We start from the raw sequence: 92,084 nt of genomic DNA on the forward strand, positions 1-92,084 counted from the left end.
CCGCAGGCCGACGGCGAGCCCGCGGGCCCGCCCCCGGGCGTCCGTCCGCTGTGGCACCGGGTCGGTGACCGGTGGGAGCGCGAGCCCCCGCACGACCTGCTCTACGGCGCGATCGTCGCGGGGTTCGTCATGGCGGTGTCCAGCGTGCACGCCCCGACGGGCGACCGCGTGGTCGTCGCGACGGGCCTCGTCGCGGTCGGGTACTGGCTCGCGCACTGCTACGTCGACGCGGTCAGCGGGCGGTTCCGCGACAGCGGTCACTCCCTGTGGGACCGCACCCGCGCGGCTCTCCGCCTCAACGTGGGGGTGCTGCTCGGTGCGGTCCCCGGGATCGTGGTCTACCTGGTCGCGTACGCGTTCGGCCTCGACGTGGAGGACGCCGCGCTCGTCGCGGTGTGGTTCACCGTCCTCCTCCTCGGCGTCGTCGGCTTCCTCGCCGCGTACCGGGCGGGTGCCCGGGGCGCACGGCTCGTCGGGGAGACGCTGCTCGCCGCGGCGTTCGCGGGCGTGGTCATCGGCGTCAAGTACCTCCTGCACTGACCCGGACGGCGTGGTGACCGTGCCGGCGACCGCTCGACGGGTCGCCGCGCCGGGGCGACACGGGGGATGTCCCCACCCCGGCGCGGCGGACGCCACCCTGTCGCCGTGACCGCGGCTCGCCGAGACTGGCACCATGACTGCCGTGACCCCTGACCAGCCGAGCGTCGTGCCGACGGGCGACCCGCCGTCGGGCACCCCGACCCCGGGTGCGGCCCACGGCCCCCTGGCCCCGACCGTCCCCGCGACGGGGGATGCGCCCACGGGCGTCGCAGCGGCGGACGCGACGACGTTCGCCGGCACGCAGCCCGACCCCCGGTACGTCGACCACCGCGAGCGCGTGGCGTTCGCGGGCGCGCCGTTCCACCGGCAGACGTGGCGCGCGTACGGATACCTGTGGCTCGCGATCCTCCTCGCGCCGTTCGCGTTCACCTACGGGCTGTTCGCGGTGGTCTTCCTCGTGGCGATGCTGGTGCCGGTCATCGGCCTCGTGGTCGCGGGGTGGGTCGTGGTCGGCGGGCGGGGCTGGGGCTCGATGTACCGGTCACTGGCACGCTCGGCGCTCGGCATCGACGTCGCCGCCCCCGCGCCGTACGTCCGGCGGCGCGGTTTCTGGAGCACCCTGTGGGGCGGCATCGGCGACGGGACCGGCTGGCGGGCCGTGCTCTTCCTCGTCGTCACGTTCCCGCTCGCGATCGTGTCCTTCGTGGTGAGCACCGTCTTCCTCGCCGTGGGGCTCGGCGGCACGACGCACTGGATCTGGTCGCGCTGGCTCCCCCTGCAGCAGGCGAGCGACGGGTCGTGGCACCGCGGCGCGTCGTTCGGTGTCGACTGGTACGTCGACACCCCGGTGCGCCAGCTCGGCCTCGTCCTGGTGGGGCTGCTCTTCCTCTGGCTCTGGGCGCAGGTCACGCGGGGCTTCGCCCAGCTCTTCCGGGCGCTCACCGTGGCGCTGCTCGGCCCGACCCTCTCGAGCCTGCGCGTCGCCGACCTCGAGGAGTCGCGCGGCCGCACCGTCGAGGACGCGGACGCCAAGCTGCGCCGCATCGAGCGCGACCTGCACGACGGCACGCAGGCCCGCCTCGTCGCCGTCGCGATGCAGCTCGGGGAGGCCAAGGAGCAGCTCGCCGGGGGCGGCGACCCGGGCGAGGCGCTCGAGCTCGTCGACCTCGCGCACTCGTCGACCAAGGAGGCGCTCGTCGAGCTCCGCGAGCTCGCGCGCGGCATCCACCCGCCCGCGCTCGACAACGGGCTCGCCGTCGCGCTCGAGACGCTCGCGGCACGTTCGCCGCTCCCGGTGACGGTCGACGTCGACCCCGCCGTCGAGGCGTCCGGCCGGCTCGCGCCGGCCGTGGAGTCGATCGCGTACTTCTGCGTGGCCGAGCTCGTCACGAACGCGGTCAAGCACGCGCGGGCCACGGGCGCGTACGTGCTCGTCGAGCGGCAGGGGAGCGGGCGCGGCGCGCGGCTGCGCCTGCGGGTGCGCGACGACGGCCAGGGCGGCGCGCGCGTCGTGCAGCCCGGGTCCGACGGCCAGCGGTCCGGCCTCGCGGGCCTCGCGGAGCGCGTGCGCTCCGTGGACGGCTCGTTCGAGCTCACCAGCCCGGTCGGCGGCCCGACGGTCGTCACCGTCCTCCTGCCCGTCCGGGTCTGACGTGCGCACGGACCACCGTGTCCTGCCCGAGCGGGCGGGCGCCGTCGGGCACGATGTCCCCGGGGCATCCCGCCCGCCGGGGCCGTCGCACTGCCCGCCCGACCGGAAGGACACCATGCGGCTCGTCATCGCCGAGGACTCCGCCATCCTGCGCGACGGGCTCGTCGCGCTCGTCACCCGCCGCGGACACGAGGTCGTGGCCGCGGTCGCGGACGGCGACGAGCTCGTCGCGCGGGTGGCCCGGCTCGCGGCCGAGGACGCGCTGCCCGACGTCGCGGTCGTCGACATCCGGATGCCTCCGACGTTCACCGACGAGGGCCTGCGCGCCGCCCTCGCGCTGCGCGCGACGCACCCCGACCTCGGGGTGCTGCTGTTCTCCCAGTACGTCGAGACGCGGTTCGCGAGCGAGCTGCTGACGGGCGGCGCTCGCGGCGTCGGGTACCTGCTCAAGGACCGCGTCGCCGACGTCGGCGAGTTCGTCGACGCGCTCACGCGCATCGCCGCCGGTCAGACCGTGCTCGACCCCGAGGTCGTCAGCCAGCTCATGGGCGCCTCGCGGTCCGACGACGGGCTGGCGCGCCTCACGCCGCGCGAGACGGAGGTCCTGGAGCTCATGGCCCAGGGGCGCTCGAACTCCGCCATCGCGGAGGCGCTCTTTCTCTCCTACGGCGCGGTCGAGAAGAACGTCACGTCGATCTTCGGCAAGCTCGGCCTGCCCCAGGACGCGGGCGACCACCGGCGCGTGCTCGCCGTGCTGCGCTACCTCAAGGTCTGAGCGGGGCGGGGGACAACCCCCGCCGGACCGGGTGGACCGCCGCGCCGGGGTCGGGGGACCGTCCCGTACCGGGACGAACGGGATGTTTCGAGACTGGTGAGCACCGGGGATCCTCCCGGGCTCGCCGACCTTGGAGCATCCCGTGGCCGTCCTGTCGCCGCCGCCGTCCCCGACCCGCGCGCCGTCCCGCGCGCGCCCCGTCCCCGCCCGACCGGCGTCCGCGGGCGGGCCGCACGCCCGCCGGGACCGACCGCCGTCGGGCGCCGCCCGGACGCCCGGCACCGCCCCGCTCCCCGGAGAGGACGGGCCGCGCCGACCTCGACGCGACGTGTTCGTCGACGCCGTGCGGGCCCTCGCGACGCTCAGCGTCCTCACGGTGCACTGGCTCATGGCGGACGCGACGTGGGACGGCGAGCACCTGCGCATCGGCAACGCCCTCGCGCACGGCGCCGGCTGGACCGTCACCTGGGCGCTGCAGGTCCTCGCGCTCCTGTTCTTCGCCGCCGGGGCCTCGGCCGCGTACGGGCTGCGGAGCGGGCCCGACGGCGGTCGCGCGCCCGGGCTCGCGGGCGCCGGGCGGGTGGTGGCGCGCCCCAGCGTCCTCGCCGACCTCGCAGCGGGAGCACGGCTCGCCGGGCGGCGCGTGCCCCGGCTCCTGCGGCCCGTCGGGGTGTTCGTCGGGGCGTGGGTCGTCGCGATCGGGGTGCTGCTCGCCGCCGGCCTGCCGGGGGACGCGGTCCGCTCGCTCGCGACGCTCGCGCCGCAGCTGCTGTGGTTCCTCGCGGTGTACCTCGGCCTCGTCGTGCTCACGCCGCTCCTGCGGCGCGCGCTGCACGCCGCGGGCTGGTGGACCGTCGGCGCGCTCGTCGCCGCGCCGCTCGCCGTCGAGGCGCTCCGCTTCGGCGCCGGGGCGGAGCGCCTCGCGCTCGTCGACGTCGTGCTCGTGTGGGCCGTCCCCTACGCCATCGGGCTCCTGTACGCCGACGCGCGCTCGGGGACGCGGGTCGTGCGGCGGGGGCGCGTGGTGCCCGTGGCCGTCCTCCCGCGGCCGCTCGTGCTCGTCGGGGTCGCGCTCGCGTCGGCGGCGCTCGCGGTCCTGCTCGTCGCCGTCGGGCCGTATCCGGTGTCGCTCATCGGCATGCCGGGCGACGCGATGTCGAACCTCGGGCCGCCCACGGCGCCCGTCGTCCTGCACGCGGTCGCCTTCGTCGCCCTCGCGCTCGCCGCTCGAGGACCGCTCGTGCGCTGGGCGGACGGGCGTGGCCGCGCCGTCGTCGCGGGCCTCGCCCGACGGTCGATGACCGTCTACCTGTGGCACCTCACGGCGATGATCGTCGTCGTCGGGACGGTGCTCGTGGCGCTCGGCCAGCAGCTCCCGGCCCCGGGGAGCGCCGACTGGTGGGCGAGCCGCCCGGTCTGGTTCGGCGCCTTCGCGCTCGTGCTCCTGGGGATCTCCCGCGTGGTGGGTCGCTTCGAGGACGCCCGCCCCGCGCGACGTGCCGGCGCCGCAGGGGCCTCGGGACCCGCGGGGCGCTGACACCGTGCGCGGGCGTCGGCGTCAGCGCGTGGGGTCGGGGATCGAGTAGGGGAGCCGGTGCAGCAGCTCGGCCTGCTCGCGGGCGAGCGCCTGCGCGCGCTGCGCCGTCGCCCAGTCCCGGTCGCGCCGCTCGGCGAGCACCGCCAGGAGGAACGTCTCCGGGTGCGTGCCGGGCGGCGGGCCGGGCGCCACGTACCGCTCGACCTGTCCCGCGAGCTCCTGGCCGAGCCGCGCCCGCGACGCCGGGTGGAGCGTGTTCGACCGCGCCAGGAACTGCCGCGCGGCGAGCGCGAGACCGTCGGGCAGGCGGCGCATGTCGGCGTGGGACGCCCACGCGGCGAGGTACGGCGGCATGACGAGCGGCGCGAGCGTCGGCCGCCCGCCCCGCACCCGGATCGCGTACGTCCCCGCCGCCATGTCGCCGAGGCGCTTGCCCTTGTCGTTCGTCAGCGACGCGACGAGCGCGACGGAGCCGAGCGTCAGCCAGATCTCGCCGATGCCGACCAGCGCGCGCAGGAAGGCGTGCCGGAAGCGGACCGGGCCGCCGTCGTCGCGCACGACCCGGATGCCCAGCGCGAGCTTCCCGAGCGAGCGCCCGCGCGACAGCGTCTCCACGGTCGTCGGGACGACGACCATGACGAGGACGGCGAGCGCGATCCCGATGGCCGGGGCGAAGTCCGGGTCGACCAGCTCGAGCGAGCCCGACGTCGCGAAGAGCAGCGCGAACAGCGCGACGAACAGCGTGAGCATGTCGAGGAAGAGCGCGAGGCCGCGGGTGACGAACGACGCCGGTCGTGCATCGAGGACCACGCCCTCGCCGATCAGGATGCCGTCCCGCACGCTGCTCCTCGCCCTCGCTCCGTCACGGGTCCGTGCCCGCGCGCCGGTCGGCGCACCGGCGGCACGCCCTGTGTGGCAGGGTATCGGTCGTGGACCTCGACGCCTTCACCGACGTGCACCGCGCGCAGTGGGACCGCCTGGAGACCCTCACCTCGCGGCGCACGCTCGACGGCGCCGAGGCGGACGAGCTGGTCCGGCTCTACCAGGCCGTCGCGACGCACCTGTCGACGGTCCGTTCCGTCGCGCCCGACCCCGTGCTCATCTCGCGCCTGTCCGTGCTGCTGGGCAAGGCCCGCACCCGCATCGCGGGGGCGCACGAGCCCGCGTGGCGCGACGTCGTGCGGTTCCTCACCGTGTCCCTGCCCGCCGCCCTGTACCGGATCCGATGGTGGTCGGTCGGCGTGACGGTCGCGTGCGTCGTCGTGGCGCTCGTCGCCGGGGTCTGGGTCGCGTCGACGCCCGAGGGGCTCGCGTCGATGGGCCCGCCGAGCGTCCAGGAGAACTACGTGAACGAGGCCTTCGCGTCGTACTACGACCCCGGGCTCGACTTCGCGACCGTCGTCTGGACCAACAACGCCTGGATCGCGGCGCAGTGCATCGGGCTGGGGATCACGGGGATCTTCCCCGCGTACGTGCTGTTCTCGAACGCCGTGGCCATCGGCTCGACCGGCGGCATGATGGCCGCGCACGGCGAGCTGGGGCTGTTCCTCCAGCTCATCGCGCCGCACGGACTGCTCGAGCTCATGTCGGTGTTCGTCGCCGGCGCCGCGGGGCTCCGCATCTTCTGGGCCTGGGTCGATCCCGGCCCGCTCCCGCGCTCGCGCGCGCTCGCCCAGGAGGGCCGCGCGCTCGTCACCGTCGCGATCGGGCTCGTCATCGCGCTCGCGATCTCCGGAGTGATCGAGGGCTTCGTCACGGGCTCGATCATGCCGTGGTGGCTCAAGATCGTCATCGGCGCGATCGCGCTCGCCGGGTTCTGGGTCTACACGCTCGTGCTCGGCCGTCGTGCGGTGGCGGCCGGGGAGACCGGCGACCTCACCGCCGACCACGCGGGCGACGTCGCCCCGGTCGCGGCCTGACGGTTCTTCCCCGGCTCCAGCCCCCCCGGCTCCTCCCCGGCGCTGGGCTCCTCGGCTCCCGGATCGGCTGCCGGCCATCGGCTCGGGGCCGGGGAGTCGTGGGCCCGGTCAGTCGTGCACGACGACGCGCGCCCGCGCGCCCGGCCAGGCGCACCGGACCCAGTCCTCGGCTCGCGCGACGACCGCGTCGCGCACGCCGGGCTCGCGGAGCCGGTCCGCGGGGGAGCGACGGACGTCGGCGCCGCCCAGCCCGCCCGCGCCCGTGCCGCGTCCGGCCGCGTCGCCCGCGGGTCCGTGCAGCGGGCGCACCTCGACGTGCACGACGTCGCCCGCAGCCTCGTCGGGCGAGGTCGCCCCGGTCGTCGCCCGGCTGGGGGCGGACGGGGTGGTCGGGCGCGCCGTCCACGCCCCGGCCACGAGTCCGTCGACGAGCACCGTCGCCGCGACCTGCCCGTTGATGCTCACGACGCTCTTGACCGGCACGTCGCCGAGGATCCGCGTCCGGTCGTCGTGCGCGAGGACGAGGTTGTCGAAGTCGCCCGCGAGGACCGTCGGCACGGGCGCGTCGCCGGGCGGGCGGGGCGCGTCGGGGAGGTCGAAGAGCTCCTTGCCGTCCGGGCCGGTGAACGTCACCAGCTCGGGACGCAGCACCTCGAACGCGGGCTTGAGCCGGGTCAGGCCCGACCACCGCTGCGCGTCGACCACGGAGGCCGGGCCGAACGCCGCCAGGTAGCGCCCCACGAGCCCGACGCGCGTCGCGAGGACGGCGTCGGGGTCCGTGTCGTGCGCGACCGCGTCGAGGACCGGGTCGGAGCGGCCCAGCCAGGCCTGCGCCGTCGTCCACGTGGTGGTGGTCCCCGGCCCGCTCGCGCCCCAGAGCCCGCGCGGCGGCACCTGGACCAGCGGCAGCAGGCAGCGCGCACCGTACGCGAGGTGCTTGGGGTCGACGTCGGGCCACCGCACCGCGAGGCGCCTGCCGAGCTCGACCGAGGTGAGCGGCTCGTCGAGCAGGTCGCGCGCGACCTCCTCGAGGTCGTCGAGGTCCACGTCCGCGAGGGCCGCGCCGTGCTGGTTCTTCGCCCGCAGGTACGCGGCGAGCGTCGGCCGCACCAGCGCCGTGACCCCCAGCGCGTCGTCCGCGGCGACCAGGTGCACCGTGCCGCGCAGCGCGCCCACGCGCACGACCTCACGGTCGGTGAGCAGCACGCCCAGGTCGTCGGGCGCGAACGCCGCGAGCCGCGACCACAGGGCGGGGTACGGCGACGACGGCACCTGCGACTGGAGCCCCACGAGATGCCGCACCTCGTCCAGCACCGACGCCTCGCAGGGGGCGTCGAGGTGCTGACGCGCGAGCAGCGCACGGTTGAGGTCGTCGTGGCTCAGCCGCGGCCCGAACCGCCCGTCGTCCATCGGCGGGTCAGGACAGCACGATCGCGAGCGCAGGGATGAGGAACGTCGCGAGGAGTGCCGCCACGACGATCATCGCGACGCGACGGTTGCGCCGTGCGCGCTGTCGGGGATCGGTGGGCTGCCAGGCCACGGGGTACTCCTGAGCTCGGTGGAACGACCCGCACGACCCTACCTCGCCCCTGAGGGAACGTCCTCGACCGCCGAGGGAGAACCGCCGGTCGCGAGGTAGGACGCCCGGAGCTCTCTCTCGCGACCGGAGGTTCTACCTCGCGGTCGGCGGCCCGGACGTCAGAGGCGGCCGGCGGCCTTGAGGGCGAGGTAGGTGTCGGCGAGGCGGGGCGCGAGGTCGCCGGGGAGGGCGTCGACGACCTCGACGCCGCGCTGGCGCAGGACGGTCGTCACGGCGGCGCGCTCGATCTCCCCGCGGGCTGCCGCGGCGGCGTCGTACGCCTCGGCGGTGCCGCTGCGGTCGGCACGCAGGGCGGCGACCTCGGGGTCGCCCGCGGCGGCGAGCACGACCTGGTGCTTGGCCGTGAGCTGCCCGACGACGGGGAGCAGCCCGGTCTCGACGGCGGCGGGGTCGAGGGTCGACAGGAGCACGACGAGCGCACGCTGCGACAGGCGCTCGTGGACGGTGCCGACGAGTCCCGGCCAGTCGGTCTCGAGGAGCGCGGGTTCGAGCGGTGCGAGGGCGTCCGCCATGGCGGGCATGAGGCGCGGGCCGGCGGCCCCGGCGACGCGAGAGCGCACGGTGCGGTCGTACGCGACGAGCTCGACGCGGTCGCCCGCGCGGCCGGCGAGCGCGGCGAGCAGGAGCGCGGCCTCGATGCTCGCGTCGAGGCGCGGCTCGTCGCCGACGCGGGTCGCGGACGTGCGGGACGTGTCGACGACGATGAGCACGCGCCGGTCGCGCTCGGGGCGCCACGTGCGCACGACCATGTCCCGGCCGCGGGCGGACGCGCGCCAGTCGATCGAGCGGACGTCGTCGCCGAGCACGTACTCGCGCAGCGAGTCGAACTCGGTGCCCTCGCCGCGCACCTGCACCGCGGCGCGACCGTCCATCTCGCGCAGGCGCGCGAGCCGGCTCGGCAGGTGGCGGCGGGACGCGAACTCGGGGAGCACGCGCAGCCGGCCGGGCACGGTGATCGAGGCCTGGCGCGCGGCGAGGCGCAGGGGGCCGAACGAGCGGATCGTGACCCGGTCGGCGACGCGCTCGCCGCGCCGCGTGGGCACGAGGACGGTCGTGACGCGCGTGGCCTCGCCGGGCGGCAGGTCGACCGGGTGCCGGTTGACCTGGGTCCCCGCGGACGGCGGCCACGCGTCGCGCACGAGCGCGCGGAGCCGCCGGGGCGCGAGGTTGGTGAGGGTGAGGCGCGACGTCGTCGTGTCGGTGAGGCGGACCGAGCCCGGGACGCGCCGCTCGATCGCGACGCGCCGCGGGGACGCGGCGAGCGAGGCGTCGAGCGCGCACAGCGCGACGACGAGCAGCGTCCACACGAGCACCGTTCCCGGCACGGGGAACAGCAGCACCGGGACGATCCCGAGCGCCGTGAGCACGACGGCGCGCCACGTCAGGGCCACGTGCGACGCCTCAGCGGGGGACGGGGACGGACGCGAGCACGGTGTCGAGCACGCTCTCGGCGGTCACGCCCTCGAGCTCGGCCTCGGGCCGGAGCTGCACGCGGTGGCGCAGCGTCGGGTGCGCGAGGGCCTTGACGTCGTCGGGCGTCACGTAGGAGCGGCCCGAGAGCCAGGCCCACGCGCGCGACGTGGCGAGCAGCGCCGTCGCGCCGCGCGGGGACACGCCGAGGGACAGCGAGGGGGAGTGGCGCGTCGCGCGGCACACGTCGACGGCGTAGCCGAGGACCTCGCGCGCGACCTGGACGCGCGCGACCTCCGCGCGCGCCCGGTCGAGCACGTCGCGCCCGGCGACGGCGCGCACGCCCGCGCCCGCGAGGTCGCGCGGGTTGAAGCCGGCAGCGTGGCGCGCGAGCACCTCGACCTCCTGCTCGCGCTCGGGCAGGGGCAGCACGACCTTGAGCAGGAAGCGGTCGAGCTGCGCCTCCGGCAGAGGGTACGTGCCCTCGTACTCGACGGGGTTCTGCGTCGCGATGACGAGGAACGGGTCGGGCAGGGGGCGCGGGGTCCCGTCCACCGACACCTGCCGCTCCTCCATCGCCTCGAGGAGCGAGGCCTGCGTCTTGGGGGGCGTGCGGTTGATCTCGTCCGCGAGCAGCAGGTTCGTGAAGACGGGGCCCTCGCGGAACGAGAACTCGGCGGTCCGCGCGTCGTACACGAGCGAGCCCGTGACGTCGCCGGGCATGAGGTCGGGCGTGAACTGCACGCGCTTGGTGCCGAGGTCGAGCGACGCGGCGAGCGTGCGCACGAGCAGCGTCTTCGCGACGCCGGGCACGCCCTCCAGCAGCACGTGGCCCTTGCAGAGCAACGCGATGAGCAGGCTCGTCACGGCTCCGTCCTGCCCGACGACGGCCTTGCCCACCTCGGTGCGCACGGCGGCGAGGGCCTGGCGCAGCTCGGGGGACGGCGCGGGCGGTGCGTCGTGCACGGGTGCCGGCGCGGGGACTCCCGGCTGACCGTAGGCCGCCGGGGGAGCGGCGGCGTCGCCGGGCGCCGTGACGCCCGGGCCGTGCGGTCCGGGCTCGTGACCGGGGGCGCCGGCGGCCGCGCTCACGCGGTCGGCGACGCTCGGGTCCTGGGTGTGCGGCTGCTCCTGGTGCGGTGGCGGCGCGTAGCGGTCGGGCTGCGGCACGGAGCCGTCGGGGTGGTGCGTCACGAGTGGTAGACCTCGCTCTCGATCCGGTCAAGGTGACGCGCGAGCTCGAGCAGCGCCGCGTCGTCGGCGGGTGGTGGTCCGTACAGGAGCTGGGCGACCTGGTCGCCCGGCCGACCCGTCGCGCGGGCGACCGCGTCGACGAGGGCGGGCGCGTCGGCGGAGCGCGGGAGGCCGAGCCGGTTCGCGAGCCGGTCCGCGGCGCTCGCGCGCAGCCCGGCGGCGGCGTGCCCGCGCGCTCCGGCGCGCCGGTAGAGGCGGCCGCGGCCGCGCGTCGTCTCGGCGGCGCGCACGACGACCGGCAGGTCCTCCGTCACGAGCCGGCCGAGCCGGCGGCCGCGCCACAGCGCGACGACGAGCGCGACGACGAGCACCTGGAGCGCGACGACGCCGAACCACGGCGGGAGGGAGAGCGCCGGGGTCTGCTCGTCCTCGCCGCCGCCGAGCGACGTGTCGAACGGGTCGGGCACGAGCCACACGAGGCGGTCGTGCGCACCGAGCGTCCACAGCGCGAGGGCGGCGTTGCCGTCGTCGGTCACCGAGTCGTTGCGCAGCACCGCGGCCGTGTCGACGGCGCGCACGCTCCGCTCGTCGGTCTCGTGCACGAGGTAGGCGCCGATCGACGGGTCGTCGGCGGAGGGGAAGCACAGGACGGTCGTCCGGTCGAGCGCGTGGAAGCCGACGCCGTCGGAGCGCAGCGCCCCGGCCGCCTCCGCGGCCGGGTCGTCGCAGCGCGCCGACCGGGCGGACGACCCCGACCCCCAGTCGTAGGCGAGCTCGGCGCCGTCGTCGGTCGCGGACGAGAGCAGGACGTCGGGCGGAGCCACCAGGACGAGGTCGGTCGGCGTGCGGACGAGCGCGTCGACCTGCGTGTCGAGCAGGAAGTCGCCCTGCGCGACGAGCAGGGTCCCCCCGTCGGCGGACGCCGCGACCGCGTCCGCGACCGTCGTCACGTACGTGATCTCGACGCCCTGGTCGCGCAGCACCTCGGCGAGGGCGCGCGCGCCGTCGGGGCCGGGGTTGTCGGGTGCCAGGGGCGTCGCCGAGGTCGTGGGGCGCGCGATCGCGGACAGGCCGGCGAGCACGAGGAGCGCGACGACCACCGCGACGGGCCAGCGGGCGCGTCGCCACCGGCTCCGGGCCCGCGACCCGGCGGTCGTGCCGTCGCCGACGACGGGCACGTGCGCCGTCGTGACGGCCCGGGTGCCGTCCCCGGACGGGGGCGCGGACGTCGTGGTGCTCATGCGTCGTCACCGCCCGGGGCCGGCGCGGCCGTCGTCGCGAGCTCCGGCCGCAGGGCGGGGCGCGTCGCGAGGGTGCGCTCGTCGAGCGCCCGCAGGAACGCGTCCGCCTCGGGCCCGACTGCCGCCTTGCCGTACGCGACGTCGTCGAACAGGTGCGCGCCGCGGGCGAGGCCGTCCGCGACGTCGGGCACGCGCTCGCCCGCGGCCTCGGCGGCCTCCCACGCGGTCCGCCCGGGACGGGCGTCGAGGACGGCCCGCTCCTCGAGCGAGCGGACGACGGCGCGGAAGCGCTCGAGCGTGGCGGTCGCCCAGTCGGCCCGGGACGCCGCGGCGTCGGCCGCCGCGCGCATCTCGGCCGCGGTCCGCGCGTCGTCGTCCTGCACGACGACGGACGACGTCGCCCGGCGCGACAGGCGCACCGGGCCCGCGACCCAGTAGGCGATGCCGGCCACGAGGAGCACGACCGCGACGACGAGCACCGCGGTGAGCGGGCCGCCCAGGTCGATCGTGGGTGCGCCGTCGAAGAGCCCGAGCAGCCAGTCGAGGAACCGCTGCAGGAGCGACGGCTCCGTGCGGTACTCGGGCTTCGCGAGCTCCTCGACGAGCCACCGGCGCGCCTCGTCGGCGTCCGGCTGCACGGGCACGTCGGCCGCGAGCGACCGCAGCGTCATGCCGGCGGCTGCGCGTTCGCCGCGGCGGCGAGCTCGACGTCCAGGCCCTCGCGCCGCATGCGCACGTCGATGTAGAGCAGCGCCACGACGCTCCCCAGGAACAGCGTCATGACGATCGTCGAGAGCGCGACGCCGAGCGCCAGCAGGGCGTTCGCGACGAAGCCCTGGCCGGCGGCGAGGAGGAACGTGCTGACGATGCTGAACGGCGAGACGACGATCTGCACGACGACGTACATCGCGACGTAGGCGAGCAGGTAGATGCCGAACAGGCGCCAGAAGCTGCCGCGCGTCAGGAGCCACGAGCGCCGGACCGTCGCCCAGAACGGCTGGCCCTCGAGCGCGAGCGCCGGCGGGACGAGCCCGGTGCGCGTGCCCACCCAGACGGCCAGCACCAGGAGACCCGGGAGGGCGACGACGAGCAGGACCACCCCGAGCCCGGTCGTGGCGGCGAAGCCGAGGGCGACGAGGAGCACGACCAGCGCGACGGCGACCGCCCACGCGAGGCCCAGCAGGAGCGAGAAGCCGATGAGGAACCACGCGCGGCGGCCCACCTGGGCCCAGACCTCCCCGATCGTGGCCTTGCGCCCGATGACGGACTGCCCGATGGAGACCGTGAGCAGCCCGCTGACGATGGGGGTCGCGAGGCTCGTCGTCAGCCCGGTCCCGAGCGTGCTCGAGTAGAGCATCGCGAAGTCGTTCTCCATCCCGCCGAGCCCGGACTCGCTGGGCAGGGAGAGGAAGAGGTCCGCGAAGTAGCCGGAGAACGCCCATCCCAGCAGCGCCCCGATGACGGTCGCGACGACGACGACGAGCGTGCTCATGCCGAGCATGACGCGCGGGTTGTGGCGGATGGCGCCGAACGCGCCGTCGAAGACCTCGCCGAGCGACAGCGGACGCAGCGGGACGATCCCCGGCTTCGCGGCGGGTGGCACGTAGGGCGCGCCCCCGAACCCGGCGGGCGGGCCGTAGCCGGGGGTGCCGTACTGCTGCTGGCCGTACTGCTGCTGCCCGTACTGCCCTTGGCCGTACTGCCCCTGCCCGTAGGCCGGCTGGCCGTACCCGCCCGGAGCCTGCGGCTGTCCGGACGACGGCTGCCCCCACCCGCCGGGTGCGGCGGGCGCGGGCGGCTGGTCCGCCGTCGGGACCTGGCCGGGCCCGTACCCGGGGGCGTACTGGCCGTACTGGGGCTGCGGCGGCTGCGGGGCGGTGCTGCCCGGCGCACCGTAGCCGGGTGCGCCGTACGCGGGGGCTCCCCAGCCGCCGGCGTCGTCGCCCGGGGTGGGGCCGACGGGCGTCGTCGGACCGGGTGCCGCCGTCGGGTCGGGCGTGGCACCGTCCGGCGTGCCGGAGGTGTCGGGTGTGCTCATGTGCTCGTGGTCCCCCGGGTCGGCTCGGGCGTCGGTCCAGGCCGCCGTGCGAGGATCGGGCGACGGCGGCGAGGCCACCCTAGTACGCGGCCCTGCACCACGGCGGTCCCGGCCCGCCGCGTCCCACCGGCACGCGGGGCTGCACGACGGGTCGGCACGAGGTGGCGGCGGGTCGGGTTCACCCGCGCCGGGGGCGCCGGGCCGCTCCGAGCCGCGGCCCGTCGATGGCAAGATGTCCGCATGAAGGTTCGTGTGCTCGTGGTCGACGACGACACCGCTCTGGCCGAGATGATCGGGATCGTCCTGCGCTCCGAGGGATTCGAGCCCGTCTTCTGCGCCGACGGCGACCTCGCGCTCGAGACGTTCCGCAGCACCCAGCCGGACCTCGTGCTCCTCGACCTCATGCTCCCGGGCAAGGACGGCACCGAGGTGTGCCGCCTCATCCGCGCCGAGTCGGGCGTGCCCGTCATCATGCTCACCGCGAAGAGCGACACGGTCGACGTCGTGCTCGGTCTCGAGTCGGGCGCCGACGACTACATCTCCAAGCCGTTCAAGCCCAAGGAGCTCGTGGCCCGCATCCGCGCGCGCCTGCGCCGCACGGAGGAGCCGGCCCCCGAGCACCTGTCGATCGGCGACGTCGAGATCGACGTGACGGGCCACCGCGTCTCGCGCGGCGGCGAGCAGGTCTCGCTGACCCCGCTCGAGTTCGACCTCCTCGTCGCGCTCGCGCGCAAGCCGTGGCAGGTCTTCACGCGCGAGGTGCTCCTCGAGAAGGTCTGGGGCTACCGGCACGCCGCGGACACGCGCCTCGTCAACGTCCACGTGCAGCGCCTGCGCTCGAAGATCGAGCACGACCCGGAGAACCCGGAGATCGTGCTGACCGTCCGCGGCGTCGGGTACAAGGCGGGCGCGACCCGCACGTGAGCGCGACGGCCGGCTCCACCGACGGGCGCTGGCGGGGGCTCTGGCGCCGGGTCCGACGCCGCGCGCGCGCCACGGCCCGCCGCGTCGTGTGGCGCTGGCGCTCCTCGATGCAGCTCCGCGTCGTCACGTCCGCGCTCGTCGTGGGCGTCCTCACCGTCGGCGCGCTGGGCGCGTACCTCACCGACGCGATGCGCGACGGGCTCTACGAGCGGCGCGCGGACGAGGTGGACCTGGAGAGCGCGCAGTCGACGCAGCAGGCGCGCAACACGCTCGACGCGTCGCCCGCGGCGAACGCGACCGAGGCGCAGTCGCTGCTGTTCGACCTGTTCTCGATGCTGCAGAGCACGGGCTCGTCGCGCGACGTCTTCCTGTGGCAGGCCGGCGGGTCGAGCACCGTCGGGTTCCTCGACCTGTCGACGAACCCGCAGCTCACCGACCTCGTCACGCCCGAGATGCGCGCGGCCACGGTCTCCGCGGACGGCGAGCAGTACCTCCAGTCGGTCGCCATCCCGGTCGACCCGGCGGACCCGGACTCGCCGGTCGTGCCGGGCATCGTCGTCGGCTCGACGGTCGAGGTGCCCGTCGCCGGGACCTGGGAGCTCTACTACCTCTACGACCTGAGGGCGGACCAGGAGACGCTGCGCTTCCTGCAGTCGGTCCTGCTCGTCGGTGCGCTCGTGCTGCTCGCCCTGCTCGTCGGCATCACCGCGCTCGTCACGCGCCAGGCCGTGCTGCCCGTGCGGCAGGCGGCGACCGTCGCGGAGCGCCTCGCCGACGGCCGCCTCGACGAGCGGCTCCCGGTCAAGGGGCACGACGAGATGGCGTCGCTCGCGCACTCGTTCAACGAGATGGCGCAGGGGCTGCAGGAGCAGATCGGGCGCATGGAGGAGCTGTCGATGCTCCAGCGCCGGTTCGTCTCCGATGTCTCCCACGAGCTGCGGACGCCGCTCACGACGATCCGGATGGCGTCCGAGGTGCTGTACTCCTCGCGCGAGGACTTCGACCCCGTCTCGAGGCGCTCGACCGAGCTGCTGCAGGCCCAGCTCGACCGGTTCGAGGACCTCCTCGCGGACCTGCTCGAGATCAGCCGGTTCGACGCGGGCGCCGCGGTCCTGGACGCCGAGCGGCGCGACCTGCGCGACGTCGTCAACGCCGCCGTCGACCACGCCGCCCCGCTCGCCGAGCGCAAGGGCGTGTGGCTGTCCGTCCACCTCGGGGACGAGCCGGTCACGGCCGACATCGACCCGCGTCGCGTCGAGCGCATCGTCCGCAACCTGGTCGTCAACGCGATCGAGCACGCCGAGGAGCGGCCCGTCGAGATCACGGTCGAGGGCGACGGGCACGCCGTCGCGATCGCGGTGCGCGACCACGGCGTCGGCATGACCCCGGACGAGGTCCAGCACGTGTTCGACCGCTTCTGGCGCGCGGACCCGGCCCGCGCCCGCACGACCGGCGGGACGGGCCTCGGCCTCGCGATCTCGCTCGAGGACGCGCACCTGCACGGCGGCTGGCTCGAGGCGTGGGGTCGTCCCGGCCGCGGCGCGAGCTTCCGGCTCACGCTCCCTCGGCGCGCGGGCATCCGGCTCCAGTCCTCGCCGCTGCCGCTCGTCGCCGAGGCCGCCGTCGGCCGCGGTCTCCCCGCCGAGTGGAGCGCGACGACCCCGGTCGTCGAGGACGTCGAGGGGACGGCGGGTCCTGCCGACCTCCCGTCGGTCACGGGCGGCATCCCCGTCGTCCTGCCGCGCGACCACGCCGGGCACCCCGGCCGAGGGGCCGAGCCCGGGACCGGCGACGAGCACCTGATCGGCGACGACGTGCGGGAGGCGCGATGACCACCACCGGGACCCTGCACGGTCTAACCCTGCGTCGGCGGGCCGGGCACGCGCTCGCCGCCGGGCTCGCGACGGCGCTGGTCGCCGCGCTCGGCGCGTGCGCCTCCATCCCGACCTCCGGGCCCGTCACCGAGGGGCAGGCCACCCCCGAGGACCCGGGCCAGCCGTTCGTGAGCGCCGCGGCCCCGATCCGGGACGCGTCGCCGACCCAGATCGTCCAGGGGTTCCTCGCGGCGCAGGCCCAGGGCGCGCGGAGCTCGTTCGACGTCGCCTCGGAGTTCCTCACGTCCGAGGTGCAGGAGGAGTGGTCGCCGCTCGCGCAGGTCGCGATCCTCGCGGGAGAGCCGGAGCTCGTCGTGGACGAGTCGACGCTCGAGGACGGGGTCACGACGGTCCGCACGACCGCGGAGCTCACCGGCACCGTCGACGAGCACGGCGTCTACACCGAGCAGGCCCCCGGGCAGACGATCGAGATCTCCTACGGGCTCGTGCGCGACGACGACGACCAGTGGCGCATCGACGCCGTCGACGACGGCCTGACGATCACCGAGGCGAACTTCGCGCAGACGTACAAGCAGGTCAACCTCTACTTCCCGACGGTCGACCGCGCCTACCTCGTGCCCGACGCGCGCTGGTTCCCGAGCCGCAACTGGCAGGCGCTCGCGGTGCGCGAGACGCTGAACGGTCCCTCGGAGTGGCTCGCGGGCTCCGTGGCGACCGTCGCCCCCGAGGGCACCGCGCTGAGCATCGACTCGGTCCCGCCGGGCGAGGGCGCCGTCATCGTGCCGCTCAACGAGCCCGTGACGGAGGCGCCGCCCGCCGACCGCGCCCTCCTCCTCGCCCAGCTCCAGGCGTCCCTCGGAGGACGCGTCGAGATCACGATCGGGGTGGGCGGGTCCACCCTCTCCGCGGACGAGGTCCCGACCATCGGCGTCGCGACCACGCCCGACGATCCCGTCGTCCTGTCCGGGGACCAGATCATGAGCCTCGAGGGGCGCACGACCAAGGCGGTCGCGTCCGCCGCGCCGCTCACCGGGCTCCAGCCCACGGCCCTCGCCTTCCGCGGACGGTCCTCCGACGCGACGTACGTGGTCCGCGACGGGGGCGGCCGCATCGTCACGGCGCCCACCGCGGAGTCCGGGCCGACGACGCTGCTCACGGGGTCGAACCTCCTCGCGCCGTCGATCGACCGCTTCCAGTACCTGTGGAGCGGGCCGCAGGTGCAGGCGGGCACGCTCCAGGTCGTCGACCTCCGCGGGGCGGGGTCCGACGCGGCGGTCTCCACCGTCGCGGCACCCTGGCTCGAGGGCCGCACGATCATGTCGGTGCGCGTGGCGCCGGACGGCGCGCGGGTCGCCGTCGTGAGCGACGCCGGGAGCGGGGCGCAGATCCAGGTCGCCGGCATCGTCCGCGACGAGGCAGGTCGCCCGACCCAGCTCTCGGAGCCGGTCCGCGTGGGGCAACCGGTGGTCGCCGCCACCCAGGTCACGTGGGTGGACCGGGCCCTGCTGGGGGTGCTCGGCCGCACCGTCGGGACGGCGGACCCCGTCGTGCAGCGCGTCCCCGTCGGTGGACCGACGATGGCCTCGTCGCCAGTCGAGGACGCCGTGTCCCTCGCCTCGGCGACGGGCATCGCCACGACCCTCGTCGGGACCAGCGACAGCAGCCTCTACGCGGCGGGCACCTCGACGCTCTGGACGAAGGTCGCGACCGAGGTGCGCCTGCCCACCTACCCCGGCTGACCGGGGCCTCGGCTCGCCCTCGTCGGGGCCCGACCACAGGCCCTGGCCCCAGGACCCGACGCCGGGCGCCGGTCCGGGGCGCGGGCCGTCGTCGTCCACAGGGCTCGCCGCCGCACCCGCGCGCAGGCCGCGCCCGGGGGCATGCTCGTCCGGTGCTCCTCCGTGCTCTCGACGACGTCGCGCGCCTCGTGCTGCCGGTCGCGTGCCCGGGGTGCGACCGTCCCGACGTGCGGTGGTGCCGCGACTGCCTCGCGCCGCTGGGCGCACCGCTGCGGCGCCGCGAGCAGGCGGCTCCCCGCCTCGACCGGCTCGACGGCGTCGCGCCCCTTCCCGTCTGGGCCCCGGCGCACTACGCCGGCCCGGTGCGCGGCGTGGTCGTCGCCTGGAAGGACCGCGGGCGGGCCGACCTCGACCGCCCGCTGGGAGCCGTCGCCGGACGGGCGGGTGCCGACCTGGGCCAGGCCCTCGGCGCCCGTCCCGGCGCCCCGGCGGGGCCGGTCCTCGTCGTGCCCGCGCCGACGTCCGCCGCCGCGCGCCGGGCCCGCGGGCGCGACCCCGTCGTCGTGCTCGCGCGGGCGGTCGCCGCGGGTCTCGCCACCGCGGGGACGCCGGCGCGGGCCGTGCCCCTGCTGACCCAGTGGGGACCGGTCCGCGACCAGGTCGGGCTCGGCGCGCGGGCGCGCGGTGCCCGCCTCGGGGCGGTCGGCCTCGCGGCGGGACCCGTGACCGGGCGCCGGGCGCGGGCGGTCGTCCAGGAGCGGTTCGCGTGCCTCCTCGTCGACGACGTCCTCACCACCGGGGCCACCCTCGCCGCGTGCGAGACCGCCCTCTCCCGCGCCGGGATGCCCGTGCTGGGAGCCTTCGTGCTGGCCGCGACGCCCGCGCCGTCGACGCGTCGCCGGGCGCCGGGGGAGGCGGGTGGAACCCCGTCGGACGGGCGGGGCCGAAGGTCCTCCGGTTCACCTCCCGTTGGTGCTGCCGACACCCCGGGGCGCGGGTTAGTCTGAGGGCCAGTCGCCGCGGACGACGGAGGTGCAGGGCACGTCCGACGCCGCGCGAGCGTACCGAGCGCGCGGCCTCGCGCCGCAAGGAGGTGGTAGCCCACCGCACCCGGGAACGGGTGCTCCTACCGAATCCGAACGAGGCGCTCGGACGCATCGAGCCGGGCGCCGCACAAGATCCTCGCGGAGGCTCACATGGAGATCGTCGTCGTCGGCAGGCACACGGAAGTGGCAGACCGCTTCCGCCGGCACGTGGAGGACAAGCTCGCCAAGGTCCAGCAGCTCGCGCCGACGGCGCAGCGCGTGGACGTCGAGGTCACCCACGAGAACAACCCGAGGCTCTCCGGAGTTCGCGAACGCGTCGAGCTGACCGTGCGCGCCAAGGGACCCGTCGTCCGTGCCGAGGCTGCGGCAGACGACCGGTTCGGCGCCCTCGACCTCGCGATGGACAAGCTCGCCGAGCGCCTGCGCCGTGCCCGCGACCGTCGCAAGGACCACCGCAACCACACCGTCGTGCCGCCCGTCGACGTGCGCCCCTACGACCCGGCCACGCACGCCGCACCCCCGCCGCCGGCGCCGACCGCGCCCACCGCGCCCGGGGAGGCCGTCGAGACCACCCTCGGCGACTCGCCCGTCGTCATCCGGCAGAAGCTGCACTCCGCGGAACCCATGACCGTGGACGACGCGCTGTACGAGATGGAGATGGTCGGCCACGACTTCTTCCTCTTCGTCGACGTGGAGACCTCGCGCCCGTCCGTCGCCTACCGGCGCCGCGGCTGGACGTACGGGGTCGTCGCGCTCGACACGTCCTGCGACTGCGCCGACGCCGCGGTCGAGAAGACCGCCTGACCCTCGCCGACGCGCCCGGACCCTCCTCGGGTCCGGGCGCGTCGCGCTGCCGGCCCGTCCCGTCCGCCGTCTCCGTCCCGCCACGACCGGGCCCTCCGGGGTGGCCGAGCAGGTGGTCGTGGTGCGTCCGGTGACCGGGACGCGCCAGGATCGCCTGTTCGGCACGGGGCGGGTGTGGGTGGGGTTCGGCAGGATCGGGGGGTGGTCGTCATGCCGTCGAGGTCCGAGTCGATGTCCCTGTCCCTGGCGCGCCGTGTCGCGCTCGCCGCCCAGGGCCTGCACCGGGAGCGTCCGTACGACGGGACCGTCGGGCGGGCGCCGACGATGCGGCAGGTCCAGGGCGTGATCGACCGCCTCGGGCTGCTGCAGATCGACTCGGTGAACGTGCTCGCGCGGGCGCACCTCATGCCGCTGTACGCGCGCCTCGGCCCGTACGACACGGCGCTGCTCGACCGCGCGGCGGGTCGCGCCCCGCGACGGCTCGTGGAGACGTGGGCGCACATGGCGTCGTACGTCCCGCCGAGCACGTGGCCGCTGCTGGAGTGGCGCCGCCGTCGGTACCGGACCGAGGCGTGGGGGACGATCAGCGCGGTGGAGATGAGCCACTCCGAGGCGGTGGTCGACGTGCGTCGCCTCGTCACGGAGCGCGGTCCGATCACGGCGAGCGAGGTGCACGAGATCCTGGAGGCCGAGGGCCGGGCGCACCCGCGCGACCGCTCGCAGTGGGGCTGGAACTGGACGGTCGCCAAGCGTGCGCTCGAGTTCCTCTTCTTCACGGGCGAGATCACCTCGGCGCGTCGCAACGGCGCCTTCGAGCGCTGCTACGACCTCACGGAGCGCGTGCTCCCGCCGGAGGCCCTCGCGGCCCCGCCCGTCGCGGACGCGGACGCCGTGCGCGCCCTGCTCGAGATCGGGGCCCGCGCGCACGGGGTGGGGACGTTGCGCTGCTTCAAGGACTACTTCCGGCTCCGGGGGCCCGCGGTGCGCACCGCGTTCGACGAGCTCGTCGAGGCCGGGACCCTGCGGTCCGTGACGGTGCGGGGCTGGGACGAGCCGACGTACCTGCACGCGGACGCCGCGCTCCCGCGTCGCGCGACGGCGACGACGCTGCTCAACCCGTTCGACCCGCTCGTGTTCGAGCGCACGCGGCTCGAGCGGCTGTTCGACGTGCACTACCGGATCGAGATCTACGTGCCGGCACCGAAGCGGGTCCACGGCTACTACGTCCTGCCGTTCCTCGAGGGCGAGGACCTCACCGCGCGGGTCGACCTCAAGGCCGACCGGCGGGCGGGCGTCCTGCGGGTGCTGTCGGCGCACCGCGAGCAGTCGGCGGGGGAGCAGACCGCGGCCCGCCTCGCGGCCGAGCTCCGCGTGCTCGGAGGGTGGCTGGGCGTGCCCGAGGTCGACGTCGCGCCGTCGGGCGACCTCGCGCCGGCGCTCGCGGCCGAGGTGGCGGGCGCCTGACGGGCCGACCGCCGTCGGTGGGCGCGCCTGCCGGAGGGACCCGTGCCGTCGTAGGCTGGCGCGGGTCTCGCCGGCGAGGTTCGTCGTCGGCGAAACCCGGGCGGGTCCGACGTCGCTCCGACTCGCCTACGATGTTGTGTGACGTTGCCGACGTCCGCTGCCGTGCGCGCCCGCGCGGGAGAGCGTCGGCGCTGCTCCCGGACCACCCGGCCCGGGCACCGATCGATACGGGAGTCCTGCGTGCCTTCGATCCTCGACAAGGTCCTTCGCATCGGCGAGGGCCGGATCCTCAAGAAGCTGTCCGGCCTCGCCGACCAGGTCAACAAGCTCGAGCCGGGCTTCGAGGATCTCACCGACGAGGAGCTGCGGGAGGAGACCGACCGCTTCAAGGCGCGCCTCGCGGCCGGCGAGACCCTCGACGACCTGCTCCCCGAGGCGTTCGCCGCGGTGCGCGAGGCCTCGCGCCGCACGCTCGGCCAGCGGCACTTCGACGTCCAGCTCATGGGCGGCGCGGCGCTGCACCTCGGCAACATCGCCGAGATGAAGACCGGTGAGGGCAAGACGCTCGTCGCGACCACGGCCGCGTACCTCAACGCGCTCGAGGGCAAGGGCGTCCACGTCGTCACGGTGAACGACTACCTGGCGAAGTACCAGAGCGAGCTCATGGGCCGCGTCTACCGCTTCCTGGGCCTGACGACCGGCGTCATCCTGTCCGGCCAGACGCCCGCGCAGCGCCGCCAGGAGTACGCCGCGGACATCACGTACGGCACGAACAACGAGTTCGGCTTCGACTACCTGCGCGACAACATGGCGTGGTCCACGGACGACCTCGTGCAGCGCGGCCACCACTTCGCGATCGTCGACGAGGTCGACTCGATCCTCATCGACGAGGCGCGCACGCCGCTCATCATCTCCGGTCCCGCGTCGGGCGACACGAACCGCTGGTTCGGCGAGTTCGCGAAGGTCGTGCGCCGCCTGAGCCCGGGCTCGGACTACGAGGTCGACGAGAAGAAGCGCACGGTCGGCGTGCTCGAGCCGGGCATCGAGAAGGTCGAGGACTACCTCGGCATCGACAACCTCTACGAGTCCCTCAACACGCCGCTCATCGGGTTCCTCAACAACGCCATCAAGGCGAAGGAGCTCTTCAAGCGCGACAAGGACTACGTGGTGCTCAACGGCGAGGTCATGATCGTCGACGAGCACACCGGGCGCATCCTGCCCGGCCGCCGGTACAACGAGGGCATGCACCAGGCCATCGAGGCCAAGGAGGGCGTGCAGATCAAGGCGGAGAACCAGACGCTCGCCACGATCACGCTCCAGAACTACTTCCGCCTGTACTCCAAGCTCTCGGGCATGACCGGTACCGCGGACACGGAGGCGGCCGAGTTCCAGGGCACGTACAAGCTGGGCGTCGTGCCGATCCCGACGAACCGGCCGATGCAGCGCGTCGACCAGCCCGACCTCGTGTACAAGAACGAGGAGGGCAAGTTCGACGCGGTCGTCGCGGACATCGTCGAGCGGCACGCGCAGGGCCAGCCGGTGCTCGTCGGCACGACGAGCGTCGAGAAGTCCGAGCTGCTGTCCTCCAAGCTCAAGAAGCAGGGCGTGCCGCACGAGGTCCTCAACGCGAAGCAGCACGAGCGCGAGGCCTCGATCGTCGCCCTCGCGGGCCGCAAGGGCGCCGTGACGGTCGCGACGAACATGGCCGGTCGTGGAACCGACATCATGCTCGGCGGCAACGCCGAGTTCATGGCGGTCGCGGACCTCGCGGCGCGCGGCCTCGACGCCGCGGAGAACCCGGAGGAGTACGAGGCGGCCTGGCCCGACGCGCTGGAGAAGGCGAAGGCCGCGGTCGCGGCGGAGCACGACGAGGTCCGCGAGCTCGGCGGCCTCTACGTGCTCGGCACCGAGCGTCACGAGTCGCGCCGCATCGACAACCAGCTCCGCGGTCGTTCCGGCCGTCAGGGCGACCCGGGCGAGTCCCGCTTCTACCTGTCGATGCAGGACGACCTCATGCGCCTGTTCAACTCGACCCTGGCCGAGTCGATGATGAACCGCGCCGGGTTCCCCGACGACGTGCCGCTCGAGTCGAAGATGGTCACGCGCGGCATCGCGAGCGCGCAGGGCCAGGTCGAGTCGCGCAACTTCGAGATCCGCAAGAACGTGCTCAAGTACGACGACGTCCTGTCGCGCCAGCGCACCGTCATCTACGACGAGCGCCGCCGCGTGCTCGAGGGCGAGGACCTGCAGGAGCAGGTGCAGCACTTCCTCACCGACGTCGTCACGGCGTACGTCGAGGGCGCGACGGCCGAGGGCAACCCGGAGCACTGGGACCTGGACGGCCTGTGGACCGCGCTCAAGGCCGTCTTCCCCATCTCGATCGAGCCGGACGAGGTCGTCGAGCAGGCGGGCGGGGCGACCCGGCTGTCGCAGGACCTGCTGCTCGAGGAGATCCTCTCGGACGCCCGCATCGCCTACCAGAACCGCGAGGAGCAGCTCGGCGCGGCGAACATGCGCCAGCTCGAGCGGCGCGTGACGCTCTCGGTCCTGGACCGCAAGTGGCGCGAGCACCTCTACGAGATGGACTACCTCAAGGAGGGCATCGGCCTGCGCGCGATGGCGCAGCGCGACCCGCTCGTCGAGTACCAGCGCGAGGGCTTCCAGCTCTTCCAGGCGATGACCGAGGCCATCAAGGAGGAGACGGTCGGGTACCTCTTCAACCTCGAGGTCAAGGTCGCCGAGCCGGGCGCCGCCCCGGGCCAGGCGCCGGCGATCTCGGTCGCGGACGCGGCGCAGGCCGCGCAGTCGGCGGCCGGCCAGGCGCTCGGCGGGGCGGCCGGCGCGGCCTCGGCCGGTGCCGCGGCGGGTCTCGCGGCAGCAGCCCAGCAGGCCGCCGCTCCGGCGCAGGACGCCCCCGTGGCGGACGCTCTCGCCGAGGGCGCACCCGCGACGGACGACGCCCCGGCGCAGGACGCTCCGGTCGAGGCGGAGCCCGTCCCGGTCGCGACCCCGGCGGCGTTCGGAGGCCCGAGCGGCGACCGCCCGGGGACGCTCATCGCGAAGGGTCTCGACGGCCCCGACCGCCAGGTGCCGCTCTCCTACAGCGCGCCGAGCGAGGACGGCACCGGCCAGGCCGTCGTCTCGGGTGACGCCAGCCGGCGGTCACGCCGGGCGCTGCACGGCGAGGCGAGCGCGATCGAGAGCGACGGCCGCACGTTCCCCGGGACGCCGCGCAACGCGCAGTGCCCGTGCGGCTCGGGCAAGAAGTACAAGGTCTGCCACGGCCAGAACGAGGAGTGATCCGCGCCCGTCCGGCCTGCGCCGAGACGGGAGCGACGACGGCGGGGCGTGCCACCGGGGGTGGCGCGCCCCGCCGTCGTCTCGGGCGACGGTCGGTCACCCGATCTCGAGGGCGACGACGCGCCACGTGCCGCGGCGCGCCTCGAGCCGCGCCGCGGCGGCCCGCACGCGGTCACCGTCCTCGACCACGACGGTGCCCTCGGCGACGCCGTCGCCGATCCGCAGCACCCGGGCGCGGCGCACGGTGACGGGCCGGGTCGTCGTGGGGCGCGGGCCGTCGGCGACGAGGCGCGACCGTCGGGCGAGCGTCTCGTAGATCTCGGGGGACACCCACCGCGCGAGCTGTCCCACGGTGCGCTCGCCGCGGACGACCTCGACGGCGGCGCGCACGACCGCGCAGCACAGGGCCGTCGGGTCGGGGAGCGGGAGCGGCGCCGTCGGCGGCGCGAGAGGACGTCCCCGCACGACGTGCTGCGGTGCCCGCGCGCTCGCGATGTCGCGCAGGTCCACGGTCGGGACGGCGCGATCGCCGACGCACCGCAGCAAGCGAGCGGGCGGGTCCGCGGGGACGCTCGTGGAGCGGGCGGGGCGCGCGGGCCGTTCGGGCGGGGCGGGGGCGGCCCGGCGGTGCGACGGGGCGGCGACGTCGGTCGCGAGCTGGACGTCCGCGGTGGTCAGCAGGGGAGCGGTCACGGTCGGGCTCCTTCGTGGCAGGCGGTCGTCAGGCGCTCGGTGCGACGAGCACCTGGCCGGGGCGGACGAGGTCGGGGTCGTCGCCGACGACCTCGACGTTCGCGGCGTACCAGCGCTGCACCGCGTCGGCGACCTGCGCGTCGGTCGCGCCGTCCGGCAGGTGGCGTGCGGCGATCGACCAGAGCGAGTCGCCGCGCACGACGACGACCTCGCGCGGCTCGTCCGGGGCGACGTCCCGCACGACCGCGAGCGCGGCGTCGCGCTGCTCGGTCGCGGCGCTCCGGGCCTCCGGTGCGCGTGCGGGGACCGAGGCGTCCGGCGCCGCGGTGCCGGGGCCGGTCGCGCCCGCCGGGTCCGGGGCCGACGGCATGCTCGGGACGGCGCCCGGCGCATCCGGCGCGTCCGGGGAAGCCGTCGGCGCGGTGGCCTCGGAGCCGGACGGCTGCGCGGCCGGGGTGGAGTGGACCGGCTCGGGCCGTTCGGCGGCCGTCGGGGGCGCGGAGGGGGCGTGCGGCGCGTCGGGTGCCGACGCGGCCGTCGGCAGGGGAGCAGGCTGCGCGGGCCCGACCGGTGCGGTCGCTGGCGCCGAGGTCTGCCAGCCCAGGTCGACCGCCACGACGCCGGGGTCGGCGTCCGGCGTGGTGGCGGCCTGCGCCGTCCCCCCGGCGAGGACCAGGCCCGCGCCGACGGTCAGCCCCACACCTGCCCGCACGGCCCGGCGGACGACGGCCGGCGCCACGCGCAGCACGAGCCGTTCCCCGGCGCCCCACGAGCTGCCCAGGGCGCGCACGACCACGCATCCCAGCCCGACCAGCGCGCTGATGCCGACCCAGGTGGCCGCCACGGCCCCGAGGGCCACGGCGAGAAGCTCCACGAAGGGCTCCGGGCGGGTGCCGGAGAGCGTGCTCACGAGGTGCGCGGCGCGCAGCGCGAGCACCGTCACGGCGCCGCTCATGACGAGGAGGAGCGCGAGGAGGACGCCGACGCCTCCGGCTCGTGCGGGTACGGCGGTGCGACGGTCCATCGGTGTGCCCCCTGCGTGGCCGTCCGTCGAGGACGGCTGTTGATGTCGTTTGATGTCGTTTGATCGCGACGGATCGATCTAAGCGTGACCCGGCCCACCTGTCCAGAGGGACTTCTCGTGATGTGGACACGGCGCGCGGCGCCGGCGCGGTGGACCGCTACGGTGTCCCGGTGCGATGGGACGCCCTCTTCGACGACCTCGCGGCACAGCTCGCGGCCGCGGAGACCCAGGACCGGGCCGCGGCCGTCGCCGACCTCACGCGCGCGGAGCACGCGACGATCACGCTCGTCGAGCGGCTGCGCGGCACGCCCGGCACCGTCACGCTCGAGCTGCGCGACGGGTCCGCCGTCACCGGCGAGCTGCGCGAGGCGGCGGAGGAGTGGGTGCTCGTGGGCGAGGCCCGGCGCCAGCACCTCGTCCCGACCGTGGCGATCGCCGCCGTCCAGGGCCTCAGCCGCCACGCGCAGCCGGCACCCTCGACCCGGTCGGCACGGCTCGGCCTCGGCCACGCCCTGCGCGCGCTGATGCGCGACCGACGACCCGTCCAGGTGCGCACCCCTGCCGGGACGTACCCCGGCTGGGTCGCGCGCGTCGGCAAGGACCACGTCGACCTGGAGGTCGCCCCGGGCGGTGGGCACGGCTCGCGGGTCGTGCCCTGGTCCGCCGTCCTGTGCGTGAGCGAGTCGGAGCCGGGGTTCGTCCCGCGATGACGAGCGTGCAGGGGGAGCGTGTGAGACTCGCGGCGGTGTCCGCGCAGGTCGGCTCAGGTCGAGGCCGCGCCGGTCGGTCAGCCGTCGAAGTCGCCGGCCTCGATGCGCTGGCGCGTCTGGGCGTACATCCGCTGGATGTAGGCCTCGAGCTCGCTGACCTCGACGCGCCACTGCCCCCGGCCACCCACCTGGATCGCGGGGAGCTCCCCGGAGCGGACGAGCGCGTACGCCTGCGCCGCGGAGATGTTGAGCTCGTCCGTGACGTCGGCGAGGGTGAGGAACCGCTGGGCCATGGCGTCAGTCTGGCACGCGCGCGCCGCGGCACGGCGCTCGTCCACAGGGCCTGCCGCGCGCGCCGCGGACCGGGGATCATGGAGCCGCGGCACGGCTGACGTGCCGGACCACCGAGGGGGAGATCGATGACGACGACCACGGAACGACCCGTGCGGGCCGAGCCCGCACCACGGCCCGTCGCGCGCCTGAGGCGACCCGGCTGGAAGGACCCGCGGCTCCTCGTGGGGATCGTCGTGGTCGCGCTGTCCGTGGCCCTGGGGTCGTGGGCCGTGAGCACCGCGAGCCGGACCGTGACCGTCTACGCGGCCGGGGCGGCGCTGACCCCCGGGACCGCCGTGACCGCGGCGGACCTGAGGACGGTCGAGGTGCGGCTCGGCGCGCAGACGGACCGCTACCTGCTCGTGGCGGACGGGCTCCCGGACGAGGCCGTCGTCCTGCGGACCGTCGCCGAGGGCGAGCTGGTCCCCGCGTCGTCGCTCGGTACGGCGGCCGACCTCACGGTGCGCGCGGTCGCGGTCCCGGTGACGACGGGTCTCTCGGAGCGGATCGTCGCCGGCGCGGCGGTCGACGTCTGGTACGTCCCCGAGGCGCCCGGACCGACGGCCGCCGCCGAGCCGGGTGCCGCTGCGGGAGACGAGGCGCCGCAGCCCGCGCTGCTCGTCAGCGGCGTCACCGTCGCGCAGGTCGACGAGGGCGAGGGGACGCTCGTCGTGGGCGGGCCGACGACGGTCCACCTCCTCGTCGGGGTCGACGACCTCCCGGCCGTGCTCGCGGCGGTGGCCGGGGACGGGACGATCGCGCTCGTCCCGGTCGGGGGTGCGGGATGAGCGGCGCGACCACGGTCGCGACCGTCCTGTGCGCCGTCCGGGGCGCGCGCGAGGCCGAGGTGGTCACGACGCTCGCCGCTCCGGGGCTCCAGGTCACGCGGCGGTGCGCGGACCTCGTCGAGCTGCTCGCCGCCGCCGCGGCGGGCGCGGGCCGGGTCGCCGTCGTGTCGTGCGACCTGCCAGCGCTGGACCGGCAGGCGATCGTCGACCTGCACGCCCACGGCGTCCGGGTCGTCGCGCTCGCCCCGGGCGGGACGTGGGAGGAGGGGCGGCTGCGCGCCTTCGGGGTCGACGCGGTCGTGGACCTGGACTCCGCCCCGGAGGCGCTGTGCGACGTCGTCCGTGCGATCCTGCCGCTGCGCGAGGCGGCGCCGGGTGCGCCCGGCGTCCCCCGGTCGGTCGCGGGCGGGGCCACGGCGGACCCGGGGCCGGAGCACCGCCTCGGACGGACCGTCGCCGTGTGGGGCCCGACCGGCGCCCCCGGTCGCACGACGGTGGCCACGAACCTCGCCGTCGAGCTCGCGGGGCCGGCGCCCGCACGGCGCTCTCGCCGCCCCCGCCGGGAGCGGCGCCCCGAGGACGTGGAGGTCCCGGCCACGGTCCCCTCGTCGCCCGACGCGGAGGTCCTGCTCGTCGACGCGGACACCTACGGCGGGAGCGTCGCCCAGCGCCTCGGCCTGCTCGACGAGTCGCCGGGGCTCGCGGCGGCCGCCCGCAGCGCGGGTCAGGGCGCGCTCGACGCCCCGGGGCTGGTCGCGCTCGCCCCGACGGTCCTGCCCCGGGTCCGGGTGCTCACGGGCCTGACCCGGGCGGCGCGGTGGCCGGAGCTGCCCGGGGCGTCGCTCGACGCCGTGTGGGAGGTCGCGCGGTCGGTCGCCGACTGGACGGTCGTCGACTGCGGATTCGGGATCGAGCGGGACGAGCTCCTGACCTACGACACCCGCGCTCCGCAGCGCAACGACGCGACGTGGAGCGCGCTCGCGGCGGCGGACGTCGTGGTCGTCGTCGGCGCGGGCGACCCCGTCGGGCTCCAGCGGCTCGTCCGCGCGCTCGACGAGCTCGCCGAGACGGGCGCGTGCGTCGGCGCGGCGCGCGCCGTCGTGGTGAACCGCGTGCGCGCGAGCGTCGTCGGCCCCCGGCCGGAGCGCGCGGTGCGCGACGCGATGTCCCGCTACGCGAGCGTCGACGACCTGCACGTCGTGCCGGAGGACGCCGCGGTCGACCTCGGCCTCCGGGAGGGTCGCACGCTCGCCGAGTCCGCGCCCACGAGCCCTGCCCGCCGCGCCCTCGCGCACCTCGCCGCGCACGTGCGGGAGGCTGCGCCGCCCGGGCGTGGTGCGGCGCACGGACTCGCGCTGGAGGCGGCACACTGAACCCATGCGCATCTACCTCCCCGCGACGCTCGACGAGCTCGACGCCGTCACCGTGACCGCCGACGCCGCCCGCTGGACCGTCGCCCCGCGCGGCGCCCACGCCGTGACCGCCGCGCTGACGCGCGCGCTGCCCGACGAGGACGAGGAGGGGCTGGAGTACGCGGCCGCGCTCGAGGCGGCGGACGACTCGCTCGCGCTCGTCGCGGCGCGCCCGGACGCGCCGCGCCAGCGGCTCGTCGTGACGCTCGAGGTGCCCGACGGCGCGGTGCAGGTCGTGGGCGGGGACGACTCCGACGACGAGGACGCGCCCGCGCCCAGCGCCGTCGAGGTCCTGCGGACCGTGCCCGACGTCGCGATCGTGTGCGTCCACGTCGACGAGCCCGAGGCGGTCGAGGACGTGGAGGCGGTGCTCGCCGCGGCCGACGACGACGGCCCCGGCGCCGACGAGGCGCTCGACGCCGCGATCGACCGCGTGGGCGAGCGCGACCTGCTCTGGTACGACTGGTCGGAGCTCAAGGACGTGCCGCGCGGCTGACGGCCGCGCGGGGCGCCGCCCGGCCCGGGGGCCGGGCGGGACCCGGCGGCGGTCCGCGTCAGCCGAGTCGGCCGAGCACCTCGTCGTGCAGCAGCCCGTTCGTCGCGACGGCGTTGCCGCCCCACGGGCCGTCGGCGCCGTCCAGCGACGTGAACCGGCCGCCGGCCTCGGTGACGATGGGGACGAGCGCGGCCATGTCGTAGAGCTCCAGCTCGGGCTCGGCCGCGGCGTCGACCGCGCCCTCGGCGACGAGCATGTACGACCAGAAGTCGCCGTAGCCGCGCGTGCGCCAGGCGCCGCGCATGAGGTCGAGGAACGGTTCGAGCTTGCCGCGCTCCTCCCAGCCGTCGAGCGACGCGTAGGCGAGCGACGCGTCGGACCAGGACGAGACGCCCGACACCTGCAGCCGCGAGGCGGCCGCGAGCGACTTCCCGGTCCACGCGCCGGTGCCCTTCGCCGCCCACCAGCGCCGGCCGAGCGCGGGCGCCGAGACGAGCCCGACGACGACCTCGTCCCCGTCGGCAAGCGCGATGAGCGTCGCCCACACGGGCACCCCGCGCACGAAGTTCTTGGTCCCGTCGATCGGGTCGACGATCCAGCGCCGTGCGCCGTGACCGGTCTCGCCGTACTCCTCGCCCACGATCGCGTCGCGACCGCGCGCCCGGCCGAGCTGGCCGCGGATGATCTCCTCGGCGGTGCGGTCGGCGTCGCTCACGGGCGTCGAGTCCGGCTTCGACTCGACGTGCAGGTCGAGCGCCTTGAAGCGCGACATCGTGTGCGCGTCGACCTGGTCGGCGATCACGTGGGCGAGGCGCAGGTCGTCGTCGTAGCCGCGCGTCGAGGGGGGCGTCATGGCTCACACCGTAGCGGTGCCCGCCCGGGCGGGGGAGGCGCCGCGCTGGCGAGGGCTCAGGCCGCGCCGGAGCGCGAGGCGAGCACGCGGCGGAACGACTCGAGCCGTGCGGCGCGGGCCGCGCGGGTCTCGTCGTCGGGCGAGGCCTCGACCCACTCGTCGAGCGCGCAGTCCGGGGCGTCGTCGAGGTGGGTGCACCCGCGCGGGCAGTCCGCGGCGACCGCGTCGAGGTCCTCGAACGCGTGCAGCAGGTGGTCGACCTGCACGTGCGCGAGGCCGAACGACCGCACGCCGGGCGTGTCGATGACCCAGCCGCCGCCGGGCAGGCGCAGCGCGACGGCCGACGTCGACGTGTGACGGCCGCGACCCGTGACGTCGTTGACGTGGCCCGTCGCGCGCTGCGCGTCCGGGACGAGCGCGTTGACGAGCGTCGACTTGCCGACGCCCGAGTGCCCGACGAACACCGACGTGCGCCCGGCCAGCGCCTCGCGCACCGCGTCGAGCGGCTCGATCGCCCAGCCGTCCGGCGCGAGGCCGTCGGGCGCACGCCGCGTCACGACGACGGAGACGCCGAGCGGCTCGTACAGCGCGCGCAGCGGGCCGGGGTCGGCCAGGTCCGCCTTGGTGAGGCAGAGGAGGACGTCCATGCCGGCGTCGTACGCGGCGACGACGCAGCGGTCGATCATGCGCGTGCGCGGCTCGGGCTCGGCGAGGGCCGTGACGACGACGAGCTGGTCGGCGTTGGCGACGATCACGCGCTCGTAGGGGTCGGTGTCGTCGGCCGTGCGGCGGAGCACCGACGACCGGTCCTGGATGCGCACGATCCGCGCGAGCGACCCGTCGTCGCCCGTCACGTCCCCGACGAGGTCGACCCGGTCCCCGCACACGATCCGCGTGCGGCCGAGCTCGCGCGCCTTCATCGCGAGGACCGTGCGCTCGTCCTCGCCGGCCGCGTCGCCCCCGTCCGGGCCGTCGTGCCCGACGAGCAGCGTGTACCGGCCGCGGTCCACCCCCGTGACGAACCCCGTGACCGCGTCCGCGTGCTCGGGCCGCTGCTTGGTGCGGGGACGGCTGCCGCGCTTGCCGGGGCGCGAGCGGAAGTCGGACTCGTCCGGGACGCGGCGGGCCATCAGCGGGCCGCCGCTCCCTCGCCGGGACCCGTCCCGCCGCCGAGCATGCGCTGCCACATGTCCGCGAACCCGGGCAGCGTCTTGGCCGTCGTCTCGACGTTCTCGACGCCGACTCCCGGGACGCGCAGGCCGATGACGGCGGCGGACGTCGCCATGCGGTGGTCGTGGTAGGTGCGGAACAGCGCGCCGTGCAGGGGGCGCGGCGTGATGACCAGACCGTCGCGCGTCTCCTCCGCCTGCCCGCCGAGGCGCGTGATCTCGGTCGCGAGCGCCGCGAGCCGGTCGGTCTCGTGCCCGCGCAGGTGCGCGATGCCCCGCAGGCGGCTGGGCGAGTCGGCCAGGGCCGCCAGCGCGGCGATCGTCGGCGCGAGCTCGCCGGCCGCGTGCAGGTCCACGTCGACGCCGCGCACCTCGCCCGTGCCCGTCACGGACAGCACGTCGCCGTCCAGCGACGCGGTCGCGCCCATCGACTCCAGCAGCTCGGGGACCATCGCGCCGGGCTGCGTCGTCGCCGTCGGCCAGCCCGTGACGCGGACGGTGCCGCCCGCGACGAGCGCGGCCGCGAGGAACGGCGCGGCGTTCGACAGGTCCGGCTCGACCTGCACGTCGCGCGCCGCGATCGGACCGGGCTCGACCCGCCAGATCGCGGGCCGGGAGTCGTCGACGACGACCCCGACCTCCCGCAGGACCTCCACCGTCATCTCGATGTGGGGCATGCTCGGCAGCGTGTGGCCGATGTGCCGGACGGTGAGCCCCTGGTCGTAGCGCGCGGCGGCGAGGAGGAGGCCGGAGACGAACTGACTCGACGCCGACGCGTCGACGTCGACCGACCCGCCGCGCACCCGGCCGCGGCCCCGGATCGTGAAGGGGAGCGTCGTCGGCAGCCCGTCGCCGTCGCCCTCGACCGGGACCTCGAGCGCGCTGAGCGCGGCGAGGACCGGGCCCATGGGGCGCACGCGCGCGCCCTCGTCGCCGTCGAACCGGACCGTGCCGTCGGCGAGCGCCGCGAGCGGCGGGAGGAAGCGCATGACCGTGCCGGCCAGGCCGCAGTCGACCTCCGCGGGACCGCGCAGCGGACCGGGGGTCACGTGCAGCTCGCTCGGCGACGCACCCTCCTCGACGCCGACGCCGAGCGTGCGCAGGGCGGCGATCATGAGGTCCGCGTCGCGGCTGCGCAGGGCACCGCGCAGCGTCCCGGGCCCGTCGGCGAGCGCGGCCAGCACGAGCAGCCGGTTCGTCAGCGACTTCGACCCCGGGACCTCGACGGTCGCGTCGAGCGGCCCGCCCGCCGTGGGCGCGGCCCAGCCCTCGTCGACGGAGGGGGGCACGGGCGCGGCGGAGGGCGTGGTCGTCATGGCCTCCAGGCTAGTGGAGGGACCGCGCCCGACGGCGGAGGGTCCCGGCGCGCGGACGCGTCCCGACCTCGTCAGGCGACCTTCGCCCGGACCGCCGCCTCGGCGTCGTGCACGGCCCCCGCGGCGAGGCCGGCCGCGTGCTGGGCAGCCTCCTGGGCGGCCTTCGTCGCCCGCCGCGCCGAGCGCCCCGCCTCCTTGGCCGCGTTCTTCGCGGAGCGACGGGCCTCCTTCGCGGCTCCCCGGGCCGAGGCCGAGACGTCCTTTACGGCCCCCTTCGCGCTCGCGACCGCGGCCTCCTGCTTCGCCTGCTTGGCGAGCGCGAGGTCGTGCCGGGCCTTCTCGAGGCGCCACTGCACGCCCGGGCGGCCCTCGTAGTCCGCGCCCGCGATGAGCGCCGCGCCGATCGCGCCGACGTTCGCCACGAACTTGCGCGTGCGCTCGGCGCGCGTCGCCTCGCCCGAGGTGAAGGGCTGGTTGACGACCGCGAGGGGCACCGTGAGCGCGGCGAGGGTCAGGGCCGCCGTGCGGGGCGCCTTCCCGACGGCGAGGAACAGGCCGGCGACCGCCGTGGCCGCGCCGTGCGCGCGGACCAGCGTCGCCACCTGGCGGTCGCTCAGCGGCACGTCCACCCCGGCGCCCTTCTCGACGAGGTCCACCCCGCTGCGCGCCGCACGGACGTGCTCGGCGGGCTTGAGGGCGGCCTGGACGCCGTCGTAGACGAACCAGGAGGCCAGCATGGGCCTCGCGAGGTGACGCAGCAGCATCGGATCTCCTTCGTGAGCCGGACGGTCCCAGCCTGCCCTCCGGGGGACGCCCGCGCCACCCACGACGCGCGTGCGCGCCGCGCTGCCGGGCCGCCCGGGGCCGCGGGAATGCGCGAGGGTGCCCGCGGGTTGCACCACTCGTGACCGTCCTGCTCGAGACTCCCGCACCCGCCGCCCGGGCCGTGTCGTCGACCCCCGAGGCGCCGACGGCGGACGCGGCGTTCGCCGCCGCGTGGTCGGCACCGGTCACGTCACCGGACACCCAGACGAACAGGGGACTAGGCTCGTTGTTGATGACAGAGCGAATCTCCGGCAGCGACGTCTCCGGCAGCCCCGCGACGACGTCGGGGACGACGCCGGTCGAGGGCGCGCTGCCCACGGACACGGACGCCGAGGACACGAACCGCGCGCCGCAGACCGAGAGCGACGCCGCGCGCGCCGCGCGGTTCGAGCAGGACGCGCTGCAGTACCTCGACCAGCTCTACTCCGCGGCGCTGCGCATGACGCGCAACCCGTCGGACGCCGAGGACCTGGTGCAGGAGACCTTCGCGAAGGCGTTCGCGGCGTTCCACCAGTACCGGCCGGGCACGAACCTCAAGGCGTGGCTGTACCGCATCCTCACGAACACGTTCATCAACACGTACCGCAAGAAGCAGCGCGAGCCGCAGCAGGCGCAGACGGACGACGTCGAGGACTGGCAGATCGCGCGCGCCGCCTCGCACACGTCGCAGGGGCTGCGCTCCGCCGAGGCGGAGGCGCTCGATCGGCTGCCGGACTCGGACGTGAAGCGTGCGCTGCAGGAGCTGCCCGAGGACCGGCGCATGGTCGTGTACTACGCGGACGTCGAGGGCTTCCCCTACAAGGAGATCGCGGAGATCATGGGGACACCGATCGGCACGGTCATGTCCCGCCTGCACCGAGGCAGGCGCCAGCTGCGCGAGCTGTTGGCCGACTACGCCGTGAGGCGAGGACTGGTGGGGGCCAAGACCCCCGGAGGTGAGTCGTGAGCACGTCAGAGAGCCGGATCCCGGGGCGCGGCCCGGTCGAGGAGTCGGTGACGCCCATCCCGCACTCGACCGCGGGCGAGTCGGAGTGCGAGCACGCGCTCACGCACCTCTACGAGTACCTCGACTCGGAGATGACGCCGGACGACGAGCTGCGCATGCGCGCGCACGTCGCGCACTGCTCGCCGTGCCTCGCCGAGCTGAGCGTCGAGGAGCTCGTCAAGCAGCTCGTGCGCCGCTCGTGCCACGAGAAGGCGCCCGCGGGGCTGCGGGAGCGCATCCACACGCAGCTCACGGTCATGGTCACGACGACGACGGTCGTCGAGACCCGCTGAGGCCCGCCCGCGAAGGCGCGGCCACCGCCGGGCGAAGAACGAGAGAGGGTCCGGACCGACGTCGTCGGTCCGGACCCTCTCGCCATCCCCGGAGGGGTGCGCGTCTCAGGCGTTGGGGCGCTTGCCGTGGTTCGCGGCGTTGCCCTTGCGGCTGCGACGCTTGCGTCCGCGCTTGCTCATGGTGTTCTCCTGACGATCGGGGGAGCCCCGCCGGTCTCGGCGGGTCAAGTCCGCCCATCATCGTCCCACACGCAACCCCTTGCCTCGGCCGAGCACGCGATATATCGTGTCTTGCGAAACGAGATATATCGCGAGTGTCCCACGCGACCGCCGCCATGGCGCAGGGGCGCGACCACGGACGGAGCACAGGATGACGCAGGAGAGCTGGACCGTCACGGGTCCGCAGGCCATCGACCTGGCGCGCGTGCGGACGCTCGACGCGACCGTCATCGGCGGGCGCATCGACGTCGTCGCGCACGACGACCCGACGCGCACCGACACGCGCGTCGAGGTCCACTCGGTCGTGGGCCGCCCCCTGGAGGTGCGCCTCGAGGGGGCCACGCTCCGGGTCGGCTACGGTCCCTTCGTCGCGGGCTGGAAGGGCTTCCTCGAGCGCTTCCGCACCTACACGGGCAAGGACGCGGCCGACGTCCACGTCGCCGTGCCGGCGACGACGACGGTCAAGGTCGCGACCGTGCAGGGCGAGGCCCTCGTCGCGGGCGTGCGCGACGGCGCCCGGCTGGCGACCGTCTCCGGCTCCGTGATGACGAGCCGCACGCGCGGCGAGCTCCGTGTCGACACGGTCTCGGGCGAGGTCTCGGCGAGCGAGCACGACGGCCCGGTCCGCATGGACTCGGTGTCCGGCGGCCTCACGGCGACCGGTGCCCTCCGCTCGCTGCGCCTCGACTCGGTCTCCGGCTCCGTCACCGTCGACACCCGCACCACCCCGTCCGAGATCACCGTGAGCGCCGTCTCCGCCGACGTGCTCGTGCGCCTGCCGGACCCCGACGCGATGGACTACGCGATCCGCTGCGTGAGCGGGCGCCTCCTCGTGGACGGCACGGAGCAGCGCGGGTCCGCGCGCTCGTTCCACCAGCCCGCCCGGACGGGTGCCGGCTCGCCGGTCCGGGTCTCCGCCGTCTCCGGCGACGTGACCGTCCTGCGCGGGGCGCCGGACGAGACGTCGTGGGACGCGGCCGGGCACCCGGTCGAGGACGCCCCGGTCGATGCCGACGCTCCCGCGTGGGGGAGCCCGGGGGCTCGCGGCGCCGCGCCGTCGAGCGGGCCGGTGGACCGCTGATGGCCACCGTCTTCGCGCACGGCGAGCTCCGGCTGTACCTCCTGGCGCTCCTCGACAGCGGTCCCAAGCACGGCTACGAGCTCATCACCGAGCTCTCGGAGCGCTTCGGCGGCACCTACCGGCCGAGCGCGGGGACGATCTACCCCCGCCTCGCGCGGCTCGAGGACGAGGGCCTCGTGCACCGCAGCGCCGACGGCCGCAAGACGACGTACGAGCTGACGCCGGCCGGGCGCGCGGAGATCGAGGCGCGCCGCGGGGACGTCGCCGCGCTGGAGCACGGCATCGCCGAGACGGTGCGCCAGCGCGCCGAGGCGCTGCGCGCCGACGTGCAGGGATCGCTGAAGGGTCTGCGCGCCGAGCTCGCCGCCGCGGCCCAGACGGCGCGCGCCCGCCCGCGCGACGGCCGGCCGGACCCGCGCCGCGGCGAGTCCTACGCGTGGCGCATGGAGGCCGAGGCGCTGCTCCAGCGCTTCCGCGAGGACGTGCGCGCGGACCTGCGCCGGGCGGACGCCGCGAGCGTCGTCTCCGAGCTCACGGTCGACACCCTGCGCACCGTGCTCGACAGCGCGCGCAAGGCCGTGCGAGCGACCCTGCCCTGACCGACGATCACGAGAACCCCTCGACGCACGCACCGCACCCCGAACCAGAGAACCGAACGAGGAGAAGCGCATGAGCACCGAGTCCTGGGTCATCAACGCCCCCCAGACCGTCGACGTGGCCGACGTCCGACGCGTCGTCGTCCAGCTCACCGACGGCGCGGTCGACGTCGTCGCCGACCCCGCGCGCGAGGCCGGGGCGCGCCTCGACGTCAGCGAGGTGTCCGAGCGCCCGCTGCAGGTGAGCGTCCACGACGGCGAGCTGCGCGTCGGCTACGACTTCGCCGGCGTCGAGGGCCTCGTCGAGCGGGCCAAGGGCCTGCGCGACAAGGACCGCGCCGTCGTCCGGCTCACCGTCCCGGCGCAGGTGCCCGTCAAGGTGACGACCGCGCGCGCCGCGGCCTCCGTCGTCGGGTCGCGGGCCGACCTGTCCGTGACGACCGCGACGGGCGCCGTACGCGTCCAGGGGGTCTCCGGCACGGCGTCGATCAAGACGGCCACCGGCGCGGTCGACGTCGGCGAGCACGTCGGCGACGTCCACGTGAGCACCGCGTCCGGGGCGGTCACGCTCGGCGGGACGCTCGGCCGGGTGTCGGTCAACACCGTGACGAGCGGCGTCGAGGTCGTGGCGCGCGAGAGCACGCCGCTCGTCGACGCGCGCACCGTCTCCGGCGACGTGGCCGTGCGTCTCGGGGCCGGGTCGCCGGTCAACCTCAAGGCCCGCAGCGTCACGGGCAAGGCCGTGCTCGACGGCGTCCGCCTGGACTCGGCCGCGCAGCGCACGACGTCGGTCGACCACGTCGACCAGCCGGGCGCGGGCGGCGCGTACGTCTCCGCGAACACCGTCTCCGGCGACCTCACGGTCTCGCGCGGCTGAGTCTCTCCCGCGAGGTAGAGGCCTGGTCGCTACCGGGCCTCTACCTCGCGCTACCGGGCCTCTACCTCGCGGGTCAGACCGTGTCGTCGGGGAGGCCCAGCCAGGCGTGCCAGCCGGTGTGCAGCACGAGCCACGCCATGAGCCCGTAGCCCGCCTGGCCCGGGAAGCCGTTGCCGCTCTGCGCGAGGTCCGCGAGCCACTGCTCGTGCGTCACGAGCGGGCTGAACGTGTCCACGTACGGCACGCGGCGCCGGTTCGCGACGTCCGAGAAGGCGTGCGAGAGCTCGGCGAGCCGCTCGGCGTCCTGCGCGTGGCCCGGCGGGGGGCCGACGACGAACGTCGGCAGGCGGTGCGACTCCGCGACGTCGAGCACGTTCGCGAGGTTGAGGCGCGAGCGCGCGACCGAGAGCCCCGCGTCGAGGTCGTGACGGCCGAGGCCGATGACGAGACGGTTGTCCACGTCCGGCTCCGGGGCGAACCGCCGCGCGGTCTCCGCCTCCCAGCGCTGGCTGAGCGCCGTCGTCGTCTCGCCGGGGATGGCGAGCGGGAACACGTACGCCGGCTGGGGGAAGCGGGTGCGCGCGACGACGCGCCCCGCCCACCCCAGGGCCTTCGCGTCGCCGACGCCGGCGCTCAGCTCGTCGCCGACGACGCAGATCCGTACCTCTCGACTCACGGCGTCCTCCACGGGCGCCATTCTCCCCGACGCGGACGGCGTGGGTCGAAACGATCCCGTGGCGACGGCGTGTCCAGCCGGGCATATCGGACGGACCGCCCACCGCCCGCCGATCAGAGCAGCGTCGCGCCCCAGACGACCTCGTGCGAGGCGCCCGGCTCGAGCCGCACGAGGCGCTCGCCGGTGCGGAATGCGTCCGCGACGCAGCTCATCGGCTCCGCCGCCACGCCGGACCGGCGGAACGCGACGTCGCCGACGTGGTCGCCCGTGCAGACCTGCCACGTGTCCATCGAGCCGTCCATCCAGACGGCGGACGTGCGGCCGTCGGGCGCGGACAGGCGCATCCAGGACAGGCCGTCGGCGTCGCGCAGCACGTCGACGTAGGCGTCGTCGAGGTCGACGCCCGCGAGCAGGCGCGGCTCGCGCAGGTCGTAGCTCCCGGCGGCCGGCTCGGTGCCGGTGGGCAGGAGCCGCTCGTCGGTCGTGACGCGGGTCGCGGCGTCGAGGCGCAGCGTGCACTCGTCGAGGTTCGCACCGTCGGCCGACAGCCACGGGTGGAAGCCGATGCCGTACGGCGCGGTCGCGGTGCCGACGTTCGTCGTCCGCACGTGGACGCGCAGACCGGCGTCGTCGAGCGAGTAGGTGACGCGCGCGACGAGGTCGAACGGGTAGCCGGGCGACGGCGGCAGGTGCAGCTCGAGCGTCGCGCGCGAGGCCTCGTGCTCGACGACGACCCAGCGCTGCCAGCAGGCCAGCCCGTGCAGGGCGGTGCCCCGGTCGGGCTCCGACACGGGCACCTGGTACGTGGTGCCGTCCACCTCGTACGCGCCGTCGCGCAGCCGGTTGGGCCAGGGGAGCAGGACCGCGCCGTTGAACGCGGGCGCGACCTCGTCCTCGGGGAAGGAGGTGAAGACGGGCCTGCCGCCCACCGCGTACTCGCGCACGGCCGCTCCGACCTCGGTGATCGTCGCTGCGTGCTCGCCGTGGGCGATGCGGACCTGGGTTCCCGAGGGGGCATGGGTGTTCACGCTCACATACGGTACTCGGCGTGCGAGCGTGCGCGATGCGCTCTCGGCAGTCAGACTCGGTGCCCGGGTGTGTCTCCCGGCGCACCCGACGGAGCACGAGGAGGAACGATGGAACGACAGGTGCTCGGACGCACGGGACGGCTCGTCTCGGTCGTCGGACTGGGAACCTGGCAGCTCGGCGCCGACTGGGGCGACGTGAGCGAGGACGACGCGCGCGCCGTGCTCGACGCCTCGGCCGAGGCCGGCGTGACGTTCTTCGACACCGCGGACGTCTACGGCGACGGGCGCAGCGAGCAGATCATCGGCGGCTACCTCGCGGACAACCCGGGCCACGCGATCACGGTCGCGACCAAGATGGGGCGTCGCGAGGCGCAGGACGCGGACAACTTCACGCTCGCGAAGTTCCGCGAGTGGACCGACCGGTCGCGGCGGAACCTCCGGACGGACCGCCTCGACCTCGTCCAGCTCCACTGCCCCCCGACGGCGGTCTACTCGCGCGACGAGGTCTACGACGGGCTCGACACGCTCGTCGCCGAGGGCGCGATCGCGAGCTACGGCGTGAGCGTCGAGACGGTCGACGAGGCGCTCACCGCCATCGCGCGCCCTGGCGTCGCGACGGTGCAGATCATCCTCAACGCGTTCCGGCTCAAGCCGCTCGACGCCGTCCTTCCCGCGGCGTCCGCGGCGGGAGTCGGGGTCATCGCGCGCGTGCCGCTGGCGTCCGGGCTGCTGTCGGGGAAATACACGAAGGACACGACCTTCGCCGCCGACGACCACCGCACGTACAACCGCGACGGCAGCGCGTTCGACGTCGGCGAGACGTTCTCGGGCGTCGACTTCGAGACCGGTGTCCAGGCGGCGGGCGAGTTCACCACGCTGGTGCAGGACGTCGTCGGGCAGGAGCTCACGCCCGCCCAGGTCGCGATCGCCTGGGTCTGGCAGCAGCCCGGCGTGTCGACCGTCATCCCCGGCGCGCGCAACGTCGAGCAGGCCCGCTCGAACGCCGCCGCGGGCGACGCGGACGTCCTCGGCCCGCTCTTCACCTCGGGCGTCCGCGAGATCTACGACCGCCACCTGCGCGAGAAGATCCACACCCGCTGGTGACCCGCGAGATCGACCCGCACGTCTCCACGTCGACCCCCCTGAGGGCCGATCTCGGACGCACGGGTCGATCTCGCGCCGCGCGAGCCGCCGTGCCCCACCCCGGGCGCGACGGCGGCGGACGCACCGACGACGAAGGCCCCCTCCGCACGGAGGGGGCCTTCGTCGGGTCCGGTGCGAGGAACCCGCGACGTCAGCGGGCGAACGCCTGCTCGAGCAGCACGGCCTGCTGGGCCTGGTGCTTCTTCGCCGTGCCCGCGGCGGTCGACGCCGACGCCGGGCGCGAGACGACGCTCACGCGCGGCAGGTCCTCGGGCAGGTTGATGTGCACGAACGACCAGGCGCCCTGGTTCTCCGGCTCGTCCTGGACCCACACGACCTCGGCGCCCGGGTACTTCGCGAGCTCGGCCCGGATGCCGTCGACGTCGAGCGGGTAGAGCTGCTCGAGGCGGACGAGCGCCACGCCCTCGTCGCCGCGCTTCGTGCGCTCGGCGAGCAGGTCGTAGTAGACGCGGCCCGTGCTCAGGAGCACGCGGTCGACCTTCGCCGGGTCGGCCGCCGTGTCGGGGAGGACGGGGCGGAACGTGCCGGTCGTGAAGTCCTCGACGCTGGATGCGGCCGCCTTGAGGCGCAGCAGCTGCTTCGGCGTGAAGACGATGAGCGGACGGCGCGGGCGGGCGTACGCCTGCTGGCGCAGCAGGTGGAAGTACGACGCGGGCGTCGACGGCTGCGCGATCGTCATGTTGTCCTCGGCCGCGAGCTGCAGGAACCGCTCGATGCGCGCGGACGAGTGGTCCGGCCCCTGGCCCTCGTAGCCGTGGGGGAGGAGCATGACGACCGAGGAGTGCTGGCCCCACTTCTGCTCGGCGGACGAGATGAACTCGTCGATCACCGTCTGGGCGCCGTTGACGAAGTCGCCGAACTGCGCCTCCCACAGCACGAGCGCGTCCGGGCGCTCGACGGAGTAGCCGTACTCGAAGCCGAGCGCGGCGTACTCGGACAGGGACGAGTCGTAGACCCAGAACTTGGCCTGGTCCGCCGACAGGTACAGCAGCGGCGTCCACTCGGCGCCCGTCTCGCGGTCGTGCAGGACGGCGTGGCGCTGCACGAACGTGCCGCGGCGCGAGTCCTGCCCGGCGAGGCGCACGGGCGTGCCCTCCACGAGGAGCGAGCCGAACGCGGCGAGCTCGCCGAAGCCCCAGTCGATGCCGCCCTCGACGGACATCTGCCGGCGCTTCTCGAGGAGCTGCGCGAGCTTGGGGTGGACGGTGAAGCCCTCCGGCGGCGCGACGTGGACCTGGCCGACGCGCTCGAGGACCGAGCGGTCGATCGCCGTCTTCCAGCCGACCATCGTGCCCGCGTCCTCGAGCTGGGACTCCGGGCGCTCGAGGCCGGCGATCGGCTCACGGTCCGCGGCGGGCGTGAAGCCGCCCTCCTTGGTCTCGGTGAACACGCGCTCGAGCTGGGCCTGGTAGTCCTGGAGGACGTGCTCGGCCTCCTCGAGCGTGATGTCGCCGCGCGCGACGAGGTTCTCGGTGTAGAGCTTGCGCACCGAGCGCTTGGCCTCGATGAGGTTGTACATGAGCGGCTGCGTCATCGAGGGGTCGTCGCCCTCGTTGTGACCGCGGCGGCGGTAGCAGATCATGTCGATGATCACGTCGCGGTCGAACTGCTCGCGGAAGGCGAAGGCCAGCTCCGCGACGCGCACGCACGCCTCCGGGTCGTCGCCGTTCACGTGGAAGATCGGGACCTGGTAGCCCTTGGCGACGTCGGTCGCGTACGTCGTCGAGCGCGACGACGACGGGCCGGTGGTGAAGCCGACCTGGTTGTTGATGAGGACGTGCACCGTGCCGCCCGTGCGGTACCCGCGCAGCTGCGCGAGGTTGAGCACCTCGGGCACGACGCCCTGGCCCGCGAAGGCCGCGTCGCCGTGGATGAGGATCGGCAGGACGGAGAACCCGTCGCCGCCCAGGTCGATGCGGTCCTGCTTGGCGCGCACGATGCCCTCGAGCACCGGGTCGACCGCCTCGAGGTGCGACGGGTTGGCGGCGAGGTAGACCTTGGTCGTCGCGCCGGTCTCGGCGGTGAAGACGCCCTCGGTGCCGAGGTGGTACTTCACGTCGCCCGAGCCCTGCACGCTCTTCGGGTCGAGGTTGCCCTCGAACTCGGCGAAGATCTGCGCGTAGCTCTTGCCCGCGATGTTGGCCAGCACGTTGAGGCGACCGCGGTGGGCCATGCCGATGCCGACCTCGTCGAGGCCGTTCTCCGCCGCCTTCGACAGGATCGCGTCGAGCAGCGGGATGAGCGCCTCGCCGCCCTCGAGGGAGAAGCGCTTCTGCCCGACGAACTTCGTCTGGAGGAAGGTCTCGAACGCCTCGGCCGAGTTGAGGCGGCGCAGGATGCGGAGCTGGTCCTCGCGCGGCGTGCGCGCGTACCCGGACTCGAGGCGCTCCTGGAGCCACTTGCGCTGCGTGCGGTCGGCCAGGTGCATGTACTCGACGCCGACGGTCCGGCAGTACGAGTCGCGCAGGAGGCCGAGGATGTCGCGCAGCGAGGACTTCGTCTTGCCGCCGAAGCCGCCCGTGGGGAACGTGCGGTCCAGGTCCCACAGCGTCATGCCGTGGTTCTGGATGTCCAGGTCGCCGTGCTTGCGCTGCCGGTACGCGAGCGGGTCGGTGTCGGCCATGAGGTGCCCGCGCGACCGGTACGAGTGGATGAGCTCGGCGATCTTGGCGGGCTTGGCCGCCTCGATCTCGGCGTCCGTGGTGTTGTCGCGGACCCAGCGCACCGGCTCGTACGGGATGCGCAGCGCCGCGAACACGCGGTCGTAGAAGCCGTCCTCGCCGAGGAGCTTCTGCGACAGGATCCGGAGGAACTCGCCGGACTGCGCGCCCTGGATGATGCGGTGGTCGTAGGTCGACGTGATCGTCAGGACCTTCGAGATGCCGAGGCGCGCGAGGCGCTCGGTGGACGCGCCCGCGAACTCCGCGGGGTAGTCCATCGCGCCGACGCCGATGATCGTGCCCTGACCCGCCATGAGGCGCGGCACCGAGTGGACGGTGCCGATGCCGCCGGGGTTGGTCAGCGAGATCGTGGTCCCGGCGAAGTCGTCGACGCCGAGCTTGCCGCCGCGCGCCCGGCGGACGAGGTCCTCGTAGGCCGCCCAGAACTGGGCGAAGTCCATCGTCTCGGCCTTCTTGATGCTCGGCACGAGGAGCTGGCGCGACCCGTCCGGCTTGGCCAGGTCGATGGCGAGCCCGAAGTTGACGTGCGCCGGCTGGTTCACCGCGGGCTTGCCGTCGAGCTGCGTGTAGCTCGCGTTCATGATCGGCATGTCCGCCAGCGCCTCGACGAGCGCGAACCCGATGAGATGCGTGAACGAGATCTTGCCGCCGCGGCCGCGCGCGAGGTGGTTGTTGATGACGATCCGGTTGTCGACCATGAGCTTGGCCGGCACCGCGCGCACCGACGTCGCCGTCGGCACCTGGATGCTGGCCTCCATGTTCGTCACGACGCGCGCCGCGGGGCCGCGGAGCTTCTGCACGTCGTCCGCCACGGTCTCCGCCTCGGCCGTCGGCGCGCCGGCGACCTTGCGGGCCGGGACCTGCGCGTACGGCGCGGTCGCGGGCTGGGCGGTCGCGACGGGCCGCGTCGCCCGGACGGCCTCGGCGGCGGCGTTGACCGCGGGGTCGGCAGGGAGCTTCGGGGGCTTGACGCGCTGCGCCGCCTCGGCGGCGGCCGAGCCGTCCGTCACGGCGGCGGGGGCGACCGGCGCGGAAGGGGCCGCGGCGGGCGCCGCGGAGGACCCGTTCACGGGCGTCGACGGCGCGGCGGCCGTCGTGGCTGCTGCCTCGGCACGCTCCGCCGGACGGTAGTCCTCGAAGAAGTCCCACCACGCGGGGTCCACCGCGTTCTTGTCCAGGAGATACTGCTCGTACAGCTCGTCGACCAGCCACTCGTTCGCTCCGAACACGGAGCTTGCGTCGCTGATCGCCTCTGACTCAGCCTTCGGGGACACGCGAGGATCGCCCACTTTCACACACAGGTCGCTGTCGGTCACAGTCTGCGAGCAGGCGTGCGGCGGCACGCGCGAGGCGTGCGGCCGACGTCGGCGCAGACTCGTCCGGATTCCGGACCACTCCAGCCTAGGCCCTCGGCGGCGGCCCGGGGGGCTGCGCGGGGCGTTCGCGCGCGGCCTGTTCGCGGGTTCTTCACGCCGCGTCTGGGCCAGGCAAAAGTGATCCCACGCGGACCTCGTCGGACGGCAAGATCGCGGAATTCCACGCCATCGCGAGGTATCCGGGGCGGGCGGTGTGACGGATCTCACGCACGCCCGCGCGGGCGTGCCCGCGCTGTCAGCCGCGGGCTCAGGGGGTCGTCGGGCCCTCGGGGCCGGGCGCCGGCTCGCCGAGCAGGTCGGGCTCGACGGCGTGGGCGTGCGCCGGGAGCGTGACGCGCATCGTCGCCCCGCTGCGCGAGTCCGCGACCTCGATCCGCCCGCCGTGCAGGTCGATCGCCCACCGGACGATCGCCAGGCCGATGCCCGTCCCGCCCGTCGAGCCGCCGGTCGTCGTGTGCGTGCCGGTCGCGCTGGCCCGGGCGAAGCGCTCGAAGATGCGCTCGCGGTCCTCCTTCGCGATCCCCGGGCCCTCGTCCACGATCTCGAGCACGACGTCGTCGTCCACCGGGTACGCCTCGAGCCGGATCTCGCCCCCCTGCGGGGAGTGCCGGATCGCGTTCTGCAGCAGGTTCGTCACGACCTGGTGCAGCCGCTCGCGGTCCGCCTCGAGCACGAGGTCGGGGGGCGTGACGTCCACGACGTACCGGAGCTGCTTCCCGGCCTCCACCATCGACACCGCCTCGGCGTTCTCCTCGAGGAAGTCGCCCACGTCGATCTCGGTGATGTTGAGGGCCGCCGCGCCCGCCTCGATGCGCGACAGGTCCAGGAGGTAGGAGACGAGGCGCGTGAGGCGCTCCGTCTGCGCCAGGGCCATCTCCATCGTCGCGGGCGTCGGCTGCGTGACGCCGTCGACGACGTTCTCGAGCTGCGCCTGGAGCGCCGCGATCGGCGTCCGCAGCTCGTGCGACACGTTCGCGATGAGCTCGCGTCGCACCTGGTCGCTCGTCGCGAGGTCCTCCGCCATGACGTTGAACGCGACGGCGAGCTGGCCCACCTCGTCGCGGCTCGTCGCCCGCACCCGCCGCGTGTAGTCGCCGTCGGCCATCGCGCGCGCCGCCGCCGTCATCTCGCGCAGCGGCGACGTCATGCCCCGCGCGAGGAGCTGGGTGAGCAGCAGCGACAGGACGATCGCGAGCGGGAACGTGCGCGACGGCCCGAGCTGGTTCTGCAGCCCGATCCACGTGATGAGGACCGCGAGCGTGACGGTCGCGGCCACGAGCACGCCGAGCTTGATCTTCAGCGAGCGGAACGAGTCGAGCGGACGGACGTCGGGCAGGTGCGGGCGGATCGTGTGCGCGCGGTGCGCGCCGTTGCGCGGCGGAGCGCTCGGGCCGCCCGGGCCCCGGCCCGCGCCGTCGACCGGGTCGGCAGGGTCAGCGGGGTGGGAGGTCATCCGGCGGGCGGCTCGAACGCGTAGCCGACGCCGTGGACCGTGCGGATGAGGTCCGCGCCGAGCTTGCGGCGCAGCGCCTTGATGTGCGAGTCGACGGTGCGCGTCCCGCTCGCGTCCGCCCAGTCCCAGACCTCCGCGAGGAGACGCTCGCGCGTGAGCACGGTCTTGGGCGAGCTCGCCAGCATGACGAGGAGCTCGAACTCGGTGGGCGTGAGGTGGACCTCGTCGCCCGCGCGGTAGACGCGGCGCTGAGCCTTGTCGATCGTCACGTCGCCGACCGTCATGGGCGGGTCGGTCGGCGCGGCGCTCGCGGCCTGCGTGGCACGGTCGACCCGGCGCAGCAGCGCCTTGATGCGCGCGACGAGCTCGCGCATCGAGAAGGGCTTCGTCATGTAGTCGTCCGCACCCACGCCGAGCCCGATGAGCATGTCGGTCTCGTCGTCGCGCGCGGTGAGCATGAGGATCGGCACGGGCTGCTCGGCCTGGATGCGCCGGGTGACCTCGAGGCCGTCGATGCCGGGCAGCATGACGTCGAGCACGATCACGTCCGGGCGCAGCCGCGTCGCGGCGTCGACGCCGGAGAGCCCGTCGCGCGCGACCTCGACGCGCCAGCCCTCGGCGCTCAGGCGCTGCGCGATCGCCGTCGCGATGGCGGGCTCGTCCTCGACGACGAGGACCGTGGCCGCCTGCTGCGGGGTGCCGCCCGTCAACGGCGCCGTCGTGGGCACGGGCCCGCGGCCCGGGACGGGACCGGCGCCCGCGCCGGTCGGTGATGCGCTCGCTGCCCTCGGATCTGCCATGGGATACAGCGTGGCACACGTCGGCCCAGGTCGGCCGGATTTCCCCGCCGCCGAGCGGCCGGGCGCCGCACGCCCGGGCGCCCCGGGGGGAGCGGGCGCTAGCATCGTCGGCACGATGAAGAGCACCTCTCGATATCGGTGGAGCACCTCGTGGTAGGCGACTGGGTCATGGTCGCGCTCGGGGTGCTCCTCACCGCAGGCACCGCCGTCTTCGTGGCCAGCGAGTTCTCCCTGGTCACCCTCGACCCCGCCGTCCTCCCCGCCGGTGACGACCCCGACCAGGAGGGCGACAGACGCGGATCCCCGCCCTCCGGCGGGAGGCCGCGTGCCGACCGGCGCGACCGCAGCGTCCGGGCCGGCCTCAAGCACCTGTCGACCGAGCTGTCGTCCGCGCAGGTCGGCATCACGCTCACCACGATCCTCCTCGGCTACACGGCGCAGCCGGCGCTGCTCTCGCTGTTCGGCGCCGGGCTGGGCGCCACCGCGCTCGGGCAGGCGGCCTCGGCGGTCCTCGCCGGGGTCCTGGCCCTCCTCGTCGTGAACTTCGTCTCGATGCTCTTCGGCGAGCTCATCCCCAAGAACTTCGCCCTCAGCGCGCCCTACGCGACGGCCCGGCAGGTCGTGCCGGTGCAGCGCCAGTTCACCAAGCTGTTCCGGCCCGTGATCGCCGTGCTCAACGGCTCGGCGAACGCGATCCTGCGCCGCGTCGGCGTCGAGCCGCGCGAGGAGCTGTCGGGCGCGCGCTCCGCCTCCGAGCTCGCCGCGCTCGTCCGCCGCTCGGCCCAGGAGGGCACGCTCGACGTGTCCGTCGCGACGCTCCTCACCAACTCCATCGAGCTCGACGAGCTGAGCGCGGTCGACGTCATGACGGACCGGATGCGGATGGTCGTCGTGGACCGCGACGCGACGGCCGCGGACGTCGTCGACGCCGCGCGCCGGACCGGGCACTCCCGCTTCCCGGTCATCGGCGAGGACCGGGACGACGTCGTCGGCCTCGTCCACCTGCGCCGCGCCGTCGCCGTCCCGTACGAGCGGCGCGAGGAGGTCCCGGCGGCGGCGCTCATGGTCGAGGCGCCCCGGGTGCCGGAGACCGTGCGCCTCGGCCCGCTGCTCGTCGAGCTGCGCGGCTTCGGGCTCCAGATGGCGGTCGTCGTCGACGAGTACGGCGGCACCTCCGGCGTCGTGACCCTCGAGGACGTCGTCGAGGAGCTCGTGGGGGACGTGGCGGACGAGCACGACCCGCGGCGCGCGGGGGCGGCCCGCCGTGCGGACGGCTCCTGGCTCGTCCCGGGCGTCATGCGGCCCGACGAGCTCACCGAGGTCACCGGGCTCCGTGCGCCCGAGGACGGCGCGTACGAGACGCTCGGCGGCCTCGTCATGGCGCGGCTCGGGCGCGTGCCGGAGCCGGGCGACGAGGTCGTCGCGGGCGACGATCGCGACCGCGTCGTGCTGCGCGTGGAGGCGATGGAGGGTCGGCGGGTCGAGCGGCTCTCCGTTCGTGCGGCCCCCGAGGAGGTGGAGTCGTGAGCTCGACCACCGCGCTCCTCGTCGCCGTCCTCCTGCTCGCGGGGAACGCGTTCTTCGTCGGCGCCGAGTTCGCCGTCATCTCCGCCCGGCGCTCGGCGATCGAGCCGCTCGCCGCGCAGGGCAACCGCCGGGCGCAGACGGTCCTGTGGGCGATGGAGAACGTGTCGCTCATGCTCGCGTGCGCCCAGCTCGGGGTGACGGTCTGCTCCACGGGCCTCGGCGTGGTCGCCGAGCCGGCGCTCGCGCACCTCATCGAGGACCCGTTGCACGCCCTCGGCGTGAGCACGTCGCTCGCCCACCCGATCGCGTTCGTCGTCGCGCTCGCGATCGTCGTCTACCTGCACGTGGTGCTGGGCGAGATGGTCCCGAAGAACCTCGCGGTCGCGGGTCCCGAGACGGCGGTCATGTGGTTCGGGCCGCCGCTCGTGTGGATCGGGCGCGTGCTGCGCCCCGTCATCGTCGCGCTCAACTGGCTCGCGAACCACGCGGTCCGGGCGACGGGGGTCGAGCCCAAGGACGAGGTCGCCTCCGCGTTCACCGCGGAGGAGGTCCAGTCGATCGTCGAGCACTCCCAGGCGGAGGGCGTGCTGCGGGACGAGCAGGGCCTCCTCTCGGGCGCGATCGAGTTCTCCGAGCGCACCGCGCAGGACGTCATGGTGCCGGTCGCGGACCTCGTCACCGTCACCGAGGGCTGCACGCCCGAGGAGGTCGAGCGCCTCGTCGCCAAGACCGGGTTCTCGCGGTTCGCGGTCGCCGACGTCTCGGGCGAGCTCGTGGGCTACCTCCACGTCAAGGACGTGCTGTACGCGGACGAGACGACGCGCGGGGCCCCCGTCCCGTCGTGGCGCGTGCGCGCGCTCGCGACCGCCGCCCCCGGCGACGAGGTCGAGGACGCGCTCCGGGCGATGCAGCGCTCGGGCGCGCACCTGGCGCGCGTCGACGCGCCCGCGGGCGGCGGAGCCCTCGGCGTCGTGTTCCTCGAGGACATCCTCGAAGAGCTCGTGGGGGAGGTGCGCGACGCGATGCAGCGTCGTCCGTGAGGCACGCGCGGGCCTCCGGCCCCGCCCCTGAACAGGGGACTTGGCATCGTCGGAGTGCTTCGTTACTGTTCCGTGATTGATCGGTCGTCGGTGGCCCGAGAGCCACCCCGAAGGGTGAGAGGCAGGTGGCGGGTGGAGTCGCAGCAGGCCGACGCACCCGCCCTCGAGTCCCGACGGGCCCGGCGCGAGGCGGAGCAGGGTTCCCGCCGTCGTCGCCCCCAGGCACAGGTCTCCAGCCAGCACCGCTGGATGCCGCGCATCGCCGTCCTCGGGACGCTCGCCGCCGCGACGATCGCCATGCCCCTCTCCGCCGGCGCGGACGACGGGCTGGGCACCGGTTCGCCCTTCGAGCCCGACACGCGACCGCTGGGTCCCAGCGCCCTCGACCTGGCGACCGCCGCGTCGACCGCACCCGCGGTCTCGCAGAGCGTCGCCGCCGCCCCCCGCGTCGAGGTGCGGCGCGAGGCCGCCTCCCGGTCCGCCGCGCGCGACCCGCTCCCCGGCTGCGACCCCACGGTCCGCCCCGCGGGCACCAACGGCAAGCTCGACGAGCACGCGCTGTGCGAGCTCTGGCAGGCGGGCGAGCACCTGCGGCCCGACGCCGCGGTCTCGCTGTCGGCCATGAACGAGGCCTTCCGGGCGACGTTCGGTCGTGACCTGTGCCTCGTCTCGTCGTACCGCACGCTCTCGACGCAGGTGTCGCTCAAGTCCTCCCGCGGCGCGTTCGCCGCGCCCCCCGGTTGGTCCATGCACGGGTGGGGGCTCGCGATCGACCTGTGCTCGGTCGAGACCGGCTCGCGCGAGGTCTACGCGTGGATCAACCAGAACGGTGCCACCTACGGCTGGGCCAACCCCGCCTGGGCCAAGCGCGGCGGCAGCGGCGCCTACGAGCCGTGGCACTTCGAGTTCGTCCAGGGCGTCGAGGAGATCCAGAACTCCTGACGCGGCCCGGCACCCTCCGCCGCGGCCCTCTCCGCCGTATCGTCGGAACCGTGGCCGACCTGCTCCTCGCCGCGGTCGTCCTGCGCCGTCCCGAGCACGCGCTCGCCGCGCAGGTGCTGAGTCTCGCGCTCGCCGGCCTCGTCCGGGTGGAGCCGACGGCGGCCGGCTCGCCTCCCGTGCTCGTCCTCCTCGACGCATCGCCCGCGTCCGAGCGCGAGCGCCTCGCACTGACCGCGCTGCTGGGCGACGACGCCCGTGCAGGCGCGCGCGTCGCGCTCGACCCCCGGGACGACGCCCTCCGCGACCGCGTGCACGCCGCGTCGCGCCGCGTCGTGCAGGGCGCGCGTCGCGACGGCTACCTCGAGCCCGGCCGGGCGCGTCGCCTCACGGAGAAGGGCGAGGCCGTGCGGGCCGAGCTCGTGGCGCTGGAGGACGCGGTCGAGCGAGAGGTCGCGGACGCCCGGGCGCGCGACCACGCGCGCGAGCACGTCTCCTCCGGTGCGCTGCCGTGGGCGGTGCTGTTCGGGCACGAGCCCGGGTGGGTCCCGGTCGACCGCCGGACGGTCCGGTTCGACGTCGCCGCCGTGTGCGCCGCCGCGGACGCGCTGCGCTGACCGGGGTGCCGGCGGGCGCCACGCGCAGCGCGGTGGCTACGGGCCGGAGAGCCGCTCGTTGCGGCCGAAGTCCTGGAGGAACCGGGGACCGGCCGCCGCGAGCTCGGCCTCGAAGTCGTCGCGCCACGCGCCGTAGGGCCGGCTCGCGAGGGCGTCGTTGGAGAACCGGGGGTCGTCCGTGAGCTCGGTGACGCAGAACGCGGGGATCTGCAGGTCCGTCACGGGTCCGGTCCGCTCGCACTCCGCGACGACGAGCGGGTGGTTCGCCCCGCCGAACACGTCGACCACCCAGCCGTCCGCCCCGACCCAGACCGAGTACCGCGTCTTGACGACGCGTGCGCCGCCACGGCGGATCATCTGCACGCCCACCGCGACGTCGACCTCACGCTCCGCCTCGTAGCGCGTGCCGCCCGCCATCGGACCCTTGACGGTGAGGGTGCACAGGTCGACCGCGGGCGCGTAGCGGTCCAGGAGGTGCACGGGGTCCGTCGCCGGGTCCATCGTCGCGTCCACGGTCGGGACCTTGGCGCGCAGCCGCAGCGCGTAGCCCTCGTCGGCGAGGTAGTAGCTCTGCACGATGAGCGCCGGTGCGTCGCGCAGGTCCTCGGGCAGGTCGCGCACGAGGAACCGGCGCTCGAACTCGAAGTCCCCGTAGCCGCCGTCGGTCATGGCCCCACCGTAGCGGGCGCGCGGGACGGGGCGCGGGAGCAGCCGGGCCCGGAGACGACGCGAGCCCGGCCGCCGGAGGCGGGCCAGGCTCGTCGGAGCGGAGCGCGGTGCCCTCGATAGGATTCGAACCTACGACCTTCTGCTCCGGAGTTCGACGGTGAACCCGGAAGCGCTGTGATCGTCTCGCCCGAGTGACCCGAGACGCCCGAGAACGGGGGCGTCGGGGGACCGGGCCGTGCTGTCTGGCGGGCACCGTGGCGGGCACCGCCGCACCTGAAAATGCCCCGGCTGCGCTGCAACGCACCGGGGCGGGACAGGTGCGTAGACGATGGGTACACCCGTCACTGCTGAGGGTACTCGCGCGAGGGCGACTCGTGCCGACCTGGCGGCGCTGGTCGAGGAGATCGGGCTTGGGCTGCCGTGTCAGCGGCCGATCCGGCGCCGTGGTGTTGACCGGTCGTCGGGTGAGCCGGTGGAGGTGCTGGTGCGGTGCGGCACTCGGCTTCGTCGGTCGTGCCCGTCGTGCGCGGCGCTGTACAAGGGCGACGTGCGGGCGGTGCTGTTCGAGGGGCTGCGCGCGGCGGTGGAGGCCGGGGAGACGGTGGTGCTGCTGACGCTTACGGCGCCGTCGTTCGGCCGGGTGCACCGGGTCTCGAAGGACGAGGTTTGGCGGCCGGGTGGTAGCTCGGTGGTGAAGTGCCCGTGCGGGCGGGCTCATGGCCCTACGGACCCGGTGGGTGGGACGCCGCTGGACTTGGACGGGTACGGGTACGAGGGTGCGGTGGGGTTCAACTATGCGGCGGGCCGGCTGTGGGGGCGCACGGCGCAGGAGATCGGTCGTCGTGCCGGCTTGGTGAAGTGGTCGGAGTCGAAGCAGGGGTACGTGGCGCGTCGTCCGACGTACGCGGGGGTGGCGGAGTGGCAGGGGCGTGGCGCGATCCATCTGCACGTGATCCTGCGGTTTCCGCCGAGTACGAGTCTGGACGTGTACAAGGACAAGCGGGGTCGGCCTCGTTCACGGCTCGTGGAGGCTGCGACGCGTGATGCTGGGGTGTTCACGGGTGCCGCCCGCTCGGGAGAGCGCGTGACGTGGGGTCGGCAGGTGCGCGCGGACGTCGTCCGGACCGAGCAGAGCGCGTTCCGCACTGCGGGCTACCTGGCGAAGGTGCTGGGGTACGCGGCGAAGGATGTGGGGTCCGACGTGCTCGACGACGGCGCGGCGGGTGTGCGGAGGGTGCATCACGCGCGGTTGCGGGCGGCGGCTGATCTGCTGGGGATGCGGGTGCGCGCGGAGGGCGGCGGGGAGGAGTCGGCGCGGCGTCTGTCGCGTGCGTGGGGCTGGCGCGGGAACACCGCCAGGAGGTCGCGTGACTGGTCGGAGCTGACGCTGACGAAGGCTCGGGAACGGCGGGTCGAGCATGCCCGAGGTGAACGCGACGAGGCGGCTCCGGACATCGCCTGGCTGCCCGGGGTTTGGGTCGAGGCGCGCGACGAGTGGCACGACCTCCTCGTAGCGGCCAGGAGAGGTCTCCACGCCGCGAGAGTGCCCACGTAGTTCCAGGGGCAAGCCCGTGAGGAACGAACGGGCGCGGCAGCACGTGACGGACAGTGACCCGACGGCAAGAGCGCCGGTCGGGTCTTCGGCGTGCTATGAGCCGTGTGGTTGACCCACTCGGCCGCCTGTCTCCCTGCCTTCACCTGGTCAGGGGTGGCAGGGCGCGGGCCACGGGGCCGCGCGCGGGCGAGAACGGCGCGCCAGCGCCGCAGCGCAGCCCGTGAAGCGGCCCCGTGGGCCGCGCCAGGCGGCGGCGGAGCCGCCGCCCTTGATCCTGTATCTAAACTCTCGACATACGCCCGAGATCTACCCGTATGTCCGGTTTTCAGCCGCTGTGATGGTGCTACGCACCCGCGTTGTCTTCGCCGTGGCATCGCTTCTGGTCCCGGCCACACGCCCGGCGTGCCATCCGCTCGAGCCTGCGTGCCTCGTCCTGGATCGTGCCTTCGGCGTCCCGTAGCTGCTGGATGAGTGCGTGTTGCTCCGCGATCTCTGCGGGGGTGGTGCTGGCGTCGAGTGCGTCCATTGCGCGCATGAACTCGTCAGTCCGGGCCTGCTCGTCTCTGGCGGACGGGCGGCGTGCTGGTGTGTCCCACTCCCAGCCGCCGCGGTCGATGAGGGCACGGGCGGCGGTGCCGCCGTCGTCGGGGTCCTCGGCGGACGGTTGCCCGACTTCTGCAATCGCAGCGTCGATCTCTGCGGATTCTTGATCGGGCCGCTCATCGCGGTGAGAGGGAGTGTTGGTCATGGTGAGTGCATCGTCAGCGGTCTAGTGCAATCAGATCGACGACGGGTCCCGGCCTGGTCTTGATGCGGGCGTTGTCGTAGATCGTGTGTTCCGCGGCCACGGTGCTGAAGGCGGCTCGGCCTTGGGTGCGTGGGGCCCCGACGATTCGTCGCACGCGCACGACGATCGTTGCGAGGGAGACGACGAGGAGCGTTCCTTGTGGGATCGCAGGTACCGGCCACCAGCGGGAGGTGGCGGCCTCTGCTACGTCATCGGGCATGTCGATGCTCCAGCCCACGTACCTCCGATCTGGTTCGTCCACGGATTGCGGCGAGGTGACCTTCACGACGACAGCCGGGGGGAGGTCGTCGGCGTTGCTGTCGAGCATCCGCCGTTCTCTCAGCTGTGTGAGTTCGCTCGCGGGGCTGGCGTATCGAGTTCCGGACTCGCCGAGTGCAACGACGGGGCCCGCCAGCCCGGAGAGTTGGACGTGTTTTGCCTGGTGAGGGGCTAGGTCGAGCGCTCTGGCTACCTCTCCCGACGTTGCCCAACGTACGGGTTCCCTGTGACTCCACTGCATGACGTGAACCTACTACAGAGGGAATGTCGAGGGTTCACATATGGACTGGAAGCGGGGTCCTGTCAGAAGTGAACGTCTCGTGCTAGGGTCCGAAGCGAGCCGACCAACTGGGGCGGCTGGAGGAATCTGGAGGTTTGAAATGTCTGTTGCTGCTGCGGAGCCGGTGACGCTCCCGGCGCGGATGCACCCCGTCGATGTGCCTCTGTACGTGCGGGTCCTGGATGGGGTGGCTCAGCCGGTGCCTGTCATGACGCAGGCACCCGATGGCTCCTGGCGACGCACGGATGAGCAGGCTGTGGACGAGGTGGGTCAACCGCTGTGGGAGTACACCGTTCTCGTAGCCTCCCCGCGCTTCGGCCGAGTCGAGTGGGATCAGGCTTCGATGCGCGTCCCGTCTGAGTCGCCCGTTGCGCTTCCGCCGTTCACGCCGCTCAACGCGCAGGACGTTCGGGTGGAGCGGCGGCGGAACCGTTCGGGTGTCGAGCGCGTGACGGTGTACGTGTCCCAGCTCGGGGAGGCGAAGCCTGCTCCTGTGCAGCAGCAGCGTCCCGCTGGAGGTGACTCGAAGTGAGAACGAACGCGGACGCGCGCGCTGCGGTCGAGAGGTCGCTCTGGGATGCGGGTGCGTGGACGGTGTCTGAGTACACGGTGCCCGGTGCATCGTCGTTCGTGGGACTCCGGGCTGAGTTTCCGCGTGCGGAGGGCGGGGTTCGGACCGTCCTAGTGCACGCGCGCTGTGGGCAGGACACTGGAGCGGGCCCCGAACCTGGAGCGACTCACGAACCCGTCACGTTCATGACCTCCCGCGGGCAGGTTCCTGGGAGTGCGGTGCGTGGCCACGTGCTCGCGGTCTGGGGAGATGACGAGCAGTTGTACTTCGTCGAGGGCCAAGAGTGGCGCGCCTGGATCGGCTCGGTCCTGGCTGGCGGTGAGGAGCCCGTGCGGTGGAGGGTGCCGCAGCGCGAAACAAGCCCGTCGATCCTGCCACTGCTGTCGCGAGTAGTGCCGTGACTGCCCGACGGAAAGTCGCCCTTGCCGTGAGCGGCGTCGTGGTGCTGGTGCTCGGGCTCGTCGCGGTGGTTGCGCGCGGGCAGGTGCATTCCGACGTCGGGGAGGTCGTTTCGGCGGCCTCCCCGGCCCGGGGGGTCAGGGTGCCGGAAGTAAATGAGGAGCTCGGCGTGATCGTTGTCCCCCTTGGTTGCGAGTCCCCGGCGTCCTCGGATTGCACCCGTCTGAGTGTGTACCCCGGCTATTCCGGTGATCGCCCGCCTTCCATGGTCACGGTAGCTGCCTCCGCTGGCGATCTTGTATCGCTTTGGCAGCTGGCGACGGTCCCGGTGGGTGAGTCGGCGGTCGTGACGAGTAGGCACTGGGTCCTCGCTGGCTTCAACGACGCGCATACAGCGGTCCATTTAAGAACTGCGACGGCGACGTTTGACCCACGGACGGGTACGCAGGCTGTCCAGTACGGCCCGTTGGGTGCACCGAGGGGAGACTTGAAGTGATGTTCGTTCGCGCCGCGTACGGCGTGGTATCCGGCCAGCGCCCGTTGGGAGGGCCCGCAAAAGAGCTCATTGCCTCGCTGCCGCTGAAAACCGGTGCGCTCCTAGTCCTCTCGCTCTTCGTCTGGGGATCAGGAGCCCTCGGTGCTGTCCCCGGGCTCGTGTGTGTCGTCTCCGCTTTCGGACTCATGGTCTGGGCGCGACGGTTCGGGACGGCGCGGTTCGCGCTCCTACGGGTAGCGCTCGTGTACCCAACGCTCGGGGCTGAAGAGGTCCGGATCATTACGGCGATTAGTTCGGGATGGGAGCGGGCGCTCACGCGTAGACGGCTGGTCCACGCGGAGGCGGCGGAGGAGCGGGTCTTCGTGGCGTCTGGGTGGAGCGGCGTCCTTGGCTCGTGGTCTGGTCGTCGTCGCACTGTCAACACCGAGGTTCCTTCGATCGCGTCTGTGACGGCGACGGCCCTCGGTCTGGATATCGATGCCGTGTTGCCCGTTGGGGTCTCGGTGTCCGCAGTCCAAGAGAGGGAGCTTGACTTGGCCGATGACTTCCGCCTCGCTAATCTGACGGTCGTGCGTTCCGCACCGGGGATCGCTCGGCTTCGAATCCGGCTTCGCGACCCCCTCGAAAGTGTGGTGCACGGGGACGATTTCTTCCGTTCCTTCCCCGGATCGAGTGACCCGCTGAACGGTGTTGTCGTTGCCCTTGACGAGGAGCGTCAACCGGTGCGTCTGCCGGTCGCGCACGGCCTCATCGTCGGTCAGTCAGGTAGCGGGAAGGGCTCCGTTCTGTACGCGATGATTCGTGCTCTTCTCCCTGCTCGTGATGCTGGTCTTGTGAAGCTAGTCGGTCTGGATCCTAAGGCTGCTGAGTTCCAAGGCCGGGAGCGGTTGTTCGATTCCGTTGCATTGATGCCGGACGAGATTGCGGAGTGTATTCGTGGTCTTCGTGCGGCTTTGGATGCGCGTAAGAATGATCCGTTGTTCGGGCGTACTTATTCCCCATCTCGTGAGCGGCCGCTTCTGGTCTGCTTCTTCGACGAGTACACGAACGCGTCGACAGTCTTTGACTCCAAGCAGTGGAAGGACCTCTCTGCTGACCTGCGTCAGATCCTCGCGCAGGGTCGTTCGTACGGCGTGGTTCTTATCGGTGCTGGTCAGGAGGCGACGAAGGAGAGCGTAGGGAACCTGCGCGATCTCTTTGGCGGCTTTAGGGTCGCATTGCGTCTCGCTTCTTCGGCGGAGACAGGCATGGTCTTGGGTCCTGACGCGGTGGAGGAGGGTGCGGCACCGCATCGTATTGCGGCGGCGACGGCCGCGAACGGTTATTCGACGGCGGGCGTCGGTTATCTACGGGACGCGGATGGTCAGTTCCGGCGCGTGCGGTTCCCGTACACGTCGGATACGGAGCTGGACGCTTTGTGTGAGGGAAGGGAGGTCAGCGCATGAGCAAGGATGTGGAGCCTGAGCCGCTGGTTGATGCGGCTTGGGTAGGGCGTGTGCTCGGGGTGTCGCGGTCCACGGTGTACGAGTACGTGGCGCGTGGTGATGGACCTCCGGCGTATCGACTGGGAAAACACATCCGGTTTCAGCGTGCGGATGTTCTGCAATGGGTAGCGGATCGAAAGGTGCGTTCTTAATGGCTGGGCGAGTGTCGAGTGAGTCGGCGGTTCTTACCCAATCGGAAGTTGCATCGATGCTTCGGGTTCCTGAGGCTACGTTGCAGGACTTAGCGCGGCGTGGTGATCGGCGGATTCCCCCGGCGTTCAAGGTCGGTCGGGCGTGGCGCTGGCTTGCGGACGATGTTCATGCGTTCGTGGAATCGCGTGGTCAGGTGACGCGCGCGTGAGCGTGAAGAAGCGGGTCTATCGCGACGAGGGCGGCGTGGAGCGGATCGTGTGGCGGGCGCGTACGTGGACGTACCCGCCGCACGGTTCGCGGCGGGAGGTGTCTCGGAGTTTCAAGACTCGGCGTGAGGCGGTCGCGTGGGAGCGGGAGCAGGCTTTGTTGTCTCGCGGTCGGACGGTGGAGATCGAGCGTCTGCGACTTCGGGATGCCGGGTTGTGGGAGCGGGCGGAGCCCGTGCTCAGGTCGCGGCTTGCGCCGAAGACGCTCGATCACTACCGGCGCGGGTATATCGGCCGTGTGCTCGTGACGCTCGGTGACGTCCGTGTGGGAGACCTCTCGGTGGGGGACGTCGAGAGGGCGATGGCGACGTGGCAGGCGGCGGGTGCAGGGGGCTCGACCGTTCGGCAGGCGCGGTTGGCGCTCAGCGCTGTGCTGTCCGTCGCGGTGCGTGACGGGCTGTTGCGTGCGAACCCGGCGCGGGATGCTCGTCGTCAGGCGGGTGATGTCGGGGCTCGGAGTCCTCGCCGTGTGGGGGACACGCTCACTCCGAAGCAGCTTCGTCGTCTCGTGCTCACGGTGCGGCAGAGTGCGGGGGAGCCGTACGCGACGATGCTGGACGTGATGGCCTCGTGCGGCCTCCGGTACGGCGAGGTGGCTGCGCTCCGCTGCCGGGACGTGGACCTTGTCGCGGGGGTCGTGCACGTGCGGCGCTCGGTGACGGAGGTGTCGGTCGATGACGGCTCGGTGCCCAGGGATCGCGTCCGGGACGGGAATCTCGTCTGGGGTCCGCCGAAGGGTGGTCGTGAGCGCGTGACGGTGCTCCCGGCGCACCTCGTCACGGTGCTCACCGCGCGGGTTGAGGGGCGACGGCCGGACGATCTGGTGTTCGTGTCGGTGCGTTCGGGTAGGGTGCTTGGTCAGGCACAGAAGATGCAGCGGCCCGTACGCAGGAACACGTTTGCGCGGGCTACGAAGTGGCAGCGGACGACGACGGAGCTTGGCTACGCAGGCCTGCGAATCCATGACTTGAGAGCCTGCTTCATCACGAACAGCCTGGCGGCCGGGGTGCCGCCTCACGTGGTCCGCGAGATGGCCGGACACCACGATCTGACGGTGACGAACGGGTACGCGCGTGCCCATGACGACGCGTTGAGCCGAGCGGCTCGACGACTCGACGACTGGTACGAATCCGCGTGAGGAGAGACCCGCTGGTGACTTCTGGCGGGCGTGATGGCGGGCACGATAGACCCGCTGAAACTCAGTGATCCGAACCGTGCGGCGGTCGATGCCGCGGAATCCGCCAGATAGCAACGATCGCGGCGGGAAGCCAGTGGGTGCCCTCGATAGGATTCGAACCTACGACCTTCTGCTCCGGAGGCAGACGCTCTATCCACTGAGCTACGAGGGCGAGCGCCGACGGTGTCCGCCGACGCGATGCACGAGACTACCAGCACGTCCGGGGTGCGTGCGCCCGTCGGCGTCCGGTGGTCGGGACGCCCCGCGGGCCTCGCGCGAAATGCCGCGACGGAGGGTGCTCGTGCCTCGGTAGAATCGCCCGGTGACCCCCGACGAGCTCTCCGAAGCGCTGAGCGCTGCCCTGGCCGCCGCCGTCGCCGACGGCACCCTCGCCCTGGACCCGACCGCGGTCCCCGAGCGCGTCCACGTGGAGCGACCCCGCCAGCGCGAGCACGGCGACTGGGCCACGAACGTCGCGCTGCAGCTCGCCAAGAAGGCGGGCACGACGCCGCGCGCCCTCGCCGAGGACCTCGCGACGCGGCTCGCCGCGACCCCGGGCGTCAAGGCCGTGGACGTCGCCGGCCCGGGCTTCCTCAACATCACGCTCGACGCGGCCGCCGCGGGCGAGCTCGCGCGCACGATCGTCGACGCGGGCCCGGCCTACGGGCGCAACGACTCGAAGGCGGGCACGAAGGTCAACCTCGAGTTCGTCTCGGCCAACCCGACCGGCCCCATCCACATCGGTGGCGTCCGCTGGGCCGCCGTCGGCGACTCGCTCGCGCGCGTGCTCGAGGCGAGCGGCGCGGACGTGACGCGCGAGTACTACTTCAACGACCACGGCGCGCAGATCGACAGGTTCGCCCGCTCGCTCCTCGCGCGCGCCCGCGGCCTGGAGGCGCCCGAGGACGGGTACGGCGGCGAGTACATCACCGAGATCGCGGAGGCGGTGATCGCCGACGCGCTCGCCGCGGGCGACCCCGACCCGCGCACGCTCCCGGACGCCGAGGCGCAGGAGGTCTTCCGGTCGCGGGGCGTCGAGCGCATGTTCGGCGAGATCAAGGCGTCGCTGCACGACTTCGGCGTCGACTTCGACGTGTACTTCCACGAGGACTCGCTGCACGAGTCGGGCGCGGTGGAGCGGGCCGTCGAGCGCCTGCGCGCGTCGGGCCACATGTTCGAGCAGGACGGCGCGACCTGGCTGCGCACGACCGACTTCGGCGACGACAAGGACCGCGTCGTCATCAAGTCGGACGGCGACGCCGCGTACATCGCGGGCGACATCGCCTACTACCTCGACAAGCGCGAGCGCGGCTTCGACGAGGTCATCATCATGCTCGGCGCCGACCACCACGGGTACGTCGGCCGCATGATGGCGGTCTGCGCGGCGTTCGGCGACACCCCGGGGAAGAACCTCCAGCTCCTCATCGGGCAGATGGTCAACCTCGTCAAGGACGGCCAGCCCGTGCGCATGTCCAAGCGCGCCGGGACCGTCGTGACGCTCGAGGACCTCGTGGACGCCGTCGGCGTCGACGCGGCGCGGTACTCGCTCGCGCGCTCGTCGACGGACCAGAACATCGACCTCGACCTCGACCTGCTCGCGCGGGCGACGAACGAGAACCCGGTCTACTACGTGCAGTACGCGCACTCGCGCACGGCAGCGGTGGACCGCAACGCGGCCGACCGCGGCGTCGCGCGCGCCGACGGCTTCGAGCCCGCGCTGCTCGACCACCCGAGCGAGGCCGCGCTCATCGGTCGCCTGACGGAGTTCCCGCGCATCGTGGCCCAGGCGGCGGAGCTGCGCGAGCCGCACCGCGTCGCGCGCTACCTCGAGGCGCTCGCCGGCGATTACCACACGTGGTACCAGCAGAAGTCCCAGCGCGTCCTGCCCTACCCGGACGAGGAGGTCACGGACACGCACCGCACGCGCCTGTGGCTCAACGACGCGGTGCGCCAGGTGCTCGCCAACGGCCTCGGCTTGCTCGGCGTCTCCGCGCCGGAGCGCATGTGAGCACCGGTCTGCCGGGGTACCCCGGCGAGCCGTGGTCGCGGGGCGTGCGCCGCGGCGAGGACGGGGTGGTGGAGGTCGCGGGCGTCGGGGTCCACGACCTCGCGGCCGAGCACGGCACGCCCGCCTACGTGCTCGACGAGGCGGACTTCCGCGCCCGGGCGCGCGCGTACCGCACGGCGTTCGAGGCGGCGTTCCGCGCCGTCGGGTCGGACGTCGACGTGTACTACGCGGGCAAGGCCCTGCTCACGGTGGCCGTCGCGCGCTGGGCGCGCGAGGAGGGACTGCGCGTCGACACCGCGAGCGGGGGAGAGCTCGCCGTCGCGCTGCGAGCGGGCGTCCCCGGCCCGGAGATCGGGCTGCACGGCAACAACAAGTCCGACGCCGAGATCGGCCGGGCGCTCGACGAGGGCGTGGGCCGGATCATCGTCGACTCGCTCGTCGAGGTCGAGCGGGTCGCGCGCCTCGCGGGGGAGCGCGGCGTCGTCGCGCCCGTCATGGTGCGCGTGACGACCGGCGTCCACGCGGGCGGGCACGAGTACATCTCGACCGCGCACGAGGACCAGAAGTTCGGCCTGTCGATCGCGGCGCCCCGCGGCGCGGACGGCGGCCCGGCCGGCGACTCGCCGGCCATGGTCGCGCTGCTCGACGTCGTCGCCCGGCCCGAGCTGCACCTGCTCGGGATCCACTCGCACATCGGCTCGCAGATCCTCGACCCCTCGGGCTTCGAGGTCGCCGCGCGCGCGGTGCTGGAGCTGCGGGCGCGGCTCGCGGCCCGCTCGGGCGTGCTCGTCGACGAGGTCGACATCGGCGGGGGCTACGGCATCGCCTACCTCCCCGGCGAGGTCGCGCTCGACCCCGAGCGTGTGGCGAAGGACGTCGCCGCCGCCGTCGACGCGGTGGCCGCAGAGCTCGGCACGCCGCTGCCGCGGTTCTCGATCGAGCCCGGTCGTGCGATCGTCGGGCCGGCCGGCCTCACGCTCTACACCGTGGGCACGGTCAAGCCCGTGACGCTCGACGACGGCCGCGTGCGCACGTACGTGTCGGTCGACGGCGGCATGAGCGACAACATCCGCCCGGCGCTCTACGCGGCGCAGTACCACGCGGAGGTCGTCGGCCGGGCGTCGGACGCGGAGCCCGTGCTCGCGCGCGTCGTCGGCAAGCACTGCGAGAGCGGCGACATCGTCGTCCACGAGGTGCATCTCCCGGGCGACGTGCGTGCGGGGGACCTCCTCGCCGTTCCGGCGACGGGCGCCTACGGCCGCTCGATGGCGTCGAACTACAACCTGCTGACCCGCCCGCCCGTGGTCGCGGTGCGCGACGGCGCGAGCCGGGTGCTCGTGCGCCGCGAGACCGTCGAGGACCTCCTCGCGCTCGACGAGGGCTGACCCGCCCCGAACGCACCTCGTGCGACGGCCCGTGACCTGCCAAGGTCACGGGCCGTCGCCGTGCGTGGGCGCGGTCCGAGCGACGCGGGCGCGGCTCAGGGTGACGGGTGCCACAGTTCTGGCGCTCTGTCAGATACTTGTCAGGTTAGGCTTCACTAAATAAGGTAAGGCACGGCTTACTTCAGATCGTCCCGCGTGCGCACCCCCGGTGGAGCGCGCCGAACCGGAGCACCGCACCCATGCCTCAGGACCCTCCCCGTCCGACCCGCACCGCCCCGTCCTCACGCCCCGCCCGTCGCAGCGCCCGCCCCGTCCCGGTGGTCGTCCTCGGTGCGGTGCTCGCCGTCCTGACCGCCTGCTCCCTGACCGGCGCGGCTGGCAACGGTGCCGCCGCCGGGGCCGTCGACACCACGCCGCTCACCGAGCTCGACGCTCTGGACGACCCCCGGTCGTACGTGGGGGAGTCGACCGCGGTCCTCGCGGACGCTGCGGTCGATCCCGTCGCGGACGACCCGCAGCCGACGCTGCCCGCCACGGTGACCGACACGCAGGGCACCGAGGTCACCGTCACCGACACGAGCCGCATCCTCGCGCTCGACCTCTACGGCTCCACGTCGCGCGTCGTGTTCGAGCTCGGCCTGGGGGACAACGTCGTCGGGCGCGACCTGTCGTCAGGGTTCGAGGAGATCGCCGACGAGCCGCTCGTCACGACGAACGGGCACGAGCTGAGCGGCGAGGCGATCCTCGAGCTCGCCCCGACGGTGATCATCACCGACACGACGCTCGGGCCGTGGGACGTGGTCCTCCAGATGCGCGACGCGGGGATCCCCGTCGTCGTCGTGGACTCGCACCGGAACCTGGACAACGTCGGCACGCTGATTCAGCAGGTCGCCGACGCGCTGGGCGTCCCCGAGGAGGGCGCGGTGCTCGCGGAGCGCACGCAGGCCGAGATCGACGCGAAGCTCACGGAGATCGCGGCGCTCGTCCCGCAGGACCCGGCGGACCGCCTGCGCATCGCGTTCCTCTACGTGCGTGGTCAGGCCGGGGTGTACTACCTGTTCGGCTCCGGCTCCGGCGCGGACTCGCTCGTCAGCGCCCTGGGCGGGGTCGACGTCGCGACCGAGATCGGCTGGGACGGGATGCGACCGGTCAACGACGAGGGCCTCGTCGCGATGCAGCCGGACCTCCTCCTCATGATGACGAAGGGCCTCGAGTCCGTCGACGGCGTGGACGGCCTGCTCGAGCAGCTCCCGGCGATCGCCCAGACGCCCGCGGGCCAGCACCGACGCATCGTCGACATGGCGGACACCGAGATCCTCAGCTACGGCCCGAACACCGCGGGCGTGCTCGACGCCCTCGCCCGCGCGATCTACGCCCCGGCGCCCGGGGGCGCCTCGTGACGACGACGCACGTCCCGCGGGACGCGACCACCGCCGCCGACACCACCACCGATACGGCCGTCGCGACGCTGCGGGACCTCGACGGACCGGTCGCGCTCCCGCCGGCCCGGCCCGCGCGCGTGACCGCGCTCTTCGTCGCCCTCGCCCTCCTGCTCGTCGTCCTCGGGCTGGTCTCCGCCGGGATCGGGCAGCTCCACGTGCCGCCGTTCGAGGTGCTCGGATCGGTCCTGCACCGGCTCGGGCTCGACGTCGGGCCGATGCCCTCGCACCCCAACGGTGACGCGGCGCTGTGGACCATCCGGTTCCCGCGTGTCGTCATGGCGATGACGGTGGGCGCGGCGCTCGCGACCGCGGGCGCCGTCATGCAGGGCGTGTTCGGCAACCCGCTCGCCGAGCCGGGGGTCGTGGGGGTCTCGGCGGGGGCCGCCGTCGCCGCGTGCTCGACGATCGTCTTCGGCATCACCGTGCTCGGCCCGTGGACCATCGCGGTCGCCGCGTTCGTCGGCGGGCTGCTCACGACGCTCCTCGTCTACGCGCTCGCGCGGTCCCAGGGCCGCACCGAGGTCGTCACGCTCGTCCTCACGGGCGTCGCGGTCAACGCCGTGTGCGGCGCGGGCCTGGCTTTCCTCACGTTCCTCGGCGACACGCAGGCGCGCGAGCAGATCGTCTTCTGGCAGCTCGGCAGCCTCAACGGCACCCGGTGGCCGTACGTCGCGATCGTCCTGCCGCTCGTGCTCGTCGGGATCGGCGTGGCCGTCGTGCTCGCGCGCCGGCTCGACCTGCTCTCGCTCGGCGAGCGCGCCGCGCGCCACCTCGGGGTCGACGTCGAGCGGCTGCGGATCGTGTGCATCGTCGCGGTCGCGCTGCTCACGGGCGCGGCGGTCGCGTTCTGCGGGATCATCGCGTTCGTCGGGCTCGTCGTGCCGCACCTCGTGCGCATGGTCGTGGGGCCGGGGCACCGCGTGCTGGTCCCCGCGAGCGCGCTCGGCGGCGCGGTGCTGCTCACCGGCGCCGACCTGGTCGCCCGCACCGCGGTGCCGTACGCGGACCTGCCGCTCGGCATGCTCACCGCGCTCGTCGGCGGGCCGTTCTTCTTCTGGCTCCTGCGCCGCACGCGCCGTACGGCGGGGGGCTGGGCATGACCGCGACCGTGAACCCGCCCGTGCTGTCCGCCCGGGGCGTCGGCGTGCGGATCGAGGGCGCGACGATCCTCGCGGACGTCGACCTCGACGCGCTCGCGGGCGAGGTGCTCGTGCTCGTCGGACCCAACGGCGCGGGAAAGTCGACCCTGCTGGGCGTCCTCGCGGGCGACACGGCGCCGACGAGCGGGACCGTCGCGTGGGAGGGCGAGCCCCTCGCCGCGGTCGGCGTCGCCGAGCTCGCCCGACGTCGGGCGGTGCTCCTGCAGGAGACGCGCCTCAGCTTCCCGTTCCGCGTCGTCGACGTCGTCCGCATGGGTCGCGCGCCGTGGCGGGGCACGGCGCGCGAGGAGCACGACGACGAGGCCGTGGCGCGCGCGCACGTCACCGCCGACGTCCTGCACCTCGCCGCGCGCCGGTTCCCGAGCCTGTCGGGAGGGGAGAAGGCCCGCGCGTCGTTCGCGCGCGTCCTCGCCCAGGAGCCCCGGCTCCTGCTCCTCGACGAGCCGACCGCCGCCCTCGACATCCGCCACCAGGAGTACGTCCTCGCCCAGGCGCGCGAGCGTGCCGGGGTGGGCGACGCCGTCGTGGTCGTGCTGCACGACCTCTCGCTCGCCGCCGCGTGGGCGGACCGCGTCGTCGTGCTCGACGGCGGTCGGGTCGCCGGCGTGGGGACGCCCGACGAGGTGCTCACGGACGACCTCCTGACCCGCGTCTACCGCCATCCCGTGCGCACGCTGCGCCACCCCGAGACCGGCGAGCTGCTCGTCCTCCCGGCCCGCACCGCCACCCTGCCGACCCCGGAGCCGTCCCTCCCATGACCACCTCGACGATCCCGACAGCACACCCTCCCGTCCGCGCCCCGCGGCGGCCCGTCGCGCGCATCGCGCTCGCCGCGCTGCTCGCCCTCGTCGTGACCACGTCCGCGACCGTCGTCGGCACGGTCGTCGGTGCCGCTCCCGCGCACGCGGCGGCGCGCGTGACCGTGACGAACGACCAGGGCCGCGCGGAGGCTGATGCGACGTACGCGACGACGCTCACGCTCAGCGGCTCCGGGTTCCAGTCGATCCAGGGGGCGTTCGGCGGCGTGTACGTGTTCTTCGGCTGGGTGTCCGACCCCGCGGGCGGGTCGTGGGCACCGAGCCGCGGCGGCAGCACCGGCGCGGACTACCGGTACGTGCCCGACTCGGAGCAGGCCGACAACCAGGGCTTCCAGAAGTTCGTCGCCTTCCCGGGCTCGGACACGGAGTACGCCGCGAACGGCGGCGTGGTCGCCGCGGACGGGACGTGGTCGACGCGGCTCGTGGTCCCGGGCCCGACGTTCCAGGCGCTCGACCGCGGCGGGAACGCCGTGACCGTCGACTGCCGCGAGGTGCAGTGCGGGGTCATCACGATCGGCGCGCACGGCGTGCCGAACGCCAACAACGAGACGTTCACGCCGGTCGCGTTCACCGACGCCCAGGCGGGAGGCGGCACCGCCGCCGGCACGACGCCGGGCGCAGCGGACCAGGGCACGGTGGCGCAGGGCGAGACCGGCGATGCCACGCCACCGCCCGCACCCGCGGCCGCGGCCGGCACGGCGACGATCGGCGTCGACCAGGCGACCGCCGTCGCGGGCCGCGCGCTGAGCTTCGTGGCGCAGGGCTTCCAGCCGGGGGAGCAGGTCGTGGGGGTCCTGGACGACGGCGTGCTCGCCATCGGGCCGCTCACGGCCGGGAACCAGGGCGAGGTCGCGGGCCTGCTCGAGCTGCCCGCGGACCTACGGGTCGGGACGCACGTCCTCCGCCTGACGGGTGCCGGGTCGGGCCTCGCGCCCGAGGTCGAGATCACGGTCCGCAAGGACCCCGCCGCGGTGGCCGCGGAGGAGGCCGCGGCCGAGGCCGCCGCGAGCGCCGGGCAGGGGTACTCGCCGGCCGAGATCGCCGTCGGCGTGGCGGCGCTCGTCCTGCTCCTCGTGCTCGTCTCGTCGTTCGTCTCCGCACGTCGGCGGCGCCGCGCGGCGCGCCCGGGCGCGGCAGCGTCCGGCGAGGCCGAGGCCGCGCAGGAGGCGACGGCGGACGTCGGACCCGGGGGCGGGGCGGTGGCACCACCGGTCCCGGCCTTCCACGGCGGCCCGCGCGTCGACGCTCGCGACGACGCGCCGACCCAGAGCCTGCCGCCCGTGGTCGTCCCGCAGGGTGAGCCCGTGGGACGGCACGCATGAGCGCCGGGACGCGCGCGCGGCGCTGGGTCGCCCGGGTCGCGGCGCTCGCGGGGATCGGGCTGGTGGCGCTCGCGGGCACGGTCGGGCCCGGGGCGGCCGCCGCGACCGCGACGGGTGGGAGCCTCGGTACGGGGCTGGGCATCGACGACGACGGCCGACCGGACTCGGCGGGGCTGCCGGTGACGGTGACGGTCCCGACGCTGGACGCCGCCGGCGGGCCGTTCACCGTGTCCGACGCCCAGCTCCGGTGGGGCCTCAACCACGAGGCGGGCAGCGCCGCGTTCTTCGGTGGCTGCAACTTCCTCATGGCGGGCGTGCCCGGGAGAGACGGCGACACGCACGGCGGCACGGTCTGGACCGAGGCCCACGGCTTCTACCGCGCGAGCGAGGGCGACGTCCGCGTCGTGCGCACCGACGCGTCCGGCGTGGAGCGCACCGCGAGCTTCGCGACGCGGTGCCAGGCGCCCGACGGGCAGCAGGTGTCGCTCGCGAACAACCTCAGCACGGGCGGGCAGGTCGTCGTCGACGGCGGCGTCGGGACCGTGGACCCCGAGGCCGGGACCGCGACGATCCGGTGGAAGGGCACCTTCACGACCGTCTTCTACGGCGGCCTGACCTACTGGTGGGCCAGCGATCCCGTGCTCACCGTCCGGGCCGACGGCACGGGCGAGCTCACCGCGACCGCGGGCGGGTTCGGCACGTCCATGGAGGACATGACCCGGTGGGAGCGGCTGCCCGCGACGCAGGTCGTGCTCGCGGACCTCGAGAAGGTCCTGCTGGGCGACCGCGCCGGCTTCCGCGCCGTGCCGCGCTACCTCGGCGTCACGACGGCCGCGACCGGCCTCACCGTGCGGCAGGCGGCACGGACGAGCGACAACGCCGCCCACTGGGGGGCCTTCCCCACGAGCTTCGTGCAGTTCCAGGTGCGGACCGGGCAGGCCGCGTACTGGTACACGTCGGGCGGCCAGCGCGACTGGGCGAAGGTCGCGGCGCCGCTGTACGTGAGCTACGACGCCGACGCGCCCGTCCCGCAGGAGCCGGGCGGCGGGGCGACGCCGCCGGTGGGGACGGTGTCCAACCCCGTGCTCACGCCCCCCGGCGTCCGCACCGGGCCCGGCGCGGGGACCGGGAGCGGCTCGTCCGTCCCCCGGGCGCCGTCGTCGCTCGGACCGCCGACGGACACGGCCGCGCCCGTCGCGTTCCTCGCGAGCCCCGCCGCCACGATCGGCGCAACGCGCACCGGGCTCGTGCCCGAGCTCGCGGACGCCCTGCGCGACCCGTCGCAACGGCTCGCGCTCATGACCACCGGGCTGCTGCTCGCCTCCGCGGGCACTGTCGTCGGGTTCCGGAAGGGCTGGCTCGTCCTGCCCTTCCGGGGATAGAGGTCCGCCCCGCCGTCGGACCCGGGCTGGCACCCGGACCTGACGGCAGGGCGGTCGCGCCGGCTCGTCCGGCATCGCGCACGCGGGCAGCGCGCGCACCCACCACTCACGAGAGCACCACTCACGGAGCACAGGAGCCGGCACGGCCGGCACGAGAGGACATCATGCACACGCACAGACATCGGACGCGACCCACGCACCGGCTGGTCGCCGGCGCCGCCGTCGCCGCGATCGGCCTCGGCACGGTCTGGGTCGCCGCGCCCGCCCAGGCGGCCGAGCAGACCGTCGAGGGGGCCTCCTTCGTGTGGGGCCTCAACGGCTACGCGCAGAAGGGCATCTTCGGCCCCTGGTCGTACAAGAACCTCACGGGCGACGCCGCCCAGCTCGTCGGGAGCGTCTCCGGCGGGACGCAGTCCGAGTACGTCGTCGACCCGGTCCCGGCCACGTCGTTCCCGGCCGAGCACGCGGGCAAGACCCCCAACGCGGTCAAGTTCACCGAGGGCTCCGGCACGTACGACGCGGACACGCACGAGCTCGCTCTCGCGTGGTCCGGCAGCTACACGGTCAACGCCTACCCGGCCCAGTTCGGCGCTCCCGACGAGATCTACGCGAACCCGCAGCTCGTCGTCGAGGCGGACGGCTCCGGCTCGTTCAGCGCGGAGTTCACGCTCGGCGCAGGCATCGACATGTCCGGCAACCCCGTCGACGAGCAGAGCTACGGACGCCTCGACCTCGTGACGTTCTCCCCGGGCTCGGTCGATGTCGTCGACGCCGACACGGTCCGCATCACGCCCGACTTCCAGGGCATCGAGGTCGACCCCGCCGACAGCTCGCCGCAGACGCGCAACTGCGTCGCGTCGGGCACCGCGACGGGCTGGTGGGGCTCGTGGGCGCCCGAGTTCGTCAACACGCTGCCGGGCAGCGTCCGCCCGCACTTCTACTCGACCGGCTGCGGCGGCATGCAGGACCTCAAGCCGGCCCTGCCGATCGACGTCACCTACGCGGTCGACGCCGGCCCCGTCGACCCGGGTGGTCCGGGTGAGCCCGAGGAGCCCGGCGAGGGCGACGTGCCGATCGACGTGACCGTGCCCGAGGTCGAGGAGCCCGAGGAGCCGGGCGAGTTCGTCTGGACGATCGAGGGCGGCACCCCGGCCGTGAGCCTCGGCACCGCGACCGTGCGCGACGGCTCGTTCGTCGCGAGCGGCGTGCTGCCGAAGGTGACGATCACCGACACGCGCGCGGGCCAGCCTGCGTGGGCGATCAACGGGTCCGTGAGCGACTTCGCGTCGGGCAGCAAGACGTTCTCCGGCAAGTACCTCGGCTGGGGCCCGGCGCTCGCCGGGGACAACACGGTGGGCGCGGGCAACGGCCGCGTCGTCGTCGCGGGCGAGGGCGAGGGCCTCAAGGCGTCCTCCACGCTCGCGTCGGCTCCTGCCGGCCACCCGAAGGGCTCGGTCCAGGCCGAGGCCGCGATCGACCTGCGCCTGCCGCTCGACACGGGGGCCGGGGACTACACCGGCGTCCTGACCCTCACCGCGGTGGGCTGACCGGACCGATGAACCGAGACGCCGCCGCCCCCGTCCGTACGCACCGCCCCGCACGGGGCGCGGCGGCGCTCGTCGGTGCGCTCGCCGCCCTGCTCGCGCTCGTCCCTGCCGGGGCGGCGCGGGCGGGGGGCGAGGTGCCCACGGTGCCCGTGGCGCCCGTGGTCTCCGCCCTCGCGGGGGACACCACGGGCGACCTGAGCTGGGGTCTGCTGCCCGCCGACAACGACCACGGCACCGACCGGCCCAACTTCTCCTACGCCGTCGGACGCGGAGACACGATCTCCGACACCGTCGTCCTGACCAACCACTCCGCGCAGCGCCTCGAGCTGCGCACCTACGCCGCCGACGCGTTCACGACGACGTCCGGGCAGCTCGACCTGCTCCCCGCCGGGGAGACGTCCTCGGACCTCGGGTCGTGGATCGCCCTGGGGGCCGGCACGGTCACGGTCGACCCTGGCCAGTCCCTCGACGTCCCGTTCACGATCACCGTGCCCGACGACGCCTCGCCCGGCGACCACTCCGCCGGGGTCATCACCTCCCTCGTCCAGCAGGCGTCCGCGTCCACCGTCGCGCTCGACCGGCGTCTGGCGCTGCGCGTGCACGCGCGCGTCGAGGGTGCCCTGGCCCCGACGGTCGAGGTGAGCGACGTGGAGGTGGTCCACCACGACGTCGCGAACCCCTTCGGCACGTCGTCAGCGACCGTGCGGTACACCCTGACCAACACGGGGAACGCGCGCGTCGTGCCGGCCGAGTCCGTCACCGTGACCGGGCCGTTCGGCTGGGCGACCATCACCGGGGGTGACGGTGAGCTGCCGGAGCTGCTCCCCGGCTCGGCGCTCGAGCGCGAGGTCGCCGTGACCGGGGTGCGACCCCTGGGCCGCGCCGACGCCTCGGTGACCGTCACCGCCACAGCCGTCGGGATCGGCGGGGGAGCGACGGCGAGCGACGACGGCGGCGCGCAGACCTGGGCGGTCCCGTGGGCCGCTCTCGCGCTCGTCGGTCTGGTGCTGCTCGTCGCGCTGCGCGGCCCGGCGCTCGTCGCCGCGCTCCGTCGTCGTCGGGCCGCGAGGGCCGCCGCGGGCGGCGGCCGGGCGGCCGGCCCCGCGACCTCGACCTCGGGCGCGGTCCCGGAGAGCTCGGCGGCGGACCCCGCCCCGGAGGCGGGTGCCGCCGCGCAGGACCCGTCCGCGCTCACCGCAGCCCAGCTCGAGGAAGCCCTGGAACGCGCCCGCGCCGAGGGGCGCGCGCAGACGCTCGCGGAGCGCGGCGGCCGCGAACCGGAGGCCTGACTCCCGCTGTGGTCCGACACGTGGTCGGGCGGCGCCGTCGCGAGGGGTGGACACGTATCCTGTCGCTGCCGCTCCCACGCCCGACCCGTCGCCCCGCGCGACGGCGCGGCACCGGTCACCCGTGACCGGTCCCGGGCCCGGGAGCTCGCCCGCCCGTCCCCGAGGAAGGTCCGTCGTGCCCCCTGCCGCCGAGTCCCACCCGCCCCTGCGCGTCGCCCTGCTGGGGTGCGGCGTCGTCGGCACCCAGGTCGCGCGGCTGCTGACGGAGCAGGCGGACGACCTCGCCTCGCGCGTGGGCGCCCGCCTCGAGCTCGTCGGGATCGCGGTGCGGAACGCGGCCGCGCCGCGCGCCGCGTCGGTCGACCGCTCGCTCCTGACCGAGGACGCGGAGGATCTCGTCGCGCGCGCCGACATCGTCGTCGAGGTCATGGGCGGCATCGAGCCCGCCCGGTCGCTCCTGCTGCGCGCGATCGACGCCGGCGCCGCCGTCGTCACGGCGAACAAGGCGCTGCTCGCCGAGGACGGGCCGACGCTCTACAAGGCCGCCGACGCGGCCGGCGTCGACATCTACTTCGAGGCCGCCGTCGCGGGCGCGATCCCCATCGTGCGCCCGGTGCGCGAGTCGCTCGCGGGCGACCGCGTGCGCCGCGTGCTCGGCATCGTCAACGGGACCACGAACTACGTCCTCGACCAGATGGCCACCACGGGCATGGACCTCGAGGAGGCCGTCAAGGAGGCGCAGGACCTCGGCTACGCGGAGGCGGACCCGACGGCCGACGTCGAGGGCTACGACGCCGCGGCCAAGGCCGCGATCCTCGCGAGCCTCGCCTTCCACACCCGCGTCTCCCTCGACGACGTCGCGCGCGAGGGCATCATGTCCGTCACCGCCGACGACGTCGCGTGGGCGGCGCAGACCGGCCACGTCATCAAGCTCCTCGCCATCGCGGAGCGGCGCGAGGGCGCCGCGGTGGGCGCGTCGGCCGGCGTCTCGGTGCGCGTGCACCCGGCGCTCGTGCCGACGTCGCACCCCCTCGCGAACGTCCGCGGGTCGTTCAACGCGGTGTTCGTCGAGGCGGAGTCCGCGGGCGAGCTCATGTTCTACGGGCGGGGCGCCGGCGGCGCGCCCACGGCGTCGGCGGTCCTGGGCGACGTGGTCTCGGCCGCGCGCCACCGCGTGCTCGGGGGCAAGGGCCCGCAGGAGTCCACCTACGCCGAGCTCGCGATCCTCCCGGCGAGCGCAGCCGTGACCCGCTACCAGGTGCGCCTCGACGTCGACGACCGCCCGGGCGTGCTCGCGCAGGTCGCGCACGCGCTCGCCGAGCACGACGTCTCCATCGAGGCCGTCCGCCAGCCCGCGGCACCGGGCGGTGCGGGCGTCGCGGAGCCCGGGGTCGCCGAGCTCCTCATCACCACGCACGCGGCGCCGGAGTCGGCGCTGTCCGCGACCGTCGCGGCGGTCGCCGAGCTCGAGCCCGTCCGCACGATCACGTCCGTCCTGAGAGTCGAGGGAGCCTGATGGCCCACCAGTGGAGAGGCATCATCTCCGAGTACCGCGACCGTCTGCCGGCGCACGTCGCCGAGCGGATCGTCACGCTCGGCGAGGGCGGCACGCCGCTCGTCGAGGCCCCGGCGCTCTCGGAGCGCACCGGCGCGCAGGTCTTCGTCAAGGTCGAGGGCATGAACCCCACGGGGTCCTTCAAGGACCGCGGCATGACGACGGCGATCTCCGCGGCCGCGGGCCGCGGCGCGCGGGCGGTCGTGTGCGCGTCCACGGGCAACACGTCGGCGTCGGCCGCCGCGTACGCCGTGCGCGCCGGGATGACGTGCGCCGTGCTCGTCCCGGACGGCAAGATCGCGATGGGCAAGCTCAGCCAGGCGATCGCGCACGGCGCGCGCCTGCTCCAGGTCGACGGCAACTTCGACGACTGCCTCGTCGCCGCGCGCAAGCTCGCCGACTCCTACCCGGTCGAGCTCGTCAACTCGGTGAACCCCGACCGGATCGAGGGCCAGAAGACCGGCGCGTTCGAGATCGTCGACGCGCTGGGCGACGCGCCCGACATCCACGCGCTGCCCGTCGGCAACGCGGGGAACATCACCGCGTACTGGAAGGGCTTCCGCGAGTACGCGGGCCAGGGCGCGCCGGGGCACGCGGGCGAGGGGCTGCCGGCCGTGTCCACGCACATCCCGCAGATGTGGGGCTTCCAGGCCGCGGGCGCCGCGCCGATCGTCGCGGGCCACCCGATCACCGAGCCGGAGACGATCGCGACCGCGATCCGCATCGGGAACCCCGCGTCGTGGGAGCTCGCCGAGGCGGCGCGCGACGAGTCGGGCGGCGTCATCGAGGCCGTCACGGACGAGCAGATCCTCGCGGCCCACCGGGTCCTGTCGAGCGAGGTCGGCGTGTTCGTCGAGCCCGCGTCGGCGGCCGGTGTCGCCGGGATCCTCTCACGCGCCGAGCGCGGGCTCGTCCCCGCGGGCGCGCGCATCGTCGTCACGGTCACGGGCCACGGGCTCAAGGACCCGCAGTGGGCGCTGCGCACGCTCGACGGGAGCGAGGTCACCCCGACGCGCGTGAGCGCCGACGTCGTGTCCATCGCCGACGCCCTCGGGCTCGACTGATGCAGCTCGGCGCGGACCACGTGCGGGTGCGCGTCCCGGCGACGAGCGCCAACCTCGGCCCCGGCTTCGACGCGCTGGGGCTGGCGCTCGCTCTCCACGACGTGCTCGAGGTGCGTGCGCTCGCGAGCGACGACGTGGTCGTCGACGTCGAGGGAGAGGGCGCGGGGGAGGTGCCCGGCGACGCGTCCCACCTCGTCGTGCGTGCCCTGCGGGCCGCGCTCGACGTCGCGGGCGCTCCGCAGACGGGCCTGCACCTGACCTGCGTGAACCGCGTCCCGCACGGGCGCGGCCTCGGGTCCTCGGCGGCGGCCGTCGTCGCGGGCATCGTGGCCGCGCGGGCGCTCGTCGCCGACCCGTCGGTGCTCGACGACGACGTGGCCCTCGACCTCGCGACCGCCATCGAGGGGCACCCGGACAACGCGGCGCCCGCGCTCCTGGGCGGTGCCACCGTGGCGTGGGACGCCGGGTCCGAGGCGGGCGCCCGCGCGGTGCGGCTCGACGTGCACCCCGAGCTGCGCGCGACCGTGCTCGTGCCCTCGGCGCGGCTCGCGACCAGCCGGGCGCGGGGCGTGCTCCCGGCCCAGGTGCCGCACGCCGACGCCGCCTTCAACGCCGGGCGCGCCGCGCTCCTCGTCGAGGCGCTCACCCGGCGGCCCGACCTGCTGCTCGACGCCACGGACGACCGTCTGCACCAGGCGTACCGGGCGGACGTCATGCCGTCGTCGTTCGAGCTCGTCCAGGCGTTGCGCGCCCGCGGCCTCGCGGCGACCGTCTCGGGAGCCGGCCCGACCGTCCTCGTGCTCTCGGCGGCCGACGGGCTGGAGGAGGTCGCGCGCGTCGCGGACTCCCTCGTCGGGGGGACCGCCGACTGGGCCGTGCGCCGCCTCGACGTCGACACGCGGGGCGTCGTGGCCGAACGGCTCTGACCTCGGTCGCGCCGGTGCTAGGATGATTCCAGCCTTCGGTCACGCTCTCGCACCAGTACGTCCGCCCGCAGAGCGCGCTCTCATCCACCGGGTGTGCTGCGACCGAGCAGTCCGAGAGAAGGCAATCCAGCCCCGCGTCAGATGACGTCGTCGTACCACTGACGCGTGGCGACACCTACGCACCGGCCGTCACGGCCGGGCGTCGACCACCCGCGGCCCGCCCTCTGAGCGGCGGGCGCAAACGAGGGGGAAGGGTCCTTCGTGACAGACACCATCGACACCGCCACGAGCAGCGCGACCGGTTCGGCCGCTGCCGGCGGGACCGCCCGGACCGGCGCGCTCTCCACGCTGCGCCTCCCGGAGCTGCAGGCGCTCGCCTCGCAGCTCGGGGTCAAGGGCACGTCCAAGATGCGCAAGGGCGATCTTGTGGACGTCATCCGCGCCCGCACCGGCGAGCAGAGCGCCTCCGAGCGCCCCGCCGCGCCGCGGCGCGACACGGACGGGGCGAACGCCTCGGGCCGTGAGACGAGCGAGGCGCCCGCCGCCTCCGGGCGCGGCCGCAGCCGCCGCGCCGAGCGTCCCGCCGCGAGCCCGGCGACCACCACCGACAGCGCCGCGACGGCGCGCCAGGACGCGCCGTCGGCCGCGAGCCGCGAGGAGCGGACGGCCGCCCCCGTGCTCGACCTGCCCGTGCGTGCCGACGAGCAGCGCACGGAACAGCGCGGCGAGCGTCGCGACGGTCGTCGTGACTCCCGCTCGGAGGCCGCCGCCGCGGTCGCCGAGGCGCTCGGCGAGCAGGGCGTGCGCACGCGCGACACCTCGAACGAGTCCGCCGACGAGCGCGCCGCGCGCGCCGCCGCGGCGGTCGGCCTCGTCACGGGCGAGCGCGGCTCGCGCCGTGCGGGTCGCGGCGCCGGCGCACCCCGGAACGGCGAGGGCGACGGCGACGCGACGCGCGCCGACCGTCAGCGCGACCAGCAGGGCGGCGAGCGCCAGCGCGACCAGCAGGGCGGCGCCCCGCAGCGTGAGCAGCAGAGCGGTGGCCAGGGTCGCGGCGAGCGTCAGGGCGACCGGCGGGACGACCGCCAGCTGCTGGACGACGAGCGCGGCGGCCGACGCCGCCGGGGTCGCGACCGCGGCCGCGAGCGCGACCGCAAGCGTGGCCGCAACCGCCAGGGACCGGACCTCGCGGGCCTCGACGACATCGAGGTCAACGAGGACGACGTCCTGCTCCCCGTCGCCGGCATCCTCGACATCCTCGACAACTACGCGTTCGTGCGCACGAGCGGGTACCTGCCGGGCCAGAACGACGTCTACGTCTCGCTCGGCCAGGTGAAGAAGGCCGGCCTGCGCCGCGGTGACGCCGTCACCGGCGCGGTGCGCCAGCCGCGCGAGGGCGAGAACCAGGGCAACACGGCGCGCCAGAAGTTCAACGCGCTCGTCCGCCTGGACTCGGTCAACGGCATGTCGCCCGAGGAGGCGCGCCAGCGTCCCGAGTTCACCAAGCTCACGCCCCTGTACCCGCAGGAGCGCCTGCGCCTCGAGAACTCCGAGGCCACGCGCCTGACGCCGCGCGTCATCGACATCGTCGCGCCGATCGGCAAGGGTCAGCGCGGCCTCATCGTCGCGCCGCCCAAGGCCGGCAAGACGATCATCATGCAGCAGATCGCGAACGCGATCACGGCCAACAACCCCGAGGTCCACCTCATGGTGGTGCTCGTGGACGAGCGGCCCGAAGAGGTCACGGACATGGAGCGGACGGTGAAGGGCGAGGTCATCGCCTCGACGTTCGACCGCCCCGCGTCCGACCACACGATCGTCGCCGAGCTCGCGATCGAGCGCGCGAAGCGCCTGGTCGAGCTCGGCCAGGACGTCGTCGTGCTCCTCGACTCGCTGACCCGCCTGTCGCGTGCGTACAACCTCGCGGCGCCCGCCTCGGGCCGCATCCTGTCCGGTGGTGTGGACGCGTCCGCGCTCTACCCGCCCAAGCGGTTCTTCGGCGCGGCCCGCAACATCGAGAACGGCGGCTCGCTGACGATCCTCGCCTCGGCGCTCGTGGAGACGGGCTCCAAGATGGACGAGGTCATCTTCGAGGAGTTCAAGGGCACGGGGAACATGGAGCTCCGCCTGTCCCGCAACCTCGCCGACAAGCGCATCTTCCCGGCCGTGGACGTCAACGCGTCCGGCACGCGCCGCGAGGAGATCCTCCTGTCGCCGGACGAGCTGAAGATCGTCTACAAGCTCCGCCGCGTGATGGGCGCGCTCGACCAGCAGCAGGCGATCGAGCTGCTGCTCGGCCAGCTCAAGAAGACCCAGACGAACGTCGAGTTCCTGCTCCACGTCCAGAAGACGACGCCCGGCGGTCTCGCGGACGACGAGAACGTCGGCCGCACCATCTGACGGTCGGTCGGCAGGAGCCGACGGCGGGCGGCCCCGGGAAGTTCTCGGGGCGCCCGCGCGTTCTGGCACAATGGTTCGTCGGCCTGCGTCCGTCAGGCCGTGTGTCGCCGGTTCACAGGTGCGGTCGCCGCACCTGACCCGGAGACGTCACCCCAAGGAGAAAACCGTGAAGTCTGGTATCCACCCCGAGTACGTCGTCACCGAGGTGACCTGCACCTGTGGGAACACCTTTGTGACGCGCAGCACCGAGGCGTCGGGCAAGATCAGCTCCGACGTGTGCAGCGCCTGCCACCCGTTCTACACGGGCAAGCAGAAGATCCTCGACACCGGTGGCCGTGTGGCCCGCTTCGAGGCCCGCTACGGCAAGAAGGCCGCCGACAAGTAGCGACACCGCAGCGCCGGTGGTCCGATCCCGACAACCTCTCCAGGGGCAGTCGGCGAGATCGGACCACCGGCGCTGTTGCTTTGCCCGAGCGATCCTCCCGATCCTCGCGCGGTCGCGCCTCCCGCCGACGACCGCGACCCGCCCGTCACCGAGGAGCCGTCCGTGACCGAGTCGTTCGCCGCCGTCGAGCCGCTGCTGGCCGAGCACGCCGACATCGAGACCCAGCTCGCCGACCCCGCCGTCCACGCCGACGCGGGCCGCGCGCGCACGCTCGGGCGGCGCTACGCCGAGCTCAACCAGGTCGTCGGCGCGTACCGCGCGTGGCGCGAGGCGAGCGACGACGCCGAGGCCGCCGCGGAGCTCGCGACCCTCGGCGGGGAGGACGGGGAGGCGTTCGCCGCGGAGCTCCCCGGACTGCGCGCCGCCGAGGAGGAGGCGCGCGAGCGCCTGCGCCGCGTGCTCGTCCCGCGCGACCCGGACGACGGCCGCGACGTCATCCTCGAGATCAAGGCGGGCGAGGGCGGCGAGGAGTCGGCGCTGTTCGCCGGGGACCTGCTGCGCATGTACCTGCGGTACGCGGAGCGACGCGGCTGGAAGACGGAGGTCCTCGAGTCGACCGACTCCGACCTCGGCGGCTTCAAGGACGTCCAGGTGGCGGTCAAGGCGCGCAGCACGCCGTCCGACCCCGCGGACGGCGTCTGGGCGAACCTCAAGTACGAGGGCGGCGTACACCGGGTCCAGCGCGTCCCCGTGACCGAGTCGCAGGGACGGATCCACACGTCGGCGGCCGGGGTGCTCGTCTTCCCCGAGGTCGAGGACGCGGGCGAGGTCGAGATCGACCCGAACGACCTGCGCATCGACGTCTACCGCTCGTCCGGCCCGGGCGGGCAGTCCGTCAACACCACCGACTCCGCCGTGCGCATCACGCACCTGCCGACCGGCATCGTCGTGTCGATGCAGAACGAGAAGTCGCAGCTCCAGAACCGCGAGCAGGCGATGCGCGTCCTGCGCGCGCGCCTGCTCGCCGCCCAGCAGGAGGCTGCCGCCGCCGAGGCCGCCGACCTGCGCCGCTCCCAGGTCCGCACCGTCGACCGCTCCGAGCGCATCCGCACCTACAACTTCCCGGAGAACCGCATCGCGGACCACCGCACCGGGTACAAGGCGTACAACCTCGACCAGGTGCTCGACGGCGACCTCGACCCGGTCGTGCGCTCGGCGGTCGAGGCCGACGAGGCGGCGCGTCTCGCGAGCGCCGGCGATGCCTGAGCCGCTCGGTCCGACCCCGCCGTCGGACGGCGGCACCTCCGCCTGGCTGCGCTGGGCGACGGCCGTCCTCGACGCCGCCGGGGTGCCCTCGGCGCGCGCGGACGCCGAGCTCCTGCTCGCCCACGCCCTCGCGGTGCCCCGCGCCGAGGTGGCCCGTCGCGCGGTCCTCGGCACGCCCGTGCCGGACGACGTCGCGCCCGCCCTCGCGCAGCTCGTCGCCCGGCGCGCGCAGCGCGTGCCGCTCCAGCACCTCGTGGGCACCGCGCCGTTCCGGCACCTCGAGCTGGCCGTCGGACCGGGCGTCTTCGTCCCGCGGCCGGAGACCGAGCAGGTCGCGCAGGTCGCCGTCGACGAGGCCCGCGCGGTCGTGGCCGGAACGGGGCGCGCGACCGTGGTCGACCTGTGCACCGGCTCGGCGGCGATCGCGCTCGCCGTCGCGACGGAGGTCGCCGGGACCCACGTGCACGCGGTCGAGCTCGACGCCGCCGCCCACGCCTGGGCCGAGCGGAACGTGACGGCCGTGCGGGAGGCGAGCGGCGTCGTCGTGCGCCTGGTGCGGGGCGACGCCCGCACGGCGCTCGCCGGGCCCGCCGCCGACGGTGGTCTCGACGGCGTGGTCGACGTCGTCGTGTCCAACCCGCCGTACGTGCCCCCCGGCGCCGTCCCGCGCGACCCCGAGGTGGCCGACCACGACCCCGGCGTGGCGCTCTACGGCCTCGGGCCCGACGGTCTCGAGGTGCCGCGGGGGATCACGGCCGCGGCCGCGCGGCTCCTGCGTCCCGGCGGCCTCTACGTCATGGAGCACGCCGAGGTCCAGGCCGCCGCCGCGCGGGACATGGTCGCGGCGACCGGCGCGTTCGTCGACGTCCGCACCGTCGTCGACCTCACGGGACGCGACCGCATGGTCGTGGCCCGGCGCTCGGGACCCGAGCACGCCGGTGACCCGGAGCCCGCCCCCGAGCGTGGAAGGATGGACCCGTGAGCTCCGTCCACCCCGTGACCGACCCGAACACCTGGGGCGCCGGCATCGACGAGGCGGTCAACGCGATCTCCCGCGGTGGCCTCGTCGTGCTGCCCACCGACACCGTCTACGGCATCGGCGCCGACGCGTTCGACGCCGAGGCCGTCGCCGCGCTCCTCGCGGCCAAGGGCCGCGGCCGGCACATGCCGCCGCCCGTGCTCGTGCCCGACGCGCGCACGCTCGACGGGCTCGCCACCGACGTGCCCGACGCCGCGCGCCGCCTCGTCGAGGCCTTCTGGCCCGGAGGCTTCACGATCATCCTGCGGGCGCAGCCCTCGCTGGCCTGGGACCTGGGGGAGACGCACGGGACCGTCGCGCTGCGCATGCCCGACCACCCGGCGGCGCTCGCGCTCCTGCGCCGCACGGGCCCGCTCGCGGTGTCGTCGGCGAACGCGACCGGACGTCCCGCGGCCCTCGACGTCGACGACGCGCGGGCACAGCTCGGCGAGGCCGTGGCGGTCTACCTCGACGGCGGCGCGGCGACCGGCGGGGTGGCGTCGACCATCGTCGACGCGACGTCCGAGACGCTGCGCGTCGTGCGCCAGGGCGCGGTCACGCTCGACCGCCTCCGCGAGGTCGCGGACGTCGCGGGCCCGGACGACCCGCCCGCCGACGCCCAGACCGCCGACGACGCCGGGGAGCCGGAGGCGAACGGCGGGTGAGGGTCTACCTGCTCGTGATGCTCGTCGCCGCCGTGGTGACGTTCCTCACGACGCCCTTCGCGCGCTGGGTCGCGCTGCGCACCGGTGCGATCACCGCCGTGCGCGACCGCGACGTCCACACGATCCCGACCCCCCGCCTCGGCGGCCTCGCGATGCTGCTGGGCCTCGTGGTGGCGGTCGTCTTCGCGTCGCAGATGCCGTTCCTCGAGAGCGTGTTCGTCGGCGAGGTCGCGGGCCGGCTCGTGGCCGACCCGCGGATCTGGGGGATCGTGGGCGGGGCGGCGATCGTCTGCGTGCTCGGGATCGCCGACGACATCTGGGACCTCGACTGGATGACGAAGCTCGCGGGGCAGGTGCTCGCGGCGGGGCTGATGGCCACGCAGGGCGTCGTCCTGTACCGGCTGCCCCTCGGGATCGGGGACCAGCAGCTCATCTGGTCCTCGCGCCTCCAGCTCGCCGCGACGATCCTCGTGGTGGTCGTCGCGATGAACGCGGTCAACTTCGTCGACGGCCTGGACGGCCTGGCCGCGGGGCTCGTCGCGATCGGCGGCACGGCGTTCTTCGTCTACTCGTACGTGCTCACGCAGAAGGCGAGCGCCGACGACTACTCGAGCCTCGCGACGCTCGTGATCGCCGCGCTCGTCGGCATCTGCGTCGGCTTCCTGCCGCACAACTTCCATCCCGCGCGCATCTTCATGGGGGACTCGGGCTCGATGGTCCTCGGGCTCGTCATGTCGGCCGCGGCCATCGTCGTGACCGGCAAGATCGAGACCGACGCGCTCTCCGGCGCGCAGCAGATACCGGCCTTCATCCCGATCCTGCTGCCGCTCGCGGTGATCCTCCTGCCCCTGCTCGACATGGGCATGGCGGTGGTGCGCCGCGTCGCGCGGGGGAAGTCGCCGTTCCACCCGGACCGCATGCACCTGCACCACCGGATGCTCGCGATCGGGCACTCGCACCGGCGCGCCGTGCTCATCCTCTACGTCTGGACGGCGGTGTTCGCCTTCGCCGCCGTCGCGCTGGTGCAGTGGCACTGGCACGGCGTCGCCGTGGGCCTCGCCGTCGCCGTCCTGATCGCCGCGGTCCTCACCCTCGGCCCGCTGCGCACGCGTGGCCGGTTCCTGGACGACGACGCCGCGACGACGACGTCGTCCGTGCCCGTCACGACCACCACCTCCGACGACGACCCGAGCCCGGCCGCCCCGTCGGCCGCGCCCGCCGTCACGACACCGCCGAAGGAAGCCCTGAGATGACCACGAGCCAGCCCGATCCCGCCCAGCCGGACGGCGGGCAGCCCGCCGAGCAGCCCGCCGAGCAGACGATCGGCCCGCACGGCCAGGCCGTGCGCGCGGTCTTCCGGACCGCGCTGCGGGACGTCCTCGTGCTGCTGGGCGCGCTCACGGTCCTCGGCGTCGCGATCGGTGCGCTCGTCGCCGGGCTGCCGGGAGTGTGGGGCGCGCTCCTGGGCGTCGGCGTCGCGCTGCTCTTCTCGGCGACCACGGTCTGGGCGATGCTGCGCACGGTGGACGCGAGCCCGACGACGACCGCGGCGGTCGTCATGGGGAGCTGGCTCGCGAAGATGGTCGTGCTCATCGTCATCCTCGTGGTCCTGCGCGGCATGGACTTCTACGACCGGTGGGTCTTCGCCGGGGTCCTGCTCGTCGGCGTCGTCGGCTCCGCGGTGCTCGACTACCGGGCCGTGAGCAGGGGGCGGATCCCGTACGTCGAGCCCGACGCCCGCTGACCGACCACGCCCCTACCAGGCGGACGGCGCCCGGGCCAGGGACCAGTTGCCCGGAGCGCATGAGCAAAATGTCACAAGCGCCGCCAGATCGGCGTGAGCACGCCGATCCATACGTTAGGCTACTGGCGAATCCATGACGGCCAGGTCCGACGGCGTGCCCACCAACGAGTGACGGCTGCCCGGACCACACGACCATTGGGAGTCCACCCTGTCCACGCTTGCGACCCCCGTGCTCCTCGCTGCTTCCGAGAGCGAAGGTGGCTTCCACGCGCCGTCGATCGCCGACTTCTTCCCGCCGGCCATCCTCTTCGAGGGCACGATCTTCCAGATCGACCGCATCTGGATCGTCCGCGTCGTCGCGACGATCGTCCTGCTGTCGATCTTCGTCATCGCGGCGCGCCGCGCGAAGCTCGTCCCCGGCCGGTTCCAGAACGCCATCGAGATGATCCTCGACTTCGTGCGCGTGCAGGTCGTCGAGGAGATCATGGGCAAGGAGAACGCGAAGCGCTTCGTGCCCATGATCACGACGATCTTCTGCGCGATCCTCGCGTTCAACATCACGGGCATCATCACCGGCCTCAACATGGCCGGCACCGCCCGGATCGGCATCCCGCTGCTCCTCGCCCTCTGGGTCTTCGTGACCTACTGGTACGTCGGCATCAAGAAGCACGGCCTCGGCGGCTACCTCAAGAGCAACCTCTTCCCCCCGGGGATCCCGGCGCCGATCTACCTGATCGTCACGCCGATCGAGCTGCTCCAGATCCTCATCATCCGGCCGGCCTCGCTGGCCATCCGTCTCGTCGCCAACATGGTCGCCGGGCACATCATGCTCGTCCTGTGCTTCGCGGCCACGCAGTACTTCTTCTTCGAGGCGGCTCCCGCGATGAAGGCGCTCGGGGTCCTCAGCCTGGCCGGCGGCTTCGCCTTCACGCTCTTCGAGATCCTGGTCGCCGCGCTGCAGGCGTACATCTTCGCCCTGCTCGCCGCGGTCTACATCAACATGTCGCTCGAGGAAGAGCACTGACCTGACGGTCGGCGCGCCTCGCCGCTCGCACCACCAGCTCGCTCCAGACGCATCAACCCACGCGACGCCGGACCACCCAGGGCCGGCGCCCAACGGAAGGAACACCCATCGTGGACGTCACCACCCTCGCCGAGGTCACCGGTAACCTCAACTCGGTCGGCTACGGCCTCGCCGCGATCGGCCCGGGCATCGGCCTCGGTATCCTCATCGGCAAGACCATCGAGGGCATCGCCCGCCAGCCTGAGGTCGCCGGCCAGCTCCGCGCCACCATGTTCCTCGGTGTCGCGTTCGTCGAGCTCCTCGCCCTGCTGGGTCTCGTCGCCGGCTTCCTCTTCCCCGCGGCGTGATGTCGGCGCTGACGAGCGCCGCCGGTTCGCTGGTGGCGCAGACGGAGGAGCCGGAGGGGATCGACCTCTTCCTGCCGGCCGGCTACGACCTGCTCTGGTCGGCGGTCGTCCTCGTCGTCATCGCGATCGTCTTCTACAAGGCCGTCCTGCCCAAGTTCCAGGCGGTGCTCGACGAGCGCACCGCGAAGATCGAGGGTGGCCTCGCCAAGGCGGAGTCCGCCCAGGCGGAGGCCGCGGCGGCGCTGGCGGAGTACCACCAGCAGCTCCAGGAGGCGCGCACGGAGGCGGCGAAGATCCGCGAGGAGGCGCGTGCCGAGGGCACGGCCATCGTCTCGGACCTGCGGGCGAAGGCGTCGGACGACGCCGCGCGCATCGTCGAGACGGCGCACCGCCAGATCGAGGCCGAGCGCCAGCAGGCCGCGGTCTCGCTGCGCAACGACGTCGGTCTGCTCGCGACGGAGCTCGCCTCGAAGATCGTCGGCGAGTCGCTCGCCGACTCGGCGCGCCAGAGCCGCGTCGTCGACCGCTTCCTCGACGAGCTCGAGGCCGCGGGTCCCGCGGCGGCGAGCGCGGCGGGCACGGCCTCCGAGGAGCGCTGATGCGCGGAACGAGCGGCGAGTCCCTGACGCAGGCGCGGGACCGGTTCGAGCCGGTCCTGCGCTCGGCGGGCGAGGGCGCGCTGGCGCTGGGCGAGCAGCTCTTCGCGGTCACCGCGGCGTTCGACGAGTCCGCGCCGCTGCGGCGCTCGCTCGCGGACCCGTCGCGGTCCGGCGCGGACAAGGCGGCCCTCGTGACCGCCGTCCTCGCGTCGGGCTTCGACGAGCGGGTCGTGGACCTCGTGGCCGGTCTCGTCCGGTCGCGCTGGACCCGCGAGGGTGACCTCGCGGACGCGACCGAGCGCCTGGGCCTGGACGCGGTCCTCGCGTCGGCCGAGGCCCGTGGTGCTCTGGAGAAGGTCGAGGACGAGCTGTTCCGGACGTCGCGCGCGCTCGTCGGGCAGCGCGAGGCGCGGCAGGTCCTCTCCGACGACACGACCGACCCCGAGCGTCGCGCCGCGTTCCTGCACGCGCTGCTCGACGGCAAGGTCGACACGGTCACCGAGGTGCTCGCGGTCCACGCGACGCGCGCGCTGCGCGGTCGCCGGTTCGTCCCGACGCTGGGCTGGATCGGGGAGATCGCGGCCGAGCGCCGGCAGCGTCTCGTCGCCTCGGTGACGTCGGCCATGGTGCTCACGCAGGTCCAGCTCGACCGTCTCGCGACGCTGCTCGAGCGGGCCTACGGCCGCGCGGTGCAGCTCAACGTGACGGTGGACCCGGCCGTGCTCGGCGGGCTCCGCGTCCAGGTGGGCGCCGACGTCGTGGACTCCACCGTGCTCTCCCGGCTCGCCGACGCGCGCCGACGTCTCGTGAGCTGACGAGCCGACCCTTCCGACCGACGACCGTCCTGCCGGCCACCGGCCGCACAACCGACAAACGTTCGACCGCACCCGAACCACGAGGTGCGGCCACGACAGGAGAAGAGCAATGGCTGAGCTGACGATCCGGCCGGAGGAGATCCGGGCCGCTCTGGACAGCTTCGTGAAGTCCTACGAGCCCGAGGGCGCCGTGTCCGAGGAGGTGGGCCGGGTCACCCTGGCCGCCGACGGCATCGCCCAGGTCGAGGGTCTCCCGGGCGCGATGGCCAACGAGCTGCTGCGCTTCGAGGACGGGACCCTCGGTCTCGCCCTCAACCTCGACGTCCGCGAGATCGGTGTCGTCGTGCTCGGCGAGTTCACCGGCATCGAGGAGGGGCAGGAGGTCCGTCGCACGGGCGAGGTCCTCTCGGTCCCCGTCGGCGACGGCTACCTCGGCCGCGTCGTCGACCCGCTGGGCAACCCGATCGACGGCCTCGGCGAGGTCGCGACCGAGGGCCGCCGCGCCCTGGAGCTCCAGGCGCCCGGCGTCATGGCCCGCAAGTCGGTCCACGAGCCCCTCCAGACCGGTCTCAAGGCGATCGACTCGATGATCCCGATCGGCCGTGGTCAGCGCCAGCTGATCATCGGCGACCGCCAGACGGGCAAGACGGCGATCGCGATCGACACGATCATCAACCAGAAGGCGAACTGGGAGTCGGGCGACCCGACCAAGCAGGTCCGCTGCATCTACGTCGCGATCGGCCAGAAGGGCTCGACCATCGCGTCCGTCCGCGGCGCGCTCGAGGACGCCGGCGCGCTCGAGTACACGACGATCGTCGCGGCTCCCGCCTCGGACCCCGCGGGCTTCAAGTACCTCGCCCCCTACACCGGCTCGGCCATCGGCCAGCACTGGATGTACGGCGGCAAGCACGTCCTCATCGTGTTCGACGACCTGTCGAAGCAGGCCGAGGCCTACCGTGCGGTGTCGCTGCTGCTGCGTCGCCCGCCGGGCCGCGAGGCGTACCCGGGTGACGTCTTCTACCTGCACTCCCGCCTCCTCGAGCGTTGCGCGAAGCTCTCCGACGAGCTCGGCGCCGGCTCGATGACGGGCCTGCCGGTCATCGAGACCAAGGCGAACGACGTGTCGGCGTACATCCCGACGAACGTCATCTCCATCACGGACGGCCAGATCTTCCTCCAGTCCGACCTGTTCAACGCGGACCAGCGCCCCGCCGTCGACGTCGGCATCTCGGTGTCACGCGTCGGTGGTGACGCGCAGGTCAAGGCGATGAAGAAGGTCTCGGGCACGCTGAAGCTCGAGCTCGCCCAGTACCGTGCGCTCGAGGCGTTCGCGATGTTCGCGTCCGACCTCGACGCGGCCTCGCGCGGCCAGCTGCAGCGCGGCGCGGTCCTCATGGAGCTGCTCAAGCAGGGCCAGTACTCGCCGTTCCCGGTCGAGGAGCAGGTCGCGTCCATCTGGGCCGGCACCAAGGGCAAGATCGACGACGTCCCGGTCGAGGACGTGCGTCGCTTCGAGTCCGAGCTGCTCGACCACCTGCGCCGCAACACGGACGTCCTCTCGACGATCGCCGAGTCCGGCAAGCTCGAGGACGAGACCGAGTCGCAGCTCGCCGCGGCGGTCGACGCGTTCCGCTCCGGCTTCCTCAAGGGTGACGGCTCGCCGCTCGTCGGCGGCGACACCGAGGACGAGGCCGAGACGGAGATCGAGCAGGAGCAGATCGTCCGGCAGAAGAGGGCCTGAGCATGGCCGGATCCCAGCGCGTCTACAAGCAGCGGATCAAGTCGACGCAGTCGCTCAAGAAGATGTTCCGCGCGCAGGAGCTCATCGCTGCGTCGCGCATCGGCAAGGCGCGCGACCGCACGGCCGCCGCGTCGCCGTACGCCCGGGCGATCACCCGGGCGGTCTCGGCCGTCGCGACGCACACGTCGACGAAGCACCCGCTGACCAGCGAGCGCACGGACACCAACCGCGTGGCGGTGCTCGTCGTCGCGTCCGACCGCGGCATGGCCGGCGCCTACTCGGCGTCGATCATCCGCGAGACGGAGCGCCTCGTCGAGCGTCTCGTGGCCGAGGGCAAGGAGGTCGCGCTCTACGCGGCCGGACGTCGTGCCATCTCGTACTACACGTTCCGCGGGCGCGAGCTCGCCGGCTCGTGGTCGTACGGGTCGGACGCGCCGAACTCGGAGGTCGCGGGGGAGATCGCGGACGCCCTGCTGGGCGCGTTCCTCGCCCCGGCCGCCGAGGGTGGCGTGAGCGAGCTGCACATCGTCTACACGCAGTTCGTCAACATGGTCACGCAGCGCCCGCGCGTCGTGCGGATGCTCCCGCTCGAGGTCGTCGAGGGCGTCGCCCCGGCGGGCAAGCACGACGTGCTCCCGCTGTACGACTTCGAGCCCTCGCCCGAGGCCGTGCTCGACGCGCTGCTCCCGCGCTACGTGCGCAGCCGGATCTTCAGCTGCCTCCTCGAGGCGGCGGCGTCCGAGCTCGCGGCACGTCAGCGGGCGATGCACACGGCGACGGACAACGCGGAGGACCTCATCCGCAACTACACGCGGCTGGCGAACCAGGCGCGTCAGGCGGACATCACCCAGGAGATCAGCGAGATCGTCTCGGGTGCCGACGCCCTGGCGGCGTCATGACGGGCCGCACGGCCCGCGCGGCCAGCACCATCATCGACAACCTGACCGACACCGCCGGGGACCACTCCGGCACTGCGAAGCGAGGCCAGCAATGACCGCCACCACCGTGGAAGCACAGGTCGAGCACTCCAGCGGTCCCGGCGTGGGCCGAGTCGCTCGTGTGATCGGCCCCGTCGTGGACATCGAGTTCCCGGCGGACGCCATCCCCGACATCTACAACGCGCTGACCGTCGAGATCGACCTCTCGTCGCAGGGCGAGGGCGAGAAGTCCTTCACGCTCACGCTCGAGGTCGCCCAGCACCTGGGCGACTCGCTCATCCGCGCGATCGCCCTCAAGCCGACCGACGGCCTCGTCCGCGGCGCCCAGGTGACGGACACGGGCGCGCCGATCAGCGTCCCCGTCGGCGACGTCACCAAGGGCAAGGTCTTCAACGTGACGGGCGACGTGCTCAACGCCGCTCCGGGCGAGACGGTCGAGATCACCGAGCGCTGGCCGATCCACCGCAAGCCCCCGGCGTTCGACCAGCTCGAGTCGAAGACCACGATGTTCGAGACGGGCATCAAGGTCATCGACCTGCTGACCCCCTACGTCCAGGGTGGGAAGATCGGCCTCTTCGGCGGTGCGGGCGTCGGCAAGACGGTCCTCATCCAGGAGATGATCCAGCGCGTCGCCCAGGACCACGGCGGTGTCTCGGTGTTCGCCGGCGTCGGCGAGCGCACGCGTGAGGGCAACGACCTCATCCACGAGATGGAGGACGCGGGCGTCTTCGACAAGACCGCCCTCGTCTTCGGCCAGATGGACGAGCCGCCGGGCACGCGTCTTCGCGTCGCGCTCTCCGCGCTGACGATGGCGGAGTACTTCCGCGACGTGAAGAAGCAGGACGTGCTGCTGTTCATCGACAACATCTTCCGCTTCACGCAGGCGGGTTCCGAGGTGTCGACGCTGCTCGGGCGCATGCCCTCCGCGGTGGGCTACCAGCCGAACCTCGCGGACGAGATGGGTCTGCTCCAGGAGCGCATCACCTCGACGCGTGGTCACTCGATCACGTCGCTCCAGGCGATCTACGTCCCGGCGGACGACTACACCGACCCGGCGCCGGCGACGACGTTCGCGCACCTCGACGCGACGACCGAGCTCTCGCGTGAGATCGCCTCGCGTGGTCTGTACCCGGCCGTGGACCCGCTCGCGTCGACGAGCCGCATCCTCGACCCGCGCTACGTGGGCCAGGAGCACTACGACGTCGCGACGCGCGTGAAGTCGATCCTGCAGCGCAACAAGGAGCTCCAGGACATCATCGCGATCCTCGGCGTGGACGAGCTCTCGGAGGAGGACAAGACGGTCGTCGCGCGTGCGCGCCGCATCCAGCAGTTCCTCTCCCAGAACACCTACATGGCCGAGAAGTTCACCGGCGTCGCGGGCTCGACCGTGCCGCTGAGCGAGACCATCGAGGCGTTCAAGAAGATCGCGGACGGCGAGTTCGACCACATCGCCGAGCAGGCCTTCTACAACATCGGTGGCCTCGAGGACCTCGAGCGCAACTGGGCGCGCATCCAGCAGGAGTACGGCGCCTGATCCGACGCACGCGCGGGGCCGGGCCGGTCGGTCCGGCCCCGCGGGCGTCGCACCCGGACCCGGACCGCGGCACGCGGGCCGGGCGTCGTCCCGGACACCACACCGGGCATGAACCGCCCATGAAGGAGTTCCCGTGGCACAGCTGAACGTCGACCTCGTGGCGGCGGACCGCAAGATCTGGTCGGGCCGCGCACAGCGGGTCACGGCCCCCGCGGCGGACGGTGAGATCGGCATCCTCGCGGACCACTCGCCGCTGCTCTCCGTGCTGCGCGAGGGGTCGGTGCGCATCGTGGCCGAGGGCGAGACCCTCGACGTGCGCGTCTCCGGAGGGTTCCTCTCCGTCGACTCGAACCAGGTCACGATCGTCGCGGACTCGGTCGAGTCCGTACCGGCCCGCTGACCTTCGCACGACCATGACGCCCCTGGCCTGGCTCGCGATCGGACTGCTCGTCCTCGTCCTTCTCGCGATCGGGCTGGGGGCGTGGCGTCTGCGCGCCCTGTCCCACCGCGTCGGCTCGTTCGAGTGCGGGGCGCGGCGCGCGGGTGCGGCCGGTGCGCCCTGGGTCGCGGGCATCGCGCACTACGGCGTCGGCCGCATCGACTGGTGGCGGCTGTGGTCGGTGTCGATCCGCCCCGCCCGGACGTGGTCCCGCTACGACCTCGTCATCGCGGGCCGCGAGCCGTTCGCCGGCGACGGGCCCGACACCTACCTCGTCCGGTGCCGGTACCACGGTCAGGACTTCGAGCTCACGATGTCGCGCGCCGCGTACGAGGGGCTGGCCTCCTGGCTGGAGGCCGCGCCGCCCGGCCGCCGCGACGTCGTCGTCTGAGGCGTCGCCCGTGGGCTGACGCCGCGACCCGGACCGCCCACCACCGACCCGGAGGACCTGCCTCATGCGTCTCGTCGTCGCCCGCTGCTCCGCCCGCTACACCGGCCGTCTCTCGGCGCACCTGCCGCTCGCGACACGCGTGCTCATCGTCAAGGCCGACGGGAGCGTGCTGCTGCACTCCGACGGCGGGTCGTACAAGCCGCTCAACTGGATGAGCCCGCCGTGCTCGCTCGCGGTGCGCGAGCCGTCCGAGGAGGCGCGCGAGCGCGGCGTGACCGAGGTCTGGGCCGTGCAGCACGCGAAGAGCGACGACCGCCTCGAGATCGAGCTCCACGAGGTCCAGCACGACAGCTCTCACGAGCTCGGCATCGACCCGGGGCTGGTCAAGGACGGCGTCGAGGCGCACCTGCAGGAGATGCTCGCCGCGCAGATCGAGCTGCTCGGGTCGGGCCACACGCTCGTCCGCCGGGAGTACCCGACCGCGATCGGCCCGGTGGACATCCTCGCCAAGGACGCGACCGGGGCGACCGTCGCGGTCGAGATCAAGCGCCGGGGCGACATCGACGGCGTCGAGCAGCTCACGCGGTACCTCGAGCTCCTCAACCGCGACCCGCTGCTCGCGCCCGTGCGCGGCGTGTTCGCCGCGCAGGAGATCAAGCCCCAGGCGCGCGTGCTCGCGACGGACCGGGGGATCGGCTGCCTCGTCCTCGACTACGACGCGATGCGCGGCGTCGACGACGTGGACTCCCGCCTCTTCTGACGCGCGACTCGCCGAG

General features: G+C 74.1%; 84 protein-coding genes and 1 tRNA gene. 60 read left to right on the forward strand and 25 right to left on the reverse strand.

What is annotated here, in order from left to right:
- The 4 genes from ABWU78_RS08375 to ABWU78_RS08390 all read left to right on the forward strand — a co-directional run.
- The coding region (locus tag ABWU78_RS08375; protein ID WP_439158100.1) for a hypothetical protein at nucleotides 1-540 on the forward strand (540 nt) is incomplete at its 5' end.
- 133 nt (nucleotides 541-673) lie between these two features.
- A complete protein-coding gene (locus ABWU78_RS08380) occupies nucleotides 674-2,191 on the forward strand; it encodes a sensor histidine kinase (protein ID WP_253053237.1) in 1,518 nt (505 codons plus the stop codon).
- Between the two features lie 115 nt (nucleotides 2,192-2,306).
- Nucleotides 2,307-2,966, forward strand: a complete 660-nt coding sequence (locus ABWU78_RS08385; protein ID WP_253053239.1) for a response regulator transcription factor — start codon at nucleotides 2,307-2,309, stop codon at nucleotides 2,964-2,966.
- A gap of 328 nt (nucleotides 2,967-3,294) precedes the next feature.
- Nucleotides 3,295-4,503 carry an acyltransferase family protein gene (locus ABWU78_RS08390; RefSeq protein WP_439158101.1) on the forward strand — a complete coding sequence of 403 codons (1,209 nt, stop codon included), beginning with the start codon at nucleotides 3,295-3,297 and terminating at the stop codon, nucleotides 4,501-4,503.
- Nucleotides 4,504-4,524: 21 nt separating this feature from the next.
- Here ABWU78_RS08390 and ABWU78_RS08395 read toward each other — a convergent pair whose 3' ends face one another.
- Nucleotides 4,525-5,343 carry an RDD family protein gene (locus tag ABWU78_RS08395; protein ID WP_253053243.1) on the reverse strand — a complete coding sequence of 273 codons (819 nt, stop codon included), beginning with the start codon at nucleotides 5,341-5,343 and terminating at the stop codon, nucleotides 4,525-4,527.
- 89 nt (nucleotides 5,344-5,432) lie between these two features.
- Between ABWU78_RS08395 and ABWU78_RS08400 the strand changes: the two genes are divergently transcribed.
- Nucleotides 5,433-6,422 carry a stage II sporulation protein M gene (locus ABWU78_RS08400; protein ID WP_439158102.1) on the forward strand — a complete coding sequence of 330 codons (990 nt, stop codon included), beginning with the start codon at nucleotides 5,433-5,435 and terminating at the stop codon, nucleotides 6,420-6,422.
- A 108-nt stretch (nucleotides 6,423-6,530) separates the two neighbouring features.
- On the opposite strand, the gene ABWU78_RS08405 is transcribed toward ABWU78_RS08400, so the two are convergent.
- From ABWU78_RS08405 to ABWU78_RS08435, 7 genes are all read right to left on the reverse strand, one after another.
- On the reverse strand, nucleotides 6,531-7,832 hold the full coding sequence (locus tag ABWU78_RS08405; RefSeq protein WP_439158103.1) for a winged helix DNA-binding domain-containing protein: 1,302 nt from the start codon (nucleotides 7,830-7,832) through the stop codon (nucleotides 6,531-6,533).
- Nucleotides 7,833-7,839: 7 nt separating this feature from the next.
- A complete protein-coding gene (locus ABWU78_RS08410) occupies nucleotides 7,840-7,962 on the reverse strand; it encodes a hypothetical protein (protein WP_255318720.1) in 123 nt (40 codons plus the stop codon).
- 158 nt (nucleotides 7,963-8,120) lie between these two features.
- Nucleotides 8,121-9,413, reverse strand: a complete 1,293-nt coding sequence (locus ABWU78_RS08415; protein WP_439158104.1) for a DUF58 domain-containing protein — start codon at nucleotides 9,411-9,413, stop codon at nucleotides 8,121-8,123.
- Between the two features lie 10 nt (nucleotides 9,414-9,423).
- Nucleotides 9,424-10,398 carry an AAA family ATPase gene (locus tag ABWU78_RS08420; protein WP_253053701.1) on the reverse strand — a complete coding sequence of 325 codons (975 nt, stop codon included), beginning with the start codon at nucleotides 10,396-10,398 and terminating at the stop codon, nucleotides 9,424-9,426.
- Between the two features lie 224 nt (nucleotides 10,399-10,622).
- On the reverse strand, nucleotides 10,623-11,867 hold the full coding sequence (locus ABWU78_RS08425; RefSeq protein ID WP_439158105.1) for a DUF4350 domain-containing protein: 1,245 nt from the start codon (nucleotides 11,865-11,867) through the stop codon (nucleotides 10,623-10,625).
- Nucleotides 11,864-12,538: a DUF4129 domain-containing protein gene (locus ABWU78_RS08430; protein WP_253053253.1), complete on the reverse strand. Its 675-nt coding sequence runs from the start codon at nucleotides 12,536-12,538 to the stop codon at nucleotides 11,864-11,866. Before ABWU78_RS08430 ends, ABWU78_RS08425 begins: the two co-directional genes overlap by 4 nt.
- Complete coding sequence (locus ABWU78_RS08435) at nucleotides 12,535-13,905, reverse strand: DUF7544 domain-containing protein (protein WP_439158106.1); 1,371 nt, start codon at nucleotides 13,903-13,905, stop codon at nucleotides 12,535-12,537. Before ABWU78_RS08435 ends, ABWU78_RS08430 begins: the two co-directional genes overlap by 4 nt.
- Nucleotides 13,906-14,145: 240 nt before the next feature.
- Between ABWU78_RS08435 and mtrA the strand changes: the two genes are divergently transcribed.
- From mtrA to secA, 7 genes are all read left to right on the forward strand, one after another.
- A complete protein-coding gene (gene mtrA, locus ABWU78_RS08440) occupies nucleotides 14,146-14,829 on the forward strand; it encodes an MtrAB system response regulator MtrA (RefSeq protein ID WP_253053257.1) in 684 nt (227 codons plus the stop codon).
- Nucleotides 14,826-16,661 (forward strand): MtrAB system histidine kinase MtrB, encoded by a 1,836-nt coding sequence (gene mtrB / locus ABWU78_RS08445; RefSeq protein WP_308202315.1) that lies wholly within the window; start codon nucleotides 14,826-14,828, stop codon nucleotides 16,659-16,661. The genes mtrA and mtrB overlap by 4 nt, the downstream gene beginning before the upstream one ends.
- Nucleotides 16,658-18,403 carry an LpqB family beta-propeller domain-containing protein gene (locus ABWU78_RS08450; protein WP_439158107.1) on the forward strand — a complete coding sequence of 582 codons (1,746 nt, stop codon included), beginning with the start codon at nucleotides 16,658-16,660 and terminating at the stop codon, nucleotides 18,401-18,403. Before mtrB ends, ABWU78_RS08450 begins: the two co-directional genes overlap by 4 nt.
- Nucleotides 18,404-18,555: 152 nt before the next feature.
- A complete protein-coding gene (locus ABWU78_RS08455) occupies nucleotides 18,556-19,410 on the forward strand; it encodes a ComF family protein (protein ID WP_439158108.1) in 855 nt (284 codons plus the stop codon).
- Nucleotides 19,411-19,599: 189 nt separating this feature from the next.
- Nucleotides 19,600-20,253, forward strand: coding sequence for a ribosome hibernation-promoting factor, HPF/YfiA family (hpf, locus tag ABWU78_RS08460; RefSeq protein ID WP_253053263.1), 654 nt, complete (start codon nucleotides 19,600-19,602; stop codon nucleotides 20,251-20,253).
- A gap of 231 nt (nucleotides 20,254-20,484) precedes the next feature.
- Complete coding sequence (locus tag ABWU78_RS08465) at nucleotides 20,485-21,717, forward strand: winged helix-turn-helix domain-containing protein (protein WP_439158109.1); 1,233 nt, start codon at nucleotides 20,485-20,487, stop codon at nucleotides 21,715-21,717.
- 240 nt (nucleotides 21,718-21,957) lie between these two features.
- Complete coding sequence (gene secA, locus ABWU78_RS08470) at nucleotides 21,958-25,017, forward strand: preprotein translocase subunit SecA (RefSeq protein ID WP_439158110.1); 3,060 nt, start codon at nucleotides 21,958-21,960, stop codon at nucleotides 25,015-25,017.
- A gap of 96 nt (nucleotides 25,018-25,113) precedes the next feature.
- On the opposite strand, the gene ABWU78_RS08475 is transcribed toward secA, so the two are convergent.
- Entirely contained in the window at nucleotides 25,114-25,710 is a 597-nt protein-coding gene (locus ABWU78_RS08475) for an Rv3235 family protein (protein ID WP_353708723.1), read from the reverse strand.
- 28 nt (nucleotides 25,711-25,738) lie between these two features.
- A complete protein-coding gene (locus ABWU78_RS08480) occupies nucleotides 25,739-26,734 on the reverse strand; it encodes a LysM peptidoglycan-binding domain-containing protein (protein ID WP_353708724.1) in 996 nt (331 codons plus the stop codon).
- Between the two features lie 170 nt (nucleotides 26,735-26,904).
- Here ABWU78_RS08480 and ABWU78_RS08485 point away from each other — a divergent pair, with 170 nt between their 5' ends.
- Nucleotides 26,905-27,444 carry a hypothetical protein gene (locus ABWU78_RS08485; RefSeq protein ID WP_439158111.1) on the forward strand — a complete coding sequence of 180 codons (540 nt, stop codon included), beginning with the start codon at nucleotides 26,905-26,907 and terminating at the stop codon, nucleotides 27,442-27,444.
- A gap of 77 nt (nucleotides 27,445-27,521) precedes the next feature.
- Here ABWU78_RS08485 and ABWU78_RS08490 read toward each other — a convergent pair whose 3' ends face one another.
- Nucleotides 27,522-27,737, reverse strand: a complete 216-nt coding sequence (locus ABWU78_RS08490) for a helix-turn-helix domain-containing protein (protein WP_087472469.1) — start codon at nucleotides 27,735-27,737, stop codon at nucleotides 27,522-27,524.
- Between the two features lie 126 nt (nucleotides 27,738-27,863).
- Here ABWU78_RS08490 and ABWU78_RS08495 point away from each other — a divergent pair, with 126 nt between their 5' ends.
- Genes ABWU78_RS08495 through ABWU78_RS08505 form a run of 3 tightly spaced genes read left to right on the forward strand, consistent with a single transcriptional unit; the run spans nucleotide 27,864 to nucleotide 30,473 of the window.
- Nucleotides 27,864-28,565, forward strand: coding sequence for a hypothetical protein (locus ABWU78_RS08495; RefSeq protein WP_353708725.1), 702 nt, complete (start codon nucleotides 27,864-27,866; stop codon nucleotides 28,563-28,565).
- Nucleotides 28,562-29,938 carry an AAA family ATPase gene (locus ABWU78_RS08500; protein WP_439158112.1) on the forward strand — a complete coding sequence of 459 codons (1,377 nt, stop codon included), beginning with the start codon at nucleotides 28,562-28,564 and terminating at the stop codon, nucleotides 29,936-29,938. Before ABWU78_RS08495 ends, ABWU78_RS08500 begins: the two co-directional genes overlap by 4 nt.
- A gap of 4 nt (nucleotides 29,939-29,942) precedes the next feature.
- Entirely contained in the window at nucleotides 29,943-30,473 is a 531-nt protein-coding gene (locus ABWU78_RS08505; protein ID WP_253053279.1) for a DUF6912 family protein, read from the forward strand.
- 58 nt (nucleotides 30,474-30,531) lie between these two features.
- Here ABWU78_RS08505 and hisN read toward each other — a convergent pair whose 3' ends face one another.
- The 4 genes from hisN to ABWU78_RS08525 form a co-directional block, all read right to left on the reverse strand.
- Nucleotides 30,532-31,326, reverse strand: coding sequence for a histidinol-phosphatase (gene hisN, locus ABWU78_RS08510; RefSeq protein WP_253053281.1), 795 nt, complete (start codon nucleotides 31,324-31,326; stop codon nucleotides 30,532-30,534).
- A 56-nt stretch (nucleotides 31,327-31,382) separates the two neighbouring features.
- Nucleotides 31,383-32,456: a ribosome small subunit-dependent GTPase A gene (rsgA, locus tag ABWU78_RS08515; protein ID WP_253053283.1), complete on the reverse strand. Its 1,074-nt coding sequence runs from the start codon at nucleotides 32,454-32,456 to the stop codon at nucleotides 31,383-31,385.
- Nucleotides 32,456-33,811: a 3-phosphoshikimate 1-carboxyvinyltransferase gene (aroA, locus tag ABWU78_RS08520; protein ID WP_253053285.1), complete on the reverse strand. Its 1,356-nt coding sequence runs from the start codon at nucleotides 33,809-33,811 to the stop codon at nucleotides 32,456-32,458. The genes rsgA and aroA overlap by 1 nt, the downstream gene beginning before the upstream one ends.
- Nucleotides 33,812-33,882: 71 nt before the next feature.
- Complete coding sequence (locus tag ABWU78_RS08525; protein WP_253053287.1) at nucleotides 33,883-34,575, reverse strand: DoxX family membrane protein; 693 nt, start codon at nucleotides 34,573-34,575, stop codon at nucleotides 33,883-33,885.
- A 293-nt stretch (nucleotides 34,576-34,868) separates the two neighbouring features.
- Between ABWU78_RS08525 and ABWU78_RS08530 the strand changes: the two genes are divergently transcribed.
- Together ABWU78_RS08530 and rsrA are read left to right on the forward strand one after the other, a co-directional pair.
- A complete protein-coding gene (locus ABWU78_RS08530) occupies nucleotides 34,869-35,582 on the forward strand; it encodes a sigma-70 family RNA polymerase sigma factor (protein ID WP_253053289.1) in 714 nt (237 codons plus the stop codon).
- Complete coding sequence (gene rsrA, locus ABWU78_RS08535) at nucleotides 35,579-35,914, forward strand: mycothiol system anti-sigma-R factor (protein ID WP_244286228.1); 336 nt, start codon at nucleotides 35,579-35,581, stop codon at nucleotides 35,912-35,914. Before ABWU78_RS08530 ends, rsrA begins: the two co-directional genes overlap by 4 nt.
- Before the next feature lie 105 nt (nucleotides 35,915-36,019).
- Here the strand turns inward: rsrA and ABWU78_RS08540 are convergent, their stop codons facing one another.
- Nucleotides 36,020-36,094, reverse strand: a complete 75-nt coding sequence (locus tag ABWU78_RS08540) for a 50S ribosomal protein bL37 (RefSeq protein ID WP_099052597.1) — start codon at nucleotides 36,092-36,094, stop codon at nucleotides 36,020-36,022.
- Between the two features lie 190 nt (nucleotides 36,095-36,284).
- Between ABWU78_RS08540 and ABWU78_RS08545 the strand changes: the two genes are divergently transcribed.
- The 3 genes from ABWU78_RS08545 to ABWU78_RS08555 all read left to right on the forward strand — a co-directional run bounded on the left by ABWU78_RS08545 (nucleotide 36,285) and on the right by ABWU78_RS08555 (nucleotide 38,687).
- Nucleotides 36,285-37,214 (forward strand): DUF4097 family beta strand repeat-containing protein, encoded by a 930-nt coding sequence (locus tag ABWU78_RS08545; protein ID WP_439158113.1) that lies wholly within the window; start codon nucleotides 36,285-36,287, stop codon nucleotides 37,212-37,214.
- Nucleotides 37,214-37,813 (forward strand): PadR family transcriptional regulator, encoded by a 600-nt coding sequence (locus tag ABWU78_RS08550; protein WP_253053295.1) that lies wholly within the window; start codon nucleotides 37,214-37,216, stop codon nucleotides 37,811-37,813. Before ABWU78_RS08545 ends, ABWU78_RS08550 begins: the two co-directional genes overlap by 1 nt.
- Nucleotides 37,814-37,883: 70 nt before the next feature.
- Complete coding sequence (locus ABWU78_RS08555) at nucleotides 37,884-38,687, forward strand: DUF4097 family beta strand repeat-containing protein (protein ID WP_353708730.1); 804 nt, start codon at nucleotides 37,884-37,886, stop codon at nucleotides 38,685-38,687.
- A 73-nt stretch (nucleotides 38,688-38,760) separates the two neighbouring features.
- Here the strand turns inward: ABWU78_RS08555 and ABWU78_RS08560 are convergent, their stop codons facing one another.
- Both ABWU78_RS08560 and ABWU78_RS08565 read right to left on the reverse strand, forming a co-directional pair.
- Nucleotides 38,761-39,363 carry a GDSL-type esterase/lipase family protein gene (locus ABWU78_RS08560; RefSeq protein ID WP_253053299.1) on the reverse strand — a complete coding sequence of 201 codons (603 nt, stop codon included), beginning with the start codon at nucleotides 39,361-39,363 and terminating at the stop codon, nucleotides 38,761-38,763.
- Nucleotides 39,364-39,476: 113 nt separating this feature from the next.
- Nucleotides 39,477-40,391 carry an aldose 1-epimerase family protein gene (locus ABWU78_RS08565; RefSeq protein ID WP_353708731.1) on the reverse strand — a complete coding sequence of 305 codons (915 nt, stop codon included), beginning with the start codon at nucleotides 40,389-40,391 and terminating at the stop codon, nucleotides 39,477-39,479.
- A 108-nt stretch (nucleotides 40,392-40,499) separates the two neighbouring features.
- Between ABWU78_RS08565 and ABWU78_RS08570 the strand changes: the two genes are divergently transcribed.
- Nucleotides 40,500-41,495 carry an aldo/keto reductase gene (locus ABWU78_RS08570; protein WP_353708732.1) on the forward strand — a complete coding sequence of 332 codons (996 nt, stop codon included), beginning with the start codon at nucleotides 40,500-40,502 and terminating at the stop codon, nucleotides 41,493-41,495.
- A 190-nt stretch (nucleotides 41,496-41,685) separates the two neighbouring features.
- Here ABWU78_RS08570 and ABWU78_RS08575 read toward each other — a convergent pair whose 3' ends face one another.
- The 3 genes from ABWU78_RS08575 to ABWU78_RS08585 all read right to left on the reverse strand — a co-directional run bounded on the left by ABWU78_RS08575 (nucleotide 41,686) and on the right by ABWU78_RS08585 (nucleotide 47,865).
- Nucleotides 41,686-45,510, reverse strand: coding sequence for a multifunctional oxoglutarate decarboxylase/oxoglutarate dehydrogenase thiamine pyrophosphate-binding subunit/dihydrolipoyllysine-residue succinyltransferase subunit (locus ABWU78_RS08575; RefSeq protein WP_353708733.1), 3,825 nt, complete (start codon nucleotides 45,508-45,510; stop codon nucleotides 41,686-41,688).
- 349 nt (nucleotides 45,511-45,859) lie between these two features.
- Nucleotides 45,860-47,065 (reverse strand): sensor histidine kinase, encoded by a 1,206-nt coding sequence (locus ABWU78_RS08580; protein ID WP_353708734.1) that lies wholly within the window; start codon nucleotides 47,063-47,065, stop codon nucleotides 45,860-45,862.
- On the reverse strand, nucleotides 47,062-47,865 hold the full coding sequence (locus ABWU78_RS08585; RefSeq protein WP_253053309.1) for a response regulator transcription factor: 804 nt from the start codon (nucleotides 47,863-47,865) through the stop codon (nucleotides 47,062-47,064). Before ABWU78_RS08585 ends, ABWU78_RS08580 begins: the two co-directional genes overlap by 4 nt.
- Nucleotides 47,866-48,015: 150 nt before the next feature.
- On the opposite strand from ABWU78_RS08585, the gene ABWU78_RS08590 reads away from it, so the two are divergent.
- From ABWU78_RS08590 to ABWU78_RS08605, 4 genes are all read left to right on the forward strand, one after another.
- Complete coding sequence (locus ABWU78_RS08590; RefSeq protein ID WP_353708735.1) at nucleotides 48,016-49,392, forward strand: hemolysin family protein; 1,377 nt, start codon at nucleotides 48,016-48,018, stop codon at nucleotides 49,390-49,392.
- Nucleotides 49,389-50,432: a hemolysin family protein gene (locus ABWU78_RS08595; protein WP_439158114.1), complete on the forward strand. Its 1,044-nt coding sequence runs from the start codon at nucleotides 49,389-49,391 to the stop codon at nucleotides 50,430-50,432. Before ABWU78_RS08590 ends, ABWU78_RS08595 begins: the two co-directional genes overlap by 4 nt.
- A gap of 132 nt (nucleotides 50,433-50,564) precedes the next feature.
- Nucleotides 50,565-51,374 (forward strand): M15 family metallopeptidase, encoded by an 810-nt coding sequence (locus ABWU78_RS08600; protein ID WP_253053315.1) that lies wholly within the window; start codon nucleotides 50,565-50,567, stop codon nucleotides 51,372-51,374.
- Nucleotides 51,375-51,424: 50 nt separating this feature from the next.
- Complete coding sequence (locus ABWU78_RS08605) at nucleotides 51,425-51,988, forward strand: hypothetical protein (protein WP_253053317.1); 564 nt, start codon at nucleotides 51,425-51,427, stop codon at nucleotides 51,986-51,988.
- A 36-nt stretch (nucleotides 51,989-52,024) separates the two neighbouring features.
- Here the strand turns inward: ABWU78_RS08605 and ABWU78_RS08610 are convergent, their stop codons facing one another.
- Nucleotides 52,025-52,657 (reverse strand): CYTH domain-containing protein, encoded by a 633-nt coding sequence (locus tag ABWU78_RS08610; protein ID WP_253053319.1) that lies wholly within the window; start codon nucleotides 52,655-52,657, stop codon nucleotides 52,025-52,027.
- Nucleotides 52,658-52,985: 328 nt separating this feature from the next.
- Here ABWU78_RS08610 and ABWU78_RS08615 point away from each other — a divergent pair, with 328 nt between their 5' ends.
- Entirely contained in the window at nucleotides 52,986-54,212 is a 1,227-nt protein-coding gene (locus tag ABWU78_RS08615; RefSeq protein WP_439158115.1) for a replication initiator, read from the forward strand.
- Nucleotides 54,213-54,555: 343 nt separating this feature from the next.
- Here the strand turns inward: ABWU78_RS08615 and ABWU78_RS08620 are convergent, their stop codons facing one another.
- Both ABWU78_RS08620 and ABWU78_RS08625 read right to left on the reverse strand, forming a co-directional pair.
- The gene (locus tag ABWU78_RS08620) at nucleotides 54,556-54,960 is read right to left on the reverse strand and encodes a hypothetical protein (protein WP_439158116.1); all 405 of its coding nucleotides are present in this window, start codon (nucleotides 54,958-54,960) and stop codon (nucleotides 54,556-54,558) included.
- Between the two features lie 13 nt (nucleotides 54,961-54,973).
- Nucleotides 54,974-55,327 carry a hypothetical protein gene (locus ABWU78_RS08625; RefSeq protein WP_439158117.1) on the reverse strand — a complete coding sequence of 118 codons (354 nt, stop codon included), beginning with the start codon at nucleotides 55,325-55,327 and terminating at the stop codon, nucleotides 54,974-54,976.
- Between the two features lie 1,696 nt (nucleotides 55,328-57,023).
- On the opposite strand from ABWU78_RS08625, the gene ABWU78_RS08630 reads away from it, so the two are divergent.
- Genes ABWU78_RS08630 through ABWU78_RS08645 form a run of 4 tightly spaced genes read left to right on the forward strand, consistent with a single transcriptional unit; the run spans nucleotide 57,024 to nucleotide 60,065 of the window.
- A complete protein-coding gene (locus ABWU78_RS08630; protein WP_439158118.1) occupies nucleotides 57,024-58,469 on the forward strand; it encodes an FtsK/SpoIIIE domain-containing protein in 1,446 nt (481 codons plus the stop codon).
- Nucleotides 58,466-58,660 (forward strand): helix-turn-helix transcriptional regulator, encoded by a 195-nt coding sequence (locus ABWU78_RS08635; protein ID WP_439158119.1) that lies wholly within the window; start codon nucleotides 58,466-58,468, stop codon nucleotides 58,658-58,660. The genes ABWU78_RS08630 and ABWU78_RS08635 overlap by 4 nt, the downstream gene beginning before the upstream one ends.
- The gene (locus ABWU78_RS08640) at nucleotides 58,660-58,869 is read left to right on the forward strand and encodes a helix-turn-helix transcriptional regulator (protein ID WP_439158120.1); all 210 of its coding nucleotides are present in this window, start codon (nucleotides 58,660-58,662) and stop codon (nucleotides 58,867-58,869) included. Before ABWU78_RS08635 ends, ABWU78_RS08640 begins: the two co-directional genes overlap by 1 nt.
- Complete coding sequence (locus ABWU78_RS08645) at nucleotides 58,866-60,065, forward strand: tyrosine-type recombinase/integrase (protein ID WP_439158121.1); 1,200 nt, start codon at nucleotides 58,866-58,868, stop codon at nucleotides 60,063-60,065. The genes ABWU78_RS08640 and ABWU78_RS08645 overlap by 4 nt, the downstream gene beginning before the upstream one ends.
- 138 nt (nucleotides 60,066-60,203) lie before the next feature.
- Here the strand turns inward: ABWU78_RS08645 and ABWU78_RS08650 are convergent.
- Nucleotides 60,204-60,276 (reverse strand) — tRNA-Arg (locus tag ABWU78_RS08650).
- A 150-nt stretch (nucleotides 60,277-60,426) separates the two neighbouring features.
- Between ABWU78_RS08650 and argS the strand changes: the two genes are divergently transcribed.
- From argS to nucS, 29 genes are all read left to right on the forward strand, one after another.
- Nucleotides 60,427-62,112, forward strand: a complete 1,686-nt coding sequence (argS, locus tag ABWU78_RS08655; RefSeq protein WP_439158122.1) for an arginine--tRNA ligase — start codon at nucleotides 60,427-60,429, stop codon at nucleotides 62,110-62,112.
- Nucleotides 62,109-63,497 carry a diaminopimelate decarboxylase gene (gene lysA / locus ABWU78_RS08660; protein ID WP_439158123.1) on the forward strand — a complete coding sequence of 463 codons (1,389 nt, stop codon included), beginning with the start codon at nucleotides 62,109-62,111 and terminating at the stop codon, nucleotides 63,495-63,497. The genes argS and lysA overlap by 4 nt, the downstream gene beginning before the upstream one ends.
- A 239-nt stretch (nucleotides 63,498-63,736) precedes the next feature.
- Nucleotides 63,737-64,897 carry a heme/hemin ABC transporter substrate-binding protein gene (locus tag ABWU78_RS08665; protein ID WP_353708739.1) on the forward strand — a complete coding sequence of 387 codons (1,161 nt, stop codon included), beginning with the start codon at nucleotides 63,737-63,739 and terminating at the stop codon, nucleotides 64,895-64,897.
- A 68-nt stretch (nucleotides 64,898-64,965) separates the two neighbouring features.
- Nucleotides 64,966-66,039, forward strand: a complete 1,074-nt coding sequence (locus ABWU78_RS08670) for a FecCD family ABC transporter permease (protein ID WP_290445496.1) — start codon at nucleotides 64,966-64,968, stop codon at nucleotides 66,037-66,039.
- A complete protein-coding gene (locus ABWU78_RS08675; RefSeq protein WP_353708740.1) occupies nucleotides 66,036-66,857 on the forward strand; it encodes a heme ABC transporter ATP-binding protein in 822 nt (273 codons plus the stop codon). Before ABWU78_RS08670 ends, ABWU78_RS08675 begins: the two co-directional genes overlap by 4 nt.
- Nucleotides 66,854-68,239, forward strand: coding sequence for a hypothetical protein (locus tag ABWU78_RS08680; protein WP_353708741.1), 1,386 nt, complete (start codon nucleotides 66,854-66,856; stop codon nucleotides 68,237-68,239). The genes ABWU78_RS08675 and ABWU78_RS08680 overlap by 4 nt, the downstream gene beginning before the upstream one ends.
- Nucleotides 68,236-69,621, forward strand: a complete 1,386-nt coding sequence (locus tag ABWU78_RS08685; RefSeq protein WP_253053331.1) for a hypothetical protein — start codon at nucleotides 68,236-68,238, stop codon at nucleotides 69,619-69,621. Before ABWU78_RS08680 ends, ABWU78_RS08685 begins: the two co-directional genes overlap by 4 nt.
- Before the next feature lie 164 nt (nucleotides 69,622-69,785).
- On the forward strand, nucleotides 69,786-71,168 hold the full coding sequence (locus tag ABWU78_RS08690; protein WP_439158124.1) for a hypothetical protein: 1,383 nt from the start codon (nucleotides 69,786-69,788) through the stop codon (nucleotides 71,166-71,168).
- An 8-nt stretch (nucleotides 71,169-71,176) separates the two neighbouring features.
- A complete protein-coding gene (locus ABWU78_RS08695; protein WP_439158125.1) occupies nucleotides 71,177-72,457 on the forward strand; it encodes a WxL protein peptidoglycan domain-containing protein in 1,281 nt (426 codons plus the stop codon).
- A 175-nt stretch (nucleotides 72,458-72,632) separates the two neighbouring features.
- The gene (locus ABWU78_RS08700; protein ID WP_439158126.1) at nucleotides 72,633-73,973 is read left to right on the forward strand and encodes a homoserine dehydrogenase; all 1,341 of its coding nucleotides are present in this window, start codon (nucleotides 72,633-72,635) and stop codon (nucleotides 73,971-73,973) included.
- Nucleotides 73,973-75,076 carry a threonine synthase gene (gene thrC, locus ABWU78_RS08705; RefSeq protein ID WP_439158127.1) on the forward strand — a complete coding sequence of 368 codons (1,104 nt, stop codon included), beginning with the start codon at nucleotides 73,973-73,975 and terminating at the stop codon, nucleotides 75,074-75,076. Before ABWU78_RS08700 ends, thrC begins: the two co-directional genes overlap by 1 nt.
- Nucleotides 75,076-76,002: a homoserine kinase gene (gene thrB, locus ABWU78_RS08710; protein ID WP_439158128.1), complete on the forward strand. Its 927-nt coding sequence runs from the start codon at nucleotides 75,076-75,078 to the stop codon at nucleotides 76,000-76,002. The genes thrC and thrB overlap by 1 nt, the downstream gene beginning before the upstream one ends.
- A 261-nt stretch (nucleotides 76,003-76,263) precedes the next feature.
- Nucleotides 76,264-78,402: a transcription termination factor Rho gene (gene rho / locus ABWU78_RS08715; RefSeq protein WP_439158129.1), complete on the forward strand. Its 2,139-nt coding sequence runs from the start codon at nucleotides 76,264-76,266 to the stop codon at nucleotides 78,400-78,402.
- 166 nt (nucleotides 78,403-78,568) lie between these two features.
- A complete protein-coding gene (gene rpmE / locus ABWU78_RS08720) occupies nucleotides 78,569-78,787 on the forward strand; it encodes a 50S ribosomal protein L31 (RefSeq protein ID WP_253053345.1) in 219 nt (72 codons plus the stop codon).
- A gap of 162 nt (nucleotides 78,788-78,949) precedes the next feature.
- Complete coding sequence (prfA, locus tag ABWU78_RS08725; RefSeq protein ID WP_253053347.1) at nucleotides 78,950-80,053, forward strand: peptide chain release factor 1; 1,104 nt, start codon at nucleotides 78,950-78,952, stop codon at nucleotides 80,051-80,053.
- Nucleotides 80,046-81,035: a peptide chain release factor N(5)-glutamine methyltransferase gene (gene prmC, locus ABWU78_RS08730; RefSeq protein WP_439158130.1), complete on the forward strand. Its 990-nt coding sequence runs from the start codon at nucleotides 80,046-80,048 to the stop codon at nucleotides 81,033-81,035. Before prfA ends, prmC begins: the two co-directional genes overlap by 8 nt.
- Nucleotides 81,032-81,736 (forward strand): L-threonylcarbamoyladenylate synthase, encoded by a 705-nt coding sequence (locus ABWU78_RS08735; protein WP_439158131.1) that lies wholly within the window; start codon nucleotides 81,032-81,034, stop codon nucleotides 81,734-81,736. Before prmC ends, ABWU78_RS08735 begins: the two co-directional genes overlap by 4 nt.
- A complete protein-coding gene (locus tag ABWU78_RS08740) occupies nucleotides 81,733-82,989 on the forward strand; it encodes an MraY family glycosyltransferase (protein WP_439158132.1) in 1,257 nt (418 codons plus the stop codon). Before ABWU78_RS08735 ends, ABWU78_RS08740 begins: the two co-directional genes overlap by 4 nt.
- On the forward strand, nucleotides 82,986-83,480 hold the full coding sequence (locus tag ABWU78_RS08745; protein ID WP_439158133.1) for a hypothetical protein: 495 nt from the start codon (nucleotides 82,986-82,988) through the stop codon (nucleotides 83,478-83,480). The genes ABWU78_RS08740 and ABWU78_RS08745 overlap by 4 nt, the downstream gene beginning before the upstream one ends.
- A 229-nt stretch (nucleotides 83,481-83,709) precedes the next feature.
- Entirely contained in the window at nucleotides 83,710-84,504 is a 795-nt protein-coding gene (gene atpB / locus ABWU78_RS08750; protein WP_253053357.1) for a F0F1 ATP synthase subunit A, read from the forward strand.
- 110 nt (nucleotides 84,505-84,614) lie between these two features.
- Complete coding sequence (locus ABWU78_RS08755; RefSeq protein ID WP_047232897.1) at nucleotides 84,615-84,851, forward strand: ATP synthase F0 subunit C; 237 nt, start codon at nucleotides 84,615-84,617, stop codon at nucleotides 84,849-84,851.
- The gene (locus tag ABWU78_RS08760; protein ID WP_253053359.1) at nucleotides 84,851-85,450 is read left to right on the forward strand and encodes a F0F1 ATP synthase subunit B; all 600 of its coding nucleotides are present in this window, start codon (nucleotides 84,851-84,853) and stop codon (nucleotides 85,448-85,450) included. Before ABWU78_RS08755 ends, ABWU78_RS08760 begins: the two co-directional genes overlap by 1 nt.
- Nucleotides 85,450-86,265: a F0F1 ATP synthase subunit delta gene (locus tag ABWU78_RS08765; protein ID WP_439158134.1), complete on the forward strand. Its 816-nt coding sequence runs from the start codon at nucleotides 85,450-85,452 to the stop codon at nucleotides 86,263-86,265. The genes ABWU78_RS08760 and ABWU78_RS08765 overlap by 1 nt, the downstream gene beginning before the upstream one ends.
- Before the next feature lie 109 nt (nucleotides 86,266-86,374).
- Complete coding sequence (gene atpA / locus ABWU78_RS08770) at nucleotides 86,375-88,006, forward strand: F0F1 ATP synthase subunit alpha (RefSeq protein ID WP_253053363.1); 1,632 nt, start codon at nucleotides 86,375-86,377, stop codon at nucleotides 88,004-88,006.
- A gap of 2 nt (nucleotides 88,007-88,008) precedes the next feature.
- Nucleotides 88,009-88,905, forward strand: coding sequence for a F0F1 ATP synthase subunit gamma (locus tag ABWU78_RS08775; protein ID WP_253053365.1), 897 nt, complete (start codon nucleotides 88,009-88,011; stop codon nucleotides 88,903-88,905).
- A 91-nt stretch (nucleotides 88,906-88,996) separates the two neighbouring features.
- A complete protein-coding gene (gene atpD / locus ABWU78_RS08780; protein WP_253053367.1) occupies nucleotides 88,997-90,478 on the forward strand; it encodes a F0F1 ATP synthase subunit beta in 1,482 nt (493 codons plus the stop codon).
- A 133-nt stretch (nucleotides 90,479-90,611) separates the two neighbouring features.
- Nucleotides 90,612-90,878 (forward strand): F0F1 ATP synthase subunit epsilon, encoded by a 267-nt coding sequence (locus ABWU78_RS08785; protein ID WP_047232903.1) that lies wholly within the window; start codon nucleotides 90,612-90,614, stop codon nucleotides 90,876-90,878.
- 13 nt (nucleotides 90,879-90,891) lie between these two features.
- Nucleotides 90,892-91,308: a DUF2550 domain-containing protein gene (locus tag ABWU78_RS08790; RefSeq protein ID WP_253053369.1), complete on the forward strand. Its 417-nt coding sequence runs from the start codon at nucleotides 90,892-90,894 to the stop codon at nucleotides 91,306-91,308.
- 64 nt (nucleotides 91,309-91,372) lie between these two features.
- Complete coding sequence (gene nucS / locus ABWU78_RS08795; RefSeq protein WP_253053371.1) at nucleotides 91,373-92,068, forward strand: endonuclease NucS; 696 nt, start codon at nucleotides 91,373-91,375, stop codon at nucleotides 92,066-92,068.
- Nucleotides 92,069-92,084: the final 16 nt, after the last annotated feature.

The sequence above is a fragment of the Cellulosimicrobium sp. CpK407 genome, from assembly GCF_051844275.1.
Lineage (GTDB): Bacteria > Actinomycetota > Actinomycetes > Actinomycetales > Cellulomonadaceae > Cellulosimicrobium > Cellulosimicrobium cellulans_G.

What these genes read in the sequence shown, in the direction of transcription:
- ABWU78_RS08380 (WP_253053237.1), top strand. Translation starts at nt 674, where the DNA reads ATGACTGCCGTGACCCCTGACCAGCCGAGCGTCGTGCCGACGGGCGAC.
- ABWU78_RS08385 (WP_253053239.1), top strand. Translation starts at nt 2,307, where the DNA reads ATGCGGCTCGTCATCGCCGAGGACTCCGCCATCCTGCGCGACGGGCTC.
- ABWU78_RS08405 (WP_439158103.1), bottom strand. Translation starts at nt 7,832, where the DNA reads ATGGACGACGGGCGGTTCGGGCCGCGGCTGAGCCACGACGACCTCAAC.
- ABWU78_RS08425 (WP_439158105.1), bottom strand. Translation starts at nt 11,867, where the DNA reads ATGAGCACCACGACGTCCGCGCCCCCGTCCGGGGACGGCACCCGGGCC.
- ABWU78_RS08430 (WP_253053253.1), bottom strand. Translation starts at nt 12,538, where the DNA reads ATGACGCTGCGGTCGCTCGCGGCCGACGTGCCCGTGCAGCCGGACGCC.
- ABWU78_RS08435 (WP_439158106.1), bottom strand. Translation starts at nt 13,905, where the DNA reads ATGAGCACACCCGACACCTCCGGCACGCCGGACGGTGCCACGCCCGAC.
- mtrA (WP_253053257.1), top strand. Translation starts at nt 14,146, where the DNA reads ATGAAGGTTCGTGTGCTCGTGGTCGACGACGACACCGCTCTGGCCGAG.
- ABWU78_RS08450 (WP_439158107.1), top strand. Translation starts at nt 16,658, where the DNA reads ATGACCACCACCGGGACCCTGCACGGTCTAACCCTGCGTCGGCGGGCC.
- hpf (WP_253053263.1), top strand. Translation starts at nt 19,600, where the DNA reads ATGGAGATCGTCGTCGTCGGCAGGCACACGGAAGTGGCAGACCGCTTC.
- ABWU78_RS08465 (WP_439158109.1), top strand. Translation starts at nt 20,485, where the DNA reads ATGTCCCTGTCCCTGGCGCGCCGTGTCGCGCTCGCCGCCCAGGGCCTG.
- ABWU78_RS08480 (WP_353708724.1), bottom strand. Translation starts at nt 26,734, where the DNA reads ATGGACCGTCGCACCGCCGTACCCGCACGAGCCGGAGGCGTCGGCGTC.
- ABWU78_RS08490 (WP_087472469.1), bottom strand. Translation starts at nt 27,737, where the DNA reads ATGGCCCAGCGGTTCCTCACCCTCGCCGACGTCACGGACGAGCTCAAC.
- ABWU78_RS08495 (WP_353708725.1), top strand. Translation starts at nt 27,864, where the DNA reads ATGACGACGACCACGGAACGACCCGTGCGGGCCGAGCCCGCACCACGG.
- ABWU78_RS08500 (WP_439158112.1), top strand. Translation starts at nt 28,562, where the DNA reads ATGAGCGGCGCGACCACGGTCGCGACCGTCCTGTGCGCCGTCCGGGGC.
- ABWU78_RS08505 (WP_253053279.1), top strand. Translation starts at nt 29,943, where the DNA reads ATGCGCATCTACCTCCCCGCGACGCTCGACGAGCTCGACGCCGTCACC.
- hisN (WP_253053281.1), bottom strand. Translation starts at nt 31,326, where the DNA reads ATGACGCCCCCCTCGACGCGCGGCTACGACGACGACCTGCGCCTCGCC.
- rsgA (WP_253053283.1), bottom strand. Translation starts at nt 32,456, where the DNA reads ATGGCCCGCCGCGTCCCGGACGAGTCCGACTTCCGCTCGCGCCCCGGC.
- aroA (WP_253053285.1), bottom strand. Translation starts at nt 33,811, where the DNA reads ATGACGACCACGCCCTCCGCCGCGCCCGTGCCCCCCTCCGTCGACGAG.
- ABWU78_RS08525 (WP_253053287.1), bottom strand. Translation starts at nt 34,575, where the DNA reads ATGCTGCTGCGTCACCTCGCGAGGCCCATGCTGGCCTCCTGGTTCGTC.
- ABWU78_RS08530 (WP_253053289.1), top strand. Translation starts at nt 34,869, where the DNA reads ATGACAGAGCGAATCTCCGGCAGCGACGTCTCCGGCAGCCCCGCGACG.
- ABWU78_RS08545 (WP_439158113.1), top strand. Translation starts at nt 36,285, where the DNA reads ATGACGCAGGAGAGCTGGACCGTCACGGGTCCGCAGGCCATCGACCTG.
- ABWU78_RS08550 (WP_253053295.1), top strand. Translation starts at nt 37,214, where the DNA reads ATGGCCACCGTCTTCGCGCACGGCGAGCTCCGGCTGTACCTCCTGGCG.
- ABWU78_RS08555 (WP_353708730.1), top strand. Translation starts at nt 37,884, where the DNA reads ATGAGCACCGAGTCCTGGGTCATCAACGCCCCCCAGACCGTCGACGTG.
- ABWU78_RS08570 (WP_353708732.1), top strand. Translation starts at nt 40,500, where the DNA reads ATGGAACGACAGGTGCTCGGACGCACGGGACGGCTCGTCTCGGTCGTC.
- ABWU78_RS08580 (WP_353708734.1), bottom strand. Translation starts at nt 47,065, where the DNA reads ATGACCTCCCACCCCGCTGACCCTGCCGACCCGGTCGACGGCGCGGGC.
- ABWU78_RS08585 (WP_253053309.1), bottom strand. Translation starts at nt 47,865, where the DNA reads ATGGCAGATCCGAGGGCAGCGAGCGCATCACCGACCGGCGCGGGCGCC.
- ABWU78_RS08610 (WP_253053319.1), bottom strand. Translation starts at nt 52,657, where the DNA reads ATGACCGACGGCGGCTACGGGGACTTCGAGTTCGAGCGCCGGTTCCTC.
- ABWU78_RS08615 (WP_439158115.1), top strand. Translation starts at nt 52,986, where the DNA reads ATGGGTACACCCGTCACTGCTGAGGGTACTCGCGCGAGGGCGACTCGT.
- ABWU78_RS08620 (WP_439158116.1), bottom strand. Translation starts at nt 54,960, where the DNA reads ATGACCAACACTCCCTCTCACCGCGATGAGCGGCCCGATCAAGAATCC.
- ABWU78_RS08625 (WP_439158117.1), bottom strand. Translation starts at nt 55,327, where the DNA reads ATGCTCGACAGCAACGCCGACGACCTCCCCCCGGCTGTCGTCGTGAAG.
- ABWU78_RS08630 (WP_439158118.1), top strand. Translation starts at nt 57,024, where the DNA reads ATGTTCGTTCGCGCCGCGTACGGCGTGGTATCCGGCCAGCGCCCGTTG.
- ABWU78_RS08635 (WP_439158119.1), top strand. Translation starts at nt 58,466, where the DNA reads ATGAGCAAGGATGTGGAGCCTGAGCCGCTGGTTGATGCGGCTTGGGTA.
- ABWU78_RS08640 (WP_439158120.1), top strand. Translation starts at nt 58,660, where the DNA reads ATGGCTGGGCGAGTGTCGAGTGAGTCGGCGGTTCTTACCCAATCGGAA.
- ABWU78_RS08665 (WP_353708739.1), top strand. Translation starts at nt 63,737, where the DNA reads ATGCCTCAGGACCCTCCCCGTCCGACCCGCACCGCCCCGTCCTCACGC.
- ABWU78_RS08675 (WP_353708740.1), top strand. Translation starts at nt 66,036, where the DNA reads ATGACCGCGACCGTGAACCCGCCCGTGCTGTCCGCCCGGGGCGTCGGC.
- ABWU78_RS08680 (WP_353708741.1), top strand. Translation starts at nt 66,854, where the DNA reads ATGACCACCTCGACGATCCCGACAGCACACCCTCCCGTCCGCGCCCCG.
- ABWU78_RS08685 (WP_253053331.1), top strand. Translation starts at nt 68,236, where the DNA reads ATGAGCGCCGGGACGCGCGCGCGGCGCTGGGTCGCCCGGGTCGCGGCG.
- ABWU78_RS08690 (WP_439158124.1), top strand. Translation starts at nt 69,786, where the DNA reads ATGCACACGCACAGACATCGGACGCGACCCACGCACCGGCTGGTCGCC.
- ABWU78_RS08695 (WP_439158125.1), top strand. Translation starts at nt 71,177, where the DNA reads ATGAACCGAGACGCCGCCGCCCCCGTCCGTACGCACCGCCCCGCACGG.
- thrC (WP_439158127.1), top strand. Translation starts at nt 73,973, where the DNA reads ATGGCCCACCAGTGGAGAGGCATCATCTCCGAGTACCGCGACCGTCTG.
- thrB (WP_439158128.1), top strand. Translation starts at nt 75,076, where the DNA reads ATGCAGCTCGGCGCGGACCACGTGCGGGTGCGCGTCCCGGCGACGAGC.
- prmC (WP_439158130.1), top strand. Translation starts at nt 80,046, where the DNA reads ATGCCTGAGCCGCTCGGTCCGACCCCGCCGTCGGACGGCGGCACCTCC.
- ABWU78_RS08745 (WP_439158133.1), top strand. Translation starts at nt 82,986, where the DNA reads ATGACCACGAGCCAGCCCGATCCCGCCCAGCCGGACGGCGGGCAGCCC.
- ABWU78_RS08760 (WP_253053359.1), top strand. Translation starts at nt 84,851, where the DNA reads ATGTCGGCGCTGACGAGCGCCGCCGGTTCGCTGGTGGCGCAGACGGAG.
- ABWU78_RS08765 (WP_439158134.1), top strand. Translation starts at nt 85,450, where the DNA reads ATGCGCGGAACGAGCGGCGAGTCCCTGACGCAGGCGCGGGACCGGTTC.
- atpA (WP_253053363.1), top strand. Translation starts at nt 86,375, where the DNA reads ATGGCTGAGCTGACGATCCGGCCGGAGGAGATCCGGGCCGCTCTGGAC.
- ABWU78_RS08775 (WP_253053365.1), top strand. Translation starts at nt 88,009, where the DNA reads ATGGCCGGATCCCAGCGCGTCTACAAGCAGCGGATCAAGTCGACGCAG.
- atpD (WP_253053367.1), top strand. Translation starts at nt 88,997, where the DNA reads ATGACCGCCACCACCGTGGAAGCACAGGTCGAGCACTCCAGCGGTCCC.
- ABWU78_RS08790 (WP_253053369.1), top strand. Translation starts at nt 90,892, where the DNA reads ATGACGCCCCTGGCCTGGCTCGCGATCGGACTGCTCGTCCTCGTCCTT.
- nucS (WP_253053371.1), top strand. Translation starts at nt 91,373, where the DNA reads ATGCGTCTCGTCGTCGCCCGCTGCTCCGCCCGCTACACCGGCCGTCTC.